Origin of the sequence: Ancylobacter lacus, from assembly GCF_018390635.1 — a bacterium.
Taxonomy (GTDB): domain Bacteria; phylum Pseudomonadota; class Alphaproteobacteria; order Rhizobiales; family Xanthobacteraceae; genus Ancylobacter; species Ancylobacter lacus.
Genome location: NZ_JAHBGE010000072.1, coordinates 56,678 through 165,968 on the forward strand (window position 1 = coordinate 56,678; position 109,291 = coordinate 165,968).

Consider the following 109,291-nt stretch of genomic DNA (forward strand, 5'->3'; position numbering starts at 1 on the left):
GACGATCCGTGGCGAACGGGACATGGTGAACCGGGGTGTGGCTGATGGTGGCGTCGGGCGCCTGATACCACCGATCCGAGCACGGTGATTCGGTTGTGATCAAGCAATCCTGAGTTGATTTTGCGCGCGGAAGTCCGTATCTGCCCGCGGCACGCGCCGGAGATGCAGGCCAGCCGTTCAGAGCGGGTCGGCCGCCAGATGCTCGACCCGGACGCCGACCCGCTCGCAGACGATGTCGGCGATGATCTGGCGGTGGCAGTGCTCGGGGTGGCGCTCGAAGCACAGCAGGCAGGCCCGCCGCCCCGCCCGCACCAGCCCGGTCAGCTCGTCGAGCTGCTGCTGCGCGGTGGGGGTGGCGAGATGCTCGGAAAAGATGCGCCGCATCTCGGCGTGGCGCCCGCTGCGCGCCGCCTGCCGCCCTTCCGCCGGGGTGCCGAGGCCGCGCAGGTGGAGATAGCCGATCTCCCGGCTGGCGACGCCCGCGGCCAGCAATGTCTTGGAGAAGCCGGCGCGCCGGGAGGCGGCCACCGCCCGCACGTCCACCAGCAGGTCCACCCCCGCCCGCGACAGCGCGTCGAGCACCGCCTGCGAGGAGACCTGCTCATAGCCGATGGTGAACAGCGGCGCGGTGGTGGTGTCGGTCATCGCGGGAAGGTCTGGCGGGACATTTGGGATGGGGCGGAGACGCAGCATTGTCAGAGCGCGGCGGCGTTGTCGAGCGTTGCCGCCGCCCGTGGTGTCGGTGGGCTCGGCGGGCGGATGCGCGGAAGACACAGGCCGCGCCGAAGCCGCGGCGGCGCTTGCCCGGCGGCGCCGAATCTGTGGAGAGTGCCGCCCCGTCACCGGCCGCGCGGCGCGCGCCCGTGCTAGAGACGGGGCGCAGGTCGGGCTGCGGCCCGGGTGGCGCGGGCGGGGGCCTTGCCCGGTCGTTCCCGCTCCGGCGATGGCTCATTCAGGCAGACGGAAACGCGAAACGGCATGAAGGTCGGCATCGATCTCGGGAGCAGTTCGGCGGGCCAGCCGGTGCGGCTCGACCTTGAGGAGCTGCTCTCCACCCGCCTGCTGGTGCAGGGCAATTCCGGCTCGGGCAAATCCCACCTGCTGCGCCGCCTGCTGGAACAGAGCGCCGGGCATGTGCAGCAGGCGATCATCGATCCCGAGGGCGACTTCGTCGGGCTCGCCGAGCGCTACGGCCATGTCGTGATCGACGCTGAGCGCACCCAGGGCGAGATCCAGCGGCTGGCGGCGCGGGTTCGTCGCCACCGGGCCTCGGTGGTGTTCAACCTCGAGGGCCTCGACGCCGACGCGCAGATGCGCTCGGCCGCTGCGTTTCTCAACGGGCTGTTCGACGCCGAGCGCGAGTACTGGTTTCCCATGCTGGTCATCGTCGACGAGGCGCAGCTCTTCGCGCCGGCCGGCGGCGGCGAGATTTCCGACGAGGCCCGCCGGGTCTCGCTCGCCGCGATGACAAATCTCATGTGCCGCGGCCGCAAGCGCGGCCTTGCCGGGGTCATCGCCACCCAGCGCCTCGCCAAGCTCGCCAAGAACGTGGCGGCGGAGGCCTCCAACTTCCTGATGGGCCGCACCTTCCTCGACATCGACATGGCCCGCGCCGCCGACTTGCTGGGCATGGAGAAGCGGCAGGCCGAGAGCTTCCGCGACCTCAACACCGGCTCCTTCGTCGCGCTGGGCCCGGCGCTCAGCCGGCGCCCGCTCCCGGTGCGGGTCGGCCCGGTGGAAACCGCCAGCCGCAACGGCCGGCCGGAGCTGATGCCACCGCCGGAGATGGGCGCGGCCGCGCTGCAGGACCTGATCTTCGAGGACGGCGCCGATCCCGAGCCGCCGGCGCGGGTGGTGCCGGCGCCGCGGCCGATCACCGAGATTCTCGAGCGCATCGACGAGGCGCCCGCGCCCGAGGCCGCCCTTGCCGACCCGGAGACGCTGCGCGCCATCGAGGCCGAGCGCGAGGAGCTGATCGCCGATATCGTCCGCCAGTTCGTCACCGAGGGCGACCAGCCGATCCGCTCGGCGGCGAGCCTCTATCAGGACTTTCTCGTGCATTGCCGGGTGCGCCGTGTGGGCTCGCGCGTGCCCGACCTCGCCGATTTTACCCGCCGCCTCGCCATCGCCCGGGCGGGGGTGGACCATGGCCTCGCCTGCGCCGACCGCGAGAGCGGGGACTGGCAGCGGGCGCTGGCGCAGGCCGGCGAACTGCCGGAGGAGATGCAGGGCGTGTTTCTCATGCTGGCGCGGGCCGGCATGGAGGGCGCGCCCTCGCCGACCGACGAGGCTCTGGCGCGGGCCTATGGCAGCCGCTCGCCCTCGCGCGGGCGCTGGCTGCTCACCTACATGGAAGAGCGCGGCTATCTCGCCTGCGAGAGCGACTTCCGCGGCAAGCGGGTGGTGCGCTTCCCCGCCTTCGGCTGGAAGACCGCCGCCGGCGATCCCCGCCCCACCGAGGCGCGCCCGGGCGATTCCCGCGCGGCGGAGCCCGTCCGCGGCTGACGTCCTGCGGGCAGGGCCGGGCGGGGGCACCACGCCTGTTGCCGGCCCCTGCCTCAGTTGTAGAGGAAGCCGGGCAGCCAGAGCGCGATGCCGGGGAAGATGTAGAGCAGCGTCATGGCCAGGATCACGATGTAGATGAACGGCATCACGCCGGAGAAGATCTCGTCGATCGAGACGTACTTGGGGGCCACGCCCTTGAGGTAGAACGGCGCCATCGCCACCGGCGGCGAGAGGAAGGAGGTCTGCAGGTTCAGCGCCACCAGAATGCCGAAGAAGATCGGGTCGATGCCGAAATTGTCGAGCAACGGCAGGAAGATCGGCAGGAAGATGACGATGATCTCGGTCCATTCCAGCGGCCAGCCCAGCACGAAGATGATGATCTGGGTCAGGATCAGGAAGCCGACCGGGCCGAGATTGAGCGAGAGGATGAACTGCTCCACCACGTGCTGGCCGCCGAGCAGGGCGAACACCGCCGAGAAGACGGCGGAGCCGACGAACAGCCAGCACACCATGGCCGAGGCGCGGGCGGTGAGGAAAACCGAATCCTTCAGCTTCTGGAAGCTGAAGGTGCGGTAGGCCAGCGCCAGCAGGATCGCCCCCAGCGCGCCGATCGCCGCGGCCTCCGAGGGGGTGGCGAGGCCGAGGATGATGCAGCCCAGCACCGCGCTGATGAGCAGCACCAGCGGCATGAACGAGGTGAGCAGCGCCCAGATGATGGTGCTGGCCGGGACGTTGCGCTCCGCCGCCGGCAGCTTCGGTGCCAGCGCCGGGTTGAGCATCGCCCGGATGACGACATAGGCCATGTACATGCCCGCCAGCATGATGCCGGGAATGAAGGCGGCGGCGTAGAGCTTCACCACCGAGACGCCGGCGGTGGCGCCGTAGAGGATCAGCATCACGCTGGGCGGAATGAGGATGCCGAGGCAGCCGCCGGCGCACACCACGCCGGAGGCGATCCGGGTGTCGTAGCCGGCCCGCAGCATGGCGGGGAAGGCCAGCAGCCCCATCAGCGTCACCACCGCGCCGACGATGCCGGTGGCGGTGGCGAACAGCGCGCAGGTGAGCAGCGTCGCGACCGCGAGCGAACCCGGCAGCCAGCCGGCGGCGAGCTGGATGGCGCGGAACAGCCGGTCGAGGATATTCGCCCGCTCGACCACATAGCCCATGAACAGGAACAGCGGGATCGAGATCAGCACGTCGTTCGCCATCACCGAATAGGTGCGCTGGACGAACAGGTTGAAGATGCTGTCTCCCTGCGTGAAGTAGCCGAACCCCACCCCGAGGGCCATGAGGGTGAAGGCGATGGGGAAGCCGAGCATCAGGAAGATCAGGAACAGGACGAGCATCAGCACGCCCAGGGCGGGATCCGACAGAAACATCACAGCGCTCCGTGGGTGGTGCCTTCGCGGTCCGCCCGGTTGGCGGCTTCCTCGAGGATGACCTTCTCCATCTCCTCGACGTCGTGCAGGCGCTGCGGCCAGTCGCCGTCGCGCATGCAGATGAGGCACCGCACCACCTCCACCACGCCCTGCAGCAGCATCATCGCGCCGGTGATCGGGATCACCGCCTTGATCGGCCAGATGATCGGCCCGTCGGGGCTGAAGGAGGAATGCTCGTTCAGCATGTAGGCGAGGTGGAAATAGCCCCAGCCGGAATAGATCAGCGCCAGGATGCCGGGGAAGTAGAACAGGAAGTAGAGCACGAGATCGACCCGCGCCTGCGTCGGCGGCGACCATTTGCGGTAGAGGAAATCGCCGCGCACATGGCCGTTGCGCGAGAGGGTGTAGGCGCCCGCCATCATGAACAGCGCGCCATAGAGCATGAGGCTGACGTCATAGGCCCAGGTGGTGGGGTCCTTCAGCACGTAGCGGCGGAACACCTCATAGGTGATCGCCAGCGTGAGGATGACGATGCACCACGCGAAGGCCTTGCCGATGAAGGCATTGAGCCGGTCGACGGCGAGCAGGACGGATTGCATGGGAGGGCCTCGCGGGCGCTGGGCGCGGGACGATGGACCACCGCCGCGGCCGGGCGTCGCCGTCCGCTGCGTGGCCGTTCTGGCGGCGTCGGAACAGGGCGCCGGCCCGTGGCGCGCGCGGCGGGCCGGGGCCGGGCGGTCGGGGCGCCGCGACGGCGGCGCCCGCCGGGGTCAGGCCTTGCCGAAGAAGTGGTCGTAGGCCATGCGGCTGTCGACCTCGTATTGCAGGCGGAAGCCGACCACCCGCTGCGCCCATGCCTTCTGGCTGTCGATCACCTTCTTGAAGAAGGGGTCGGCGGACAGATTGGCGATGACCGTGTCCCAGGCGGCGAGCTGGGCCTCCAGCACCGGCTTCGGCGTCGGCAGCACCTTGACGCCGCGCGCCTTGATCGCCTCCAGGTCCTTGGAATAGCGGTCCTGCGCCTTCCACATCATGTCGGAGGAGGCGGCGTCGCCGGCGGATTTGAGGATGGCCTGAACGTCCGGCGGCAGCCCGTCGAACTTGGTCTTGTTGAACAGGATCTCGAAGCACTCCAGCGCCTGATGGTAGCTCTGGATCATGTAGACCTTCGACACGTCGGGGAAGCCGAGCACGAGGTCGGAGGAGGGGTTGTTGAACTCCGCGCCGTCCAGCAGCCCGCGGTCGATGGCGGGCACGATCTCGCCGGCCGGGACGATGGTCACCGCGGCGCCGAGTTCCTTGCTGAGGTCGGCGCCGAGGCCGACGGTGCGGTATTTCAGACCCTTCAGGTCGGCGGCGGAGGTGATCTCCTTCTTGAACCAGCCGAGCGGCTGGGTCGGCATCGGCCCGTAGAGCATGCCGACCACGTTCAGCTTCAGCACGTTGGTGATCAGCTCGTCATAGAGCGCCTGCCCGCCGCCATAGCGCACCCAGCCCAGCAGCTCATCGGCATCCCAGCCGAAGGCCGGTGCGGTGCCGAACAGCGAGAAGGCCTTGTTCTTGCCGTACCAATAGGCGGCGACGCCGTGGCCGCCGTCGAGAATGCCGGCGGAGACCGCGTCCGCCATCTGGAAGGCCGGCACCACCGAGCCGGCGGCGAGCAGTTCCAGCTCCACCCGGCCGCCGGTCATGGTGTTGACGCGCTTGACATAGTCGCCGGCGAATTCGTGGAAGATGTCCTTGTTCGGCCAGGTCGACTGGAACTTCAGCCGGATGGGCGCCTGGGCGTGGACGGCGGGGGCCGCGAGGGCGGCGCCGGCGGCGCCGGCCGCCACGGTGGCGATGAAGCGGCGGCGGCTGGCGGCACCTTCAGCGCGGACGGGCACTTCGTTCTGCGCGCGCACGGGCGCGTCGTTCCCTGACGTGTCGGTCATGGGGGCGTCTCCTCTGGCGTTTCCTCGTGCGGTGCGTTGCCCGCCTCGATCCGGCGCTTGTGCGCCTGAACCTTGGGGAAAGAGACGATGCCGCTTCGGCAGGTGCAAGCGAAAAGCTTGGTATTCCAGAAAAAGACGACTGAACTAAAGTAGAAATGCTTTTGACTCTACGTCAATATTCATGACCCTTCGCCCGGCTTCCGCAGGTGTCATCCCGTCGTCATCGAACCGCGCTGGAACTGCCCCGACGATTCAGCTCAAGGGATGATCCATGCGCGCTTCTCTCCTCTCCGGCATCTCGCTCGCTGTACTGATGGCCGCCACGGCCCATGCGCAGTCGCCGGCGCCGGTGTTCAACCGGGTGTCCAGCTTCCTCGTGATCGACAACCTGCCGCCCGGCGCCGATGCCTCCAAGCCCACCTCGGCCGAGATCATCAAGGCGACCGCCGACGGCAACACGCTGGTCTACACCGACAGCCCGGGTGAGCGGCTCGGCCTCGTCGACATCACCGATCCCGCGGCGCCCAGGGCCGGCGGCGTGGTGGCGCTGGGCGGCGAGCCGACCTCCACCGTCGTGGTCGGCGGCCGGGCCTTTGTCGGCGTCGTCACCTCGAAGTCGAAGGCGGAGCCCTCCGGCTTCCTCGCCACGGTGGACCTCGCCGGCCGCAAGATCGAGATGAGCTGCGATCTCGGCGGCCAGCCGGATTCGCTGGCGGTGAGCCCGGACGGCAGCTTCCTCGCCATCGCCATCGAGAACGAGCGCGACGAGGAGATCAATGACGGCGCGCTGCCCCAGCTTCCCGGCGGCAATCTCACCGTCTTGCCGCTGAAGGACGGCGTGGCCGACTGCGCGGCGAAGAAGGTCGTCGACCTTACCGGCCTCGCCGCCATCGCCCCGGAGGACCCGGAGCCGGAGTTCGTCGACATCAACGCCCGGAACCAGGCGGTGGTGACGCTGCAGGAGAACAACCACATCGTTCTGGTCGACCTGCCCACCGGCAAGGTCACGGCGCATTTCCCCACCGGCACGGTGACGCTCGAGAATGTCGACACCAAGAAGGATGGGGTGATCGACCTCACCGGCACCCTGAAGGACGTGCCGCGCGAGCCGGACGCGGTGCACTGGATCGACGACAACCGCTTCGTCACCGCCGACGAAGGCGACTGGAAGGGCGGCACCCGAGGCTTCACCGTCTACGACACGACCGGCAAGGTGCTGTTCGAGAGCGGTCCGGCGCCGGAATATCTCGCGGTGCGGGCCGGCCATTATCCCGAGAAGCGCAACAAGAAGGGCATCGAGATGGAGGGCGCCGAGGTCGCGACCTTCGGCGACGAGCGCCTGATCTTCGTCGGGGCCGAACGCGCCTCGCTGGTCTTCGTCTATCGCGACCGCGGCCCGGACGCGGCGCCGGAATTCCTGCAGATGCTGCCCGGCGGCATCGGCCCGGAGGGGCTGCTCGCCATTCCCTCGCGCCAGCTCTTCGTGACCGCGAGCGAGACCGACCGCCGCGAGGATGGCGGCATCGGCTCGGTCGTCACCCTCTTCCAGCGCGCGCCCGGCGTGGCGGCCTATCCCACCATCACCGCGCAGGACGGGCCGGACGGCAAGCCGATCTGGTGGGGCGCGCTCTCCGGCCTCGCGGCCGACGCGTCGAAGCCCGGCACGCTCTACGCCGTGACCGACAGCTTCTACGCGCAGGCCCGCATCCTCACGGTGGACGCCGCGCAGAAGCCGGCCACCATCACCGCGGCGACGCTCGTCACCCGCGGGGGACAGCCGGCGAAGGGGCTGGATCTGGAAGGCATTGCGGTGCGCCCGGCGGGCGGTTTCTGGGTGGTTTCCGAGGGTAACCCGGAGAAGAAGGAGAACCCGACCCAGAACCTGCTGCTCCGCCTCTCCGGGACCGGCGCCATCGAGGAAGAGATCGCCCTGCCGGAAGCGCTCGCCGCGCAGGCGACCCGCTTCGGCTTCGAGGGCGTGACCGTGGTCGGCTCCGGCGCCGGGGAGACGGTGTGGATCGCGGTGCAGCGGCCGTGGAAGGACGATCCGAAGGATCAGGCCCGGCTGCTCGCCTACACCCCGGCGACCAAGAGCTGGGGCTATGTGCGCTACCCCCTCGATCCCGCCGCCAGGGGCTGGGTCGGGCTTTCGGAGGTCTCCGCGGTCAATGGCGGGCTCCTCCTCATCGAGCGCGACAACCAGATCGGCCCGGACGCCAAGGTGAAGAAGCTCACCTATGTCTCGCTCGCCGGTGTCACCCCGGCCCCGCTCGACGCGAAGGACGCCCCGGTGCTGCGCAAGCAGCTCGCGGTCGACCTCATCGAGGCGCTGAAGACGCCGAAGGGCTATGTGCTGGAGAAGGTGGAAGGCTTCACCCTCGATGGCGCCGGCAATGGCTACATCGTCACCGACAATGACGGGGTCGATGGCTCGTCCGGGGAAACCCAGTTCATCGGCATCGGCAAGGTCGACGTGAAGATGTGAGGGCGGACGTCCGCCAAAGGCCGCGGAAGCCGGCGCTTCCGCGCGTCTGATGGGGGCGCCGCGCCGGTTCAGGGCGCGGCGGCCGCCGGCCGCAGCAGGCGGCACAGTTCCGGCCGGCATGAGCCGCAGGCGGTGCCGGCCTTGAGCCTTTCGCCGAGGGTGGCAAGGTCCACTCCCGGCTCCGCCGCCACCAGCCGCTCGAGGGCATGGCGGCCAACCCCGAAACAGGCGCAGACCTGCGGGCCCGGGCTCCCGGCCGCGTCCACGCCCCGCAGAAGCGCGCGCCGCGCTTCGGGCGCCACATTCGCCTGTTCCAGCAGGTGCTTGACCGCATCGAGCCGCGGCGGCGCCACCGCCGGCCCGATGAAGAGCGCCGCCGCGACCCGGCCGTCGGCATCGAAGCGCGCGGCGCGGTAGAGCCCGGCCGGCCCGTCGTCATGCTCCACCGCCGTTCCGGAAGCGCCGGCCTGCCGCCACGCCTCTTCCCGCCAGAGCGCCTGTCGCCATGCGGTGGCGTCGCGGGCATCGGCGAAGAGGCGGGCATGGCCGCCCGCCACCGCGACATCCGCCCACCACGCCGCCGACCATGGCGCCGCGTCCCGTACCGGTGCGGCCCCCCGCACCAGCAGGATGCCGCGTGTGGCGGCATCCACACGCTCCGCCCGCACCGGGGCGCCCTTCGACTCCGGCTGACCGGAGACGGGATCGACCTCCGCGCCGATCAGGGCATTGACCCGGGCGCCCGAGGCGGTGGTGTCGGACCAGTGGATCGGGGCGAACAGGGTGCCGGGCGGCTGGTCCGCCGAGAGCTGCGCCAGCAGCGTCGCCGCCCCATGAGGCGAGGACAGCCGCACCAGATCGCCCGCGCCGATCCCGCGCCGCGCGGCGTCGGCCGGGTTCATCGCGACAAAGGGCGCCGGAGCATGGCCGCCGAGCCGCGGGCTGAGGCCGGTGCGGGTCATGGTGTGCCACTGGTCGCGGGTGCGGCCGGTGAGGAGCACCAGGGGGAAGGCGGGGCTCGCCGGCTGCGCCAGCGCCGGCGCCTCCGGCGCGACGAAGCGGGCGCGGCGGTCCGGCGTGAAGAACCCGCCCTCGGCGAAAAAACGTGTCTCGCCCGTCGTTTCGCCGGCGCGTACCGGCCATTGCACCGGCGCCAGCGCGTCGTAGGCGGCCGTGTCCACCGTTGCCAGCGCGCCGAGGTCGAAATCCCGGGTGCCGTCATTCTCGAAGGCGGAGAGGCCGGCATGCTCGCGGAACACCGCGGCCGGGCCGTCCCAGCCGAAGGCGCCGGCGAAGCCGAGCCGCCGCGCCTCACCCGGCGGCGGCAGGAAGGGCCGCTGGCGGGAGATGCGGCGCTCGGAATTCGTCACCGTGCCGTCCTTTTCGCCCCAGCCCAGCGCCGGCAGCGCGACATGGGGCTGGCAGGCGAGGGTATCGCTGGCGAGCACATTGTCGGAGATGGCGAGAAAATCGAGCTGGGCCAGTGCCTTGCGCTGTCGGTCCGCCTCCGGCAGGCTCACCGCCGGGTTGGTGCCCATCACCCACAGCGCGCGGATGCGGCGCTCCGCGATCGCCTCGAACAGCGCGACCGCCTTCAGCCCCTCCCGCGTCGCCATGCGCGGGGCGCGCCAGTAGCGGCCCACCCGGTCGATCGCCTCGGGCGTGAAAACCATGTGCGCGGCCAACTGGTTGGCGAGGCCGCCGACCTCTCGCCCGCCCATCGCGTTGGGCTGGCCGGTGAGGGAGAACGGGCCCATGCCGGGCCGCCCGATCCGTCCGGTGGCGAGGTGGCAGTTGATGATGGCGTTGACCTTGTCGGTGCCCTGCGCCGACTGGTTCACCCCCTGCGAAAAGGCGGTGACGACCCGCTCCGTTTCGGCGAACAGCCGGTAGAAGGCGGCGAGGTCGGCCGCCGGCACGCCGCTGGCCCGGGCGGCGGCGTCGATATCCGGCGCCAGCGCCCGGGCACGGGCCAGCGCGGCCTCGAAGCCGCTGGTGTGGGCGGCGATATAGGCGGTGTCGAGCCGGCCGGCCTCGGCGAGGAAGGCGAGCAGGCCGGCAAAAATGATCGTGTCTTTTCCGGGGTTTAGGTGGAGGGCGAGGTCGGCCTCCGACGCCGTGGCGGTGTGGCGGGGGTCGATCACCACCAGCCTTGTGCCGCGCGCCGCCCGCGCCGCTTCCAGCCGCCGGAACAGCACCGGGTGGCACCAGGCGGCGTTGGAGCCGACCAGCACGACGAGATCGGCGAGATCGAGATCGGCATACACCCCCGGCACGGTGTCGGAGCCGAAGGCGCGGCGGTGTCCCGATACGGTGGAGGCCATGCACAGCCGCGAATTGGTGTCGACATTGGCGGTGCCGAGGAAGCCCTTGGCGAGCTTGTTGGCGGCGTAATAATCTTCCGTCAGCAACTGGCCCGAGAGATAAAACGAAACGGAATCAGGGCCATGGCGCTCGATGGCGGTGCGGAAGCCCTCCGCCACCCGCCCGAGCGCGTCGTCCCAGGAGACGCGGCGCAGCGGCCCGGCGCCCTGCCGCATCATCGGGTGCAGAAGCCGGGTGCCGAGGCCCAGCGTCTCGCCCAGAGCGGCGCCTTTCGAGCAGAGTTTTCCGTGGTTCGCGGGGTGCGCGGGGTCGCCCGCGATGGTCGCGCCGCCCCGCCCGTCCGGCCGCGCCAGCAGCCCGCAGCCGACCCCGCAATAGGGGCAGGCGGTGTGCACCACGCTGCGTACCGGAGCCCGCCCCGCGCGCGGTGCGGTCGGTGCGGTGGGGTGGACGATGGGACCGATCGGGTCGGCCTCGCCGTCCACGCCGTTCCCGCCCGGCGTTTCGCCCATCACCATCGCTTCGACGTCCGCCCGCCACGCCCGGAATCCGCGCCGGCAGCATAGCCCGACACCACCGCGCCGTCATGCCGGCGGGGCCCGTCGGGGCCGGCGGCGGGGACCTTCAGGGAAGGGGGGCGGCAGCGGATGACGTTGGAGCGGGCGGCCCGGCCATCGCCGGCCGCCGGCCCCGCGCACGGGCGCGCGGGACCTTCTGCGTCAGGCACCGCGGCGGCCCTGTTTCAGCGTGCGCAGGGTGAAGACATAGACCGGCAGCCCCGACACCAGCACCAGCAGCGCGGCATAGGGCGCGGCGGCGGCATAGGAGCCGTCATTGGTGTAGGACCACACCTCGGTGGCCAGCGTCGAGACGCCGGAGGGGGCGAGCAGCAGCGTCGCCGTCAGCTCCCGCATCAGCTCCAGCACGATCAGCGCCATACCGGCGCCGAGCCCCGGCGCCAATGCCGGCAGCGTCACCGCGGCGAAGGCGGCGAGCGGTCCCCGGCCGAGCGTGCGGGCCGCCTGCTCCAGCTCCGCCGGCACCAGCTCGGCGGTGGCGCGCAGGGCGGACTGCGCCAGCGGCAGGAACAGGATGGCGTAGGCGACGAAGACCAGCGCCGTGGTCTGGTAGAGCGCCGGCACCAGCCGGATGGCGCCGAAGATCAGCGCCAGCGCCACCACCAGCCCCGGCAGGCCGTGCACGACATAGGGCAGCCGCTCCAGCAGCGGGGCGAAGCGGGTGCCGAAGCGGGTCGCCAGCAGCACCAGCGGCAGCGCCAGCAGCGTCGTCAGCGCCGCCCCGCCGAGCGAGAGCTGCAGCGAGCCGGCGATCGCCCGCAGCAGCCCGGCCGCGCCGGCGCCGGCCGAGAGCCCCACCGTCAGCCAGTAGCCGAGCATGCCGAGCGGCACCCCCAGCGCGGCGGCGGCCAGCAGCGCGAGGCCGAGCTGGGCGGGAAGCTGGACCCGGCCGAGCGGCAGCAGCGGCGGCTCGCGCCGGCTGCGGCGGTCGGCCCGGGCGAGGCGCTGGTCGCGCCGCACCCACGCCTCGCCGAACGCCACCGGCAGGCACAGCGCCATCAGCACGCCGGAGAGCAGGGCGGCGTTGGCGCTGTTGAACTGAAGCTCGTACTCCTGGAAGATCGCGGTGGTGAAGGTCTGCACCCGCAGCAGCGACAGCGCGCCGAATTCCGCCAGCATGTGCGACATCACCAGCAGCCCGCCGGCGGCGAGCGCGGGGCGGATCTGCGGCAGCACCACCCGGCGCAGGGCGCGCGGCGCGGTCTCGCCCAGCGAGCGGGCGGCGTCCTCCAGCCGGGTGTCCATGCGCCGCAGCGCGGCGGCGGCGGGCAGGTAGATCAGCGGGAAATGCGACAGGGTGAGGATCAGGATCGCCCCGCCGAGGCCCTGGAAGGACGGGCCGAGCGAGGCCCAGGCATAGGAGGAGACGAAGGCCGGCACCGCCAGCGGCAGGCACACCAGCGTGCGCCAGAGGCCGCGCCCCGCCAGCGCGCAGCGCTCGATGAGGAAGGCGCAGGCGGTGCCGATCACGATGGAGAGGCCGGTGACGGCGAGGGCCAGCGCCAGCGTGTTGGCCAGCAGCTCGGCGCTGCGCGGGCGCAGCAGCAGGGCGAGCGCGGCGGCAAGCCCCGCCTCCCAGCCCCGCGCCAGCACGTAGAGAATGGGCAGGGCGACGAGGAACACCGGCACCGCCGCCGCCGCCAGCAGCCAGAACGGCGCCCGCCCGCGCCCGCCCCGCCGCGATCGGCCGGCGGCCGGCAGGGTTTTCGCGTCTCCGGCGGTCACATCCCCGGCCGCCGCGTCGCCGGCCACGGCGAGGCGGAGCGGCAGGTCCGCCATGCCCGGCTCCTCCCGGCCCAGCAGCGCGCCTCGGGCGCGCGGCTCCTCCGGGGGGCGCACGTCGTCTGCGCGAAGCTCGGGCGCGAGGCTCATGGCAACACCGCGCAGGCGGGGCGGGCGGGGCTCACGCGAGGCCCGCCTCGCGCGCCAGCGGGATCGCCTCGGCGGCGTCGCCGAGATCGGCCGGCGTCACCGGCGGCGGGTCCAGCAGGTCGAACGGCTCCAGCGCGTAGGGCGAGGCGATGCCGGGGCGCAGCGGGTATTCCGCCATGGCGTCGGCGATGATCTTCTGTCCCTCGGCGCTGACGAGAAAGGCGAGGAAGCGCTGGGCCGCCTCCGGGTTGCGCCCGCTCTTCAGGATGGCGGCGGCGGAGACGGTGATCAGCGCGCCGGGGTCCTGGTGGCGGATGTAGTGCAGCGCCGAGCGCATCTTCGCCGCGCCCACCTCCTGCGCCACGGTGAACCAGTAGTAGTTGTTGATGAGCGCGCAGGGAATCTCGCCCCGCTCCACCGCCTGCATCGCGCCGATATTGTTGTTGTAGACCCGGCCGACCTTCTTCATGCCGCGCAGCCAGCCGAGCGTCGCGTCCCGCCCCTTCATCTGCAGCAGCGCCACGATCTGTTCCTGGAAGGCGTCGCTGGCCGGGGCATAGCCCACCTTGTCGGCCCAGCGGGCGTCGGCGAAGCCGAGCAGGGAGGCGGGCAGCTCCTCCTCCTTCACGAGGTCGCGGTTGAAGGCGACCACGCGGGCGCGGGCGGTGATGCCGGTCCATTCGCCGGAGGTGGCGACATAGGTGGCGGGAATCTGCGCCAGCGTCTCCGCCGGCAGCTTCGCCAGCATGCCGCGCTTGGCCAGCGCCGCCACCGGCGGGCTGCCTTCGGAATAGAACACGTCGGCCGGGGAGAGGTCGCCTTCCTCGATGAGCTGGTTGGCGATCTGCGGGCTGGAGCCGTTGCGCACCAGCACCTCGATGCCCGTCGCCTTGCTGAAGGCGGCGACCACGGCGTCGGTCACCTGGCGGTGCTGGCCGTTGTAGAGCGTCAGCTCGTCGGCCGAGGCGGCGCGGCCGGCGCGCACGGAGCCACCGGCGAGGGCGGCACCGGCGCCGAGGGCAAGGCCGGTCCGCAGCAGGGAGCGGCGGTCGATCCGGTACATTGGAATTACTCTAACCTATTGGTCCAACGTGACTTTTAGCGTCACGCCCTAGCAACGCCCTCCGTCGCCGCTTGTCAACGCTGCCTTTGCGGAAGCTCGCGCAGCCGTGCGGCCCTGCCGTGCCGCAGCGGGCAGCGCCTCACTGCAGGGGGCATGCCTCCACCCGCGAGAGCTTGGCGGCAAAGCGGGCATTGGGGTAGCCGTCGAAGAAATCCATCACCACGATGGTCGCCGTGCGGCCCGGCGGAATGAGGGTGCGGGTGGTGAAGGCGGCGTCCGAGAGGCTCATGGTCTGGGTGCTGACCTCCACCGAGCGGATCACCTTGTCCGGCAGGGTGTTGGTGAACTCCCACAGCAGCACGTTGGTGTGCACGGTGAAGCCGGCATTGGCGGAGCGGAGCGCGCGGAATTCCGCCGGGCTCACCGGCGTCGCCTTGCAGCCGGCGTAGCGCTCGGGCAGGCCGTCGCGCTCCAGCGCCGCCTTCTCCTCGGCGAGGCAGGTGTCGCGGCAGGCCCGCAGCGTGTTGCGCAGGGCGAGGTCGTCGTCGCCGCTGTTCATCCGGCCGGAGATGCAGGCGCGCATGCAGCTTTGCGCCGCGAGCGCCCGGGCGGGCAGCAACGCCGGCAGCAGCAGGGCGGCCGCGACCAGCGGCGAGGGCCGGCCGAACCGGTGCCGCCGGGCGGCGACGGCGCCGCGCCGGGCGGCGCGCGCGGGTGTCGCGGCCGGAGGCCGGGCGGCGGGGAAGGCGGAGGCGTCGGGCATGGGCAGCATGGCGTTTCTCCGGTGGCGTTGTGCCGGTACGGGTGGAAGGCGGCGCCTTCCGATTCGGCGGCGGAATGTCTGCGCATTCCTGTGTCACGACGGGCCGGGGCGGGCGGCCGGCTCCATCGGGTGGATACGGCGGCGATTCCCGCCTGGACGTGCCCAGGGGCACGAAGAGCTGCGACGGAGTGCGGCGCCGCGCGTTGTGGAACCGGAGGGGTAGCCCTATCCTGCACGCGGAGGATGCAATGTCCTGTCGAACCACCCATCCGCAGCCGCCCGGCTTGCCCGACCCACACGGGCCCGCCCGCCCACGGCACCGGCCGGGGCGGGGGGAACGGCGGGCCGCCCGCGCCGCGGGGCCGCTCCCGGTGTCCCGGCGCGCCCTTGTGGTGCGCCAGCGTCGCCACAGCGTGCGCCTCTTGCGCGGCAAGGGCGAGGGTTTTCCGCCCCGGTCCGGCCCCGGCGACCGCTGGCGGTGCGCCGGTGGCCACGCGGGGTTGCGCGGCATCAATGCGCGGGGGACGGCGTGCGGTGATACCTCCAGCGCTGCCGGGGCGCGCGTCTCCCATCGCCGCCGCGCGCCGGCGGGGGTGGCGGCGACCCGGGCGAGCGGTAGTGAGCGGCGGCCGCGCCGTCCCGGCTGGAGCAGGATATGAACGTGCCGTGCCGTCGCTTGGCATTTCTCAGCGCCCGCGCCTGTCGTGCCTCCGGCCGGCGCCGTGCGTCCGCTCTCGCGGGGTGGCTCGGCGTGCTGGCCTGTGCCGGCCTGCTCGCCGGCTGCGGCGAGGCCGCGCCGCCGCGCTTCCAGGGCTATGCCGAGGGCGACACCGTGTTCGTCGGGCCCGACGAGGCCGGCCGCCTCGTCACGCTCGACGTGGAGGAGGGCGACCGGGTGACGCCGGGCACCCCGCTCTTCGCCGTGGAGGACGCGCTGCAGGCCGCCGAGCTGGCGCAGACACAGGCCAGCCTCGCCCAGGCCCAGTCCGAGCTTGCCAATCTGCGCGAGGCCACCCAGCGGCCGGAGGAGCTGGAGGTGCTGAAGGCGGCGGAGCGCCGCGCCGCCGCCGCGCTCGACCTCTCCCGCCTCGAACTGGAGCGCCAGAAGGAGCTGACCGAGAAGAAGGTCGGCTCGCAGGCCGCGCTCGACACCGCCCAGCACACCTACGACCAGAACGCCGCCGCGCTCGACGAGGCCCGCAACCGCATCGCCGCCGGGGCGCTGGCCGGGCGCACCCACCAGATCGCCGCGGCGGAACAGGCGGTGGCGGTGGCGGAGGCCAACCGCGCCGCCGCGCAGGTGCGGCTCGACCGCCGCCGCCGCGTCGCCCCGGTGGGCGGCAGCGTCGAGACGGTGTATTTCCGGCCGGGCGAGCTGGTGCCGGCGGGGCGGCCGGTGCTCGCCATCCTGCCGCCGGAGCGCATAAGGGTGCGCTTCTTCGTGCCGGAACCGGCGCTGCCGCGCTTCCGCACCGGCACGGTGGTGAACGTGACCTGCGACGGCTGCGCCGCCGCCATCCCGGCGCGGGTGAGCTTCATCGCCGCCAGCGCGGAATACACCCCGCCGGTGATCTACAGCCTCGACGAGCGGGCGAAGCTGGTCTTCATGCTGGAGGCGCGCCCGCAGGACCCCGCCGCGCTGCGGCCCGGCCAGCCGGTGACGGTGACGCTCGCCGCGGAAGGCACGGCGCCGGCGGGTACGGCGCCGGCAGGGAATGCGCCGGCGGGGACCGCACCATGAGCGCGGCTTTGCCCGGCCTGGCGCCCGAGCCCGACGACGTGATCGAGGTGGAGGGGCTGACCAAGGCGTTCGGCGGCCGCGCCGTGGTGCGCGACCTCTCCATGCGGGTGCGGCGCGGCCAGATCTACGGTTTCCTCGGCCCCAACGGCTCGGGCAAGACCACCACCATCCGCATGCTGTGCGGGCTGCTGACGCCGGACAGCGGCCGCGGCACCTGCCTCGGCCTCGACATCCTGACGCAGTCGCGCGAAATCCGCCGCCATGTCGGCTACATGGCGCAGCGCTTCAGCCTCTACGCCGATCTCACCGTCCGCGAGAACCTCGAATTCGTCGCCCGGGTCTATGGCGTGCCGCAGCCGGTGAAGGCGGCGCGGGCGGCGGTGGAGCGGCTCGGCCTCGGCGGGCGCGAGCGCCAGCTCGCCGGCTCGCTCTCCGGCGGCTGGAAGCAGCGCCTCGCGCTCGGCGCCTGCATCCTGCCCTCGCCGCGCCTGCTGCTGCTCGACGAGCCCACCGCCGGGGTCGACCCCAAGGCGCGGCGCGAGTTCTGGGGGCAGATCCACCAGCTCGCCGCCGACGGGCTCACCGTGCTGGTCTCGACCCACTACATGGACGAGGCCGAGCGCTGCCACGCCATCGCCTATATCGCCTATGGCGAGGTGCTGGCGCAGGGCACGGTGGCGGAGGTGGTGGCCGGGGCCGGGCTTTCCACCGTCACCGTCTCCGGCGCCGATCCCGCCGCGCTGATGGCCGAGCTTCAGGGCCGACCGGGCATCGAGCTCATCGCCCCGTTCGGCGCCAGCGTGCATGTCGGCGGGCGCGACCGTGCGGCGCTGGAGGCGGCGGTCGCGCCGCTGCGGGCGCGCGACGGGCTCGCGGTGCGGCCGGACGCGCCGACGCTGGAGGACGTGTTCATCGACCTGATGAACCGCTCGCAGGACAATTTCCGATGACGCCGCCCGGCCCCGAGGGCTTGCCGGGCCTGCCCGCCCCGGCGGGCGGCGGCTTCTTCCGCCGCGTCGGCGCCATGATGCGCAAGGAATTCCTGCAATTGCAGCGGGACCGGGTGTCCTTCGCCACCATGATCCTGATCCCGCTGCTGCAGCTCGTGCTGTTCGGCTACGCCATCAACACCACGCCGCGCCACCTGCCGACCGCGGTGCTGGCGCATGAGAACACCGCGCTGACCCGCGCCATCCTCGCCGCGCTGGAGAACACCGGCTATTTCGCGCTCACCGCCCGCCCCGCGGACGAGGCGGCGGCGGAAGCGCTGGTGCGCGCGGGGCAGGTGCTGTTCGTGGTGGAGATACCCGCCGGCTTCGAGCGCGCGGTGCGCCGCGGCGAGAGCCCGGCGCTGCTGGTGGCGGCCGACGCCACCGACCCCGTCGCCTCGGGCAGCGCGCTTTCCGCGCTGTCCCAGATCGTCGAGCGGGCGGTGGCGCGGGAGCGCTTCGCCGGCGAGGGCGGGCCGCAGGGCAGCGGCACCGAGACGGCGCCACCCGCCTTCGTCATCCGCACCCATCCCCGCTACAACCCGGCGGCGGTGACCCAGCTCAACATCGTGCCCGGCCTGCTCGGCACCATCCTCACCATGACCATGCTGATCTTCACCGCGCTCTCGGTGACGCGCGAGGTGGAGCGCGGCACGATGGAGACGCTGCTCGCCATGCCGATCCGCCCGGTCGAGATCATGCTGGGCAAGATCGCGCCCTATGTCATGGTCGGGGCGGTGCAGGCGGGGATGATCCTGCTGGCGGGCTGGTATGTGTTCGGGGTGCCGATGGTGGGCTCGCTGGCGCTGCTGGTGGCGCTGACCGCGCTGTTCATCGTCGCCAATCTCTCGATCGGCTACACCTTCTCCACCGTGGCGCAGAACCAGCTCCAGGCGGTGCAGATGACCTTCATGTACTTCCTGCCGAACATCCTGCTGTCCGGCTTCATGTTTCCCTTCGCCGGCATGCCGCGCTGGGCACAGTGGCTCTCCGAGACCATGCCGCTGACCCACTATCTGCGCATCGTGCGCGGCATCATGCTGAAGGGCGCGGACGCGGCCGACCTCGCGCGGGACATCGCGATGCTGGCGGCGATCATGCTGGTCGCGATGCTGATCGCGGTGAGCCGGTTCCGGCAGACGCTGGACTGAGGGGGAGGCGGCATCCCGCCTCGGCCGGCCCCGCCTCAGGCGGCGGTCCGGGCCCGGTCCCGCACCGCCTTCATGTCCCGCACCGGCGGCAGGCCGAACATCCGGCCATATTCCCGGGTGAATTGCGGCACGCTCTCATAGCCCACCGCGAAGGCCGCCTGGCTGGCCGTCGCCCCCTGCGCCAGCATCAGCCGCCGCGCCTCGATCAGCCGCAGCTGCTTCTGGAACTGCAGCGGCGACAGCGAGGTCACCGCCCGGAAGTGGTGGTGAAAGGTGGAGGGGCTCATGCCCGCCACGCCGGCGAGGCGCTCCACCGGCAGCGGACGGGCGAAGTCGGCGCGCAGCACCGCCACGGCGCGCGCGATGCGCTGGCCGACGCTGTCGGGCCAGCCGAGGCGGCGGAGCGCCGGGCCGTGCCGCCCGGCCAGCAGCCAATAGTGCATCTCGCGCGTGAGCTGGGCCTGCAGCACCGGAAGGGATTCCGGCCGGTCGAGCAGCCGCATCAGCCGCAGCGCCGCATCCGCAACCTCGCTGTCGGTGGGCTCGACCCGCACGGGGGAGGGGTCGGCGAGGCCGACCGCCTTCATCTCCACCATGAGGTCGGCGATGACGACCGGATCGAGCTCCAGCACGAGGGAAAGATAGGGCGCGGCGACGCTGGCGCGGGTGATCTGGCTGACGATGGGCACGTCGGCGGTGATCAGCAGCGAATCGCCCGCCGCGAAGGCGAAGGTCCGGCTTCCCATGGAGACCTGCTTGCCACCCTGCACCACCAGACAGATCAGCGGCCGGGAAATGGCGTGGACGAGGTCGCTCGCCGCCGTTGCCCGAACGGTGCCGAGGCCGGGTATGGCGGTCGCGGCCACGCCGTCGGTGTCGGCATGGGCCTCGGCATGGCGGCGGACGGCGTCGAACAGCGTGGTCATCGGGCGATCCTACTCCCTTGGCCGCGGGCGCGCACCCATTCCGGAGGATCAGGCAAGGAACGCCGAGCTTCCGGCAACAACGCGCGGCGCGCCTGCAGGATACCGGAATGGTCACGCTAGAGGAGTTGGACCATGACCACGATCAGCCTCATCACCGGCGGCAGCCGCGGGCTCGGCCGCAATACCGCGCTCAGCATCGCCCGGCGCGGCGGCGATGTCGTTTTCACCTATCGCAGCCGACGCGAGGAAGCCGACGCGCTGGTCGCCGAGATCGGCGCCCTGGGCCGCACGGCCGTCGCGCTGGCTCTCGACACGGGGGAAGTTGCCAGCTTCGCGCCGTTCGCGGAGCGGCTGCGGACCGCGCTGCGGGAGAGCTGGGGGCGCGAGACCTTCGATCATCTCGTGAACAATGCCGGGCATGGCGACTACGCCGCGATCGCCGAGACGACGGAGGCGCAGTTCGACGGGCTGTTCGACGTGCACGTCAAGGGTGTGTTCTTCCTCACCCAGGCGCTGCTGCCGCTGCTCGCGGATGGCGGCCGCATCGTGAACCTGTCCTCCGGCCTCACCCGCATGGCCCATCCGGGCTTCGCCGCCTATGCCGCGGCGAAGGGCGCGGTTGAGGTGCTGTCGGTCTACATGGCCAGGGAACTCGGGGCGCGGGGCATCGCGGTGAACACGGTGGCGCCGGGCGCGATCGAGACCGATTTCGGCGGCGGCGCCGTCCGCGACAATGCCGAGCTCAACCGGAGCTTCGCGCAGGCGACCGCGCTCGGCCGCGTGGGGGTGCCGGACGATATCGGCCCGATGATCGCGAGCCTGCTGTCGCCGGACAATCGCTGGGTGAACGCGCAGCGGATCGAGGTGTCGGGCGGGCAGGGCCTCTGAGGCGGCGTCCGATCGCCCAAAGAAAAAGGGCGCGGCTTTCGCCGCGCCCTTCCGTATGCTGAAGCCGATGGACGTCGATCAGACGTCGTGGCGTCCAGATGGACGTCGATCAGAAGTCCATGCCGCCCATGCCGCCGCCGCCGGGCATGGCGGGGGCCGCGCCGGCCTTCTTCGGCAGCTCGGCGATCATCGCCTCGGTGGTGATGAGCAGCGAGGCGACCGAGGCCGCGTTCTGCAGCGAGGAGCGCAGCACCTTGGTCGGGTCGATGACGCCGGCCTTGAACATGTCGACATACTCGCCGGTCTGGGCGTTGAAGCCGTAGGCGTAGCTGTCCTGCTCGAGGATCTTGCCGACGATCAGCGAGCCGTCTTCGCCCGCGTTCGAGGCGATCTGGCGGGCCGGGGACTGGATCGCCTTGCGGACGATCTCGATGCCGGTCTTCTGGTCGCTGTTCTGGGTCGCGATGCCGTCCAGCGCCTTGACCGAACGCAGCAGCGCGACGCCGCCGCCCGGCAGGATGCCTTCCTCGACCGCCGCGCGGGTGGCGTGCAGCGCGTCGTCAACGCGATCCTTCTTCTCCTTCACCTCGACCTCGGTCGCGCCGCCGACGCGGATCACCGCGACGCCGCCGGCGAGCTTGGCCAGACGCTCCTGGAGCTTCTCGCGGTCGTAGTCCGAGGTGGTCTCCTCGATCTGCGCCTTGATCTGGGCGACGCGGCCCTCGATGTCGGCCTTCTGGCCGGCGCCGTCGACGATGGTGGTGTTCTCCTTCTCGATCACCACCTTCTTGGCGCGGCCGAGCATGGCAAGGGTCACGCTGTCGAGCTTGATGCCGAGATCGTCGGAGATCGCCTCGCCGCCGGTCAGGATCGCGATGTCCTGCAGCATGGCCTTGCGACGGTCACCGAAGCCGGGGGCCTTCACCGCCGCGACCTTCAGGCCGCCGCGCAGCTTGTTGACGACGAGCGTGGCCAGGGCCTCGCCCTCGACGTCCTCGGCGATGATCAGCAGGGGCTTGGAGGTCTGCACCACGGCCTCGAGGACCGGCAGCAGCTCCTGAAGGCCGGAGAGCTTCTTCTCGTGGATGAGGATGTAGGGGTCCTCGAACTCCACGCGCATCTTCTCGGCGTTGGTGATGAAGTAGGGCGAGAGATAGCCGCGGTCGAACTGCATGCCCTCGACGACGTCGAGCTCGGTGTCGGCGGTCTTGGCTTCCTCGACGGTGATGACACCCTCGTTGCCGACCTTCTGCATCGCCTCGGCGAGGAACTTGCCGACATCGGCGTCGCCATTGGCGGAGATGGTGCCGACCTGGGCGATCTCCTCATTGGAGGTGACTTCGCGCGAGTTCTTCTTCAGGTCCGCCACGATGGCCTCGACCGCGAGGTCGATGCCGCGCTTCAGGTCCATCGGGTTCATGCCGGCGGCAACCGCCTTGGCGCCTTCCTTCACGATGGCCTGGGCGAGCACGGTGGCGGTGGTGGTGCCGTCACCGGCGAGGTCGTTGGTCTTCGAGGCCACTTCGCGCACCATCTGGGCGCCCATGTTCTCGAACTTGTCCTCGAGCTCGATCTCCTTGGCGACGGAAACGCCGTCCTTGGTGATGCGGGGAGCGCCGAAGCTCTTCTCGATGACGACGTTGCGGCCCTTGGGGCCGAGCGTGACCTTCACCGCGTTGGCGAGGATGTCGACGCCGCGCAGCATCTTCTCGCGCGCATCGCCGGCAAATTTTACTTCCTTGGCAGCCATTTCAGAATTCTCCGGGAGAAGCGTTGGGCTTCGTTTCGGCAAAGGGAATCAGGGGCGGGCGCCCCGCTCACGCGGCCTTCTGGGCCGGCGCGGTGACGTCGAGGACGCCGAGGAGGTCCGACTCCTTCATGATGAGGTAGTCGACCCCGTCGATCTTCACCTCGGTGCCCGACCACTTGCCGAACAGCACGCGGTCGCCCGCCTTCACATCGAGCGGGACCAGCTTGCCGGCCTCGTCGCGGGCCCCGGGGCCGACGGCGACGACTTCGCCCTGCGAAGGCTTTTCCTTGGCGGTATCGGGAATGATGATGCCGCCCGCGGTCTTCTGTTCGGCATCGACGCGCTTCACGACGACGCGGTCATGCAGAGGACGGAATTTCATCGCATCTCTCCAGAAAGCTTTGGAATCCAAATGTTCCGGCCGCGCCCGAACCGAGCCAGCGCGCGACCGGCCGTCATCTAGGACCCCTCCCGTACGGGCGCAAGGGGGCCGGCGCAAAATTTTGGCAGTCGGGGGGCGCGAGTGCCAGAGGTGGCGGGTGGAGGCGCGCGGAACTGTCAGCACTCCTTCACGCATGCTGCCAATGCCTTGATTTTGAACGCGAAATCCAATTTTTCCCCTTGCCGTCCGGGCGGTCTCGCCGCACCCTTGTCCCATCCCGGATCCTGTCGACGCGAAGGAGGGTGAATATGCGGACGGAGCGTGCGGTAAGCGGTGTCGGAACCTCGCGGGTGTCGCGGGACTTCGTGAAGCAGCTCGAAGGCTACGGCCTCACCACGGCCCACATCCTCTACCGCATGCCGGACCATCCCTCGCTGCTGCAGACCTATCTCTGGCAGCATTACGATCTCTGCCCGGCCTTTCCCGAGCTGAACCGCTTCCTCGCCTTCTGGCGCCGCGAGCTGGAAGGACCGCTCCATTCGGTGACGGTCGCCCATTCGCGGCTGGTCAAGCCGGCGGAACTGCGGGCGGTGGACGGGGTTTTCCTGTTGAACTGAGCCGCGCGGGCGGTTCCATGGCACCGTGAGGATGGCCCGCCGGCCGTGGAAAGCACGCCGGCGGCCGCCGGGGCCTCTTCTCGCCGCGATTGCCGTGCTATACGGCCCGGCCCGGACGCCCGCTGGCGGCCGGACAGCCGTACCGCAATGGGCAGTCTCGTGGATCACCGCAGTCCTCGCACCTCCGAACTCCTCTCGGCGATCGTCACCGCCCATTCGGCGGAGCGCATCTCGCTCGGGGAGCTGGTGCGCGCGCTGCGTAACCGAGCCTTCGGCCTCACCGTGCTGCTGTTCGGCATCCCCAACTGCCTGCCGATGCCGCCGGGCATTCCCGTGCTCTGCGGCGTGGTGCTCTGCCTCGTGGGCGTGCAGATGGCGATCGGCCGGGACGAGCTGTGGCTGCCGGGCTGGCTGGCGCGGCGCACCCTCTCGCGCGCGCTGCTGGAGAAGATCATCGGCCGGGCGCTGCCTTGGGTGAAGCGCTTCGAGGTCTATTCGCGGCCGCGGCAGGCCTTCTTCTCCGGCCCCACCGCGCGCAGCGTGGTCGGGCTGATGATCGTCGTGCTCGGCCTGCTGCTGATGCTGCCCATCCCGATCTTTGGCAACCTGCCGCCGGGGATCGCGGTGTGCATCCTCGGCCTCGGGCTGGTGGAGCGCGACGGCGCCTTCATCATCGCCGGCATCGTCGCCACCCTCGTCAGCCTCGGGGTGATGGGGCTGCTGAGCTGGCTGCTGTTCCAGGGCGCGCTGGCGGTGTTCTGACGCCCTCAGCCGCGGCCGACGAAGGGCGCGTTGGTCGCCATCACCGTCATGAACAGCACATTCGCGTCCAGCGGCAGGCTCGCCATATAGGCGACCGCCCGGGCGGCGTGGACGGGGTCGAAGGTCGGCTCCACCATGATCTGGCCGTTGGGCTGCAGGATGCCCGCCTTCATCCCCGCCGCCATGTCGGTGTCGGCATTGCCGATGTCGATCTGGCCGCAGGCGATGGAATGGGCCCGGCCTTCCAGCGCGACCTGCCGGGTCAGCCCGCTCACCGCGTGCTTGGTGGCGGTGTAGGGGGCGGTGTTGGGCCGCGGCGTGTGGGCCGAGATCGAGCCGTTGTTGATGATGCGCCCGCCCCTGGGCTCCTGCGCCTTCATCAGCCGCACCGCGTGCTGGATGCACAGGAACACGCCGGTCAGGTTCACCGCCAGCACCGACTGCCAGTCCGCGAGCGCTACGTCCTCGATCGGGCGGGCGGGCGACCAGCCGCCGGCATTGTTGAACAGCAGGTCGAGCCGGCCATGGCGTTCGCGGATCGCCTCGAACAGCGCCGCCACCGAGTCGGGATCGGCCACATCCGCCGGCACCACCTGGGCCTCGCCGCCGAAGCGGCTGGCGATGTCGCTGGCCAAGGCCTCCAGCGGGCCGGCCCGGCGCCCGGTGAGCACCAAGGTAAAGCCGGCCTCGGCGAGGGCGAGCGCGGCGGCCTTGCCGATGCCGGAGCCGGCGCCGGTGACGAGGGCGATGCGCGGGTGGCCGGCGGGGAGAGCGGCGATTCGGGCCTCGGTCATGGGCGTCCTCCTCTTGCGCGGGCGGCGGCGCCTCCCGTCGCGGAACCACGGCTTTGGTGTCGCGTTATATCAGCAGGATCAAGGTCGAACGACAGGAAAGGACAGGATCATGCCCGCGATTCTGATGTGGCTCATCGGTATTCCGATTCCGATCATCATCATCCTCTACCTGCTCACCTGACCGGCGAGCGGCGAGAACTTTCACGGTACTGGCGCCGGAGCGGAAAATCCCGTCTCCGGCGCCGGTCGTTTTTCACTTCGGCTGGTAGGGCGGGCGCGGGATCGAGGTGTGGGCCTGCCGCAGCGCCGCCGACCAGCGCTCGCGCAGGTCGTGGAAATAGGGCTCGCCCGGCTCGATGCGGTGGTTCAGCTCGGCCTTGCCGGCGTCGCGGCGGGCAATGAGGATGTCGATCGGCATGCCGACCCCGATGTTCGAGCGCATGGTCGAATCCATCGATATCAGGCCGGATTTCAGCGCGTCGTAGAGGTCGGTGTCGTAGGAAATCGAGCGGTCCAGCACCGGCTTGCCGTATTTGTGCTCGCCGATCTGCAGGAACGGGGTGTCGTTGGTGCACTCGATGAAGTTGCCGGCGGCGTAGAGCATGAAGAGCCGCATCCGCCCGCCATTCACCTGCCCGCCGAACAGGAAGGAGACGTCGAAGCGCACGTCCGCTTCCTTGAGCCCCTCGCCATAGAGCGTGTGCACATGGCGGATCGCCCGGCCCACCAGTTCCGCCCCGCGGAACATGCTGGTGACGTCGGCGAGAAGCTGCTTCTTGCCGGTTTCCGGGTCTTCGAGGCCTTCCTGAAGGGTGGAGATCACGGCCTGCGAGATCGAGAGGTTGCCCGCGGTCGATAGCGCCATGATATGGCGGCCGGGTTCCTCGAAAATGTGCAGCTTGCGGAAGGTGGAGACGTTGTCGAGCCCCGCATTGGTGCGGGTGTCCGCGATCATCACCAGCCCGTCGCGAACGAGTATGCCGCAACAATACGTCATGAATGCATGCCCCAGTCACTGTCCGTCCGCTTGCGCGCTCTTATAGCGCGGTTTCGCGTCAGGTAACCCTTTTGATGCAGGTTTCGTGATGCCGCCATGGGTGGGGCGGCGCGACCTGTAGCCGCTGTCCGCTGCGGCGGCGCGTGGTGCGGGCCGGTTGGCTCAGCCCTGGATCTGCCGGCCCGACTGGTCGACAGTGATCGCGACCGAGAGTTTCTCCTCGCCCCCGCCATAGCGATTGCCCCGCACCGGTGCGGCGCCGAGATAGTCGAGCCCCACCGCGACGCGGACATAGGAATCGGTCGGGCACACATCGTTGGTGGCGTCGAAGCCGACCCAGCCCAGCCCCTCGACATAGGCTTCCGCCCAGGCATGGCCGGCCTGGTGCCCGGCGCCGTCGCCGGGGGTGGCCCCGTCGCCGACGAGATAGCCGCTGACATAGCGGGTCGGAATCGACAGGTGCCGCGCGCAGGCGGCGAAGATGTGGGCGTAGTCCTGGCAGACCCCGCGCTTCAGCTCGAACGCCTCCCGCGCCGAGGTGGAGGGCTGGGTCGGGTCGGGATCATAGGTCATGGCGGCATTCAGCGCGCCCATCAGCCCGTGCAGCTTCTCCAGCCGGTCGCTCAGGCCGGTGGTCGCCTGCTCGGCGAAGCCGCGCAGCTCGCCATGCGGCTCGGTCAGCTCGGTCTGGCGCAGGTAGAGCGAGGGGTGGAAGCGCTCCACCGTGCCGCGCACCACGCCGGAGGTGTCCTGCGTCTCGACTTCCCCTTCCACCAGCACCCGCAGCTCGGCGATGGGTCCGTCCAGCGCGAAGGTGTGGGTGAGGTTGCCGAAGGCGTCGTCATGGGCCTGGAGCCGGCAGCTCTCGGACACGTCGATCCGCCACGACACGACATATTGCCCGTCATGGCTGCGCGGCGTGAGGCGCAGGATCTGGATCGCGCCGAGCGCCGGCGGGTCGTAGCGATAGACAGTGGCGTGATTCACGCGGATACGCATAGGCCGGCACCCTAGCCCGAGGACGGGACGACGTTAGACCAGATATTGCTCGGTGATGCTGCCGCCGAGACGGTTGTTCTCGGCGATGAAGCTGTCGATGTATTCGTGCAGCCCGGTCTGGAAAATCTCCTCCATGCGGCTGTTGCCGAGGCGGGTGAGGTTGGAGCGGGCGATACGCTGGGCGGTGCCCTGCCGGCCGTAATAGGCGGCGATGTCGTCGAGATAGCGCGAGATGTTCTGGTAGCAGCTCGTCAGCGAGCGCGGCATCTGGGCGTTGAGGATCAGCAGGTCGGCCACCAGCCACGGTTTCACGCTCTGCCGGTAGACCCAGTGGAACGAGGTCAGCGCCGACACCGAGCGCAGGATGGAAGCCCACTGGAAATAGTCGAGCGGGCCGCCGACATGCTCCGATTCCGGCAGCAGCACGTGATACTTCACGTCAAGGATGCGGGCGGTGTTGTCGGCGCGCTCCACATACATGCCGACCCGCGAGAACCAGAACGCGTCGTTGCGCAGCATGGTGCGGTAGGCGGCGCCGTCGAAGCGCAGCGAGGTCTCCTTCACAAAGGCGAGGAAGCGGGCCAGCTCCTCACGCGTCATGTTCTTGGTGGAATAGCGCTTCAGCTCCAGCCAGGCGGAGTTGATGGTCTCCCACATCTCCATCGTCAGCGCGGTGCGCACCGAGCGCGCATTGGTGCGGGCGATCTCGAAGCAGTTGCGGATGGAGGAGGGATTCTCCGGCGCGAAGGCGAGGAAGGCCACGACATTGGCCTCGTTCACCGCGTCGCCATGCACCTCGCGGAACAGGTCGGCGCAGCCGGCGGTGAGCAGCGCCGAGCTCCATTCATTGGTCGAGCCGCCATAGGCCGCGGGCAGCTGCGCCAGGCGCTGCGACACGTCGAGGATGCGGGCAAGGCACTCCGCGCGCTCCATGTAGCGGGCGAGCCAGTAAAGATTGTCGGCGGTGCGAGAGAGCATGGGATCCCAGTCTATTTGGCGTGACGCCACGCCAGGGTGGCCACCCCGGCGCCGATCAGGAGCGTGCCGCCCGCGCGGTTGACCGCGGCGACGACACGAGCGTTTCCGATGGAGCCCCGCAGCCGTCCGGCGACGAGGGCGTAGGTGAAGGCGTTGAGCGCGGCAAGCACCAGGAAGGTGGTCTCGAAGACCGCCATCTGGGCGAGGAAGCTGCGCGAGGGGTCGAGGAACTGCGGCAGGAAGGCGACGAAGAAGGTGATGCTCTTGGGGTTGAGCGCCGTCACCACCCAGGCGTGCAGCAGCATGCGCCGCGGCGAGCCGCTTGGGCGCGCGTCGGGCAGGGCGCCCGCGCCGGCGGAACGCCACAGCTTGATGCCGAGCCAGATCAGATAGGCCGCGCCGACCCACTTCAGCGCCGTGAACAGCGCCGCCGACGCCGCCAGCAGCGCGCCGAGGCCGAGCATGGAGAGGGTCATCGCGGTGAAGTCGCCGAGCGCGACGCCGGTCGCGACCGGCAGCGCCACCCGGCGGCCCTGGCCGAGCGCATAGGACACCACCAGCAGGATGGTCGGCCCCGGAATGACCAGCAGCACCGCCGAGGCGGCGACGAAGGCCAGCCAGCTTTCCAGCGGCATCAGGTCGATCGGCATCTGCACCCCCTCGCGTCAGTTGCCCGGTCCGTCATCGCCCCGCGGAAGGGGCCGGCGGCGGGCGCTGTGCTGCGCCTCGTGGCTGCCGGTCCGTTCCCGCGCGGCTCGCGCGCGTCACATTCGCGACCCCGCGCTCATTCGTCGAGCACCCAGGTGTCCTTGGTGCCGCCGCCCTGGCTGGAGTTCACCACCAGCGAGCCGGCCTGCAGCGCCACCCGGGTGAGGCCGCCCGGCACGATGCGGGTGCGGTCGGCGCCGGTCAGCACGAAGGGGCGCAGGTCGACATGGCGCGGCGCGATGCCCTCCTCGACGAAGGTGGGGCAGGTGGACAGCGCCAGCGTCGGCTGGCCGATGAAGTTGGTCGGGTCCTGCTTCAGCTTGGCGCGGAACATCTCGATCTGCGCCTTGTCGGCGCGCGGACCGATCAGCATGCCGTAGCCGCCCGAGCCGTGGACTTCCTTCACCACCAGCTCTTCGAGGTGGTCGAGCACGTATTTCAGGTGGTCGGGCTCGCGGCAGCGCCAGGTCGGCACGTTCTTCAGCAGCGGCTCCTCGCCGAGATAGAACCGCACGATCTCCGGCATGTAGCTGTAGACCGCCTTGTCGTCGGCGACGCCGGTGCCCACCGCATTGGTGAGGGTGACGTTGCCGGCGTGGTAGGCGCTCATCAGCCCCGGCACGCCGAGCATGCTGTCCGGCCGGAAGGCGAGGGGGTCGATGAAGTCGTCGTCGAGCCGGCGGTAGATCACGTCGACGCGCTTCGGCCCCTCGGTCGTGCGCATGTAGACGACATCGTTCTTGATGAAGAGGTCGCGCCCCTCCACCAGCTCGACGCCCAGCTTGTCGGCGAGGAAGGAGTGCTCGTAATAGGCGGAATTATAGATGCCCGGCGTCAGCACCACGACGTTGGGGTCGCTGCTCGAGGTGACGGGGGCGAGCGACTTGAGCGTCGCCAGCAGCTCGTCGGTGTAGTTCTCGACCGGGGCGACGCGGTTCTCGGAGAACAGCTCCGGGAACAGCCGCATCATGATCTCGCGGTTCTCCAGCATGTAGGAGACGCCGGAGGGGGTGCGGGCATTGTCCTCGAGGACATAGAAGGTTTCGGCGTCGATGCGCACCACGTCGATGCCGGCGATGTGCACATAGAGGTCGTGCGGCACCTTCTGGCCGTTCATCTCCGGGCGGAACGCCGGGTTCTGGTAGACGAGGTCCTCCGGCACGACGCCGGCCTTGAGGATTTCCCGCCGGGAATAGATGTCCTTGAGGTAGAGGTTGAGCGCCTTGGTGCGCTGCTCCAGCCCGCGCGACAGCCGCTGCCACTCATTGTTGGTGAGGATGCGCGGGATGATGTCGAACGGGATGAGCCGTTCCTGGGCGTCGCTGTCGCCATAGACGGCGAATGTGATGCCGATGCGCCGGAAGATGAACTCGGCTTCCTTGCGACGGTAGTCGAGGACGTCCGGAGGGACCTCTTTGAGCCATCGGGAGAGGGCGGCATAGGCGGTTCGGATCGAACCGTCCACATTGGTCATTTCGTCGAACGCGACGGTCATTGGCGGACTTCTACTCCCCTGCTGACTCACGTTAGCTACAAACCGCGTGCCATAGGAAGAGCCTGAACGGTGGCCGCCGGAGCAAATTCGTCACGGGCGCCGGTCATGCACATTGTTGAGGCGTCCTGCCGAGGCTTGCGGCGCGGCTTGCGTTCATTTGGGGCGGCGCTATCCATCGGGGCCGCATGGGAGGGAATCGAATGGGCACGACGGATACCCCGGTAACGGCGGCGCTGCTGGTGATCGGCGACGAAATCCTCTCCGGCCGCACCAAGGACCGGAACATCGGCTACATCGCGGAATACCTCACCGCCATCGGCATCGACCTGTCGGAGGTGCGGGTGGTGCCGGACATCGAGGCCGAGATCGTCGCCGCGGTGAACGCGCTGAGGGCGCGCTACACCTATGTGTTCACCACCGGCGGCATCGGCCCCACCCATGACGACATCACCGCCGATTCGGTGGCGAAGGCGTTCGGCGTGCCGATCGACGTCGATCCCCGCGCCCGCGCCATGCTGCTGGAGCGCATCCCCGAGGCCGACCTGAACGAGGCCCGGCTGCGGATGGCGCGGATTCCCCAGGGTGCCGAGCTGGTCGCCAACAAGGTGTCGAAGGCGCCGGGCTTCTGGATCGGCAACGTCATCGTCATGGCGGGGGTGCCCACCATCATGCAGGCGATGCTCGACGAGGTGGCGCCGAAGCTCGCCACCGGGCGGCGGATGCTCTCCGAGACGGTGCAGGCCAACGCCAAGGAAGGCGACATCGGCGGCCCGCTCGCCGCCATCGCCGCGGCCCATCCCGAAACCTCGATCGGCAGCTATCCCTTCATCGCCGAGGACGGCCGCCCCAACACCAATCTGGTGGTGCGCGCCCGCGACGCGGAAAAGCTCGCGGCGGCTCTGGCCGATGTCCAGGCGATGGTGACCGCGATCGCGCAGCGGGGTTCGCGCTGAGGGCGGGCGAGCGCATCCCGGGGCGAGCCGGGGCGGCCCGGTGCTCTGGGGTAACCATCGCCGGTAGCGCCGCCGGTCGCCGGGCGATGGCGTGGCCGGCCTCGTTCGGCGCGCCTGTGTTGCAACCGGCTCGGCCCGTGCTCTAAGGATGCGCGGCAGATCGACCTCGCCGGGATACGCGACATGACCGACAGCCGCCAGCAGAAGGCCTTCCCCGTTTCGTGGGACCAGTTCCACCGCGACGCCCGTGCGCTGGCCTGGCGGCTGGCCGGGGCCGGGCCGTTCGAGGGCATCGTCTGCATCACCCGTGGCGGGCTGGTTCCCGCCGCCATCGTGGCGCGCGAGCTCGGCACCCGGCTGATCGAGACGGTGTGCATCGCCAGCTATCACGACTACCAGAACCAGGGCGAGATGCAGGTGCTGAAGCCCATCGCCGAGGCGGTGTTCGCCGCCGGCCGCGAGGGCGGGGAGGGGCTGCTGGTCATCGACGACCTCGTCGATACCGGCAAGACCGCCAGCCTCGTGCGCGCCATGCTGCCCAAGGCGCATTTCGCCACGGTCTACGCCAAGCCGCTGGGGCGGCCGGTGGTCGACACCTTCATCACCGAGGTGAGCCAGGACACCTGGATCTATTTTCCCTGGGACATGGGGCTGAGCTTCCAGCCGCCGATCCGCGACGGCGTGGCCTGAGCGGGCGCACCCGGCCCGCCGGGCCCGCCCGCCGCGCTACGGCTCGGTCGGGCCGGTGCCCTCGCGGTCACGCGGGTAGTGCCGGGCGAGCGGGAAGGGCGGCAGCCACGATTCGCGGCGCACCACCCAGTTCTCATAGGTCGGGATGAACTGGTCCGGCGCGTCGAGCGCGCCAAGATGAAGCTCCACCTCCTCGCCGAAGCGCGCGAAGACGGAGGAGCCGCAGCGCGGGCAGAAGAACCGCCCGGCATAGTCGCGGGCCTCGCCGGTGACGGTCACCGCCTCCTGCGGGAAGATCGCCGCGGCGTAGAACAGCGCGCCATGGTGCTTGCGGCAGTCGAGGCAGTGGCAGAGGCCGACCCGGTGGGGACGGCCCGTCGCCTCGAAGCGAACCGCGCCGCACAGGCAGCCGCCGGTGAACCGATCCATTCCCCGCCTCCTTCGCGCCACGCCGCGCGCCACCGTGGGCAGCGCCATCCTCGGCTCATGAACCCGCCGGGTCCAGCCCGGTTCCGGCCGCCCCGCCCATGGCCTCGCAGCGGCCGCCGCGAGACCGGGGATGTCGTGGCCGCGGGTGCGGGATGTGGTGGCCGCTGTGGGACTCGAACCCACACGGGCGAAGCCCGAGGCATTTTAAGTGCCTTCCGTCTACCGGTTTCGGCAAGCGGCCTGTGGTGCTGGCCGCGCCCGGCGGGCGCGGCGTCCGGGGCGTGTCAGCTCAGCCCGCAGATGGCGCCGGCCTCGTCGACATAGATCTGCTCGGCGGCTGGCCGGCGCGGCAGGCCGGGCATGGTCATGACATCGCCGCACAGCGCCACGACGAAGCCGGCGCCGGCCGACAGCCGCACCTCGCGCACCGGCAGCACGAAGCCTTCCGGGGCGCCGCGCAGGCCGGGATCGGCGGAGAAGCTGTACGGCGTCTTCGCCATGCAGACCGGCAGCCGGCCGAAGCCGCGCGCCTCGTAATCCGCCAGCCGCGCCAGCGCCGCCGGATCGAACGCCACCGAGCCGGCCCGGTAGATGCGCCTGGCGATGGTCTCGATCTTCTCGATCAGTGAGAGGTCATCGCCATAGAGCGGGCGGAAGCGCGAAGGCTGCTCGGCCAGCTGCATCACGGTGGCGGCCAGCTCCATCGTCCCCGCCGAGCCTTCCGCCCAGTGGGTGCACAGGTGCACGCCGGCGCCGACGCCCCGGCACGCCGCCTCGATGGTCGCGATCTCGGCCGGGGTGTCGCTGTTGAAGCGGTTGATGGCGACCACCGTGGGCAGGCCGAAGGCCGCCATGTTCTGGAGGTGCCGCACCAGATTGGCGGTGCCGGCCTCGACCGCCGCGACGTCCTCGCGGCCGAGCCCGTCCTGGGGCACGCCGCCATGCATCTTGAGCGCCCGCACGGTGGCGACCACCACCACCGCCGCCGGCGTCAGCTCCGCCTGCCGGCACTTGATGTCGAGGAACTTCTCCGCGCCGAGATCGGCACCGAAGCCGGCCTCCGTCACCACATAGTCGGCGAGGCCGAGCGCCGAGCGGGTCGCGATCACCGAGTTGCAGCCATGGGCGATGTTGGCGAAGGGCCCGCCATGGATCAGCACCGGCGTGCCTTCCAGCGTCTGCACCAGATTGGGCTGGAAGGCGTCGCGCAGCAGCGCGGCCATGGCGCCGGTGACGCCGATGTCGGCGGCGGTCACCGGGGTGCGGGCATGGGTCTGCGCCACCACCATGCGGCCGAGCCGGGCTTCGAGATCGGTGAGGGAGCGGGCGAGGCAGAAGATCGCCATCACCTCGCTCGCCACGGTGATGTCGAAGCCGTCCTCGCGCGGAAAGCCGTTGGCGACGCCGCCGAGGCCCACCGTGACCCGGCGCAGGGCGCGGTCGTTCAGGTCCATCACCCGGCGCCACGTCACGCGGCGCACGTCGATGTCGAGCGCGTTGCCCCAGAACACGTGGTTGTCGATCGCCGCGGCGAGCAGATTGTGCGCGGCGGTGATGGCGTGGAGGTCGCCGGTGAAGTGCAGGTTGATCTCGTCCATCGGGATCACCTGGGCGCGGCCGCCGCCGGTGGCGCCGCCCTTGGCGCCGAACACCGGGCCGAGGCTCGGCTCGCGCAGGGCGATGGCGGTGCGCTTGCCGCTGCGGGCCAGCGCGTCGCCGAGGCCGATGGTGGTGGTGGTCTTGCCTTCGCCGGCCGGGGTCGGGTTGATGGCCGTCACCAGGATGAGCCGGCCCCGCGGGGTGGCCTCCGCCCGCGCCGCCAGCGGCAGCGCGACCTTGGCCTTGTAGGGGCCGTAGCGGTAGAGGTCCGTGGCGGCGATGCCGAGCGCCTCGCCGATCTGCTCGATCGGCCGTGGCGTGACGGAAGCCGCGATGGCGGCGTCGCTGTTGGGATCGATGGTCCGCGCCGCGCGCTGCATGGGTCTGCGCCCCTTCCTGTCTTTGCCTTCAACTAGCCGGGGAAGGTGGAGGAGTTCAAGAGCGCCTCCCGGGGTGCGACCTCGCCGCCTGCCGCAGGGCAAGACCCTCGCCGCCAAAGGACGGCCGGTCCGGGCCACCGGCGGCCGGGTCCGGTCCAGCCGAATCGGCCCATCCGGCGTCCGCGCCGCGCCGCAAGAAAGGCGGGGAGCCCGGCGGGCGCGCCGGCGGCGTCGAGCGTGCGATCGCGGTGGCGAGACGCCCCGCGATTCGCGCCCGGCGGGCCTGTGCGTGCCAGCGGCCCGGCCGCCACGCCCGGCGCACCGGTCCACGGCCGCCCTCGGTCGAGGACGCGATGATCCGTTCGGGGACGTCAGTGCCGGGAGGAACTGCGCCGCTTGCGCTTGCGCGGGCCGGTGTCGTTCGCCGGCATGATGATGGCCATGATGAGCCGGGCGAGCGGATAGGGCACCCAGGTCGGCAGTTTCGAATAGGGATTTTCCGGCGAAACATACCCTGCGCGGCGCTGGGCGCGCCTGACCTCATCCCGCGCGCGCTGCGCTGGGCTTGGTCCCGGATCCTTGCGTGCTTCCATAGCCCCGGCCGTTTTTATGTAACGTTGGAGGTAACACTGGGGCAAGGCGCGACCTCTGTCCAGCAACAACGTCGCGGCGTTGCGGAAGCTGGGCGAGATGAGGGGAAACCCCTCATCCGCCCAAGCTGAAAGCGTCGAAGCAGACGAGGTATAGTGTTAAATGCCGCTCATTCCGCCTTTTCAGCCGATCGACATCAGGCTGGCATTGCCACCGGCCGCCGCTGTGTTGGTGCTGGTGGAGCGTTCCAGCAGCAGCAGATCGAGCGGGTAGTCCTCGCCCGCCTCGATCTGTCCGGTTCCGAGCCCGGCGACCGGCACGATGGCCCCCGGGCGGGCCGCCACCTCCTCGCCGAGCCGCTTCAGGGCGTCGCCGTCGCCCTCGAACAGCACCGCGTCGAAGGCGGCGGCGGTGCGGTCGAGGACGGTGCCGGCGACGACGCCGAGACCCGCCGGCACCTGTTCGGCATAGGCCGGCGGCAGCCGCACCTCGTTGCCGGTCGCCAGCGCCGTCGTCACCTGCAGGGCGAAGCCGAGCGGGCTGGCCGGCAGGCACAGAACGGTGCCGCGCGGGGTGAGGCGATAGACGTTGCGCTCGCCCACCGGGCCGGGCAGGTCCACCGTGGCGCCGTGCCGGGTCGCCGCCAGCAGCCTCTCGCAGCGGGCGCGGATGCCGGCGTCCGCGAGGCTCGCGACGAACAGCCGGGCCGGCTCCGGCGCACGGGCCGGGGCCTCGAGCGGCAGGTCGACGGGGCGGGTCGCCAGCAGGCGGTAGAGATAGAGCGGGCCGCCGGCCTTGGGGCCGGTGCCGGACAGTCCATGGCCGCCGAAGGGCTGCACGCCCACCACCGCGCCGATGATGTTGCGGTTGACATAGAGATTGCCCGCCTCGATCCGCTCGGTCACATGCGCGATGGTCTCGTCGATCCGGGTGTGAAGCCCGAAGGTGAGGCCGTAGCCGGTGGCGTTGATCTCGCCGATGAGGTCGTCCAGCCGCTCGCGGGCGAACCGCACCACATGCAGCACCGGGCCGAACACCTCGCGCTTCAGCTCTGCGAGGCTTTCGATCTCGATGAGGGTGGGCGGCACGAAGGTGCCGGCGCGGCACTCGGCCGGCACCGCGATCTGATGCACGGCCCGCCCCGCTCCGCGCAGGGCGGCGATATGGGCTTCGATCGTGGCCTGCGCCTCGGCGGAGATGACCGGGCCGACATCGGTGGCGAGGCGGGCGGGATCGCCGAGCGCGATCTCCTCCAGCGCGCCGCGCAGCATGGTGAGCACGCGCTCCGCCACGTCCTCCTGCACGCACAGCACGCGCAGCGCCGAGCAGCGCTGGCCCGCCGAGTCGAAGGCGGAGGCGATGACGTCCCCCACCACCTGTTCCGCCAGCGCCGAGGAATCGACGATCATCGCGTTCTGGCCGCCGGTCTCGGCGATCAGCGGGATGACGCGCCCCTCCGGGCTCAGCCGCCCGGCGAGCTGCCGCTGGATGAGCCGCGCCACCTCGGTCGAGCCGGTGAACATCACGCCCCGGGTGCGGGAATCGCCGACCAGGGCTGCGCCGACATCGCCGGCCCCCGGCACGAACTGCACCACGCCGGGGGGCACGCCCGCCTCGCGCAGCAGCCCAATGGCGAGGCTGGCGATGAGGGGGGTCTCTTCGGCCGGCTTTGCCAGCACCGCATTGCCCGCCGCCAGCGCCGCCGCGACCTGCCCGGTGAAGATGGCCAGCGGGAAGTTCCACGGGCTGATGCAGACCACCGGCCCCAGCGGTCGGTGGGTGTCGTTGGAGAGCCGGGCGGCGGCCTCGGCGCCGTAATAGCGCAGGAAATCGACCGCCTCGCGCACCTCGCCGACCGCGTTGGGGATCGATTTGCCGGCCTCCCGCACGATGACGCCGATCAGCGCGGGCATCCGCGCCTCCATCAGCTCGGCGGCGCGGGCGAGGCAGGCGGCACGCTCGGCCGGCGGCGTCGACTGCCAGATGGGCGCGGCGGCGACCGCCTGTTCCAGCGCGCGCTGCACGGTCTCCGGGGTCGCGTCCTCGACGATGCCGACCTCGTCGCGGTGATCGGCCGGGTTCAGCACCGGGCGGGGCCGGCCGGGCGCCGGCCCGTCGCCCAGCAGCGGCACCGCCCGCAGCGGCGTCGCCGCGCCCGAGAGCAGGGCGCCCGCGAGCGAGCCGAGCCGCTGCTCGTTCGACAGGTCGAGGCCGGCGGAATTGCGCCGGGCGGGGCCGAACAGCGCCGCGGGCAGCGCGATCGCCGGGTGCGGCGCGCCCACGGGCTGGATCGCCCGCGCCGCCTCGACCGGGTCCGCCGCCAGGTCCTCGACCGGGACGGCGAGGTCGGCGATGCGGTTCACGAAGGAGGAATTGGCGCCGTTTTCCAGCAGGCGGCGCACGAGATAGGCCAGCAGCGTCTCGTGGGTGCCGACCGGGGCATAGATGCGGCACGGCCGGCCGAGCTTCTCCCGCCCGACCACCTCCTCGTAGAGCGGTTCGCCCATGCCGTGCAGGCACTGGAATTCATATTGCCCGGCATAGTAGTTCGGCCCCGCCATCTCCATCACGGCGGCCAGTGTCTGGGCGTTGTGGGTGGCGAATTGCGGAAAGACGGCGTCGGGCGCGGCGAGCAGCTTGCGGGCGCAGGCGAGATACGACACGTCGGTGTGGATCTTCCGGGTGTAGACCGGAAAGCCCTCCAGCCCGTCGAGCTGGGCGCGCTTGATCTCGCTGTCCCAATAGGCGCCCTTCACCAGCCGCACCATCAGCCGGCGGCCGCTGCGGCGGGCGAGATCGACAAGGAAATCAACGACGTAGGGGCAGCGCTTCTGATAGGCCTGGATCACGAAGCCGATGCCGTTCCAGCCCGCCAGCGTCTCGTCGAAGCACAGCGCCTCCAGGAGGTCGAGCGAGATTTCCAGCCGGTCGGCCTCCTCGGCGTCGATGTTCAGCCCGATGTCGTAATGGCGGGCGAGACGGGCGAGAGCGGCGACGCGGGGCAGCAACTCATTGATGACGCGCTCATATTTGGCGCGGGCGTAGCGCGGATGGAGCGCCGAGAGCTTGATCGAGATGCCCGGCCCCTCATAGATGCCGCGCCGGCCCGAGGCCTTGCCGATGGCGTGGATCGCCTGCTCGTAATCGGCGAAATAGCGCGCGGCATCGGCCGCCGTCGTGGCGGCTTCGCCAAGCATGTCATAGGAGTAGCGGAAGCCCTTCGCCTCCAGCTTGCGGGAGTTGGCGAGAGCCTCCGAGATGGTCTGGCCGGTGACGAACTGCTCGCCCATCATCCGCATGGCGAGGTCGACGCCCTTGCGGATGAGGGGCTCGCCGCCGCGACCGATGAGTCTGGTGAGGGCGACAGTGAGTCCACTCTCGCTGGTCGTCGCGGTCAGCTTGCCGGTGACCAGCAGGCCCCAGGTCGCCGCGTTGACGAAGAGCGAGGGGCTGTGGCCGAGATGGGACTGCCAGTCGCCCACGCCGATCTTGTCGCGGATCAGCGCGTCGCGGGTGGCGCGGTCGGGAATGCGCAGCAGCGCCTCGGCGAGGCACATCAGCGCGACGCCCTCCTGGCTGGAGAGGGAATATTCGTGGATCAGCCCTTCCACCGCGCCCTTGCGCCCCTTCTCCCGCAGCGCCTGCACCAGTGCGGCGGCGCGCTCGCGCACGCGGGCGGCTTCTTCCGCGCCGAGCGCGGCTTCCGACACCAGCAGCGGCACGCAGTCCGGCTCCGGGGTGCGGTAGGCGGAGGTGATGCGGGCGCGCAGCACGGTCTGCGGCAGCACGCCCTGGGCGAAGGGCAGGAAGCGGTTGTCCGGCCGGGCGGGCTCCGGCAGCGCCGGCGCGTCGGGCTCGGCATCCTCGCCGGGGGCGGCAAGCGCCTCGCCGGCCTCCAGCCGCTCCAGCGCGGTCAGCAGGGCCTGCTTGATGACGGCGTGGGGGGTGCGACCATGGCGGTCGGCGGCGATCTTCAGGCGGTTGCGCAGATCCTCGTCGATCTTCACGCCGATCGTGGTGGTGGCCATGGCTTTGCCCGGGTGTGGTTGCGATAGATGGAGTGCCAAGGTGATACCACAGGCGCAACCCTGTTTCCAGTGGGCGCAACCTCATCGGGAGGGGTGGTGCCACCGGCCGGTTGCCCCTCATCGCCACTCCCGGCGCGCGCGGACCAGCCGCGGAATCAGCCCGATTCTCCCAGTTCTATCGCGCGCGACCCACTTGCGGCGGGCCGGGGCGGCACCACCTAATTCGCATGAACGCTCATCAGCCCCCGTCTTCCCAGCCCATCGGCTCGCCCGGGAACCCGGCCGCGGCCGTGCCGCTGTCGGTTCTCGACCTCTCCTTCGTCACCGCCGGCCATTCCGGGCCTGAGGCGCTGCGCGGCACGATCGACCTCGCCCGCCACGTCGATGCGCTCGGCTTCGCCCGGTTCTGGGTGGCGGAGCACCACAACCTGCCCTCCGTGGCGAGCGGGGCGCCGGACATTATGGCGGGGCAGATCCTCGCCGCGACCCGGCGCATCCGGGTCGGCTCCGGCGGGGTGATGCTGCCCAACCACGCGCCGCTGATGGTGGCGGAGCGGTTCAAGGTGCTGGAGGCGCTCTATCCCGGCCGGGTCGATCTCGGCCTCGGCCGGGCGCCGGGCAGCGACCAGCTCGCCTCCATCGCGCTGCGCCGGCGGCAGAATGTCGAGCCGGAGGACGATTTCCTCGACCGGCTGCGCGAACTCATGGCCTTCGACGATGGCCGCTGGGCGCCGGACCACCCGTTCCGCAAGATCCAGGTCATGCCGGTGGATGTGCGGCTGCCGCCGCTGTTCCTGCTCGGCTCCAGCGGCTACAGCGCCCGGCTCTCCGCGCAGATCGGGGTCGGCTTCGCCTTCGCCCACCATTTCGCCACCCACGACGTTCTCGACGCGATGCTGAGCTACCGCGAGGGCTTCCAGCCCTCCGAGCATCTGGAAAAGCCCCACGCCATCCTCGCTTTGTCGGTGGTGTGCGCGCAGACGGATGCGGAGGCGGAGCGGCTCGCCGCCTCGGTCGACCTGTCGCATCTGCGCCGGCAGCGCGGCTCCTTCGCGCCGATTCCCTCGCCCGAGGAGGCGGCGGCCTATCCCTACACCGAAGCCGACCGCGCCTTCATCCGCCGCAACCGCGAGCGGGTGCTGGTCGGCGGGCCGGAGACGGTGGCGGCCGGGCTAAACCGCTTCCTCGCCACCACGCTGGCCGACGAGCTGATGGTGACCACGCCGATCTACGACCCGGAGGCCAAGAAGCGCTCCTACGAGCTGCTGGCGGAGCTGCGGCCTGCGCTGCGGCCGGCGCAAACCGCCACCGCCTGAGCGCGCCGGCGCCGCCTCATCGCGCGGGCGGCGCCGCCCGCGTCACCAGCCAGATGCCGAGCGCGATCGGCACGATGCCGACGATGTCCATCGCCGGCACCGCCTCGCCCAGCAGCAGCCAGCCGAACAGCAGGCCGAGCGGCGGCATGAGGAAGTGCAGGCTGGAGGCCGCCGTCGCGGTGGAGCGGGTGAGCAGGTAGAACCACAGCCAGTAGCCGCCGATCGACACCGCGAAGACGAGATAGCCCAGCCCCAGCAGGAAGCGCCCGGTGAGGTGGATGTCGGCGAGGCTCTCGGTGGCGAAGGCCAGCGGCATCAGCAGCACCCCGCCGGTGAGGAACTGCACGGCGGTGCCGGTCCAGATGCCGCCCTGCGGCTTCAGCGCCTTGTAGGCAACGGTGCCGGCGGCGAGCGAGGTGACCGCCAGCGCGATCAGCACGGTCGCTTCCACGCTCTCATGCGCCCCGGCCAGCCGGGACCGCAGCACGATGACGACGCCGGCGAGCCCCAGCCCGATGCCCAGCCACTTGCCCGGCGTCAGCCGCTCGCCGAGCACCGGGCCGGCCGCCAGCGCCACGAGCAGCGGCAGGCAGCTCGACAGCACCGCCGAATAGGCCGAGCTGGCGAAGGAGAGGGCGACGAAGCTGAGGCCGAGATAGAGCGCGTTGTTCAGCGTGCCGATCAGCACCAGCGAGCGCAGGTCCCGCCGGGTCAGCGCGATCCGCCCTTCCGTCAGCCGGGCGAGGCCCAGCATCGCGCCGCCCGCGAGCAGGAAGCGCACGGTGAGCAGCAGCAGGGGCGGGCAATCCGCCAGCGCCAGCTTGGCGCCGGCGAAGGCGGAGGACCACAGCACGCAGAAGGTGGCGACCAGCAGCGGGATCGGCAGCCGGGGACGCGACAGAGGCCGGGCGCCGGCATCGGGCTTCCCGCCCGCCGCCCGCCCTGTTTCCGGCGTGGCGGGCGGCGGCGCGGCGGAGGGCGCGGGAGAGGCGCCGTGGGAGGCAGAAGCGGCGGGCGGCGACATGGAAAGCTCCGGCGGGCGACATCGCGCGGCACGCTAGGCGAACCCGCCGGCATCGGGAAACGCGATGTTCTCATGAGGCTGAGAAGGAAAGTTGATGCGGGCGGGCGGCATTCCCGCGTCCGGTCAGCCGCCTCCGGCGGTCGCGGGCTCGGTTGACGTCGGGATGTCCCGGCTGTGAACAGGCCGGCCTAGGTGAGCCGGGCCATTCGCGGCCGCGTCGGGAAACCGGCCGGGCAACTCGGTCAATGCCATCCCGGTCAATGCTCTCGAGCCTCTTGGCGGCCGGTGTGGCGTGGCCCCATCGCGGCACCGCGGCGGGGCGAGGTCGTGCGACCCCGTCGCCGCCTTCATCTGCGTCCGGCGTCGCCTGTCCGCGAGGGTTCGGCTCCCTGCGCCGCCGGCCCGCTCGCGCGGGGTCGCCCTACTGCGCCCGTGGGTCGGCGGCGGGGGCGGCGACCTCGTCCGGGGTGGCGGGCGGGGGCGTTGCCGGCTGCGGCTTGCCGGGCGGCAGGCCCGGAAGACGCGGCTTGTCGAGCGGCGACAGGCCTCGGCCGAACTGGGCAAGCCCGACCACGCGCACGCCATTGACGTCGACCACTTCCGGTCCCTTGCCCTCCCGCGCCGCCAGCACGAGCTTCTGCATCTCCGGCGCCATGGCCACGAGCTGGGCGAACTTGCCGTGGTTGAAGTCGTCGATGCCCTTCACCTTGGTCATGTCGATGACCACAGCGCCGAGTTCGACCAGCTCGGCGTCGTTGGTGTAGGAGCCGAGGCGCCCCTTTCCGCCGGCGATGAACTGGGAGAAGCTCAGGGCCTTGTCGTCGCCCGAGACGATGACGATGAAGGGTTTGGGCAGCTTGCCGAAGCGCTTGAGCTGGGTCTTGAACACGTCGACGTCGATATCCGGCGCGGCGAGGATGACATTGCCCAGCTTCTGCGTCGGGATCAGCTCACCGGAAATGCGGATCTGCCGCAGCGCTTCCACCGTCACCCAGTTGCCCATGGAGTGGGCGAGGATGTTCACCTGCTCCGCGCCGCTGGCGAACACCCGGCGGATGGTCTGTTCGAGGCCGTCGCGGGCCGCGGTGGCGCTGTTGTTGTCGTAGACATAGTCCACCGTCTCGCCGCGCGAGGCCCAGGTGAACAGCACCGGGATGCCCGGCTGGTGGGAATCCTCCGCCACCTGGGTGATGCGGTAGAGCGCCTCGGAGAACAGCGTGTTGTAGCCGTGGATGAAGATGATGACCCGGCGCTGCCCGGGGGGCAGCTTGGCCAGCTCCGCGGCGAGGTCGGCGTCGAACTCCTGCGGGGTCTGGCGGTAGGCGGCCTCGCGCACCACCATGTCGGTCGCGGGGTTGGGCGGCGACTTGCGCGGCCACTCGACCTCGCCCGCCTTGTGGGTGGGCGGCACGCTGATGTCGAAGCGGGCGAAGCTGAGGGCTTCCGACCGGTCGCCATTGTAGAACACGCCGGGCTGGGGGTCGCGGGCGCGGGTCGACGCCACCAGCACCGTGTGGTCATGGGTGCCGGGCGCCGCCGTCTCGCTGATGTCGAGCGCGTCAGGGCCGGGCCGTCCGGCGCAGCCGACGACCAGGGCCGCAACGAAGAGGACCGCGACGAAACGCGGCATCCGCGCCGCCACGGTGGAAACGCAAACTCGAACGCTCGGCACGATGTCCCCCACGTGCCACCCCATGCGTGGCACCTCTTCACGGTAGCATCGAGGTAGGGCGTCTGGATAGGGCCCTGCCGCTGCGCCTCCGGGCCTTCAGGCGATCCGGGCGAGGGTCGCCGCCAGCTCCTCCGGCTGGCTCAGGAACGGCGAATGCCCGCTGTTGAGCTGGTGCACCGTCGCGCCGGGCACCGCCTGCTGCATCTCGCGCTGCACCGCCAGCGGCAGGGCGCGGTCGTGCAGGCATTCGATGTAGTGCCGCGGCAGCCGGCCATAGCGGCCGGGCGTCGCCTGCGAGACCGCGGCGAAGGGCGCGTGCGGCGTCACCCGCACCAGATTGGCCAGCGCCACCTCGATGTCGCGCTCGGCGCAGTCGGAATAGAGCGAGCCGACCACGAGGTCGCGCTTGGCGAGATCGACGCCGAGCCCTTCCTTGCCCATCCGCAGCATGCCCTGGCTGGCGACGATGGCGGGGTCCTTGAGGTAGGTCGGGGTCATGACGAAATCCCGCGCGCTGCGGCCGGCGGGCGCCATGAAGCCGGTGAGATAGACCAGCGCCGCGACCTTCTCCGCCATCAGTTCGCCCAGCCAGGTGCAGGTCGCCCCGCCGACCGAGTGGCCCACCAGGATCGCCTTGCCCGACACCGTCTCCAGCGCCGCCCTGGCCGGCGCGGCATAGACCGCGATGTCGGTGACGGCGGCGGTCGGGGTGGGGTCGAAGCCGTGGCTGGCGAGGTCCGGGGCGATGACGGCGTGGCCCTGCGCCGCCAGCAGGTTCGCCACCTTGCCGAAGCAGCCGCCCCAGTGCCAGGAGCCGTGGAGGAGGATGAAGGTGGCCATGCGCGCTGTCCCCGTGCCGCCCGCCCTTCCGGCGGGCCCTGTCATGTCGGGTTGGTAGCGGGCGGGCCGACCGGCGTAAAGCGTGGCATGTGGTATGCCGACGTTGCGAGGTTGCCTGCTTGATGCCGGCGGGCTTCACGCGGAGGGGATGGCAGGGGCGGGCTTGGCAGGGGCGGGCTTGGCAGGCGCGCGCGGGCGCCGCACAATGCAGCAGGTTCCGCCGTGGCGCCGGTTCGGGCATTCTCGCCCCGGTGCCGCGGCGCAGGAGGTGTCTCATGGCCTATCGTCACATGATCGGCGCGCGAAGCTGGGTCTTCGCCGACCTCCGCGAGCTCATGGCCAAGGCGACCCCGCCGCGTTCGGGCGATATGCTGGCGGGGATCGCCGCCGCCTCGGCCGAGGAGAACGTCGCCGCCCGCATGTGCCTCGCCGAGGTGCCGCTCGCCACCTTCCTCACCGAGGCGCTGGTGCCCTATGAGGCGGACGAGGTGACCCGCCTCGTCATCGACACCCACGACGCCGCGGCCTTCGCCCCGGTGGCGCACCTCACGGTCGGCGATTTCCGCGATTTCCTGCTCTCGGAGCGGGCGACGCCGGCGGTTCTCGCCGCCCTTGCCCCCGGCATCACGCCGGAAATGGCGGCGGCGGTCTCCAAGCTGATGCGCAACCAGGACCTCATCATGGTGGCGAAGAAGTGCCGCGTGGTGACCCGGTTCCGCAACACCATCGGCCTGCCCGGCACCATGGCGGTGCGGCTGCAGCCCAACCACCCCACGGACGATCCCGCCGGCATCACCGCCGCCATCCTCGACGGGCTGCTCTATGGCTGCGGCGACGCGGTGATCGGCATTAACCCGGCCTCGGACAGCGTGCCGGTGCTGAGCGAGCTGCTGAAGCTGGTGGACGGCATCATCCAGCGCTTCGACATCCCGACCCAGGGCTGCCTGCTGACCCACGTCACCACCTCGGTGGAGGTGATCAACCGCGGCGTGCCGGTGGACCTCGTGTTCCAGTCGGTGGCCGGCACGCAGGCCGCCAACGCCTCCTTCGGCATCGATCTCGCCGTGCTGAAGGAGGGCCACGAGGCCGCGCTGTCGCTGAAGCGCGGCACGGTCGGCGACAATGTGATGTATTTCGAGACCGGCCAGGGCTCGGCGCTGTCGGCCAACGCCCATCACGGCGTCGACCAGCAGACGCTGGAGGCCCGGGCCTATGCGGTGTGCCGGCCATTCAGGCCGCTGCTGGTGAACACCGTGGTCGGCTTCATCGGCCCGGAATATCTCTATGACGGCAAGCAGATCATCCGCGCCGGGCTGGAGGACCATTTCTGCGGCAAGCTCATGGGCGTGCCGCTCGGCTGCGACGTCTGCTACACCAACCATGCCGAGGCCGACCAGGACGACATGGACACGCTGATGACGCTGCTCGGCGCGGCGGGCGTGACCTACATCATGGGCATTCCCGGCTCGGACGACGTGATGCTGAACTACCAGTCCACCTCGTTCCACGACCAGCTCTATCTGCGCGAGGTGCTGGGCCTCCGGCGGGCGCCGGAATTCGCCCGCTGGCTCACCGAGATGGGCATCGCCGAGGCCGACGGCCGGCTGCGCCCGCAAGGCGCCAACCACCCCCTGCTTGCCGCCGCGCCGGGGCTGGCGGCATGAGCGGCGCCACCGGGACGAACGGAACCCCTGCCGCCGGCGACGGCACCACGCCCGAGAACGCCGGCGGCCGCGAGCCGCCGGAGCGCCGCGACGACTCCCCCGTTCATCGTGATGATTCCCCCGTTCATCGTGATTCCTGGCGCCGGCTTGCCGGGCTGACCCCGGCGCGGATCGCGCTCGGCCGGGTCGGGGCCGGGCTGCCCACCGCCGAGGTGCTGCGCTTCTCGCTGGCGCATGCGCAGGCGCGCGACGCGGTCCACACCCCGTTCGAGAGCGCCACCGTGGCGGCGGGCATCGCCGGCCTCGGCTTCGAGACGGTGACGGTGTCCTCCGCCGCCACCGGGCGCGACATCTATCTGCGCCGGCCCGATCTCGGCCGGCGGCTCTCGGCGGAAGGCCGCGCCACGCTGGAGGCGCTGCATCAGGGCGACCCCGCGGCGGCGCCCGACATCGCCCTTGTCGTGGCGGACGGGCTCTCCTCCACCGCCATCCATGTTCAGGCGGTGCCGTTCCTCGCCGCCTTCCGCGCCCGCCTCGTCGAGAATGGCTGGCGCACCGGCCCGGTGGTGGTGGCGAGCCAGGCGCGGGTGGCGCTCGGCGACGAGGTGGGCGCGGCGCTCGGCGCGCGCTGCGTGGTGGTGCTGGTGGGCGAGCGGCCCGGCCTTTCCTCGCCGGACAGCCTGGGCCTTTACCTCACCTTCGAACCCAAGGTCGGCCGCACCGACGCGGAGCGCAACTGCATCTCCAACGTGCGCGGGGAGGGGCTTTCCCACGATCTCGCCGCCTTCAAGCTGGCGTGGCTGCTGAAGGAGGCGCTGGCGCGCCGGCTTACCGGCGTCCAGCTGAAGGATGAGAGCGACCTGCTGCTAGTGGCCGGCCGGGCGCCGCCGCTGCGCCTGCCGGAAGCGGCGAGCTGAGATGACGGCGGCCGCGGTGCCGGCGCCCGGCGTGGAGCGCGCAGACGAGCCGGTGCTGCTGCGCCCGGCCCGGCCGGGCGAGGGAGCGGCGCTGTTCGACACCACCGTGCAGTCGGTGCGGGCGCTCGCGGCGGGACGTTATTCCCCTGAGCAGATCGCTGGCTGGATGGGCACCCGCAGTCCCGCCTATTATGAGGACATCATTGCCCGGGGCCGCACGGTGGTGGCGGAAGCGGGCGGCGAGGTGGTCGGCTTTGTCGATGCCGAGCCCGGCGAGGTCACGCGGCTGTTCCTGAAGCCCGGGGCGGCCGGGCAGGGGCTTGGCGCGCGGCTCCTCGCCCAGGGCATCGCCGCGGCGCGGCAGGGCCATGACGGGCCGATCACGGTCGAGGCGACGCTGAACGCGGAAGGCTTCTACGCCCGCCACGGCTTCGTCCGCGTCCGCACCGGCTTCTTCTCCCACGGCCTCGGCGGAGACCCGATCGAGGTGGTGGTGATGGAGCGGCCGGCCGAGGCGGGAGAACAGGGCCAGCGGCCGCGGCCCTGATCATCGACCCGGGTGCGCCGCCGGCGTGTTGGCCGCGCCGGCCCGGCCGCCCTCAGGGCGTCGCCCCGCGTGCCGCCCGCCGGCTCTCCGGGTCCGCCGGGTTGTCGTGGGCGGCGAACTCCTCCGTCACCCATTGCCGCAGCACCTGCGCGGCGGGACGTCCGCCGCCGCCGGGCGCGACGAAGCGATAGGTCAGGCCCTCCAGCGTCGGGCCGAACGGGCACACCAGCGTGCCACGCTCGATCTCGCCCGCCGCGAGCACGAGGCTCACCAGCGCGATACCCTGCCCGGCGATGGCGGCCTGAATGGCGCTGCCCTCGTCGTTGAAGGCTATACCGCCGGCACTGTCGAGCCCCTTCAGCCCGGCGCGGGCGGCGAAGTGCCGCCAGCTCGGCACGCTGGCCCCCGGCGCGAAGGCGAGGGGATCGACATGGATCAGCGTCGCCCGGCCGAGATCCGCCGGGGTGCGGATACCGAGGTGGGGCGCGCAGGCCGGCGCGAAGCGGTCGGCCATCAGGTCGACGGCCTCGAGGCCGGGATAGGGGCCGGCACCGTAGCGAATGGCGGCGTCGGCCTCGCCGGCGAGCAGGTCGACCGGCTCGTCCGTTGCGGTGAGGCGCAGGTCCCAGCCGGGAAACCGCGCCCGGAACCGCGCCACCCGCGGCACCAGCAGCCGCGCGGTGAAGGCGAGCGTGGCCGACAGCGTCGCCACCTGCCGCACCGGCCGCCGGCGCAGCCGCGCCACCGCTTCCGCCATCGCCTCGAAACCCTGCCGCACCGGGCCGTGAAGCGCGCGCCCTTCTTCGGTCAGGGTGACGCGCCGGGTGGCGCGGTGGAACAGCACGACGCCGAGATCGGCCTCCAGCCGGCGGATGTGGTGGCTCACGGCGGTGGGCGTCACCCCCAGCTCGGCGGCGGCGCGCTTGAAGCTCTCCAGCCGCGCCGCCGCCTCGAAGGTGCGCAGCGCGGTGAGCGGCGGCAGCGGGCGCGCGATGGATGCGTTTTTCTCATCCATCCGATGACATCTCCGCGTTTGTCGGGAGGATTGTCGAGCATCTATAAGCGGCTCGGCTGGCGCCGGCCAGCCATGGATGACATCGCTCGCATGGCCTGCGTCATGGGGCGGGCAGGGGGGAGCGCAATGGCCTGGGTCTGTCTCGTCGTCGCGTCGCTGTTCGAGATGCTGTTCGCGGTGACGATGAAATATGCCGAAGGCTTCTCCCGCATCGGCTGGAGCGTCTTCACCGTCGCCGCCGGCATTGCGAGCCTGATGTTCCTCACCGCGGCGATGAAGACGCTGCCGGTGAGCGTCGCCTATCCCGCCTGGACGGCGGTCGGCACCATCGGAACCGTGATCCTGGGCGCGGTGCTGTTCAACGAGCCGCTGACGGTGCTGAAGGTGGTTTCGGTCGGCGCCATCCTCGCCGGCATCATCGGCCTGCGGCTGCAGATGGGCTGAGCGGCTCCGCCCCGGCCGGCGGCAGCACGGGCGGCCGCCAGCCATAGATCCAGCCATAGCGCCGGTAGAGCCCGGCGCCGCCCCGCGCCCGGATGACCATGTCGCGGGCGAGCCGGGCCGGGCCGGCGAGATGGTAGATGCGGTCCATGCCGAGCGCGGCCTTCTGCACCTGCCGGGTCCGGGGCTGGCGGGCGCGCTCATAGGCCCGCAGCGCGGCCGGCACGTCGCGGCCGGCGCGTTCCAGAAAAAGGCCGAGCACGGTGGCGTCCTCGATCGCCTGCGCCGCGCCCTGGGCGAGGAAGGGCAGCATGGCGTGGGCGGCGTCGCCCAGCAGCGTCACCCGGCCGCTGCCCCAGCTCCGCAGCGGCTCGATATCGCACAGCGCCCAGCGCAGCCAGTGCTCCGGCGCGCCGATCAGCGCCCGCGCCTCGGCGCTCCAGCCGCGGAACAGGCTGGTGAGTTCCTCCGGCGAGGCGCCGATGCCCCAGCCATGGCTGGCGCGCGATTCCGGCGTCGCCACCACGAGGTTGAGCGCCTGTCCCGCCTTGACGGGATAGGCGACGACATGGGCGCGCGGGCCGAGGAACAGCCGCACCGCCGGGTCGCGCAGCCGCTCCGGCACGGCGCCGACCGGCAGGGTGGCGCGCCAGGCCGCCCGGTTGCGGAACACCGGGTCGGACTGCGGGAAGAGGCGGGCGCGCAGGGTGGAGCGCAGGCCGTCCGCCCCCACCAGCGCCTCCGCCTCGATCTGCTCGGTGCGGCCGTCATGGCTGGCGAGCACCGTCACGCCGCGGTCGGACTCGGCGAAATCCTCCACCGTGCGGCCGAGCCTCAGCTCGATGCGGCGCTCGGCGTGCACCGCGGCAAGCAGGGCGCTCTGCAGGTCGGCGCGGTGGATGACGAGGAACGGGCCGCCATAATGCGCCTCGGCGTCGCGGTCGGTGCGGGCTTCGGCAAGAAGCCGGCCGCCGAGCCCGTCGAGGATGCGGAAGGCGCGGGGATGCACCGCGCTGTCGCGCAGCAGATCGAGCACCCCGAGCGCGGCGAGGCAGCGCGTGGCGTTGACGGCGAGCTGGACGCCGGCGCCGGCCTCTTCCAGCTTCAGCGCCCGTTCCAGCACGGTGACGTGCCAGCCCGCGCGGGCGGCGCCGAGCGCGGCCGCCAGCCCGCCGATGCCGGCTCCGGCAATGGCGATGCGCCGCGTCTGGGGCATGGTCGCCGCTCAGGCGGCGGCGGGCACGTCGAACAGGCAGCCCGGAGGGTTGGTGTCGGTGCCGTGGAGGTGGTGATCGTAGCGGTACAGCGTCGAGCAGTAGGGGCAGATGATCTCGTCATCCGAGCCCATGTCGAGGAAGACGTGGGGATGGTCGTAGGGCGGCTTGGCCCCGACGCACATGAATTCCTTCGCGCCGACGCGAATGATCGGAACGCCCGCCGAATTGTGGAAATGAGGAACGACGTGGCCCGCCATGGTGCGCTCGACTCTCTGCTCGACTGATCGCAGGGGCGTGCGGCGGCGAGGCCGGCCCCTCGCCGCGAACATAGCGGTTCCGCCGGCCGGGTCAAAGGGAGGCGCGCCCTTTTGCCCGCCACAATGGCGGATCATATGGGCTGAGACGGCGTTTTCCCCGTGTCGGGGCGCCTTTCCCCTCCCCTTGCCGCGATCTGGAGCCCGAACCGCCCATGCGCCGCCTTCTCGCCTCGCTCGGTCTGCTGCTGGCCTGTGCCGGTGCCGCCCACTGGGTGGTGCCGATGGGCCGGTTCGCGCTCGACCGGGTGATGGCGCGCGAGGACGCCGCGCGCATCGCCGACCTCGCGCTCGACCGGGAGCTGACCGCGCCGCGCGTCGCCGCCGAGATCGACGCGGCGCTCGCCGACGGCGATGGCGAGCTGGCGGCGAGCTTCCTCGCCCTTGCCGACGACCGCCATGTCGCGGTCGACCCGGCGCAGCGGGCGCGGGTGGCGGCCGGGTCGGGCGGGGCCGCCGCGGCGCTGCGCGGGGCCGGCAGCTTCGGGCGCGGCCTCGTCACCGGCACGGCGGACGACCTGCCGGGCCTTGCCGGCGCGGTGGCCGGCGATCTCACCGTATGGGGCGACCTGCGCGACGGCGGCCGCCAGGTTCTGAACTGGGCGCGCGGCGAGGAGGTGGACGACCTCATTCTCGGCCTGTCCGCCGCCGGCATCGCCGCCACCGGCGTCACCTACGCGACGCTCGGCGCCTCGCTGCCGATGCGGGCGGGGCTCAGCGTGCTCAAGGGCGCCCGTCGCGCCGGGCTGATGAGCGCGCGTCTCACCGCCGATGTCGTCCGCGGCCTGCGCCCGGCCGCGCCGGCCGCTGCCCGGCTGGGTGGCGCCGCGGCCGACGGCGCCGGCGCCTCCCGGCTGGCGGCACGGGGGACGGCACGCGGCACGGTTTCGCTGGCCGCGCTCGCAGGCGATCTCGGCGCGGCGCAGGGCAAGGCCGGCACCCGCGCCACGCTGCTCGGCCTGCGCCACCTCGACGGCGCCGGCGACGCCGCCCGGCTGCGGCGGCTGGCGGAGGTGAAGGGCGGCCAGACCCTCGCCATCCTCAAGACGCTGGGCCGTGGCGCGCTGGTGGTGACCGAGGCGATGGCGAAGCTTGCGCTCTGGCTGATCGCCGCCGCCTTCAACCTGCTGGGGCTGGTGACGGCGTTCAACGGCTTCGTGGTGGAGATGTTGCGCCCGCTCTGGCGGCGCCGGGGCCGGCGCCACGGCCGCCCGCGCGGCCGCGATGCGGTGCCGGGGCTCGGCCCGGCGGGCGTACCCTACCGCGCCGCCGCCGCCATGTAGCTTTCCGCCTCCCGCGCCGACATGGCGTCGCCGGCATAGCTGAAGGTGCCGTGCTCCTTCACCTCCCGGGCGGCCCGGGCGAGGGCGCCGAGCGCGGCGCGCGCGAAGGAGCCGCCGACGCTGATGCGCTTCACCCCCGCCGCCTCCAGTTCCGCCACGGTGAAGGTCGGCCCCGCCAGCCCCATCACCACATTGACCGGCCGGGAGAGCGCGGCGCAGACGGCGCGGATCATGGCGAGATCGCGCAGGCCCGGCGCATAGAGCACGTCGGCGCCCGCCGCCTCGAAGGCCTGCAGCCGGCGGATGGTGTCGTCGAGGTCGGGCCGGCCCCACAGGAAGTTCTCCGCGCGGGCGGTGAGCAGGAAGGGGTGGCGGCGGGCCTCCTCCGCCGCGGAGGCCACGCGTTCCACCGCCTGGGCGAAGGGATGGATCGGCTGCGCCGGATCGCCGGTGGCGTCCTCGATGGAGCCGCCGACGAGCCCGGCTTCCGCCGCCAGCCGGACGGTGAGGGCGCAATCTTCCGGGGCGGGACCGAAGCCGTCCTCGAGATCGGCCGAGACCGGCAGCTCCGTCGCCTCCACGATGGCGCGGGCATTGGCGAGGATCATTTCGCGCGGCAGCGCCGCCTGCGAATCCCGCCGGCCGATGGAGAAGGCGAAGCCGGCGCTGGTGGTGGCCAGCGCCTCGAAGCCGAGGGCGGTGAGAATGCGGGCGGAGCCGGCGTCCCATGGATTCGGCATGACGAAAGCGCCCGGGCGCTGGTGCAGGGCGCGGAAGGCGGCATGCCGCGCCGCGCGCCGCGCGGCGAAGGCGGCCTCGGGTCGGTCGCCGGCGTCCGTCGGGGACGGCATGGACGGTGCGGGCGGGGGTGTCGGCATGGATTCGCTCCCTGATCGGCGGCAGGTTAGCGACATCCGAACAAAAAGAGAACATTTAACCCCGGCGGCGCATCGGCCGCGCGCCGGCTTGCGCTTCGCCGCCGCATCGGCCTTGCTGCGCCGGACCGCGCGCCGCGCTTTTCCGCGCCGATGAGGAGACGGACCCGCCCATGCCCAGCTTCCAGCACGACGGCCTCGACTTCGCCTTTCTCGACGAGGGAGAGGGCGAACCGATCCTGCTCATCCACGGCTTCGGCTCCACCAAGGAGGTGAACTGGGTGGGGCCGGGCTGGGTGTCGACGCTGGTGCGGGCGGGGCGGCGGGTCATCGCGCTGGACAATCGCGGCCATGGCGCCTCGGCCAAGCTCTACGACAAGGCGCAGTACGACCCCGACATCATGGCGCGCGACGCCCTCGCGCTGCTCGACCATCTCGGCATCGCCCGTGCGGACCTGATGGGCTACTCGATGGGCGGGCGGATCGGCGCCTGCGTGGCGGTGCAGGCGCCGGAGCGGCTGCGCACCCTCGTGCTCGGCGGCATCGGCCTTCACCTTGTCGAAGGCGCCAGCTTGCCCGACAGCATCGCCGACGCCCTGCTGGCCGACAGCCTCGACGCGGTGAGCGACCCGGTCGGCCGCACCTTCCGCCAGTTCGCCGACCAGACCGGCAGCGACCGCCGCGCCCTCGCCGCCTGCATCCTCGGCTCGCGGCGCAAGCTGCCCAAGGAGGATGTCGCCGGCATCCATGTGCCGACGCTGATCGGGGTCGGCACCCGCGACACCGTCGCCGGCTCGGCGCAGGCGCTGGCGGACATCATGCCCGACGCCCGGGTGGTCGATATCCCCGGGCGCGACCATATGGTCGCGGTCGGCGACAAGGTGTTCAAGGCGGCGGTGCTGGAGTTCCTCGACGCCCATGGCTGAGGCGGCAAAAGCCGAGTCTGCGGAATCGGTTGGCCGCAGCGGCTGAAGCGGCGCGGCAAGAGGGTGGTCCGCACGCGGCCTTTGCCGAATATTATCTTAAATCAATGGGTTGTTGACTCTTTCTGGGAAAGTGAATCCGCCGCGCGGCCTCGCGGCGCGCCGCTGTCCTTCCCACGGGTTACGTGGTTAACTCCGGCGCGCAAGGCACATTCTCGGCGGTCGGACCGCCGCGATGCGCCGGCGCCCGGAACGGTGCCGGTGAACGCCTGTGCCCGCGCCTTCCGCTTCCCGCCGCCTCCACTTCAGGTAGTTCCATGAGCACCCTCGCGATCCGCGGCCGCTTCTTCGACTTCATCGACGATCCCTGGAAGCATGTCGGCCGCGAGGCGGAGGCCGCCCGCTTCCTGCCGGACGGGCTGCTGGTGATCGAGGACGGGCTCATCGCCGATTTCGGGCCCTTCGCGGAGGTGGCGCCGCGCCATGCCGGGGTCGCGATCACGGTCATCGAGGACCGCCTCATCCTGCCCGGCTTCATCGACGGCCACATCCATTTCCCGCAGACCCGGGTGCTGGGCGCCTATGGCGAGCAGCTGCTGCCGTGGCTGCAGAAATGGGTGTTTCCCGAGGAGCTGAAGTACCGCGACCGCGACTATGCCCGTGAGGGCGCCGGGCGCTTCTTCGACGACCTTCTCGCCGCCGGCACCACCACCTGCCAGGCCTTCACCAGTTCCTCGCCGGTGAGCACCGAGGAGCTGTTCGAGGAGGCCGGCCGCCGCAACATGCGCGTCATCGCCGGGCTGACCGGCATCGACCGCAACGCGCCGGCCGAGTTCCTCGACACGCCGGAGAACTTTTACCGCGACAGCAAGGCGCTGATCGCGCGCTACCACCGGCAGGGGCGCAACCTCTACGCCATCACCCCGCGCTTCGCCTTCGGCGCCTCGCACGAACTGCTGGCGGCGTGCCAGCGGCTGAAGCAGGAGCACCCGGACTGCTGGGTGAACACCCATATCTCGGAAAATCCCACGGAATGCCGCGGCGTGCTGGAGCAGCACGCCGACTGCGACGATTATCTCGGCGTCTATGAGAAATACGGCCTTGTCGGCCCCAAATTCTCCGGCGGCCACGGGGTGTGGCTGTCGGACGGCGAGTTCCGCCGGATGTCGGCGAGCGGGGCGGCGGTGGTGTTCTGCCCGTGCTCGAACCTGTTCCTCGGCAGCGGGCTGTTCCGCATCGGCCGCGCCACCGACCCCGCGCACCGGGTGAAGATGTCCTTCGGCACGGACATGGGCGGCGGCAACCGCTTCTCCATGCTCAACGTGCTCGACGATGCCTACAAGGTCGGCATGTGCAACAACACCTTGCTGGACGGCAGCGTCGACCCCGCGCGCAAGGACCTCGCCGAGGCCGAGCGCAACAAGATGTCGCCCTGGCGCAGTTTCTGGTCGATCACGCTCGGCGGCGCCGAGGGGCTCTGCATCGACGAGATGGTCGGCAATTTCCAGCCGGGCAAGGAGGCGGATTTCGTCGCGCTGGACTGGAACGGCGGCCCTCTGGCGCAGCGCTGGCACCAGTCGCTGCTGGCACCGGAATCGGGTCCCGAAACCATGGAGCAGGCGGCCGACGTGCTCTTCGCCATCATGATGGTGGGCGACGACCGGGCGGTGGCGCAAACCTGGGTGATGGGCGAGCGCCTCTACAGCCGGGATTGAGCGCGCGATGGCGGGCGCCGACCGGGCATCGAAGGGCGGGGGCGTGGCGCTGGTGAGCCAGCGCCGCATCGCCGATGGCGGCTATGCCGACTATGCCCGATGGCTCGGCCGGCTTGCCGAGCATCTGCGGGACTGGCCGGGCTTCCACGGGCAGGAGGTGGTGCCGCCGACGCCGCCGGCGCAGCCGGACTGGGTGCTGATCCAGCATTTCGCGCGGGCCGAGGCGGCGCGGGACTGGCTCCGGCACGCCGATTACGGCGCGCTGCTGCGGGAGGTGGAGGGCCATTTCGTCGGCCCGGAGGAGGTGCACCTGCTGAGCGACGGCGGCCCGCGGCCGGCGGCCGCCGCCTCCGCCGTCATTTCCTACCGGGTCGAGCCGGGGCAGGAGGCGGCCTTCCTGGCGTGGCAGCGCGAGATCCAGCGCGCGGAGGCGGATTTTCCCGGCTTTCTCCGCCACAAGATCGAGCGCCCCGTGCCGGGGCTGCACGAGGAATGGATCATCGTTCTCAGCTTCGACAGCGACGAGGCGCTGACGAACTGGCTTCAGTCGGACCAGCGGCGGCGGCATCTGGAGGGCGGGCGTCCCTTCGAGCCCGGTTTCAGCCTGCGGCGCGCCGGGCGCGGCTTCGACTTCTGGTTCCGGGGTCCCGCTGCCGGCGAGCGTTCCGGTCCGCTCGGCATCCTGAAGTCGAATCTGCTCGTGCTGCTGGTGCTCTATCCCGTGGTCTTCCTCTGGAGCGTCTTCATCGGCGGGCCGGTGCTGGGCGGGCTCGGCGTGCCGTTCTGGCTGGCGCTGTTCATCGGCAATCTGGTGAGCACGCAACTGCTCGGCTGGTGGGCGGTGCCGAAGGCGTTCGGCTGGTTCGGCTGGTGGCTGGTGCCGGAGCCGGGCCTTTGGCGGGAGATCGCCGGCTTCGCGCTGCTCGCCGCGCTCTATGCCGCCTCCATGGCGGTCTATGCCGCGATTCTCGGCTGGAACGCCGGGTAGGGCAGGCCCGCGCGGCCTGCACGGACCGGGGGCTGGACGGCGTAGGCTCGCCACCCCAATTGTGCTAGGACGGTTGCCAACGCCCGGGCCACTGGCCCGCCGCATGTTCAGGTGATCCCATGGCGCAGACATCGCTGCACGTCGTCGAACCGCCCCCGCGCACCCTCGACAAGGTCGACCCGGTGTGGGCGCGCATCCGTCGCGAAGCCGAGGAGATGGCGGCGCGCGAGCCGGCGCTGGTCAGCTTCATCTTCTCCACCGTGCTCTACCACCAGTCGCTGGAGCGCGCGGTCGCGCACCGAATTTCCCAGCGGCTGCACCATGTCGACGTGCCGGGCGAGCTGATCCGGCAGGCCTTCGACGAAGCCTTCGCCGCCGAGCCGGACATCGGCATCGCCATACGCGCCGACATCATGGCGGTGTGCGACCGCGACCCCGCCACCACCCGGGCGCTGGAGCCGCTGCTCTATTACAAGGGCTTCCACGCCATCCAGACCCACCGGCTCGCGCACTGGCTGTGGACGCAGGGACGTCGCGACTTCGCGCTCTACCTGCAGAGCCGCTCCTCCAGCGTGCACCAGGTCGACATCAACCCGGCGGCGCGGATCGGCCGTGGCCTGTTCTTCGACCACGCCACCGGCATCGTCGTGGGCGAGACCGCGGTGATCGAGGACGACGTCTCCATTCTTCAGGGCGTCACGCTGGGCGGCACCGGCAAGGAGCATGGCGACCGCCACCCGAAGATCCGCCGCGGCGTGCTGATCGGCGCCGGCGCCAAGGTGCTCGGCAATATCGAGGTGGGTCACTGCGCCCGCGTCGCCGCCGGCTCGGTGGTGCTGAAGCCGGTGCCGGCGAAATCCACCGTGGCCGGCATTCCGGCGAAGGTGGTGGGGGAAGCGGGCTGTTCCGAACCCTCGCGGCAGATGAACCAGATGTTCGACGTGTTCGACATGCCTTTCCTCGGCGAGGCGATCTGAACGGCGTCCCCGCTTTTCTCCGGCCGCGGCCCTTGCGCCGCGCCGGGGCCGCCCGCGGGTTGCGCCGGGCGCCTCGGCGTGGCAAGCCTGCGCCCGGTTCAACGGTTCACGGGAGCACGGACTTTGGAGAAGAAGGATCTCGAGCGCGTCCAGACCTATATGCGCCGCCTGTTCGGCAATGCGCAGATCCGGGTCGTCGCGCGCCCGAAGAAGAAGGATTCGGCCGAGGTCTATATCGGCGACGAGTTTATCGGCGTGATGTTCGAGGACAAGGAAGACGGCGACCTCTCCTATAACTTCCAGATGGCCATCCTCGATACCGATCTGGAAGACTGAGGCGTTTCGTGACGATCTATGCGCTCGACGGCGTCGAACCCGAACTTCCGGCCGCCGGGCGCTACTGGGTGGCCCCGGATGCCGCCGTCATCGGCAATGTCCGCCTCGGCGACGAGGCGAGCGTGTGGTTCGGCGCGGTGATCCGTGGCGATAACGAGCTGATCGACCTCGGGGCGCGGGTGAATGTGCAGGAGCTGTGCATGCTCCACACCGACCCCGGCTTCCCCATGACCCTCGGCGCGGACTGCACCATCGGCCACCGCGCGATGCTGCATGGCTGCACCGTGGGGGAGGGGAGCCTGATCGGCATGGGCGCCACCCTGCTCAACGGCGCCCGTATCGGCGCGAACTGCCTGGTGGGCGCCAACACCCTCATCACCGAGGGCAAGGAATTTCCCGACAATGTGCTGATCGTCGGCTCGCCCGGCCGGGTGGTGCGCGAGCTGGACGCCGCGACGGTGGAGCGGCTGCGCCGCACCGCCGGCCACTATGTCCGCAACTGGCGCCGCTTCGCCGGCGGCCTGGTCCGCCTCGGCTGACCAATCCCGCTGCCGCTTTCCGCCGGGCGGCAGGAAGCGGCGATAGGGTTCAGTTGCGCCCGACCGTCGCCGGTGCCCGGGCATCGCCCAGCGAGACCCAGCGATCCGGCTGGCCCTGCATCTGCCGCTTCACATAGCGATAGGGCGTGTCGAGCCAGGAGCGGACCTTGTCGTTCTGGTTGTCCAGCACGAGGTCGCCGCGGTCGGTGACCACCGTCAGCACCGAGTGCCCCTCGCCGTTGACGTCGCGCACCACGGTGATCAGCAAGGTTTCGGCGGGCCAGCCAAGCCCGATCAGGGTGCGGCGTTTCAGCAGCACGTAGTCTTCGCAGTCGCCATAGCCGTCATCAGGGTAAGCCCAGTATTCGACCACGCCATAGTGATCGAGATCGGTCATCGGCTTGATCCGGGCGTTGATGTCGGCGTTCACCGCGACGAGCTGGCTGAAGCCGGCCTGGTCGAGCACCACCTGCCCGCCGCGGTCATTGGCATGGCCGCATTCGGCCGGCTGCGCCTGGCAGAACTGCACATAGCCGAGCGGCGGGCTGGTCTCGCGCCCGGTGCTCATGCTGCTCACGCCATACGACGCCGAGGGCGGCAGCATGGCGAAGTGAAGCCTCTCGCCCTGCTGCTGCGCCTGCGCCGGAGTCGCGCCGGCAATCCCCGCGCCGCCCAGAAGGGCCGCACCGGCAATTGCCGCGATCAGGGCCCGTTCGAGCCTCTTCTTCATCGCGCACCTCATTTCCTGTCCATGAGGCGATATTCGCACAGCCGATTTTATCTTGGTCTAAGCTGATAGAGCGATTCAGACATACCGGGGACAGACATTGTTAATGCCTGTTTTGCTTGTCGTTAACCAGTAATGGCTCGTTAATATTGCGAGATTCTTGACGGCCTGCGGGCCGCCGGGACGGGCGGGCGGCGGCGCGAGGCGGTGCTTTCGCTTGCGGAGGGGCGGACTGGCGCCTATGTCAGCGCCGTGCTTGACCCAACCTCGATGCCCCGGCCGCGGCGCCAGCCTGTCTTCAATGTGCCCGCGGTGATCACCGCGCTCGGCGTCGTCATGCTCGTGGTCCACGGGGTGCGCAGCCTGCTCGGCCCCGAGGCGGACACCTGGGTGCTGCTGCAGTTTGCCTTCATCCCCGCGCGCTACGAGCCGGCCTATATCGGCGAAGCGCTCGGCCCGGATGTCTGGACCTTCGTCTCCTACGCCTTCCTGCATGGCAGCCTCGCCCATATCGGCATCAACCTGCTGTGGATGGTGGCGTTCGGCAGCCCGGTCGCCCGCCGCTTCGGCGTCGGCCGGTTCCTCGCCTTCTTCGCGGTGACGGCCGCGGCCGGGGCGGTGGCGCACCTGCTGACCCACCAGGGCGAGATCGTGCCGCTGGTGGGCGCGTCGGGTGCGATCGCCGGCTTCATGGCGGGGGCGGTGCGCTTCATCTTCGCGGCGCCGGGATTCGCGGGCATGGGCCCGCAGGGTTTCGAGCACACGATGCGGCAGCCGGCGGCCCCGCTCGGCGTGGTGTTGCGCGACCGCCGCGTCATCGGCTTCGTCGCGGTGTGGTTCCTCATCAATATCGGGATCGGCGTGGGCTTGCCGGTCGGGACCGAGGCGGGCGGCACCATCGCGTGGCAGGCCCATATCGGCGGCTTTCTCGCCGGGCTGCTGCTGTTCCCGCTGTTCGACCCGCTGCCGCGGCTGAGGAGCGATGCCGACGTCGACCGCTTCTTCGACGGCGACCGCGCCTGATCGCCGCGGCGGCGTCAACGCCCGATTGAAACTCCCTATTGCCCGGGAAACCGGATGGACGGATCATCTTCGCCCGGGGAGCCGCTTCGGCGGCCCTCAAGGAGCGCGCGACGGTTGAATGATCGCGCGCCTTTCAAGGAGGAAGACCATGACCGTTCGATCGATCATCAATGCCAAGGGGCAGGATGTCCTGACCATCATGCCCGACGCCCCGCTGCGCGAGGCCGCCCGCCTGCTCGCCGAGAACCGCATCGGCGCTATCGTGGTGGTGGACGGCAGCCGCCGCGTCGTCGGCATCCTTTCCGAGCGTGACGTGGTGCGCGTGGTCGGGCTCGACGGGCCGGAACGGCTGGAGGACACCGTCGACACCGTCATGACCCACAAGGTGGTCACCTGTGACGGCAGCGAGACCGTCCATCAGGTGATGGAGAAGATGACGGCGGGCCGCTTCCGCCATATCCCCGTCGTCACCGCGGGCCGGCTGGTCGGCATCATCTCGATCGGCGACGTGGTGAAGCACCGCGTGGCGGAGATGGAGCGCGAGAGCCACGCCATGCGCGAATACATCATGTCGACCTGAGCGGCGCGTGCCTCAGAAGCGCGGCGTGTCGGTTTTGCCCGGCACGCCGTAGACCGCCTCGGGATCGAACAGCTTGCCGCCGTCGTTCACCGCCAGCGTCAGCTCGGGGGTGGGGCGCGCGCCCAGCGGCACGGAACGGAAGAAGCAGGAGCGATGCCCGGTGTGGCAGGCCGCCCCGGGCCCGGCCATGCGCACGCGCATCACCACGGCGTCCTGGTCGCAGTCGACCCGCAGCTCGACCACGCTCTGCACGTGGCCGCTGCTCTCGCCCTTCTTCCAGAGGCGGCGGCGGGAGCGGCTGAAGTAATGCGCTTCGCCGGTCTCGATCGTCAGCGCCAGCGCCTCGGCGTTCATGTGCGCGACCATCAGCACCTCGCCGTTTCCGGCATCGACGGCGACGGCGGTGATGAGGCCGTCGCGGTCGAATTTCGGACGCAGGCGATCGCCTTCCTCCGTCGCCGCCTTGTCGGCGGCCGGAGCGAACAGGGCCTCGCTCATGACGGCCTCAGACGCGCACCCCGCGCACGAGGCTGAGGAAGCGGATCTGCTCCTGAGGATCGTCGCGGAAAATGCCGGTGAACTGGGTGGTGATGGTGGAGGCGCCCTGCTTCTGGATGCCGCGCATCGCCATGCACATGTGCTCCGCCTCGATCAGCACGGCGACGCCGCGCGGCTTTAGCGCCTCGTCGATCGCGGTGATGATCTGCGAGGTCATGTGCTCCTGGGTCTGCAGGCGGCGGGCGTAGAGATCCACCACCCGGGCGATCTTCGACAGGCCGACCACACGCTCCACCGGGAAATAGGCGACATGCGCCTTGCCGACGAACGGCACCATGTGGTGTTCGCAGTGCGAGTGGAAGGTGATGTCCTTCACCAGCACCATGTCGTCGAAGTTCCCGATCTCGCCGAAGGTGCGGTCGAGCACGCTCTCGTCGGGTATGCGGTAGCCGCTGAAGAGCTCCTCATAGGCCTTCACCACCCGCTTGGGCGTGTCGAGCAGCCCTTCGCGGCTGGGGTCGTCGCCGGCCCACGCGATCAGGGTGCGCACCGCGGCCTCCGCCTCCTCGCGGCTCGGCCGGGGCAGCTCCTGGGCTGAGGCCGCGCGGGCCTCCTCTTCACGCTTTGCTCGCTGCATCAGAGATTTAAGCACGGCATCCATGACGAACTCCGTTCGACGGCGCTTTGACTACCGGAGCGCCGGGGTGTCACCGGTTGCGATCGCCATGTGGGTGCGGCATGGCCGGTCTTCACCGAGCCCACCGCCGAACAGGGCACATGCCAGATGGCGCCGGGGCAGCGCCCGCCGTGGGAGCGAGCCGCTTCCGTCACCAACTCTGCACTCCTATATAGGGGAGCAACAAAGGGCCGCAACAGCAGCTTATACGCTGCCCCTACTCGGCGGATGACCGGACTCATGATCAACGACGTTTATAATCGCAGGATTCTGGAACTGGCGGCAGACATACCACGGCTGGGCCGTCTTCCGCATCCCGATGCCACAGCAACCGCGCATTCAAAGCTTTGCGGTTCCACCGTCACGATCGACCTTGCGGTGCGCGACGGCGTGGTCACCGATTTCGCCCATGAGGTGCGGGCCTGCGCGCTCGGTCAGGCATCGTCCTCCATCATGGCGGGCCTCGTGGTCGGCTCCACGGCGGAGGAACTGCGGACGGTGCGCCAGAGCATGCGCCGGATGCTGAAGGAAAACGCCGCGCCTCCCGACGGGCGATGGGCGGAACTCGCGGTGCTGGAGCCGGTGCGCGACTATAAGGCGCGCCACGCCTCCACCCTTCTGACCTTCGACGCGGTGGTCGACGCGCTCGACCAGATCGACGCCAGGGCCGCCGCGAAGGCCGCCGCCCCGAGCCCTGCGACCGCGGGCTGAGTACCGGCGCAGCCTCGCCACCCCTGCGGCCCCGCCTGCCATGTCAGCGTTCGGTGAAGAAGGTGAACAGCACCTTGCCGTCGGCGCCGGTGAGGCAGAGGAAACGGTTGGCGCGGTCGGAGCGGTCGCGCTGGATATAGGCTTCCCCCATCATGACCCCCTTGACCTCGGTGTCGCCGAGCTTCGAGTTCGCCTCGGCGATGGTGAGGCCGTCGACATCGATGAAGATGTCGTCGATGGAGGGTGAGGCCTGCTTCAGCCGGGCCAGCGCCTGCACCTTGCAGTCGGCAACCTTCTGCATGTCGGGGTCGGGCTCAGTGGCCGCCGGTTCGGTGCCCGCCGCGGTGGGCGGCACGGGTGCCTCGGCGGCGGCGGGCTTCTCCGGTGGCGCCGGCGCCGGGGTGGAGGTGGCGGCATCAGCCGGCCGCGCCGTCGGGACGGGCCCTTCGACGGCGGGCTTCTGCGGCGGCGCCGGTGTGATGGCCGGAGCGGGACCGACCTGGGGCGGCGCCGCGCTTTGCGCCAGCGTGGTCGCGTGGACCGGCCCGGCATGCCCGCCCAGCGCCGCGACCAGGATCGCGGCAAGGGTGATGGCACTCGGGAAGCGGTGGATCGGCATGGGCAGGCTCCTCGCTCGTGGCGTCGTGCCTGCTTAAATGCGCCGGTCGGTAAGCGGTTCCCGAAGACGCGGCTCAGTCGGCATAGCCGAGCGCGTGGCGCAGCTCGGTCTTCGCCGCGGCGAAGTCCTTCTGGAACTGCGGGTCGCGCATTTCCTGGGCGGCGATCAGCGATCCGGCGATCCGGCCGGCCTGGATGTCGCTGGCGTAGTGGATGCCCCCGACGATGCGGTTGTTGGCGTAGTCGGCGGCGCGGGCGAAGATGGCGGCGCTCTTCTCCGGCACCATATTGGCGAGCACGATGGCGGTGAGATAGGCGAAGCTGGCATGGCCGCTGGGATAGGCGCCGCTGGTCGACAGCTTCACCGCCGGCTTGATGCGGCTGTCGGCGAGGTGCGGACGCGGGCGCTTCCACATGTCCTTGGCGGGATCGACGATGAAGCCTTCATCGGCATCGACACGCGCAAAGAAGGCCGTGACGACGGGCAGCTTTTCCGCGGTGAAGTTCGGCCCCATCACCTCGGCGAAGCGGAACACGTTCTCGACGACGTCGGCCTGCGCGGCGGCGACCTGCTCGGGGGTGCGGCTTTGCTGGATGGCGAGCAACTGCTCGATTTCCGCCTGCGTGGTCGCGGAATCGGTCGCGGGCGGCGGCGCGAGGATTTTGGTGAGGTCGAGCTGCTCGCGGGTGATGTAGTTTCCGCCATCCGCCAGGCAGGGCGTGATGAGCAGGACGAGAAGGGTGGACAAAACGGCGATGCGGCGCATGAGGGCCTCCGGGCCATGAATCGAAGTGGCGAACCTAGCCGGGCGGACGTGACGCGCGCATGTCATGGAGCTGTCGTCAGCACCGTTTCCGGCGCGGGAACAAGATGCTGGAACGTTTACCCATGGTCATGGTGAAACACGTTGCCCGCATTCCCGAATATGTTCTGCGCGGGCTCGTGTTGACCTACCGTTATACATTGTCGTCCTTCATGGGCCGGCAGTGCCGCTATTTGCCGACCTGCTCGGAATTCGCCGAAGAGGCGCTGTCGCGTCACGGCGCCTGGGCCGGCGGCTGGATGGCGGCGGGCCGGGTCTGCCGATGCCACCCCTGGGGCGGCTCGGGCTTCGAGGCGGTGCCGGTGGAATTGCCGCGCCATGCCCGCTGGTATATGCCGTGGCGTTACGCGCGAAGGCCGCGGCCGAGCCCGCAGGGCCGGTGATCCCGGGCCGGATCCGCGCCCGCGCGACGACACCAACATGCCTACCTGCGCGGTTCGCAGGAGTGGGCCGGAGAGACGCTGATGATCCACCTGACATTCCCCGATGGCGCTGTGCGCGACTTCGCCCCCGGCACCACCGGCGCCGAGGTTGCCGCCTCGATCGCCAAGTCGCTGGCCAAGAAGTCGTTGGCGGTGAAGCTTGACGGCACGCTGGCCGACCTGTCCGATCCCATCACCGCGGATGCGCGGTTCGAGCTGGTGACCCGCGAGAGCCCCGAGGCGCTGGAGCTGATCCGCCACGACGCCGCCCATGTGCTGGCGGAGGCGGTGCAGGCGCTGTGGCCGGGTACCCAGGTGACCATCGGCCCCGTCATCGAGAACGGCTTCTATTACGACTTCTTCCGCAACGAGCCCTTCACGCCCGAGGATTTCGCCGCGATCGAGAAGAAGATGCGCGAGATCATCGCCCGCGACGCCCCCTTCACCAAGGAGGTGTGGAGCCGGGACGAGGCCAGGCGCGTCTTCGCCGAGAAGGGCGAGGCGTTCAAGGTCGAGCTGGTGGACGCCATCCCGGCGGACCAGTCGATCCGCATCTACCGGCAGGGCGCGTGGTTCGACCTCTGCCGCGGCCCGCACATGCCGAGCGTCGGCAAGGTCGGCACCGCCTTCAAGCTGATGAAGGTGGCGGGCGCCTATTGGCGCGGCGATGCCCGCAACCCGATGCTCACCCGCATCTACGGCACCGCCTGGCGCACCCAGGAGGAACTCGACGCCTATCTCCACCAGCTGGAGGAGGCCGAGAAGCGCGATCACCGCCGGCTCGGCCGCGAGATGGACCTGTTCCACTTCCAGGAGGAGGGGCCGGGCGTCGTGTTCTGGCACCCGAAGGGCTGGAGCCTGTTCCAGAACCTCGTCGCCTATATGCGCCGGCGCCTGCGCGCCGACTATGACGAGGTCAACGCCCCGCAGGTGCTCGACAAGTCGCTGTGGGGGACCTCCGGCCACTGGGGCTGGTACAAGGAGAACATGTTCAAGGTGCAGTCCGCCGGCACCAACGAGGACAATGAACGGGTCTTCGCCCTCAAGCCGATGAACTGCCCCGGCCATGTGCAGATTTTCAAGCACGGGCTGAAGAGCTACCGCGACCTGCCGATGCGCCTCGCCGAATTCGGCGCGGTGCACCGCTACGAGCCCTCCGGCGCGCTGCACGGGCTGATGCGGGTGCGCGGCTTCACCCAGGACGACGCCCACATCTTCTGCACCGAGGAGCAGATGGCGGCGGAGTGCCTGAAGATCAACGATCTCATCCTCTCCACCTACGCCGATTTCGGCTTCGAGGAGATCGTGGTGAAGCTGTCCACCCGCCCGGAGAAGCGGGTCGGTTCCGACGCGGTGTGGGACCACGCCGAAGAGGTGATGACGCAGGTGCTGAAGACCATCGAGGCGCAGTCCGGCGGCCGCATCAAGACCGGCATCCTGCCGGGCGAGGGCGCCTTCTACGGCCCGAAATTCGAATACACCCTGCGCGACGCCATCGGCCGCGAATGGCAGTGCGGCACCACGCAGGTCGATTTCAACCTGCCGGAGCGGTTCGGCGCCTTCTATGTCGATGCCGACGGCCAGAAGAAGACGCCGGTGATGATCCACCGCGCCATCTGCGGCTCGATGGAGCGGTTCACCGGCATCCTCATCGAGCATTTCGCCGGGCATTTCCCGCTCTGGCTGGCGCCGGTGCAGGCGGTGGTGACGACCATCACCTCGGAGGGCGACGACTACGCCCGCGAGATCGCGGCGCTGGCGAAGAAGGCGGGGCTGCGGGTCGAGCTCGACGTGCGCAACGAAAAGATCAACTACAAGGTGCGCGAGCATTCGCTGGCCAAGGTGCCGGCGCTGATCGTGGTGGGCCGCAAGGAGGCGGCGGAGCGGACGGTGTCCATTCGCCGCCTCGGCTCTCCCAACCAGACCACGCTGACGCTGGACGAGGCGCTCGCCGCCCTCTTGGCCGAGGCGCAGTCGCCGGACGTGGTGCGCGCCGCCGACTGAGCGGCGCGAGAGGTCCATGTTAAGGCGCGGGCACCGTCCGCGCCTTTTTCATTGATGTACCGGGGTTCTTTACCGCGCCAGTCGCCACGGCGGGCGGCGCGAACTTCCAGCCGTCTCGCCCGTTGACCCCGGTGAAAAACCGGGAGGAACGCATGGAAGTCGTCTATCCCATCGGGATTCTGCTGCGGCTGGTGGCGCTGGTCTACGCGACGATGCAGTCGCGCAAACGCCGGCAGGCCAAGGACCGTGTCCTGCCGGAGGGGCGCGTCGACGAGGTGGCGCGCGAACGCAGCGACGTGCTGTAGCCGCGCCGACCCCCAGTCGCCGCGGCGCGCGGTTCAGCCGCCGAGCGCCTGACGGATTTCGGCGGCGAGGGCGGCGATCTCCAGCGCGCCCTTGGAGCCGGGGTCGGTTTCCTGGATCGTCCGTCCCGCCCCCATGCTCGCGGCAAAACCGACGCGGCTGCCGAGCCGGGTCTGGGCGGCGGGGTGGCCAAGGGCGCGGATGGCGGCGCTCATTTCTTCCGTCAGCCCCACCCGCGATACCGCTCGGTTGATGACGATCAGCGAAGCGGTGCCTTCCTTCGCGATCATCTCCAGCGTCGGCGCGGTGGCCCACAGGTCGATCGGCGTCGGCTGCACCGGCACCGCGACCAGACTGGCTGCTTCGATGGCGGGGCGGGATTCGATGTCGGATTTGGGCGGGGTGTCGATGACCACGAGGTCATAGTCGCGGGCCAGACTGCGGGCCTCGCGGCGGGCGCCCCAGCCGCTGGCGGTGCGGAAGTCCAGCCCGGTGGCGTCCTCGCCCAGCGACGTTTCCCGGGCTTCGAACCACTCGCCGAGGCTGCCCTGCGGATCGCAATCCAGCAGCGCGACCCGCCCGCCGCCGGCCAGCACGAAAGCGACCGCGAGATGGGCGGCGAGGGTTGTCTTGCCCGAGCCGCCCTTCTGCTGCGCGATGGTGATGATCCTGCCGGCCATGGCGCCCCAATCCCCTGCCGCAGCGTCGCACCCTTCCGGCCCGTTCCGCAAGCGGCGGACCGTCGCGGGACAGGTGTTCAGCCCGCTTTCGGCGGGGTGGTCTGGTTCGGCTGCGGCTTCTGCTGCTTCACGATGTCCGACACCTTGGTGCCGTTGCCGAGCACCACGACCCGCGCGCCGACCTGAACCCGGTTGTAGAGGTCGATGGCGTCCTGGTTGATCATGCGGATGCAGCCGGACGACACGTTGGAGCCGATCGAATAGGGCTCCACGGTGCCGTGGATGCGGAACAGCGTGTCCTTGCCGCCCTGCCACAGATACATGGCGCGCGCTCCGAGCGGATTGCCCGGCCCGCCATGCATGCCGATGCCGCTCTGGAGCTGGGTGAGCTGCGGCTTGATGTCGGGGCGCCGGTCGATCATCTCCTTGGGCGGATACCAGTCCGGCCATTCCTGCTTGGAGTTGATCGTCGCCTCGCCCGACCACGCAAAGCCCGCCTTGCCGACACCCACACCGTAGCGAATGGCGCGTCCGCCCGGCTGCACGAAGTAGAGGAACTTGTTCTGCGGGTCGACGACGACGGTTCCCGGCGGCTCGGTGGTGACGAAGTCCACCTCCTGACGGAGATATTTGCGGTCGAGCTTCTTGGTGTCGATGCCGGCGACGGGGAACTTGTCCTGCATCGGGCCATAGTCCGGCGCGATGAAGCCCAGCGACGACATGGTGATCGGCGTGGCCGGCAGCACCGACGTCGTCGGCAGGTAGGCCGAGGGGGCCGGCGTCGAGGTGGACTGGCATCCCGCCAGGCCGATGGCGACGCTGGCCACGCAGAGGCCGGCAAGGAGGCGGCGGCGAGAATGGCGCATGGGAAGGTGAGGCTCCGGAATCAGGTCTGCGCCAATGTTAGCCGCTGGGCCTCTCCCCGGGTATTGCAGCGGCGCCACGGCGCAGAATTCTCTGCGTAGATTCAAGAATATGCCGGTGCCGCCCCGCCTCCCGCCAGGCCTCATGGCCGCGGCACGGACTTCACCCTGTCCACCCACGAATAGTCGAAATAGCCGCCACGGGCGACGGGTTGCAGCCGCTCCGCCTGAAGCAGGCCTTCTTCGATGAAGCGGTCGTCGATGTGGACGCCGACGATCTCGCCGAGAACGAGGAAGCTTTTCGAGTCGACTCCGTTGGAATCCTTGAGCCGGATGGTTTCGATGTAGCGGCATTCCAGCGCGCAGGGCGAGGCCGCGACGCGGGGAGGGGCGACGAGGCGGGAGGGCGCCTTCTCCAGCCCGGCAAGATCAAACTCGCTCTCGCTCGCGGGGATGGCCTTGGCGGTGAGGTTCACCTGCTCCAGAAGCGGCAGGGTCGCGAGGTTGCAGACGAATTCGCCGCTGGTCTCGGCATTTCGCATCGAATGCTTCGCGCCCGAGGAGGAGAAGCCGACGATGTCGGGCGATTCGCTCAGCAGGTTGAAGAAGGAATAGGGCGCCAGATTCGCGGTGCCGTCCGGCGCGAGGGTCGAGATCCAGCCGATCGGCCGGGGGGTGACGATCGCCTTGAGCGGCCCGAACGGCAGGCCATGATTGGCGAGACGAGGCTCGTAGAACATGCGGCGGCTCCCAGCGGTCAGAAGCGGGTGACGATGTCGGCGAGAGCCGGGCGGGGGCGGTCCTCCTGCGCGCGGGCCAGCGTGCCGATATGCACGAAGCCGACGAAGCGTTCCGCCTCGGCGAGCCCGAAGGCGCTGCGCACCCGCGCATCATAGGCGTACCATTCGGTCAGCCAGGTGCCGGCGTAGCCCATGGCGTGCGCCGCCAGCAGCAGCAGGGTGCAGGCGGCGGCGCCGGACATGAGCTGCTCCCATTCCGGTATTTTGACATGGGCACCTGCCCGCGACACCACGGCGATCACCAGCGGCGCGCGGGAGAGGCGGGTGCGTTCGATGGCGAGCCGGTCGGCGTCGGCCCCGGGATTGTCGCGCGCGAACACGGAGGCGATGGCTTCGCCGGCGCGCGCCTGCGCCTCGCCCTCAATGACGATGAAGCGCCACGGCGCCAGCTTGCCATGGTCGGGCACGCGCGAGGCGATGGCGAGCATGCGGTCGATCTCCGCCGGGGAGGGGCCGGGGGCGACGAGATCGAAGATCTTCGGGCTCTTGCGGGTTTCGAGCAGGGTCAGAGCGTCGGTCATGGTGGGATCGTTCCTCGTTCTCTCCCGCGGTAGCACGCCCCCAGCGCCCCTCCAAGGCGGCAGCCCGCTTCGCCGTTCCAGCGGAAAGCGACGACTTGAATTCGCCCCGGTTTGCGGGCACGAGTTCGCATCATGCAGTCGCCTCGTCTTCCCCTCCCGATGCTGCGCCGCTACGGCATTCCGGCACGTTGCGCCGCGTCAGGCGGCGCACGGCGCGCCGCCGTGCGTGGGCTGATCGTGCTGCTGGCGCTCGCGCCTGCTGCCGCCTCGGCGCAGAACGCCACGGTGAAATCCGGCACGCTGTCCGGCGGGATGTCTCAGGTCATGCCGTTCAGCGGCGTTCCCGGCTCGGCGAGCCGGGTGCCGCCGATGAGCGGATTCGCCCCGGCGCCGATCCTCTCCCCCGGCACCGCCCCGCCGGTGGGGGCGGGCACGGCGCGCGATCCCCACACCGTCCTGCCGCAGCCGCCGGCCGGCAAGGCGGCGATCGGGGTGAGTGCCCGCTTCGGCGCCAACGAGCCGCTGATTCCGCGCGGGCTGGTGTGGCGGGTCTTCGCCGACAAGCCGGAAGCCTCCGGCGCCTATCCGCTGGTGGCCGAGGCGGTCGATCCCTCGCCGGTGTTCTTTCTCTCGCCCGGCGGCTATGTGGTTCACGTCTCCTATGGCCTTGCCAGCGCGGTGCGCCGCCTCGTCGTCGGCTCCAGCTCGCGGCGCGAGCAGTTCGACCTCGAAGCCGGCGCCATGAAGCTGCAGGGCGACGTGAACGACGTGCTCATTCCCGCGCAGAAGGTGACGTTCGATATTTTCGAGGGCAGCTTCCTGCAGGGCAAGACCTCGACCCGGCCCTACTTCCGCGACGCCGAATCCGGCTCCGTGGTCGTGCTGCCCGCCGGCAGCTACCATGTCGTCTCGACCTATGGCGAAGGCAACGCGGTGATTCAGGCCGACCTCACCGTGCAGCCGGGAAAGCTCACCGACGCCACCATCCATCACCGCGCCGCCGAGATCACCCTGAAGCTGGCGGCCAAGGCCGGTGGCGAGGCGTTGAGCGACACCCAGTGGTCGGTGCTGACGCCGGGCGGCGACACCATCAAGGAATCCATCGGCGCCACGCCCACCTTCGTGCTGGCCGAAGGCGGCTACACCGCCATCGCCCGCAACGACGGCAAGACCTACAGCAAGGAGTTCGAGGTCCAGGCCGGCAACAACACAGCGATCGAGCTCTCCGTGGAAGCCAATGCCGGGTTGCCGCAGCAGCCGACGGGCGACATTCAGGAATAAGCCGGCACGGCCCGGCGTTCCGGCGCCGTGCCACCGGCCTCGCCGGGCGCCGGCCGACCTCAGCAGTCGAACTGTTCGCGCAGGATGCGCTCGTCGATGGAGTGGTCGGGGTCGAATAGCATGGTCATGGACGAGGCGGCATCGAGCCGGGCGCGAACCTTCACGACGCTCAGAACCTGGAAATGATCGGCGGTGGCGTTCACCGGGCGCTTTTCCGCCTCCAGCACCTCGATTTCCACCACCGCCCTGTCCGGCACCAGCGCCCCGCGCCAGCGCCGCGGGCGAAAGGCGGAGATCGGCGTCACCGCCAGCAGCGGCGTGCCGATGGGCAGGATCGGGCCCTGCGCCGAGAGATTGTAGGCGGTGGACCCCGCCGGCGTTGCGACCAGCACGCCGTCGCAGATCAGCTCCTCCATCCGCACCTTGCCGTCGATGGCGATGCGCAGCTTCGAGGCCTGATAGGACTGGCGGATGAGCGACACCTCATTGATGGCCGGGGCGCGGTGGACCGCGCCCTTCGAATCCGTCGCCTCCATCATCAGCGGATGGATGTCGACCCGCTGCGCCTCGGCGATGCGATCCGGCAGGTGGTCGAGACGGTAGGCGTTCATGAGGAACCCGACCGAGCCGCGGTTCATGCCGTAGATCGGGATGCCGGTATCGCGGAAGCGATGCAGGGTCTGGAGCATGAAGCCGTCGCCGCCCAGCGCGACGACGACGTCGGCATCTTCCGGCGCGACGCCGCCATAGCGGGCGGCGAGATGGGCACGGGCTTCCCCGGCATCGCGCGCCTCGCTCGCGACGAAGGCGATTCGGCCATATGCTGGCCGGGCGGAGCCGGATGGCGCGGCCGACTCACCGGGTTCGAGCCCGTCGAGGCGGGGGCGGGCGGCATGGTTCATCTGGCAGGCCCGATGCACGAGGATGGATGGCGGTGCCGGATAACGCATATAGCACAATCGTCGTCTACACGACGTGGCCATCTGCCCTCGATGCCGAAGCGGCAGGCCGCGCTATTGTCGCCGATGGTCTGGCCGCCTGCGCCAACATACTTCCCGGCCTGATCGCGCTGTCGCGCGTTCAGGGCGAGGTCGAGCGCGCCGAAGAGGTGCTGATGCTGCTCAAGACGACGGCGGCGCTCGCCGGCCCGGTGGCGCAGGCGGTGCGGGCCCGCCATCCCTATGAGACGCCCGCCATCCTTATTCTGCCGGTCGCGGGCGGAGATGCCGCCTATCTCGGCTGGATCGGCGAGGCGACGCAGCTGTGAGGCGTCCCGCAGCGGCGGTCACGGCTCTTCGGGCGCCCGCAGATAGGCCTCGACCGGGCCGCGGAGCTTCACCGTCATCGGGTTGCCGGCGCGGTCGCGGGCCTTGCCGACCGACACACGGATCCAGCCCTCGCTGATGCAGTATTCCTCGACGTTCGTCTTCTCCACGCCCTTGAAGCGGATGCCGACGCCTTTCTCGAGCAGGTCGGCATCGTAGAACGGGCTGGTGGGGTCGCTCGAAAGGCGGTCGGGCAGGGTGTCGGCCATGGATGGCTCCTCAGGTCAGGCACGCGCGGCTGCGGGGTGGCGGGAGACATAGCCGCCCCCGCCTCCGAAGCCAACCGGTCGCGCCGCCCTCAGAGCACGGGGCTCCAGTCCGCCGGCACGAAGCGGTAGCCCTCGCCGTCCTTGGCGGCATGGCCGAGGGCGGGGAAGGGGAAGTGATAACCCGTCACCAGCAGGCGCTCGGCGGCGAGCATGTCGTAGACGCGGCGGCGGGTCTCGATCGCCTTGGCCGGGTCCATGTCGTACTGCACTTCCCATTCGGGATGGGTGACGAACAGCGCCGGCAGGTTGGTGACGTCGGCCTGGACGAAGACCTTGTCGTTACCCGAGGCCAGCACGAAGGAAGTGTGGCCGGGCGTATGGCCATAGGTCGCCACCGAGGTGATGCCCGGCGCGATCTCCTTGTCGGCGTCGAACCGCTGCACCCGGGTCTCGATATCCTTGAACACCCGGCGCACATTCTTGAAGGCTGCCTGACGGGCCTCCGGGGCGCGGCTCATCTCGCCCTCGTCCATCCAGTAGGCCCACTCCGCCGCCGGCACCAGCACTTCGGCATTGGGGAACGCCAGCGCACCCTCGTCGTCACGCAGGCCGTTGATGTGATCGGGATGGAAGTGGGAGATGATGACGGTGTCGACGTCGATCGGCTTCACCCCGGCCCAGGCGAGGTTGGCCATGAGCTGGCCGACGGTCGCCCCGCCGCTCTGCGGGCCGTTGCCGGTGTCGATCAGCACCAGTTTCCCGCCGGTGTTGATCAGCAACGGGTTGAACTGGGCGGTGATCTGTCCCTCCGGGAGGAAGGCTGCCTTCAACGCCGCATTCACCTCCGCCAGCGAAGCGTTCTTCACGAAGCCGTCTGCCAGCGGGGAGGTGCGGGCGCCATCGCTCACCGCCGTGACCTCCATCGTGCCGACCTTATAGCGGTAGAGGCCCGGCACCTGCTGGCCGATCGGCGAGAGGCCGGCGCTCGCGGCCCCCGGCAGCACGGTGGACAGGGCGCCATAGGCCGGGAGGGCGGCGGCGGCGCCGAAGAGGAAACGGCGGGAGATGCTGGTCATGGGGTATCCCTGTTGCGCGCCGGGCAAGCTAGAGGCCCACCCCGCCGCGGTCACGGCGCCTGCCTTCACGATCGGGTGAAACGGTCCCGGTCAGAAGCTGTGCTTGTAGCCGAGTTCGATGCCATTGTAGTTCGGTTCGCCATCCGACCAGTCCCGCGTGACGAACAGCGTCACCGTGCCGTGGGCGTCGAGGCGGTAATTGATGCCGGTTGCGATCTCGGGCGTGTTGTAGTCGTCGCGGGTGTCGAAGGCATTGCGGTAGCGCAACCGCGCCGCGGTCCAGACCAGCTTGTCCGTCACCGGGATATTCGCCGCGAGCGTCGCGACGTAGTAGGGAAAGCTGCTGTCGGTGTCGGCGGAGATGAAGTGCTGGCCCGCCCCGATCATGCCGGTGAGGGCGAACCCGCCGAAGTCATGGGTGTAGCCGACCAGCGCCTGGACGTTGGTCTTGGAATCGGTGGTGTTGGCGGTGTCGTAATATTTCACGCCGGCCGCGATGATCAGGTTGCTGTCGAAGGTGTGGGCGAGGGTGACTTCCCAGTCGGTCGACTTGGTGGCGGTGAAATCGCCGGGAACCCGCTCGCTCGTGACACTGGCGCCGATCGTGGTGCTGTCGGCCCGCGCCGCCACCGATGGAAGGGCGAGCAGCGAGGCGACGAACAGTATGCGGCGCATGTTCCACCCTCCACAATCCGCCGCCGGGAGGCGCACCGCACGACACGCGGCGCGGCGGCCTCGCCGTCCGCTCAGCGGGCCGGCTTCCCCTTCAGCACGACATAGGCGGTGGCGGCGAGCAGGGTCAACGCCACGAAGATGACGCCCACCACATTGATGACCGGCGACAGGCCGAAGCGCAGGCGGGAGGCGATCTCCGTCACCAGCGTCCAGTCGCCGCCGACCGCGAACACCGTGGTGTTGTAGTTCTCGAAGGACTGCAGGAACGCCACCACCGCGGCGGTGAAGGCGGTGGGGGCGAGGAAGGGCAGGGTGATGCGGCGGAAGACGAGGAAATGCCCGGCGCCGAGATCGAGCGCGGCTTCCTCCAGCGTGCGGTCCTGCCGCTGCAGACGGGCGAGGAACAGCAGCATGGCGTAGGAGGCGATGAAGCTCGACTGCGCCATCACCGCCACGAACAGCCCGCCCGGCACCCCGAATTCGCGCCAGAAGATGAGGCTCGATATGCCGAGGATGATGCCGGGCGTCAGCACCGGGGACACCAGCACGGAATAGAGCAGGGTGCCGGAACGCTCCCCCAGCCGGGTGAGGATGAGCGCGCCGGCCAGCCCCGTGGGGATGGACACCGCGATGACCCCGAGCGCGACCATCACCGAGTTGTAGAGCCCCTGCAGCAGGCGCTGGTCATGGGCCAGCGCCACGAACCATTTCAGCGTGAAGCCGTGCCACTGGGTGACGGAGGGGTAGTCGAAGGCGTTGAACGCCGCCGCCGACATCACCGCCAGCGGCAGGAACAGATACAGGCAGAACAGCCCGACATAGATGTTGAGCACGAGCTGTGCGCCACGGCTCTCGGTGGAAGCGCTCATTTTGCGATGTCCCTCAGCCCGACGCCGAACAGGCGCATCATGATGAGGATGAAGGCCGTGCAGACCACCAGCAGCGACACCGCATAGGCCGAGCCCATGTTCCAGTTGTTGCTCTCGTAGAACTGGCGGTACACGAGCTGGCTGAACCAGTCTCCGCCCTGGCCCCGCGTCATGATCTGCGGCACCGAATAGGAGCCGGCCGAGAGCATGAAGGTCATGATGCAGCCGACCGCAATGCCCGGCTTGGCGTGGGGGATGATGACCCGCCGGTGGATGCGGAAGGAGGACGCGCCGAGGTCGCGCGCCGCCTCGATCTGGTTGCGGTCGAGCGTCTCCAGCGTGTTCACCATCGGGAACACCATGAACAGGACGTAGGTGTAGATCATCGCGACGAAGACGGCGGAGGGGTTCTCCAGGAAGGGAATCCAGCCGCGATTGTCGAGATCGACCAGACCGAACCAGCCGAGCACGCCGTTGATGACGCCGCGATAGTCGAGGATCATCAGCCAGGCATAGACCCGCAGAAGCTCGTTGATGGCGTAGGGCACGATGAGCGCCACGGTGAGGATCACCGCCTTGCGCGGCCCGCTCGCCAGCGCCACGGAATAGGCGACGGGGTAGCACACCACCAGCGCCAGCAGCGTCACCATCAGCGCGTAGAGGATGGTGCGGGCGAAGATGTAGAGGTGCAGTTCGCTGATCCGGGTGAAATTGTCGAAGCCATAGACCTTGGGCGGGTTCTTCTCCTGGGCCTCCAGCGCCGTCGCCTGCGCCTGCTTCTCCGCGATCTGGGCATCGAGCGCGGCCTGCCGCGCCGGGTCGGTCGCGCTGCTGCGGTCGAGCTGCAGGGTGGACATGTCGTTGTAGAGCCGGTCGATGGCGAGCGAGGTGTCGCCCTTCGATTCCCGCCACCACAGCGACTGCTCGATCATGGCGCCGAGCGGCACCAGAACGAGGACAAGAACCCAGACCACCGTGATGGCGGCGATCAGCGCCGCCAGCGGGCGGCCATAGGCGCGCGCGAGGCTACCCATTGGCCAGCGGTCCTTCGGCATAGACGAGCGCGTCGGTGCGGCCGAAGCTCAGCGTCACCTCGTCGGGAATGTCGCGGGCGGCCGGACCGTTCGGCATCACCACCAGAAACCGGCGGCCCTTGGCCTCGAAATCGAGATTGACGCTGGCGCCCTCGAGGTGGCGCGCGGTCAGCCGGGCGGTGAGGCTGTTCTCGCGTCGCCCGTCGAGTGCCATGCGCTCGGGGCGGACCATGACCAGCACCGCGGCGCCGGGGGCAAGGTCGCCCTTGGCGCGGCCCGTCACCCGGCCGACCGGCGTGTCTACCGTCGCCTCGTCCTTGGCGAGCGAGACCAGCGTGCCGGGCAGCACGTTCTGTTCCCCGACGAAGGTGGAGACGAAGGGGGTCGCGGGATCGGCATAAATGGTGTCGGCGGCCGCCACCTGTTCGATGCGTCCCCGGCTCATCACCGCGACCCGGTCGGACATGGCCAGCGCCTCGCCCTGGTCGTGGGTGATGTAGATGAAGGTGATGCCGACCCGCTTCTGGATCGCGCGCAGCTCGGTGCGCATGTGCTGGCGCAGCTTCAGGTCGAGCGCGGAGAGCGGTTCGTCGAGCAGCAGGACAGACGGCTCCACCGCCAGCGCCCGGGCGATGGCCACGCGCTGGCGCTGGCCGCCGGAGAGGTCTGCCGGCTTCTTGCCGCCAAAGCCGCCGAGCGCGACGAGGTCGAGCAGTTCCTCGGCCCGGGCGAGGCGCTCGCGCCGGCCGACGCCGCGCGCCTCCAGCCCGAAGGCCACATTCTCGGCGACGCTCATCAGCGGGAAAAGCGCGAGGTTCTGGAAGATCAGCGCGGTCGGCCGTTCATTCGGTCCCTTGCCCGCCATGTCCTCGCCGCCCAGCAGCACGCGGCCTTCGGACGGCTCGATGAAGCCGGAGATGGCGCGCAGGATGGTGGTCTTGCCGCAGCCGGATGGGCCGAGAATGGAGAAGAACTCCCCCGCCTCGATGGCGAGGCTGGTGGGGTGGACGGCGGTGGAGCCACCGAAGCGGATCGCGACCTGATCGAGGCGGACGTCCTTGCCGCGCATGAGAGAGGGTCCTGACGGGGCCGCGCGAGCCGGAATGGCCGGCAGGGCCGGGACCGTCCCGACCGTGCCCATCTGCGCAGGAAAGGCTGTGGGGAGGGCGCCCGGGGCGGTCGACCCCGGGCGGAAGGTGCGGCGTGGGCGGCGGCAGGGCGCCGCCGGCCCGGCCTCAGGCGTTGGTCAGCTTCTCGACGTATTCGGCGCGCAGCTTGGCGTAGAAGTCGGTCTGCATCGGCCACCAGAACAGGTTGTCGATGGTCCCGGCGGGATAGGCAGCCTTGAAGGCGTCGGCGGCTTCGTCGGAGAGGTACTGGTCGGCGCCGGCGGCGCAGGTGTTGTAGCCGGTGGTGTTGGCGAACTTGGCGCCGTTCACCGGGTCATAGAGGAAGTTCACGAAGGCGTAGGCCTGCTCGACGCTGGCGGCGCCGGCGGGGATGCCGAAGGTGTCGGTCCAGGCGAGACCGCCTTCCTTGGGCATGCCGTAGGCCCACTTCTTGTCGGTCTTGCGGTGCAGCAGGATGCCGGTGGTGTCCCAGGTCTGGCCGATGGTGCAGCCGGCATCGGTGAAGGCGGCGGTCGCCTCGGTGGCGTTGTTCCAGTAGGCGCCGATGTTGCCCTTGTGGGCGACGATGAACTTGAGGCAGCCCTCGAACACGCGGCGGGATTCCGCCTCGGACTTGTAGAGGTCGAGGCCGCGGTCGGACTTCAGCTCGCCGGTGGCGTCGAGATAGAGCGCAACGCCGTTGAACACCGACTTCTGCCGGATGGCGGTCTGCTTGGGGTTGCCGGCCAGCCACAGGTCGGCATAGGAAATCTCGCCGGACTTCTTGTTGAACTTGCTGGAATCCCAGGTGATGCCCTCGGTGCCCCAGTCGAACGGCACGAGGTAGCGCTTGCCGCGATAGGACGCGCCGAGGCTGATCGAGTTGCGGTAGATCGAGGGAACGACCTGCGCGACCTTGAACCTGGCTTCGTCGATCGGCTGCAGCAGGCTGTCCTTGTAGTAGTTCGGGCCGGTGTCGACCGACGGGAAGATCACGTCGAAGCCCTTGCCGCCGGCGGCGCGCAGCTTGTTCTCGCACTCTTCGTTGGAGCCGTAGGTCGACAGGTTCACCTTGACGCCGGTGGCGTTGGTGAAATCGGCGACCAGGGTATTCTTGTCGAAATAGTCGCCCCAGGCATAGACGTTGATGGAGCCGGACGAGGCGAGGGCGTCATGCGCGCGGAGCACCGCCGGAGCGGCCAGGGCGAACGCGCCCGCCTTCATGAGATCGCGGCGGGTAAAGCGGGTCATCTGAGCCTCCCAGAACATTATTCCACCCCAAAGCAGGCGGAGCGACCCCGCATCTAGTCGGGGCCAATGAATGAACGATGACACGGCTTTCGTCGCGGCGACAGGCGGTGTCGCGACCAGACAGGACAACCGTCGGTTATATTCAACATCATGACGGGCGCTTGTGAATCGCTGCAGTGCACGCGCGGTCAGCTCGGCAGCACGATGCACGCCCCGCCCGCCCGGCGGAGGCTCTGGCACAGCCGTTCGGCGGCCTCGCGGGTGGGCTGGCCGACCCGGACCCGGTAGAACACCCGCGAGCCGCGGAAACGCAGCCGCTGGCCGATGATCATCGGCTCGGTGCCTTCGAGGACGGCGGCATAGCGACGCTGGGCCCGCTGATAGGAGGCGAGGGCCCGTGCTTTTGAGAAATTACCGGAGAGCTGTACGCCCCACGGCGCGCTGACGCTGGCGATCTCCTCGGCGATCTCGCCGCCGCCGGTGCGCAGCGCCGCGGTCACGGTGAGGCAGTCGCCCGGGCCGGCGGGCGGTGCCGCCGTGACGGTTTCCGCCAGCGCTTTTTCGTTGGACTCATCGACGCCCGCCCGCTCCTGCCGGCGCTGGTCGGCCCATGCCTCGGCCTCGCGCCCGGTGATGAACAGGACATAGGCCTGCGTCTCCAGCGGCAGCGCGCCTTGCCCCGCCAGCCAGCGCTCCACCCGCGCCGCGCCCGCATTGTAGGCCGCGGCGGCGAGGCCGAGATTGCCGAAACGCGCGCGCAGCTCCGCCAGCAGCCGCGCGGAGGCGGGCAGCGCGCTTTCCGGGTCGAACGGGTCCGCGAGCCCGCGCTCGCTGGCGGTGCCCGGCATGAACTGGGCGATTCCCTGTGCGCCCTTGGGGCTGACGGCGTCGGTGCGGAAGGTGCTCTCCCGCCAGATCAGCCGGGTGAAGAAGTCGCCGGGCAGGCCACGGGCCGCCGCCGAGGTGTCGACGATGCGGCACAGCGCCTCGATCACGGTCTCGGCGCGCGCGGGAATCCGGCTCGGCTCCCCGGCGGCCGGCCCCGCCGCCAGCGCCGCGCACAGGACGGAGGCAAGAGCGGCGCGCCGTGGACGACGACGGTGCCCCCGCGAGATCGGCGGGGCCTCGGGAACGCTGGAGGGGAGCGGAACCTGGCAGGGCATGCGGCGTTTGTGGCTGTCGGAGCCGGAAGGGTGGGCGCGCGGCGTCGGGCCGGACGAGAGCCGACATCCTAGCCGAGCCGGGCGCCACATGCAGCCGCGCGCTCGACGGCGACAGGATGCCCGCTCCGGCCGTGCCGGGCGACGTCTTGTCCGATCAAAGGCGCCCCGCCGTGAGCGCCGACGTTATCATCGTGCCTCTTGCCGTTCTGCGCGGTCGAATCTAAATAGAGACACCCGATCCGGGCCCCTCTGACGCGAGCCAAGCCGGCGTTTGCGTGATGTCGGATCTCTTCCCGACGTTGCCCGCCGGCTGAGAGAGAATGGCCTCGTGTCCCTGCTTTGCTTGCCACATTTCCGCGTGATCCCCGCGCGGGCGATGTTCACGCGCCCCGGCGGGAGCGCGCCCTGCGCACGCCTTTCCGCACCGCTTCGTCAGACGTCTTCCGCGGAGTGATCGATGGACTACCTGCTTCAGCTCGCCGCGGACCCCGCTGCCTGGGCCGCGCTCGTCACGCTCATCGCCATGGAAGTGGTGCTGGGCATCGACAACCTGCTCTTCATCTCCATCCTGACCAACAAGCTGCCCGAGCACATGCGCCGCCGGGCCCGCCGGATCGGCATCGGCCTCGCCCTCATCATGCGGCTCGGCCTGCTGAGCACGGTGGCCTTCATCGTCCAGCTCACCGAGCCGGTCATCGAGCTGTTCGGCCGCGGCTTTTCGTGGCGTGACTTCATCCTGATCGCGGGCGGCCTGTTCCTGGTGTGGAAGGCGACGAAGGAAATCCACCACAGCATGGAGCCGCACGAGGCCGATACCGGCGTCGGGCAGGTGGTGCAGATGACGTTCGGCGCGGCGATCTTCCAGATCCTGGTGCTGGATCTGGTGTTCTCGGTCGACAGCATCATCACCGCGGTCGGCATGACCGATCACATCCCGATCATGGTGATTGCGGTCGTGGTCGCGGTGCTGTGCATGCTGCTGGCGGCCAATCCGCTGGCCGAGTTCATCAACCGCAACCCGACCATCGTCATGCTGGCGCTGGGCTTCCTGCTGCTCATCGGCACCACGCTGATCGCCGAGGGTTTCGGCGCGCATGTCTCCAAGGGCTACATCTACACCGCCATGGCCTTCTCGGCTGGCGTCGAGGCCCTGAACATGATCCAGCGCCGCCGCCGCGGCCACTGACCGCGACCGTCGCCGCCCGCTCCCCGGCGGGCGGCGCCGTGCGTTCGCGCAACACGACGTGCCACCCGGTCCCAGGGATTGCGTGCATGCCGGCCGCGGGATGCTAAGCTTCGGGGCCGCCGCCCTTCACGGAGCCCTCCATGGCCGATGACGAGACCGCCCCCACCGCGCCCGGACTGCCGGAAGACAGCAAGCTGACCACCACCAAGCAGCGCTGGGCCCGCGAGGGCCGCTTCCTCACCGGCCGCGTGACCCGCCCGGACTCCGATCGCCTGCCGCCCGGCCAGCATCTGGTGCGCGACTGGCCGGTGCTGGACCTCGGCCTGCAGCCGGCGATCTCGCGGGTGCAGTGGCGGCTCGACGTCACCGGCCTCGTCGAGCATCCGGTGTCGTGGAGCTGGCAGGAATTTCTCGACCAGAAGCAGACGAAGCTCGTTACCGACATGCACTGCGTCACCACCTGGTCGCGCTACGACAATGGCTGGGAGGGCATGCTGGTGCGCGACCTCCTCGACATCGTCATGCCGAAGCCGGAGGCGAGCCATGTGATGATGCACTCCTACGACGGCTACACCACCAATGTCGCGCTGGAGGACTTCGGCGCCGAGGACGCGCTGCTGGTGCACAGCTGGGAGGGGGCGCCGCTGGCCCGCGAGCATGGTGGCCCGGTGCGCGTGCTGATTCCGCACCTTTATCTCTGGAAGAGCGCCAAGTGGGTGCGGCAGATCGAGTTCATGGCGGCGGACAAGCGCGGGTTCTGGGAAGAACGCGGCTACCACAACCACGCCGACCCCTGGACGGAGGAGCGCTATTCCGACGACGAATGAGGCGCCTCGGGCTGTTGCCTCGGAGCCTCCGACCATGTCGGCCTGAGTTCCCGCCATCGCCTCCAGCGCCGTCGCCTCTTGCACCGCGGCAACGCTTCGACCATCATCCCCTCGATAGCCGCCGCACAGTGTCGTGGGCGGCGCTGGCATCGCAGCCTCGCATCGGGCCTCACCGCCCGAGCGGGGTTTTTTTGTGCCTTCCGTCCACCTCGCGCCGGACATCCGGCACACGGAGCCGAGCATGAGCCTTGATCATTTCAGGATGGCGGAAGAACCTTTCTACACGCCGGTCGCGGGTGAGATCGCGCTGTTCGAGGCGGCGTTCCACGAGCATGTCCCGCTGATGCTCAAGGGCCCGACCGGCTGCGGCAAGACCCGTTTTGTCGAGCACATGGCCTGGCGGCTGCGCCGGCCGCTTGTCACCATCGCCTGTCATGAGGACATGACCGCGGCGGATCTCGTCGGGCGCTACCTGCTGGAGGCGGAGGGTACGGTGTGGCGCGACGGGCCGCTGACCGAGGCGGTGCGGCACGGCGCCATCTGCTATCTCGACGAGATCGTGGAGGCGCGTCAGGACACCACCGTGGTCATCCACCCGCTCACCGACGAGAGGCGCGTCCTGCCGCTGGACAAGCGCAACGAGCTGGTCGCCGCCCATCCCGACTTCTTCCTCGTGATCTCCTACAACCCCGGCTACCAGAGCGCGGTGAAGGACCTGAAGGAATCGACCAAGCAGCGCTTCGCCGCGATCGATTTCGGCTATGCCGAGCCGGCCCGCGAAGCCGCCATCGTCGCGCAGGAGGCCGGCATCGCCGTGGAGGTGGCGGAGAAGCTGGTCCGCATCGCCATAGCGTCGCGCAATCTCGGCGGCCATGGGCTGGAGGAGGGTGCCTCCACCCGCACCCTGATCCGCACCGGCAAGCTGGTTGCGCGCGGCATCGCCCTCGCCGATGCCTGCGACATGGCCATCGTGGCGCCGCTGACCGACGACCGCGACACGCGCGGGGCGCTGCGCTCCGTCGTCTCCGCCTGCCTGTGAGGGCGGCGATGGCAGCGGCCATGCCCGAGGCGGCAGCCGACACCGCCGCCGCGATGCGGCTTGAACGGCAGCTAGGCGGCCGGCCGGAGCTGGCGGCGCGCTTTGCAACGGCGCGCGGGCGGGTTCGCCGTGCGCTCGGCGCCACCGTGGAAGACGTGTGGGCGCTGCGGGTGCGGGCGCTTTATGAGGTCAATGCCGGCCCCGCCGTGCTCGCGGCGCTGTACGAGCTGGAGGCGCGCCTCCTGCCCGGCGCCGAGGCGGAAACCGTGTTCGCGCTGTGGGACAACGCCCGGGTGCTCTGTCGTCATGCCGGCGCCCGCGCGGCGTTGGCGGCGCTGGCGGCGGTCGGCAGCGGGCTTCCTCATGGCGGTACGGGAACCGGGGAGGCGGCGCGGCTGGCCGCGCTGGCGGGCCTTGCCGCGCGGGCGCCCGACGCGGTGATGCCGCTGCTGGAGGTGTTCGACGAGCTGGCGCGGACGCTGGACCCCGCCGGCCTCGCCGGCTGGATCGGCGACGGCCTCGCGCTTCATCCCACCGACCGCCGCCGGCGCGCCGCCTATTTCCGTCTGATCGATCCGCTTGCCCGTCTGCGCCTCGCCGAACGCGCCGGCGCGGTGCGCTACGCCCCGCATGAGGAGCGGCTGCGCCGCCTCACCCGGGCGTTGTTCGGTTTCGAACCGCAGGTCCACCTCGTCGCGGAGCCCGCGTTAAGCCGCACCCGTCTGGCGGGCGGGCTGCTGCTGATGCCCGCACGTTTCGACGGGCTGGGTGGAGCGGACGCGGCGCGCTTCTTCGAGGCCGCCATGCTGCACGCGGCGGCCCACCGCGCTTTCACGCCGGCCCTGTTCGCGCCGGCCGGGATGAAGCCGGTGCAGCGCGCGCTCGTTGCCCTGCTGGAGGACGCCCGGGTGGAGCGGCTGGCGGTGGCCCGGTTTCCCGGGCTGGGCCGGTTGTGGCGGGGCTTCCACACCGTGCCGGCCTCGCCAGCGCAGACGATCCCCTCGCTGTTCGCCCGGCTCGCGCGCGGCCTTGCCGACCCGGCCTATGAGGACGGCGACGGCTGGATCGTCAAGGCGCGCGACCTGTTCGAGCGCGCATTCGCGCGGGAGCCGCAGCGGCAGGGTTTCGTTACTGAGATCGCCCGGATCCTCGGCCATGATCTCGGCCAGCTCCGCATCCCCTTCGATGGCCGCAGCTACCGGGTGGAGCCGGCCTATCGCGACGATGGGCTCGGGCTGTTCGACCAGGATGAGGCCGACCCGTCCGCCACCGAGCGGCTGGAGCTGACGGTGGAGGCGGCCCGGCTGCGGCAGGAGGAGAGGGAGACGGCATTCCCCGACCCGCCGCCCGAGCCGCCGGAGACGACATCGGCCCGGCCCCGGCCCGCTCCTCCCGCGGACGAGCCGGGGGAGATTCTGGCGCTCTACCCCGAATGGCACCCCGCCCTGCGCGCCGACCAGCCCGACCATGTCACCGTGCGGCTCTACCCCGCCGTCACCGTCACCGCGGCGGCGCTGGAGGATCGGCTGCAGGCCTCCCGCAGTGTCGGCGCGCGGATCGGCGCGCTGGTCCGCCGTGCCCGTCTCGGCCGGCCGGACCGCCTGCGCCGACGGCTGGACGGCGAGGAGATCGACCTCGAGGCCGCGCAGGATGCGCTTCAGGCGCTGCGGGCGGGCGTCATGCCGGACCCCCGCATCCATGCGTTGAAGCGCCGGCAGGGGCGCGACGTGGCTCTGTTGCTGCTGCTGGATGTGTCCCAGTCCACGGCGGACCCGGTGCCGGGCGAGGGCGAGACGGTGCTCTCCACCGCGGCCCTGTCGGTCGCGCTGCTGGGGCAGGCGCTGGATGGGCTCGGCGATCCCTTCGCCGCCCTGGCTTTCGCCTCCAATGGGCGCAGCGATGTGCGCATCACGCCGGTCAAGAGATTCGCCGAGCGCTGGACCGAGGCGCTGCCGCGGCTGGCGGCGCTGCGGCCGGCCTATTCGACCCGGCTTGGCGCCGCCATCCGCCACGGCGCCGCCGTGCTGGCACCGCAGGCCAGTCACCGCCGGGTGCTGGTGGTGGTGACCGATGGCGAGCCGTCGGACATCGATGTCGAGGAGGAGGGCTACCTCGCCGCCGACGCGCGGCGGGCGGTGGTGCAGGCGCGGGGAGAGGGGCTCGATGTGTTCTGCGTCGCCCTGGGGCCGGCGGCGGACCGCGCCGGGGCGGCGGTGTTCGGACGGCGCAACACCTTCGGCGTCTCCCGCGTCGCCGAATTGCCCCAGCGGCTCGCCGGTCTTTATTTCCAGCTCACGGTGCGGTGAATCCGGCCGGCGCGGCTCATTTGCGCCGTCGCGTCGGCGCGATGCCGAAGCGCTCGGTGAAGACGTGGGCGAAAACCGCCTCCTGCGCGCGCTGATGCATCGCCCCATCGGTTGCCAGCAGCCGGAGCCCGGCCCCGCATCCACCCGGCAGCAGGCTGGCCCCGGCAAGGCTGCCGGTTGCAGTCGCGGCATCTTCCCAGCTTTGCAGGGTGGCGGAGGACACTTGTCCAAGCCAGAGCGCGCTGGCCGCCACGCGGTGGCCGTGGAGCGGCCCGTCGGCCCGCGCGAGGTCTGGCCCGGCGATGCGCTGGCGGTCGCTGAAGACCAGACATCCGTCGCGATGGATATCGGTGCGGGCGCTGTAGGCCATGGGAGCGCCGCTCGCGCGCGCCTCCTCCTGTCCGCCCGTGCGTCGCGCAGGGTCGTGGAGCAGCAGGCCCTCCGTCAGCAGCGCCTCGGCGTCGCCTTGCAGCCGGATTTCCAGACGGGTCTCGCAGGCCGCGCCGGGAAACAGGATCTGCGGGTCCGGGGTATAGGCGAGGAAGCCGCCCGGCTCGACCTCCAGCAGCAGCCGCATCCGTGCCGGCTGGCCGCGGTCGCCATGAACGATGGTCGAGGCCTGCGTCGTCAGGTGGAGGGCGGCGCCGCGCCCGACCCGCACCCGCAGCGTCAGGTCCTCGCCGGCATAGAAGCCGCCGGAAGAGGACTGGATGTAGAGCGTCGCCACCTCCGGCCGTGCGGGGTCCAGCGCGAAGGGGCGGGTGAGGTGGAAGGGATAGGCGACATAGCGCGCCACCAGCCGGCTGGCGGCGTCGCGCCGCTCCACCGCGATGTCGAGTTCCGGGCGGCGCGGCGGCGGCAGGTGCGCGTTCATCGGCGCAGCAGCACCGCATCGGCGATCGCATCGGCGACCTGATCGATGTTGAGGCCGGCACGGCAGGCGGTGGCGACCAGCGGCCGGCCGCCGCGCACGTGGCGCGCCTCCTCCAGCATGACGTCGAGATCGACGCCGACATGGGGGGCGAGGTCGACCTTGTTCACCACCAGCAGGTCGCATTGCAGCACGCCGGGCCCGCGCTTGCGGGGAATGTCACCGCCGCCGGCAACGTCGATGACGAAGATCCACCAATCCACCAGGTCGAGCGAAAAGGTGGAGGCGAGATTGTCGCCGCCGGATTCGATGATGACGAGGTCGAGCTCGGGAAAGCGGGCGTCGAGTTCGTCCGCGGCGAGCATGTTCAGCGTGGGATCCTCGCGGATGACGGTGTGCGGGCAGGCGCCCGCCTCGACCGCCAGCACGCGCGCGGGATCGATGATGCCGCTGCGGCGAAGGCGCTCGGCGTCCTCCGCGGTGACGAGGTCGTTGGTGACCACGGCGACCGAGACGCCGCGCGCCTGCAGCACCGGCAGCAGCGCCTCGATGAGCGCGGTCTTGCCCGAGCCGACCGGCCCGCCGATGCCGATGCGGGCGGCATTGGGAGGGGACATCGCAGGCGCTGGGGAAAGGCGGGGGGACAGGGCGTTCATCGGGCTCACCTCAGCATGTAGCGCTGCGTCAGCGGCAGCCGGGTGGCGGGCTCGCAGGTGGCGAGCACGCCGTCGACGAAGACGTCGAAGGTGGAGGGGTTCACCTCGATCGTCGGCAGCGCGTCGTTGCGCAGCATGTCCGCCTTGGTGAGCGTGCGGGTTCCCCGCGCCGGCAGCAGCCGCTTGGTGAGGCTGAGCTGGCCGGCGAGCCCGTCCTCGATCGCGAAAGGATGCACGAAGCAGGCGGAGAGCGCGCGGGCGGCGCCGGCGAAGGCGCCCCATTGCGGGCGCAGCGCCAGAGGCTCGCAGGTCATCAGCGAGGCTGCGCTGTCGCCCATCGCGCCCCAGGCGATGAAGCCGCCCTTGATGACCAGCTCCGGCTTGACCCCGAAATAGGCCGGCCGCCAGACGACGATGTCGGCCATCTTGCCGTCCTCCAGCGAGCCGACATGGGCGTCGATGCCGAAGGTCCGCGCGGCGTTGATGGTGTATTTGGCGATGTAGCGGCGTATGCGCTCATTGTCGCCGAAGGTGGCTTCTTCGGGCAGGCGGCCGCGCTGGTCCTTCATCTTCGAGGCGAGCTGCCAGGTGCGGGTGATCACTTCATGGATGCGGCCCATGCCCTGGCTGTCCGAGCCGAGCATGGAGATGGCGCCGAGGTCGTGCAGGATATCCTCCGCCGCGATGGTCTGCGGGCGGATCCGGCTCTCGGCGAAGGCCACGTCCTCCGGTATGGCCGGGTTGAGGTGGTGGCACACCATCGTCATGTCGAGGTGCTCGTCGAAGGTGTTCACCGTGTAGGGGTTGGTGGGGTTGGTCGAGGAGGGCAGGCAGTGCCCGAAGCCGGCGACCCGGATGATGTCCGGCGCATGGCCGCCACCGGCGCCCTCGGTGTGGTACATGTGGATGGTGCGGCCGGCGATGGCGGCCATGGTGTCTTCGAGAAAGCCGCTCTCGTTCAGCGTGTCGGTGTGGATCTGCACCTGGAAATCGAGGTCGTCCGCCACCTTCAAGCAGGTGTCGATCGCCGCCGGCATGGAGCCCCAGTCCTCGTGCAGCTTCAGCCCGAGGCAGCCGGTGCGCATCTGCTCCACCAGCGAGGCCGGGCGGTGTGAGTTGCCGCGGCCGAGGAAGCCGAAATTGATCGGCCACGCCTCGCTGGCCTGTAGCATCTTGCCGACATTGAACGGGCCGCCGCAGTCGATGCCCACCGTGATCGGGCCGAGCGAGCCGCCGATCATGGTGGTGATGCCCGCGGCGATGGCGTGCTCGCAGAGCTGGGCGCTGTCGAAATGGACGTGCACGTCGATCGCGCCGGCGGTGGCGATCATGCCTTCGCAGTCCCGCACCGTGGTGGCGGCGGAGACCTGCAGGCGCGGGTCCACGCCGTCCATGATGGCGGGATTGCCGGCCTTGCCGAGCCCGACGATGCGGCCGTCGCGGATGCCGAGGTCGCCCTTGACGATGCCCAGCACCGCGTCGATGACGAGGACGTTGCACAGGAGCATGTCGAGCGCGCCCTCGGCGCTGGTCAGCCCCGCGACTGTGCCCATGCCGTCGCGCAGGGTTTTGCCGCCGCCGTGCAGGCATTCCTCGCCATAGACGGCGTAGTCCTTCTCCACCACCGCGACCAGCGAGGTGTCGCCGAGGCGGATGCCGTCCCCGGTGGTGGGGCCGTACATGGCGGCGTAGTCGGCGCGGCTGATGCGGGCCATGGCGGGTTTCCTCGTCTGGTTCAGGCGCCGCGGAAGCCGGCGCGCCGCGCCCGCTCGAGCGCAGCGGGAGCGGCGGCGGGGTCGGTCGGGCCTTCGGTCAGGGCATTGAGACCCGTGACCTCGCCGCGTCCCCCGAAGGCCACCAGCGACACCTCGCGCGACTGGCCGGGCTCGAACCGCACCGCGGTGCCGGCGGGAATGTCGAGCCGCAGGCCGAAGGCGACGGCGCGGTCGAAATCGAGCGCTCGGTTGGCCTCGAAGAAATGGAAATGGCTGCCGACCTGCACCGGACGGTCGCCGGTGTTGACGACATGGAGCCGGGCAGTACGGCGGCCGGCATTCAGCTCGATCTCGCCGGGCGCGGCGATGATCTCTCCCGGCACCCGGTCGGCGACGGCGTGGCCGGCGGCGGGGCGGATCGGTTCGTGCACCGTCACCAGCTTGGTGCCGTCCGGAAAGGTCGCCTCGACCTGGAGGATGGGGAGCAGCGCGTCCACTCCCTCCATCACATCGGCGGTGGTCAGCAGGCTGGCGCCGAGCTCCATCATCTCGGCGACGCTGCGCCCGTCCCGCGCGCCCTCCAGTATCTCGTCGGCGATGAGGGCGGTGGCCTCCGGCGCGTTCAGCCGACAGCCGCGGGCGCGTCGCCGCCGGGCAAGTTCCGCCGCGGAGAAGATGGTGAGACGTTCATACTCGGTCGGGGTCAGCAGCATCAGCGGGTCTTCTCAGTTGGAGAACAGCCGCAGCGGCAGGCGGGCCTGTCGCGCGGCGGCAATCTCGGCATAGGGGGAGAAGCCGGAGGGCTCCTCGTCGGCGGCGACGGGCCGGCTTACGACGTCCGCCACCCGCCCCAGCAGCACCGGCATCAGCGCCTGGGCGCCGAGCGCGCCGACGAGGCCGAGCCGGGTCGCGGCCGTCAGCCCGCCGGCGACGAGCTGGTAGCCCGCCAGTGCCGCCGCTTCGGTTTCGTCGAGCCCGGCGCGGCGCCACAGCAGGCCCTGAATGGCCGCGAGGGTTCCCGGCGCGGCGCCGGAAGCGATGCGGCCCCGGTAGGCGCCGGCACCGGGCGTGCCAAGGCGCAAATGGGCCGCGAGAAAGGCGGCACCGTTGCGCCGCGCGCCCCGCCGCAGCGTCTGGCTGAAGGTCGAGAGATCGAGGTCGCGGTCCAGCGCGGCGACGGCGTCGAGCGCACCCTCGTCCATTGCCGTGTCGGCGCCGTCATCGTCTGCCGCCGCGCCGCCGGTGCCTGCCGCGCGGTGGCAGCGCACCAGCGTCACCCGCTCCGCCGGTCCCCAGCGGTGGCTGATCTGCTCGTCGAGAAAGGCGGCGACCGCGTCAGCGTCCGGCGTCGCGCCGCGAAGGGGGGCGAGGCCCTCCAGACCCTGCGAAAAGGCGAAGCCGCCGCCCGGAAAAGCGGAATCGCCGAAGCGCAGCGCGGTGAGCAGGCCGGCCGTCTTCATGGCCTACGCCTCGTCCGCCGCGTCGACCGGCGTCACCCGGCCTTCGGCGATCAGCTCGCGCACGCGGTCGAGATAGGCGGCGGGGGGGCCTTCGAGCGCGATCTCGATATCACCTCCGGCGAAGCGCACCTTCCAGTGCAGGTTGCCCGCGGCATAGCCGAGGGCGAGGGCATCCGGCAGCGAGGCCGGGCGCAGCCGCAGCCAGGCCTGCTCCAGCGCCCGCACCACGATGGCCCGCCCCGGCTCCAGCAGCAGCACGGCGCCGTCGAAGAGCTGTTCGCTGCGCGGCAGGGCGACGAGGCAGGCGGTGCCGCGGTCGGTGACGACGCGCAGCCGGCGCCGCGCCATGTCGCGGGTCTCGATCCGCACGGTCTCGACCATGCCGTCATGCTCCATGTGGTGCAGGCGGTGGCCGAGATCGTGGTCGAGCCGGGAGCCGACGATGGAGGAGACCAGCACGGCGTGTTCAAGGGGCGGGTTCGGCTGCAGCGTCATGGCGCCGGGACTCCTTTGCTGGGTTCAGGCCCGTGCGCCGGCCCGGGTGCTGGGCGGGCGCGGTCCTGCGGCGGCGGGTGGCGGCCCGCCGCCACCTCAGGACGTTCGCGGCGTCAGCGATGGCCGGCGGCGACCTTGGTCGGAATGCCCTCGATCGGGCAGTCCTCGACGCCCGGCGCGCTGCGGGTCAGCGCCTCGACCATGTCGCGCGTGCCTTCCGGGTCGTCGGCCCACTGCTTGTAGAACTGGAAGGGCAGGGCGCAGGTGCCACGGACATCCTCGCCGGAATTGATCATGCCGGTGTAGCCGCGGTGCAGCAGCTTGTAGAGGTGGTTCTGCGCCTGACCCTTGGTGCGCGCCTCGCGGATGAGCGGGAGGGAGAGCTGGGCGTACTGGATGCCGTACTCCTCCTCGCCGCATTCGCCGAGGGTGCGGCCGTCGAAGCCGACGATCGCGGAACGGCCGAAATAGGTATAAACGCCATCGAAGCCGGCGGCGTTCGCCACCGCCACATAGACGTTGTTGGCCCAGGCCATCGCCTTGGCCATCGTCACCTGCTGTTCCTTGGCCGGGTACATGTAGCCCTGGCAGCGCACGATGAGCTCCGCCCCCTTCATCGCGCAGTCGCGCCAGATCTCGGGGTAATTGCCGTCGTCGCAGATGATGAGGCTGACCTTCATCCCCTTCGGGCCTTCGGAGACATAGGTGCAGTCGCCGGGATACCAGCCCTCGATCGGCACCCAGGGCATGATCTTGCGGTATTTCTGGACGATCTCACCCTTGTCGTTCATCAGGATGAGGGTGTTGTAGGGCGCCTTGTCGGGGTGCTGCTCGTGGCGCTCGCCGGTGAGCGAGAACACGCCCCAGACGCCGGCGGCGCGGCAGGCCTCGGCGAAGATCTCGGTTTCCTCGCCGGGAATCTGCGAGGCGGTCTCATACATTTCGGCGGCGTCGTACATGATGCCGTGGGTCGAATATTCCGGGAAGATCACGAGGTCCATGCCGGGCAGGCCCCGCTTCATGCCCACCAGCATGTCGGCGATCTTCCGGGCATTGGCGAGAACCTCGGCCCGGGTGTGCAGACGCGGCATCTTGTAGTTGACCACCGCGACGCCGACCGAGTCCGCGCTCGACGTGATGTCTCCGTGATGCATGGGGGTTCCTCCTGCAGGGCGCTGCTGCGCGCGTTGGATAAGGTTCAGACGGCGATGTGCCGGTGGATGAGGTCGTCGGTGAGCTGGTCGATCGGGCCGCTGGCAACGGCGCGGCCCTTCTCCAGCATGGCGAAATGGTGGCCGGCGGACCGGGCGAAGGCGACGTTCTGCTCGACGAGGACGATGGTCAGGCCCTCCTCGGCGTTCAGCCGGACCACGATGTTCTGGATGTCCTCGACGATGTTGGGCTGGATGCCCTCCGTCGGCTCGTCGAGCAGCAGCACGCTGGGCTCGGCGGCGAGCGCCCGGGCGATGGCGAGCTGCTGCTGCTGGCCGCCGGAGAGAACCCCGCCCGGCCGGTCGAGGTTCTCCATCAGATAGGGGAACAGGCGCGGCACCAGCGGCGGGATGCGACCGCTTCGGCCGCTCGTCGCGAAGCCCCCCATCAGGATGTTCTCGCGGATGGTGAAGTCCGGGATGATCTGGCGTCCCTGCGGGACATAGGCGATGCCGGCGCGGGCACGGCGGAAGGTCGGCTCGGCGGTGAGATCGCGCCCGCGCAGGGCCACCCGGCCGGCGATGCGGTCGGTCAGCCCCATGATGGTCTTCAGCAGCGTGGTCTTGCCGGTGCCGTTGCGGCCGACGATGGCGGTGATGGCCCGCTCCGGCACGACGAGGCTGAGCCCGTGCAGGATGTGGCTGCGGCCGTAGAAGCTGTCGACCCTGTCCAGCGTCAGCATCAGCGGATTCCCTTGGCGCCGAGATAGGCGGCGCGCACCTCGGCATTGGCCTCGATGTCCGCCACGCTGCCCTCGGCCAGCACGCGGCCGAGATGCATGACCGTGATGCGGTTCGCGATTTCCTTGACGAAGGCCATGTCGTGCTCGACGACCACCAGCGTGTGCCGGCCCCGCATCGCCTTGATGATGGCGGCGGTCTTCATGGTTTCGGCCTCGGTCATGCCGGCCGTGGGTTCGTCGAGCAGGATGACCTTGGGGTCCTGCGCCATGAGCATGCCCAGTTCGAGCCACTGGGTTTCGCCATGGCTGAGGCTGCCGGCGTCGTCCTCCTGGCGCGTCACGAGGCCGACCTGATCGAGGATATCCTCCACCCGCCGGGTCTGCGCCGGGGAGAAGCCGAGCCGCAGATTGGCGAAGACGCCCGGGTTACGGCAGGCCGCCACCTCGAGGTTGCGGCGCACGGTGAGGTCGCGGAACACGCTGGGGATCTGGAACTTGCGGCCCAGCCCGGCCTGGGAGATGCGGTGCTCCTCCAGTCCGGTGATCTCGCGCTCGCCGAGGAACACCCGGCCCGCGGTGGGCAGGGTCTTGCCGGAGATGAGGTCCATCAGCGTTGTCTTGCCCGCGCCGTTGGCGCCCAGCAGCACCCGCAATTCGCCCGCCTCGACGACGGTCGACACCGTGTCGACCGCGCGGAAGCCGGCAAAGTCGACCGTCAGTCCGTCTATGGTCAGGGCGGCGCCGGAGGCGGGGGCGCCGATCGGGTTCTGGATCATGCCCGGCCCCTTTCCTCGGCGGCGGGGATCGGGGCGGCGTGCGGGCGCGCGCCCTCGCTGCGTGCCACGAGCCAGTCGCGCAGACCCGCGGCGAGGCCGGCGAGGCCGCGCGGGAGAAACAGCACCGCGAAGACGAAGGCGAGGCCGATGACGACGCGCCAGGCTTCCATCAGCGCCGGGGTCTCGGAAACCGTGGCCTCGATCATGTTGATGAGGATCGCGCCGATGCAGGCACCGAGGATGGAGTTGCGCCCCCCGACCGCCGCCCACACCACCATGGTGATGGAGAAGGACAGGTCCATGAAGGTCGGAGACGCGAACTCCGAGGCCATCACGTAGAGCATGCCGGCATAGCCGGAGATCGCCGCGGAGGCACAGAAGAAGAAGGTCTGGTAGCGCGGCACGTCGAAGCCGAGGAACCGGGCGCGGCGGTCGTCGTCGCGGATCGCCTGGAGGATCAGGCCGGAGCGGGTCTCCACCAGCAGCCGGGCGCCCACCAGCACCAGCGCGAGGCTGATGGCGACGAGGTAATAGGTCTGCGGCATGTAGGGATCGAATTCGAGCCCGAGGACGGTGAGATAGCCGAGATCGGTCAGCCCGTTGAAGCCGTTGGTGAGCGGCTGGGCCTGCACCAGCAGCAGGCGCATCAGCAGCACGACGGACAGGGTGATGATCGACACGAACACCCCGGAGATACGCTTGCGGAATACCACCATGCCAAGCCCGAAGGCGATCGCCACCGGCGCCACGATCCCCATGGCGATGCCGAACCATGGGCTCTGGAACGGAATCCAGAGGAACGAGCCCTTGGTGATGCAGCAGAGCTCGGTGGGTGCCCCCGGCTCCGCGTTCCACAGCATGAAGTCCGGGATCGGGGTGTCCGATCCCTGGGCGAGGCTGGTGGCGCTCGCCAGCTTCAACGACATCGCGATGGCGTAGGCGCCGAGGCCGAAGAACAGGCCCTGGCCGAGATTGAGGATGCCGGCATAGCCCCACGACACCGCGATGGCGGCGCCGAGCATGCCGAAGACGAGGTATTTCGACAGCCGGTTGAGCCAGAACGGATCGAACACCAGCGGCGCGGCGAGGATGAGGGCGATGAAGGCGACATAGGTCGCGGTGTTCAGCCCGGATTTGGTGAGCCGCATCTCAGCGTCCCTTGTAGGAGAACAGCCCCTTGGGCTTCCAGACGATGACCGCGATGACCACCGCGAAGACCACGGCGCGGGCGATGATGTCGTTGCTCACCGCGGCGGTCAGGCCGTTGATCTGGCCGAGAATGCCCGCCGACAGGATCGACCCGACCAGGCTGCCGACGCCGCCCATCACCACGACGAGGAAGCCGTCCACCACCATCGGTGTGCCCATGTCGGGGAACACCGTCTTGAACCCGGCCATCAGCACGCCGGCGACACCGGCGAGGCCGGAGCCATAGGCGAAGGCGAGGGCGTTGATGCGGTTGGTGTCGATGCCGCAGGCGGCGGCCATCTGCGGGTTGCGCATGATGGCCCGCAGCTGCATGCCGATGGAGGTGCGGTACATCAGGAACCAGGTGAGAGCTGCCAGCAGCAGCGACACCAGGATGATGAAGGAGCGGTAGACGCTGATCTCCGAGCCGGCGACCGAAAACACCCCGCCGAGCCATTCCGGCAGGCTGACATTCTGCAGCCCCGGCCCGAGCCCGGCTATGGTGATGCCGGCGAAGGCGAGGCCGAAGGACAGCCGGACCGCCTGCTGGATGAGGATGGCCACGCCCCAGGTCGCCAGCAGCGTGTCGAGCAGCCGTCCGTAGAGCCGCCGGACCACCAGCCGTTCGATCGCAAGGCCCATGAGCGCGGTGACGAGGAAGGCGACCGGCATGGCGGCGATGAGGCCGAGCCCGAGATACAGGCTCGTCATCACCGCCGTATAGGCGCCGAGCATCACCATCTCGCCATGGGCCATGTTGATGACCCCCATGGCGCCATAGGTGATGGCGAGGCCGAGCGCGACGAGCAGCAGCACGGAGCCGAGGCTGAGGCCGATGAAAATGGTGTCGAGCATGCGAGCGGAACTCCGCGGCGGCGACAGGGGAGAGGGCGGCCGGCGCGTCGGGCCGGCCGCCATGGCGGCTCAGCCCTTGAGCTTGGCGGCGTCGAGACCGGCGGGGGTGCAGAACAGGTTCTGCTGGGTCTCGCCATAGGCCACATAAGGCAGCGGGAAGACCGGCTCGGGATAGGCGTCGACGATCTTGCCCTGGCCGTCGGCCTGCCACTGGGCGATGCGCGGGGTGAGCGCGGTGTGCAGGTTTTCCTTCTCCACCGTCACCTTGCCGCCGGGCGCGGCATAGCTCTGCCCGCCGATGGCGCCGAGCACGGCCGCCGCCGAGGTGTCCTTGGCGGCCTCGACCGCCTGCTTCCACAGGTAGACCTGGAAGTAGGAGGATTCGAGCGCGTGATGGGTCACGGCCTTGGGATCGTTGACGAACTTGCGGTAGCGCTCGACGAAGGCAAGGTTCGCCGGGGTGTCGATCGCCTGGAAATAGGGGAAGGAGGTGTAGCTCCCGACGGCATATTCCGGCCCCATCGCCGCGATCTCGATTTCCGAGGTCACGGTGGCGCAGATCGGCAGCTTGTCGTGGCTGAGGCCCTGGTTCTTGAACTCGCGGTAGAAGGCGATGACGCTGTCACCGACGACATTGGACAGCACGACATCGCAGCCCGAGCTCTTGATCTTGTTGACCATCGAGCCCCATTCCGAATGGCCGAGCTCCAGATATTCGTCAGCGACCCATTCCCCGCCGTTCTTCTCGATGAGGATCTTGGAGACCTTGGCCATCTCGCGGGGATAGATGTAGTTCGAGCCGACGATGAAGAATTTCTTCTTGCCGAGCGTCTTGATGATCCAGGGAATGAAGTTGGAAAGCTGCTGGTTCGGCACCGCCCCGGTGTAGACCACGTTCTTCGAGCACTCGAAGCCTTCGTAATAGGTGGGGTAGAACAGCGCGGCCTTGCGCTTCTCGAACACCGGCAGCACCGCCTTGCGGCTCGCCGAGGTGTAGCAGGCGAAGACGGTGGGGAGGCGGTCCTGGATGACCAGCTTCGAGGCCTTCTCGTTGAAGGTCTTGGGGTCGGACGCGCCGTCCTCGATCACCGCTTCGACCTGCTTGCCGAGCACGCCGCCCGAGGCGTTGATCTCGGCGATGGCCATGCGGGTGGCGTCGGTCAGGGAGCGCTCGACGATCGAGAGCCCGCCGGTCTGCGAGAACAGCACGCCGACCTTGATGCTGTCGGCGGCGGCGGCGGCGCGGCTGAAGACGGTGGGAGCGGCGATGGCTCCCGTCGCGATGGCCGCGGAGGCCGTGAGAAAATGACGACGGTTGATCGACATGGGTTTCCTCGGGGGACCGGAAGGGAGACGGCGGGACGCGCAGCCGGAACCGCGCGCCGGGGAGGGCGCGTCGGGAAATCGCGGCGCGGCGACCGCGCTGGTTGTGGCGTGTCGGGTCGACCACCCTGTCGAGCCCGGAAAAACAAAAAGCCCGGGACGCCCCCTCGGAGGGGCGGCTCGGGCTACCTAGCCAATGCGGTATGACAGCACTGTCAAAACCGCGGTGCCGAATGTTTCGGCAGGTTCAAAACTGAACGCGATTTGAGCTAACCACCGATTTTTGGCGAATGCAAGAGCTCGTTTGCGTTGATGATCGAGGTGGCGATCTCGTCCATCGAGACCCGCTTCGACATGGCCTGCTGGCGGATCGTCTCATAGGCGGCCTCCTCGCCGATGCCGTGGATCGCCATCAGGATCGCCTTGGCCTTCTGGATGCGCTGGAGGCTGGAAACCCGGCGTTCCAGCTTGTTCAGCCGCTTCTGCTGCTCCTGCTTTTCCTGCCACAGGCCGCGCGCCAGCAGCAGGTTGGTCAGGACGCCGAAGGGTCGGATGGGGCGATCCATCGCGGCAAGCACGCCGATGTCGAACAGCACTTCCAGGGTGCGCGGGTTCTCGTAGTCGACAATGGCGATGATGGCCGGCGGAATGCCCTCGACGCCGCGGGCGAGGCGGATGATGTCGGTGCGGTATTCGTGGTCGATCGACAGGAACATGACCGCCACCTTGGCGGGCACCTCGCGTGGAATCGGCCAGGCCGCCTCGGCGTGGCAACCGATACGGCGCAGGTGCTCGATCAAGGTGCGGCCGTCGGCGTCGGGCGGGTGGACGACGAGAACCGGCAAGCCCTTGAGGCTTTTCAGCGGTGGCATCGCCATGGCGTCAATCGATCTTCGCGGCTTGGGGGGCGAGGGACCAGTCGTCCAGCGCCGACGACACGAAATAGGGGTCCGGCTTCATCCGCCGGTGCGGGTCCCACACGATCTCGAAGCGCTTGGCGGCGTCGAGCCGTGCGACCCGTGGCCACAGGAAGGTGTGGTTGTTGGTCGGATCGATGGCGACCATGCCCTGCGGGGCGTCGAACTCCACCCGGGCCAATGCCTCCACGATGCGGGCGCGGTCGAGGCTGCGGGCCTGGGCGACGGCGGCGGCCACCAGATGAACCTGGAAATACGCGGCCTCGGCTGCGGCCGTCACGGGAATGTCCGGGCCGAAAAGCCGGCGATAGGCGGCGAGGAAGGCCCGGTTGCGCGCCGTCGCCAGCGTCTCGAAATAGGGCGCGGCGGTGAAGTGGCCTTCGGCCGCCGCGGCCGACATCTCCGCCACCTCCGCCTCATTGGTGGTGAGGCTGGCGATGGGGGTGCGGGCGGGATCGAAGCCGGCCCGCCGATAGGCCTCGTAGAACATGGCCGTGCCGGAGCCGACCACCGTGGAGAACACAGCGTCCGGTGCGAGCCGGCGGATCTGGTTCAGGGCCCGGTCGAAATCGGCGGGCGAGGGATCGAGCGGAACATAGATCTCGTCGAGGATCTTGCCGCGCGCCTCGATCACGAGGTCAGAAAATATGCGGTTGGATTCATAGGGGAAGATGTAGTTCGATCCGATCAGCAGGATGCGCGGGCCGTGATTTTCCAGAATATAGCGTGCGAGTGGCTGCGAGTTCTGATTCGGCGTGGCACCGGTATAGATGCAGTTCGGTGAATATTCGAAGCCTTCGTAGAGCGTGGGATAGACCAGCAGAGCGTTGCGGGATTCGATCACCGGCAGCACCGCCTTGCGGGTGCTCGACATGTAGCAGCCGAAGATGAGGCGCACGCCCTGCTCGTCGAGCAGGCGGATCGACTCGGCGCGGAACAGCTTGGGATTGGCCTGGCAATCCTCGCCGACCTCCACCAGCTCGCGCCCGGCGACGCCGCCGGCGGCGTTGATCTCGCGGATCGCGAGGCGTGTCGCCAGCAGTTGCGTGCGCTCCACGGAGGCGGTGACGCCGGTCTGCGAGAACAGGACGCCGATCGGCAGGGGGCTATCGCTCCAGACGGAGCCTTCGTCGGACATGGCAGACGCATCCATGCAAAAAAGCTCCCGCTGCGTTCCCGCAGGCGAGAGCTTCCACGCTCGTGATCGCCGCCATCGACACTGACGCCGGCACCTTCGAATAAGGCTAACCTGTGGCCAACACCATATCAAGCCGGTGCCAGGCGTGGTTGCGACGGCAGATGGTTGCCGCCCCGCTCAGGCGCGGTTGGGGCCGGATGTGCCGCTGCGATCTGCGACGCGCCGCATCGGCATCGGCGAGGCCGGGCGGGCCTGAGGCGCATGCCCCGCGCCGTCATGGTCCCGATCGTAGGCGGACTGTTCCGCCTCCATCCGCTCGCGCTTCAGGCGCCTCTCGGCCTGCTGGCGCTCCAGCTCCTGGCGGATGCGCTCGCGGCGTCCCAGCTCGAGCGGCATGGGAGCAAGATTGCGCTGGGCGGCGAGCGCGGAGTGACGCTCCGGCGCGGCCTCGGTGTGGCGGGCCAGCGCCTGCCGCACAATATCGGGAATCTCCAGCTTGAAGGGCAGGTCTTCCAGCGACACCGGCGGCTCGTGCGCCGCGCCGCCGTCTCCCTCCGCCGCCGCACCGAAGCGGGCGTCCTCGTCGCGGGCGCGTTCGCGTTCCGCCAGAGCAATGATCAGATCTTCGGCGATCTTCTGCACCAGCTGTTCGTTCTGCACCGCGACCGGCCCGGCATCGTTCGCGGGAGCCACCGTCCACGCGGTCTCCTCCAGCAGCCGGACGGAACGGCGCGTGGCCGCCATGGGCTGGCGCGGCACCGGCGCGGCCTCGGGGAGGGGCGGCTCCGGCGACCGGCTGGCCGCGGCGGGCTGGCTGTGGCGGCCGGCTTGTGCGTGCGGCGCCGGCACCTCCCGGCGAACGGCTTCGGCCGGCCGGATGTCCGCCGCCGCCGCCGGGGTGTCCCCGGAAATGTCTATGGCGAGGATGGGCGCCGTGGCGGTCAGCTCCGCCTTTCGCTCCTCACGGGCCGCGGGCGTGGATTGACGCTCCAGCTCGCGGAGGGCCGCCTCAAAGGCCATGTCGTCCTCAGCCGCCACATCATCCGCCGAAGCGCCGGGCGCCTCGAACGCAGGTATCTGCGCCAAGGCCTCCGGCGCGGGCCGAACAGGAGCGAAGGAAAACGCTTCGTCCGGCACCTCCGCCATGCGGGGAGGGCGGGTGCTCTGGGGTGGGGTGGCAGTCGCCCCGGTCATGTCCAGCTCGAGCCGGGGCAACACATCCGCCGCGGGACGGTAAGCCCGCTCGGCCGGCGCCGGCGAGGCCGGGGTCTCGGCGGGCGGGGCGCTCACCACGTTCGGCTCGCCCGCATTCGCGGCGACCTGGGCGGCAATGAGAGGGCGCCGACGGGGCGCCTGCCGTGTGGCCGCGCCCGCTGCCGGGGTGCCCGCCGGCCGTGCGCGCCGAATCCCGCCCTTTTCGGCGGCCGGGAGCGGCTTCGCCTGCGGACGTATCCGCGCGACGCGAACGGCGCCGGCCTGGACCAGCGTGCCGACCAGGGAGGAGGCATGGCCGCGAAGCGCCGCGAGGCGGGAAGACATGGACAGCGCGCCCTCCCCCGACCCGGTGGCGGCACCCTTGTCGGTGGTGCGGCGCTGCTGGCGCGCCTCCCATTCGGTCAGGGCCCACATCGCGGACGCGCCGAGGCCGGCGCCGGTGCACAGGTCGAGGGCGCTCACACCGGGAACCACGAACACATAGGTCAGGCAGATGCTGGTCACGCCCACGACGCTGATCGGCGCCTGCCATTCCGGTTTCATCTCGCCCTCCGCATTACGGGCAAGAGTTTAGGGTGATTCGCAGCGGCGCCACCCCGCCGCAGACGGTCGGTCCCCAAGTTTAAATGCCCCCATCCGCTCCCGGATCGGAGAATGCCAGATCAGGAAAAGACGAGAAACCGGAACAAGATACCGGAAAGAAGTCGAGATTTCGGCTTCCGCGCTCTTTACCGGGGGAAGAGAGGGCCGCGTTGGGTGCTCGGCGCGGTTGCCGTCGGCCGGGTGTAACAGGCGGGCGACAGGAAATAGATCAATTCGTGACATTTTGTCGCGCCAGCCTTTTCCTGCGGGAAAGGCCGCGACGCCATGGGGCCTCAGGCGGTGGCTGGCGTGGGAGCGACATGCGAGCGCTTTCTGGTGGGCGCGAGCGGGTAACCGAACGGGGATCCCGCGCATCGGCGGTGCCAATATCGAATTACCGCCCGGGCTTCGGCTTTGCAGGGCCGGACGCGCGGGGCTGCCCGGCCGGTAGTGTCCCCATCCACCTGTCTCGGCGGGGGTTGGCCGATCGTCTTTACCCTGACAATTCTAGACGTTACTGATCGTCAGCCGCGCGAGGCTCCAACGCTTCCATCGAATTGTTGGGTGTCCGGCTTGTCGGTGGTCGTCATCTTCATAAAGATTATTGCATTAATCTGCGATTTAGTAAATCAGCGAATGTCTTAATTCGTCGTTGGCGCGTTCGGCGATCTTTACTCTATCAATTATGCTGTTGTTTCGGTTCTAGGTGTGATTGTCATTTCAGAGGGTTTCGGTTTCATTTAAATGATATGAAAATCAATCCGATACGGATGTATATTCAATAGCGATTGCCTTCAAGCCAACGACGAATTTGGGTGATGGCTGCTATTCTTTCTCGTTCAGGTGCAAGTTGAGCATCGAGAACGGTTATGATCTGCTCGGCGTTCACCCGGACAGCACGTCGTTTCGGGCGCCCTATTGGGGCTATGAAATTACGAGCCTCCAGTCGCAGACCAATTGTGTCGGGCGGGTCTTCAATCTCAATTCCGGCGTGGCCGCGGGAGCGCCGGCGGGCGTGATCGACAAGGTCTATATCAAGGCTCCCCACCGCGCGGCTTCGGCGGGGTGCGCGTTCCGCGTCGGTGCCCAGACCGGCCTGAGGATCAATTCGATCGAAGTCAATGATGCGATCAATCGCGTGCTGCTGCTGGAAAGCTGTCCGAATTTGTCGATCGGCATGCTCCGCTTTGAGAAGGCATCGGTTGCCCCATCCTCCGACCTCATCGCGGTGGCGGGGGAGAGCGCTACGGTCGTCATCGACACGCTTGAATTCCAGACCGTCGATTTCGCCGGCGCCGGCGTCGCCTATGGTCTGCTGGCCAATGTCTCGGCGCGCGTGTCCATAACGGGCGCCCTGCGGGTGAGCAATTCGACCGGCAACGCCTCGGGCCAGTTCCGCGCGGTCCAGACCGCCAATGAGGGGCGGATCCTCCTGCCGCCGGTCATCGCGATGCAGTCGACCGACGCCTATGTGCGGCTTTATGCGGCGAGCGCGGGTGACCGGATCGAGTTCAACAGCGCCGAAACGGCGGGGCCCTGGTTCCTGTCGAACGTGGCGTCGGCAAGCAGCAGCCCGGCCTGGCTGGTCTACGACCCCACCACCGCCTATACCGCGCTGCCCTCGCCGACGGATGGCTATCTCGTGGGCTTGTTCGTCTATCTCACCGCTCCGGTCAGCTCCGGCACCTTGTCGGTGTATCCGTCGATCAATGGGGCCACGATCGGTTCGCCGGCCTTCAACGTGCAGATCACGACGGGCTCGTCGGGTGTCAATTATCTGACGCCGGGCTGGGATCCCTCGGTTTCCAGCGCGCACAGGATTGCCAAGGGCGATCGTCTCGCGGTCACGCTCAATGCGGCGGCCCTCACCGGCGGCGGCGGGGCGACGGTGATGATGCTGATCGCGACCCGGTAAGTCCCCGCGCGATGTCCTCCGCGGCATCGTGGCCTCTGCCCGCCGCATCGCGGCACGGCATCTGTAGCAAACCTCTCCGCGGCACCCCCCGGGCGCCGCGATGACGATGAGGCCGGCTGCGTTCGTGACGGGGAATTGGTGCCGGCTGAGGGGATCGAACCCCCGACCTTCGGTTTACAAAACCGCTGCACTACCGCTGTGCTAAGCCGGCTCCTGCGGCACCGGACATCGGGTGCCTTTCCTTGATGTGCCGAACCGCGCCCGGCCCGGGCGCCTGATCGGCATGTCTTATGCCGCGCTTGTCCTCTATTCGCAAATCGCGGCCCCGCAGCCGTGATAGACCCATGCGCCACCCCGACCTAGCAAGACCTGCGGCGGCAGGCAACCGGTTGTCGAGTATGACTGATTTGCTTCAAAATCCCGTGTTGCGTCGGGAGGTATGATCTGCAACAGGAAGGCATCCCGGCGTAAGCCGGAGCGGGTTCCGCCAGGCTTACGGCGGTGGGGCCCGGACATCGTCTCGCGCATGGAGGGCGGACAATCATGACACGACTGATGCTGCTGGCAGGAATGATCCTGGCCGGCCTGACCATGGGCGCCAGCGCCCAGACCCTGAGCTACGCCGAAGCCGGCGCGCTGATCGCCAAGAGCTGCGGGCCCTCGATCGAGAAGTACTGCTCGAAGGAAAACATCGGCACCGGCAAGATCATGGACTGTCTCAAGTCCCATCAGGCCGATGTGCCCCCGCAGTGCTTCGCGGATTTCTCGGCCGTCTTCGCCTCGATCAACAAGCGGGTGGCCGCGCAGGGTGATGCCTACAAGGCCTGCAATGCCGACATTCGCGCCTATTGCTCCGGCGTGGCTCCCGGCGACGGCAACATCCTCAGCTGCCTGGTCGATTCCAAGGCTGTCGTGAAGGGTACCTGCAAGCAGGTGCTGCTCGATGCCGGCTGGTACTGACGGTCTGGCTGCTCACGCTCACGGAAAGATCACAACCATGTCGAGCCTCATCCGCCTCGCCAGTGCCGCGGCCCTTGCCGCCGCCCTTTGCGCCCCGCTGTCGCTGCCGGCCTCCGCGCAGACGGCCACCTCCTATGGCCAGATCATCCAGGGTCTGACCGCGGTGACCACCGATTCTCCGGTCATCGATGCCCAGGCCCTGCGCAACTGGGCCCAGAACAGCGTTGCCCAGAACGCCGCGATCCCGCCGACCCAGCCGGAGATCGTCAAGAAGCTGTTCTCGCTGGCGCAGATCACCGTGCAGATCCAGTTCGCGCTCAACTCCGCGATCATCCGCCCGGAATCCTATGAGGCGATCGGCTCCATCGCCGACGCCATGCACCACCCGATCCTGTGGAACTATCGCTTTGCCGTCGTCGGCAATACCGATGCCACCGGCACCCGTGCGTATAACCTGAAGCTCAGCCAGGAGCGCGCGCAGGCCATTGTCGATGCGCTCGTCACCCTGTACCGGGTGGACCCGGCGCGTCTCGAGGCCGTCGGCCTCGGCCAGGAAGCGCTGCAGAACGCGAAGAATCCGGACGACCCGATCAATCGCCGCGTCCAGATCTTCAACATCGGAACGCTGAAGCCGATGCCGTCGGCGCAGTGACGTCTGCGACCGTGGTGTGGCGCCGGCGGAGACCTCTCCGCCGGCATTTTGTTTGGAGATGAGAGATGAGCATTACCCGGATTGAGACCGGCCCGCGCATGAGCCAGGCCGTGATTCACGGCTCGACCGTCTATCTCGCCGGCCAGGTCGCGAAGGGCGACGGCGTTGCCGCCCAGACGGCGGCTATCCTCGCCGAGATCGATCGCCTGCTGGCCGCGGCGGGATCGGACAAGACCAAGATCCTCGCCGCCACCATCTATCTCACCGACATGGCCACCTTTGGCGAGCTGAATGCGGTTTGGGAAGGCTGGGTCGCCCCGGGCCACCCCCCGGCCCGCGCGACTGTCGAGGCTGCGCTGGCGACGCCGGAATACAAGGTCGAGATCGTCGTCGTCGCGGCGATCTGAGCGCCGGCCGCTGCGGCGGTTCGCTCTCAATGAAGCATGACGGCCCCGCTCGCGCGGGGCCGTTTTCATTTGACGGAGGCGGTTGGCGTCAGTGCCAGTCTTCGATGTTCCGGTCCTTGGTCTCGGGCAGGAAGATGAGCCCGATCACCACGGTCATCAGCGCGATGATGATGGGGTACCACAGGCCGGAGAAGATGTTGCCCGAGGCGGCCACGATGGCGAAGGCTGTGGGCGGCAGGAAGCCGCCGAACCAGCCATTGCCGATGTGGTAGGGCAGCGACATGCCGGTGTAGCGGATGCGGGTCGGGAACAGCTCGACCAGCAGCGCCGCGATCGGGCCGTAGACCATGGTGACATAGAGCACGAGAACGAAGAGCAGGCCGATCAGGGTCAGCGACCGGCTGTCGCTCAGCACGCCGCCAATGCTCGGCTGCTTGATGATCGAGGGGTCTCCGGCCTTCGGATAGCCCGCCGCCTGCGCCGCCGCCACCAGTGCCGCGCCGGTGTTGTCCGCGGTGGGAACGTCGGTGCCGTTGACGGTTGCCACAACGGGGCTGCCCGCGGCGCCCGGCAGCAGCGTGTAGTGCATCGAGTTGGTTGCCAGCGTGCGCCGGATCACGTCGCAGGGCCGGGTGAAGACGCGCACGCCGACCGGATCGAACAGCGTGCCGCAGCTCGCGGGATCGGCGGTGAGTTCGATCTTCACCTCGCTGGTCGCCGCGATAAGCTTCGGATTGGCGGTGCGGGCGATCAGTTCGAACAGCGGGAAATAGGTCGCCGCGGCGATGAGGCAGCCGGCGATGAGGATGGGCTTGCGCCCGATCTTGTCCGACAGCCAGCCGAAGAACACGAAGAAGGGCGTGCCGAGCAGGAGGCCGAAGGCGATCAGCAGGTTCGCCGTGGTGCCGTCGACCTTGAGGGTCTGCGTCAGGAAGAACAGCGCGTAGAACTGGCCGCAGTACCACACCACGGCCTGGCCGGCGGTGGCGCCGAACAGGGCGATCAGCGCGATCTTGGCGTTCGACCACTTGCCGAACGCTTCGGTAAGCGGCGCCTTGGAGCGGGTTCCTTCGTCCTTCATCTTCTGGAAGGCGGGGGATTCCGCAAGCTGCAGGCGAATCCAGAGCGAGAAGCCGAGCAGGATGATCGACAGCAGGAACGGCACACGCCAGCCCCAGGCCGCGAAGGTCTCCGGCGTCATGGACAGGCGCAGCGTGAGGATGACCAGCAGGGACAGGAACAGACCCACCGTCGCGGTGGTCTGGATCCACGAGGTGTAGAAGCCGCGCCGTCCATGCGGGGCATGCTCGGCCACGTAGGTCGCGGCGCCGCCATATTCGCCGCCGAGCGCAAGGCCCTGGGCGAGCCGGCAGAGGATGAAGATCACCGGCGCGGCATAGCCGATGGTGTCGTAACCGGGCAGCAGACCGACGACGAAGGTGGCGATGCCCATCAGCGTCATGGTGACGAGGAAGGTGTATTTGCGACCGATCAGGTCGCCCAGCCGGCCGAACACCAGCGCGCCGAACGGGCGCACCGCGAATCCCGCCGCGAAGCCGAACAGCACGAAGATGAACTTTGCGGTGTCGTTGCTGCCGGGCACGAAGGTCGCGGCGATGTTTGCCGCGAGCGAGCCGGCGAGATAGAAATCATACCACTCGAAGACCGTGCCGGCGGAGGAGGCGATGATCACCTTCCTCTCTTCCCGCGTCATGGGTGGCGGCGCCGCGGTGCCGCTGGCTGATACGCTCATGTGCTGCTTCCCTTCCCCTCGTTTATCCTCGCGGGCGTGCGCCCGGTGCGAGACCGCGGCGATGCGCATGGAAAAGCGCACGCGGACCCTCACATCGACGCAGAGCCGGCCGAATCCATTCAGCGAGTCGGGGAAGCCTTTCGGGCTGCCCTCCACCCGGTTCGTTCCTCCCGGAACCGCGCACTACAGGCGGCAAGGTTCCGGCTTTTGCGCGGAATTACTCAGACTCCATGCGCTTATGTTCGGAAGCTTGGCGAAAAGCTGCCGTTCTGACGATTGGTAATTGGTCGTAAAACCTTCAGCCTCAACCGGCCGTAGTGCGGATGGCGCGGCGGGCGATGTGCAGGGCGAGCACCGCGGCGTTCGAAACATTGAGGCTGACGATCGCGCCCGGCAGGTCGATCCGCGCGAGGGTGTCGCAGGTCTGCCGGGTCAGCTGGCGCAGGCCCTTGCCTTCGGCCCCGAGCACCAGCGCCAGCGGCGCCCGCAGGGCGGTGTCCAGGAGGTCGGCGGGGCCTTCGCTGTCGAGGCCGACCACCTGCACCCCGCGCTTCTTCAGCTCATCGAGAGCACGGGCGAGGTTGGGCACGAAACAGAACGGCACGTGTTCCAGGCCGCCGCTGGCGCTCTTGGCCAGCACACCGGTGGCGGCGGGGCTGTGGCGGGCGGTGGTGACGATGGCGCCGACCCGCAGTGCCGCCGCGGAGCGGACGATGGCGCCGACATTGTGGGGGTCGGTGATCTGGTCGAGCACCAGCAGCAGGTCGCAGCGCGCCGCTTCCTCCAGACTGGGCGAGGGCAGGGGGTCGGCTTCGGCGAAGATGCCCTGATGGACCGCATCCGGCTCCAGCAGACGGTCGATCTCGCCGGGGCGGACGATCTCGGCGGCCGGGTGCGGTGCGATGCCTTCCTCCGCGAGGCGCTTGGCCGCGTTCTCCGTGACCAGCAGCCGGCGGATTCGCCGGCGCGGGTTGCGCAACGCCTCGGCGACGCTGTGCCAGCCGTAGAGAATCGCGACGTCGCCGGGCCATTCGCCAAAGGGGCGGGCCGCCGGCCGATCGCGGCCGCCGCCGGCCGCTCGACGCTGGAAGCCGCCGGAACCCTTGCGGTCGGCAGAACGGGTGGGACGTGGCGGGCGCTCGCTCATGCGCGGTTCTTGTCACGCCGGGAGGCGATTGGCAATTTCGACGGTAACACGGCGGACGGATCCGGCTGGGGACAGAGCCGTGCCGGGGTTGACAGGGCAGGGGCACCTCACCATAAACCCGCCCTCACGGTTCACCTGCCTCGGCGACCATTGCCGGGCCGGGTCTCCGGGCAGTCGACAGGCGCCGTCGCGTGAATGCGGCGGGCAGGTCGACCGAGACGTCGAGAAGTGAAGTCGTCACGTACGACTTGGGGGAGTGTCCCGAGCGGCAAAGGGGGCGGACTGTAAATCCGCTGGCTATGCCTTCGTAGGTTCGAGTCCTACCTCCCCCACCACGTCCTCTGCCGCAGAATGTCCGGTCATGGCGACTGCGGGTGTAGCTCAATGGTAGAGCAACAGCCTTCCAAGCTGATGACGAGGGTTCGATTCCCTTCACCCGCTCCAGCCTCGCCCATGCCATCCCGAGACATGATTCACCGCTCTCCGCGTGAGCGGGCAGCCGCGGCGCGCGGCGCATCATCTTCAGCGAGCTGGTCGCCACGGGCGATACGCCCTTCGGCACGCTGCCCGACTTCGCTTCGGCCGGGAAGATTCGGGATGCCCTGAACGGTGAGCCGACATGTCCCGCTTGCGCGGCTTTTGGCCGCTCGCGGGGGTTGATCGATCTGGCCGGCGACGGAATTGGGCTTCCACCGGACCGGACCGGCAGGGGCGCCGCGCCGGCACCGTGATTCGCCCGGTCGGCGCCCCCGGCGCGCGACGGCCTCGACAAGGGCGCGGCCATTGCCGCGGGGCACTTGCGAAAGCGCCGGAAACCGCCTATCCCACGCCCCGATTTTGCGGCTCGATGTGTCGCCTGAAGGAAACGAGCTATGGCCAAAGAGAAATTCAACCGTTCGAAGCCGCACTGCAACATTGGCACGATTGGCCATGTTGACCATGGCAAGACGTCGCTGACGGCAGCGATCACGAAGGTTTTGGCCGAGGCGGGCGGCGCGACGTTCACCGCTTACGACCAGATTGACAAGGCGCCGGAAGAGAAGGCGCGCGGCATCACGATCTCGACGGCGCATGTCGAGTACGAGACGCCGAACCGTCACTACGCGCATGTGGACTGCCCCGGCCACGCCGACTACGTGAAGAACATGATCACGGGCGCGGCGCAGATGGACGGTGCGATCCTTGTGGTTTCGGCGGCGGACGGCCCGATGCCGCAGACCCGCGAGCACATCCTTCTGGCCCGCCAGGTCGGCGTTCCCGCGCTGGTGGTGTTCCTGAACAAGTGCGACATGGTCGACGACGAGGAGCTTCTCGAGCTGGTCGAGCTCGAGGTTCGCGAGCTGCTGTCGAAGTACGACTTCCCGGGCGACGACATCCCGATCATCCGCGGTTCGGCGCTGGTGGCGCTTGAGAATGGCGATGCCAAGCTCGGCCATGACGCGATCCTCGAGCTGATGAAGGCGGTCGACGCCTACATCCCGCAGCCGGAGCGCCCGATCGACCTGCCGTTCCTGATGCCGATCGAGGACGTGTTCTCGATCTCGGGCCGCGGCACGGTGGTGACGGGCCGCGTCGAGCGCGGGATCATCAAGGTTGGCGAGGAAGTCGAGATCGTCGGCATCCGTCCGACGGTGAAGACGACGGTGACCGGCGTCGAGATGTTCCGCAAGCTGCTGGACCAGGGCCAGGCGGGCGACAATGTCGGCGTGCTGCTGCGCGGCACCAAGCGCGAGGACGTTGAGCGCGGCCAGGTCGTGTGCAAGCCGGGTTCGGTGAAGCCGCACACCAAGTTCAAGGCCGAGGCGTACATCCTGACGAAGGAAGAGGGCGGGCGTCACACCCCGTTCTTCACGAACTACCGCCCGCAGTTCTACTTCCGGACGACGGACGTGACCGGCATCGTGACGCTGCCGGAAGGCACGGAAATGGTGATGCCGGGCGACAACATCACGGTGGACGTGGCGCTGATCGTGCCGATCGCGATGGAAGAGAAGCTGCGCTTCGCCATCCGTGAAGGCGGCCGCACCGTCGGCGCCGGCGTCGTCGCCTCGATCATCGAGTGATCCGGCGGCTACGGCCGCTTCCGTCACCGTTTCATGAAGGAGCGCCCCATCCGGGCGCTCCTTTTCTTTTGCGCGGCGTGCCCTGAGGGGCGGGTGTCGCGGCAGGATGCGAGCGCGTGCCGGCGGCAGCGGATGGCCCGCCGGCGAATCGCGTCAATTGGGGGGCGCCATGCCCGGAGCCAGCCGGTGCCGCCGCCGCGCCCTCGGTTTCGCCCTGCTGCTGTTGGCGGCTGGCATCGTGCCGCTCCATGCGGAATGCCCGGACCACCCGCCGTGCCGGGGCTGCGGCTGCAAGGGCGGGCCGGGCTATCGCGGCCCCGATGGCCAGTGCGTCGGCTTTCGGCACCTTTATCGGGTCTGTGGCAACCCGCCGGACAGTCGTTGCACCTTCGAGAACGCGCCCGGCACCGGCGCGAATCGGGAGTGCGTCCTGTCGCCCCGGCCCAAGCGCCGCGAAGTGCCGGCCGTGGAGATGCCGCCGGCATCCGGGCCTGTGGAGTGAGCCGTCTCCCGCGCCGCATCCCCTTTACATCGGTGCGGCGGAACTCTAGGAAGAGCGCCGCCTGCTTCGCGGGCTGTAGGAGTGTAGCTCAACTGGTTAGAGCACCGGTCTCCAAAACCGGGGGTTGGGGGTTCGAGTCCCTCCACTCCTGCCACTCACGCCGCCAGCCGGCGCGGGAGGCGGACGGCCACAGTCACGCGACCCTTTACGCGACGGGTTTAGCAGGCTATAGGCCCGCCCTGCCTCATTGACTGACAGGAAAGCGCGGGGGCGTGTTCCCGCGCTATGGGCGTTTCGAGACGAGCATGGCGAAGACGAATCCGGTCGAGTTCTTCCAGCAGGTCCGCGCCGAAGCGCGAAAGGTGACCTGGCCGACCCGTCGCGAGACCCTGATCACGACGGCGATGGTGTTCGTCATGGTGGTTGTCGCCTCGCTCTTCTTTCTGGTCGCGGACCAGATTCTGAGCTTCGCGGTGGCGCAGCTCCTGCAGATCGGGCGGTGAGAGCCATGGCGAAGCGCTGGTACATCGTCCACGCCTATTCGAACTTCGAGAAGAAGGTCGCGGATTCGATCAAGGAACAGGCCGCCCAGCGTGGCCTTACCGATCTGTTCGACCAGGTGCTGGTGCCGACCGAGAAGGTCGTCGAGGTGCGGCGCGGCCGCAAGGTGGACGCCGAGCGCAAGTTTTTTCCCGGCTATGTGCTGGTGAAGATGGACCTGACCGACGAGGCGTTTCATCTCATCAAGAACACGCCGAAGGTCACCGGCTTCCTCGGCGCCGACAACAAGCCGATGCCGATCGCCGAGGGCGAGGCGATGCGCATCCTCCAGCAGGTGCAGGAGGGCATCGAG

Annotated in this window: 106 protein-coding genes and 5 tRNA genes (2 of these 111 cut by a window edge); 45 read left to right on the forward strand and 66 right to left on the reverse strand. The window is 69.8% G+C overall.

Translation table 11 applies throughout. The features are described 5' to 3' along the window. Nucleotides 1-24 carry the 5' end (the start) of a cellulose biosynthesis protein BcsS gene (gene bcsS, locus KHC27_RS17380; protein WP_246520038.1) on the reverse strand. The gene continues 729 nt to the left of window position 1, outside the view, so the window shows 24 of its 753 coding nt (coding positions 1-24); it begins with the start codon at nucleotides 22-24; its stop codon lies beyond the left edge, outside the window. A 153-nt stretch (nucleotides 25-177) separates the two neighbouring features. Next, complete coding sequence (locus KHC27_RS17385; protein ID WP_213340660.1) at nucleotides 178-645, reverse strand: DUF488 domain-containing protein; 468 nt, start codon at nucleotides 643-645, stop codon at nucleotides 178-180. 333 nt (nucleotides 646-978) lie between these two features. Between KHC27_RS17385 and KHC27_RS17390 the strand changes: the two genes are divergently transcribed. Next, on the forward strand, nucleotides 979-2,505 hold the full coding sequence (locus KHC27_RS17390) for an ATP-binding protein (protein WP_213340661.1): 1,527 nt from the start codon (nucleotides 979-981) through the stop codon (nucleotides 2,503-2,505). Between the two features lie 53 nt (nucleotides 2,506-2,558). On the opposite strand, the gene KHC27_RS17395 is transcribed toward KHC27_RS17390, so the two are convergent. The 3 genes from KHC27_RS17395 to KHC27_RS17405 form a co-directional block, all read right to left on the reverse strand. After that, nucleotides 2,559-3,884 carry a TRAP transporter large permease gene (locus KHC27_RS17395; protein WP_213340662.1) on the reverse strand — a complete coding sequence of 442 codons (1,326 nt, stop codon included), beginning with the start codon at nucleotides 3,882-3,884 and terminating at the stop codon, nucleotides 2,559-2,561. Next, complete coding sequence (locus tag KHC27_RS17400; RefSeq protein ID WP_213340663.1) at nucleotides 3,884-4,483, reverse strand: TRAP transporter small permease subunit; 600 nt, start codon at nucleotides 4,481-4,483, stop codon at nucleotides 3,884-3,886. Before KHC27_RS17400 ends, KHC27_RS17395 begins: the two co-directional genes overlap by 1 nt. Nucleotides 4,484-4,654: 171 nt before the next feature. After that, nucleotides 4,655-5,818 (reverse strand): TRAP transporter substrate-binding protein, encoded by a 1,164-nt coding sequence (locus tag KHC27_RS17405; RefSeq protein ID WP_246520039.1) that lies wholly within the window; start codon nucleotides 5,816-5,818, stop codon nucleotides 4,655-4,657. 271 nt (nucleotides 5,819-6,089) lie between these two features. Here KHC27_RS17405 and KHC27_RS17410 point away from each other — a divergent pair, with 271 nt between their 5' ends. After that, nucleotides 6,090-8,303: an esterase-like activity of phytase family protein gene (locus tag KHC27_RS17410; RefSeq protein WP_213340664.1), complete on the forward strand. Its 2,214-nt coding sequence runs from the start codon at nucleotides 6,090-6,092 to the stop codon at nucleotides 8,301-8,303. A 68-nt stretch (nucleotides 8,304-8,371) separates the two neighbouring features. Here KHC27_RS17410 and KHC27_RS17415 read toward each other — a convergent pair whose 3' ends face one another. From KHC27_RS17415 to KHC27_RS17430, 4 genes are all read right to left on the reverse strand, one after another. Beyond that, complete coding sequence (locus tag KHC27_RS17415) at nucleotides 8,372-11,140, reverse strand: molybdopterin-dependent oxidoreductase (protein WP_213340665.1); 2,769 nt, start codon at nucleotides 11,138-11,140, stop codon at nucleotides 8,372-8,374. A 207-nt stretch (nucleotides 11,141-11,347) separates the two neighbouring features. After that, nucleotides 11,348-13,078 (reverse strand): ABC transporter permease, encoded by a 1,731-nt coding sequence (locus tag KHC27_RS17420; protein WP_246520040.1) that lies wholly within the window; start codon nucleotides 13,076-13,078, stop codon nucleotides 11,348-11,350. Between the two features lie 31 nt (nucleotides 13,079-13,109). Then, entirely contained in the window at nucleotides 13,110-14,141 is a 1,032-nt protein-coding gene (locus tag KHC27_RS17425) for an iron ABC transporter substrate-binding protein (protein WP_213340666.1), read from the reverse strand. A gap of 139 nt (nucleotides 14,142-14,280) precedes the next feature. Then, nucleotides 14,281-14,913, reverse strand: a complete 633-nt coding sequence (locus KHC27_RS17430; protein WP_213340667.1) for a hypothetical protein — start codon at nucleotides 14,911-14,913, stop codon at nucleotides 14,281-14,283. A gap of 742 nt (nucleotides 14,914-15,655) precedes the next feature. Here KHC27_RS17430 and KHC27_RS17435 point away from each other — a divergent pair. The 3 genes from KHC27_RS17435 to KHC27_RS17445 are packed head-to-tail and all read left to right on the forward strand — an operon-like array spanning nucleotide 15,656 to nucleotide 18,785. Further along, nucleotides 15,656-16,645 carry an HlyD family secretion protein gene (locus KHC27_RS17435; protein WP_343210935.1) on the forward strand — a complete coding sequence of 330 codons (990 nt, stop codon included), beginning with the start codon at nucleotides 15,656-15,658 and terminating at the stop codon, nucleotides 16,643-16,645. Next, a complete protein-coding gene (locus tag KHC27_RS17440) occupies nucleotides 16,642-17,595 on the forward strand; it encodes an ABC transporter ATP-binding protein (RefSeq protein WP_213340669.1) in 954 nt (317 codons plus the stop codon). Before KHC27_RS17435 ends, KHC27_RS17440 begins: the two co-directional genes overlap by 4 nt. Further along, nucleotides 17,592-18,785 (forward strand): ABC transporter permease, encoded by a 1,194-nt coding sequence (locus KHC27_RS17445; RefSeq protein ID WP_213340670.1) that lies wholly within the window; start codon nucleotides 17,592-17,594, stop codon nucleotides 18,783-18,785. The genes KHC27_RS17440 and KHC27_RS17445 overlap by 4 nt, the downstream gene beginning before the upstream one ends. Before the next feature lie 35 nt (nucleotides 18,786-18,820). Here the strand turns inward: KHC27_RS17445 and KHC27_RS17450 are convergent, their stop codons facing one another. Further along, complete coding sequence (locus KHC27_RS17450) at nucleotides 18,821-19,711, reverse strand: AraC family transcriptional regulator (RefSeq protein ID WP_213340671.1); 891 nt, start codon at nucleotides 19,709-19,711, stop codon at nucleotides 18,821-18,823. Nucleotides 19,712-19,843: 132 nt separating this feature from the next. On the opposite strand from KHC27_RS17450, the gene KHC27_RS17455 reads away from it, so the two are divergent. Beyond that, nucleotides 19,844-20,599, forward strand: a complete 756-nt coding sequence (locus KHC27_RS17455; protein WP_213340672.1) for an SDR family oxidoreductase — start codon at nucleotides 19,844-19,846, stop codon at nucleotides 20,597-20,599. 109 nt (nucleotides 20,600-20,708) lie between these two features. On the opposite strand, the gene groL is transcribed toward KHC27_RS17455, so the two are convergent. Both groL and groES read right to left on the reverse strand, forming a co-directional pair. Beyond that, nucleotides 20,709-22,349, reverse strand: a complete 1,641-nt coding sequence (gene groL, locus KHC27_RS17460) for a chaperonin GroEL (RefSeq protein WP_213340673.1) — start codon at nucleotides 22,347-22,349, stop codon at nucleotides 20,709-20,711. A gap of 67 nt (nucleotides 22,350-22,416) precedes the next feature. Then, the gene (groES, locus tag KHC27_RS17465; RefSeq protein WP_213340674.1) at nucleotides 22,417-22,731 is read right to left on the reverse strand and encodes a co-chaperone GroES; all 315 of its coding nucleotides are present in this window, start codon (nucleotides 22,729-22,731) and stop codon (nucleotides 22,417-22,419) included. Nucleotides 22,732-23,039: 308 nt separating this feature from the next. Between groES and KHC27_RS17470 the strand changes: the two genes are divergently transcribed. Beyond that, a complete protein-coding gene (locus tag KHC27_RS17470; protein WP_213340675.1) occupies nucleotides 23,040-23,348 on the forward strand; it encodes an usg protein in 309 nt (102 codons plus the stop codon). A 147-nt stretch (nucleotides 23,349-23,495) separates the two neighbouring features. After that, the gene (locus KHC27_RS17475; RefSeq protein WP_213340676.1) at nucleotides 23,496-24,110 is read left to right on the forward strand and encodes an exopolysaccharide biosynthesis protein; all 615 of its coding nucleotides are present in this window, start codon (nucleotides 23,496-23,498) and stop codon (nucleotides 24,108-24,110) included. Nucleotides 24,111-24,115: 5 nt separating this feature from the next. On the opposite strand, the gene KHC27_RS17480 is transcribed toward KHC27_RS17475, so the two are convergent. Then, nucleotides 24,116-24,904: an SDR family oxidoreductase gene (locus KHC27_RS17480; protein WP_213340677.1), complete on the reverse strand. Its 789-nt coding sequence runs from the start codon at nucleotides 24,902-24,904 to the stop codon at nucleotides 24,116-24,118. On the opposite strand from KHC27_RS17480, the gene KHC27_RS17485 reads away from it, so the two are divergent. Then, on the forward strand, nucleotides 24,903-25,085 hold the full coding sequence (locus tag KHC27_RS17485) for a hypothetical protein (protein WP_213340678.1): 183 nt from the start codon (nucleotides 24,903-24,905) through the stop codon (nucleotides 25,083-25,085). The two genes, KHC27_RS17480 and KHC27_RS17485, sit on opposite strands and share 2 nt — an antisense overlap. 72 nt (nucleotides 25,086-25,157) lie before the next feature. Here the strand turns inward: KHC27_RS17485 and KHC27_RS17490 are convergent, their stop codons facing one another. The 5 genes from KHC27_RS17490 to KHC27_RS17510 all read right to left on the reverse strand — a co-directional run bounded on the left by KHC27_RS17490 (nucleotide 25,158) and on the right by KHC27_RS17510 (nucleotide 30,081). Then, nucleotides 25,158-25,901 carry a peptidase gene (locus KHC27_RS17490; RefSeq protein ID WP_213340679.1) on the reverse strand — a complete coding sequence of 248 codons (744 nt, stop codon included), beginning with the start codon at nucleotides 25,899-25,901 and terminating at the stop codon, nucleotides 25,158-25,160. Nucleotides 25,902-26,063: 162 nt separating this feature from the next. Then, entirely contained in the window at nucleotides 26,064-26,900 is an 837-nt protein-coding gene (locus tag KHC27_RS17495) for a transglutaminase family protein (protein WP_213340680.1), read from the reverse strand. A 33-nt stretch (nucleotides 26,901-26,933) separates the two neighbouring features. Continuing rightward, nucleotides 26,934-27,878, reverse strand: coding sequence for an alpha-E domain-containing protein (locus KHC27_RS17500; protein WP_213340681.1), 945 nt, complete (start codon nucleotides 27,876-27,878; stop codon nucleotides 26,934-26,936). An 11-nt stretch (nucleotides 27,879-27,889) separates the two neighbouring features. Then, nucleotides 27,890-28,513 carry a LysE family translocator gene (locus KHC27_RS17505; protein ID WP_213340845.1) on the reverse strand — a complete coding sequence of 208 codons (624 nt, stop codon included), beginning with the start codon at nucleotides 28,511-28,513 and terminating at the stop codon, nucleotides 27,890-27,892. A 149-nt stretch (nucleotides 28,514-28,662) separates the two neighbouring features. Continuing rightward, a complete protein-coding gene (locus tag KHC27_RS17510) occupies nucleotides 28,663-30,081 on the reverse strand; it encodes a circularly permuted type 2 ATP-grasp protein (RefSeq protein ID WP_213340682.1) in 1,419 nt (472 codons plus the stop codon). Between the two features lie 200 nt (nucleotides 30,082-30,281). Between KHC27_RS17510 and KHC27_RS17515 the strand changes: the two genes are divergently transcribed. Beyond that, entirely contained in the window at nucleotides 30,282-31,034 is a 753-nt protein-coding gene (locus tag KHC27_RS17515; RefSeq protein ID WP_213340683.1) for a competence/damage-inducible protein A, read from the forward strand. Between the two features lie 183 nt (nucleotides 31,035-31,217). Continuing rightward, nucleotides 31,218-31,724, forward strand: a complete 507-nt coding sequence (gene gpt, locus KHC27_RS17520; protein WP_213340684.1) for a xanthine phosphoribosyltransferase — start codon at nucleotides 31,218-31,220, stop codon at nucleotides 31,722-31,724. Between the two features lie 36 nt (nucleotides 31,725-31,760). On the opposite strand, the gene KHC27_RS17525 is transcribed toward gpt, so the two are convergent. The 5 genes from KHC27_RS17525 to putA all read right to left on the reverse strand — a co-directional run bounded on the left by KHC27_RS17525 (nucleotide 31,761) and on the right by putA (nucleotide 38,751). Continuing rightward, nucleotides 31,761-32,153: a GFA family protein gene (locus KHC27_RS17525; RefSeq protein ID WP_213340685.1), complete on the reverse strand. Its 393-nt coding sequence runs from the start codon at nucleotides 32,151-32,153 to the stop codon at nucleotides 31,761-31,763. Nucleotides 32,154-32,308: 155 nt separating this feature from the next. Beyond that, a tRNA-Leu gene (locus KHC27_RS17530) sits at nucleotides 32,309-32,394 on the reverse strand. Nucleotides 32,395-32,437: 43 nt separating this feature from the next. Continuing rightward, entirely contained in the window at nucleotides 32,438-34,132 is a 1,695-nt protein-coding gene (locus KHC27_RS17535; RefSeq protein ID WP_213340686.1) for a formate--tetrahydrofolate ligase, read from the reverse strand. A gap of 371 nt (nucleotides 34,133-34,503) precedes the next feature. Then, complete coding sequence (locus tag KHC27_RS17540; protein ID WP_213340687.1) at nucleotides 34,504-34,725, reverse strand: hypothetical protein; 222 nt, start codon at nucleotides 34,723-34,725, stop codon at nucleotides 34,504-34,506. Nucleotides 34,726-34,905: 180 nt separating this feature from the next. Beyond that, complete coding sequence (gene putA, locus KHC27_RS17545) at nucleotides 34,906-38,751, reverse strand: trifunctional transcriptional regulator/proline dehydrogenase/L-glutamate gamma-semialdehyde dehydrogenase (RefSeq protein WP_213340688.1); 3,846 nt, start codon at nucleotides 38,749-38,751, stop codon at nucleotides 34,906-34,908. 227 nt (nucleotides 38,752-38,978) lie between these two features. Here putA and KHC27_RS17550 point away from each other — a divergent pair, with 227 nt between their 5' ends. Next, a complete protein-coding gene (locus KHC27_RS17550) occupies nucleotides 38,979-40,067 on the forward strand; it encodes an LLM class flavin-dependent oxidoreductase (protein ID WP_213340689.1) in 1,089 nt (362 codons plus the stop codon). Nucleotides 40,068-40,083: 16 nt separating this feature from the next. Here the strand turns inward: KHC27_RS17550 and KHC27_RS17555 are convergent, their stop codons facing one another. The 3 genes from KHC27_RS17555 to KHC27_RS17565 form a co-directional block, all read right to left on the reverse strand. Next, a complete protein-coding gene (locus KHC27_RS17555) occupies nucleotides 40,084-41,091 on the reverse strand; it encodes a DMT family transporter (RefSeq protein ID WP_246520041.1) in 1,008 nt (335 codons plus the stop codon). Between the two features lie 421 nt (nucleotides 41,092-41,512). Continuing rightward, nucleotides 41,513-42,721 carry an alpha/beta hydrolase gene (locus KHC27_RS17560; protein ID WP_213340690.1) on the reverse strand — a complete coding sequence of 403 codons (1,209 nt, stop codon included), beginning with the start codon at nucleotides 42,719-42,721 and terminating at the stop codon, nucleotides 41,513-41,515. 138 nt (nucleotides 42,722-42,859) lie between these two features. Continuing rightward, nucleotides 42,860-43,603, reverse strand: a complete 744-nt coding sequence (locus tag KHC27_RS17565; RefSeq protein ID WP_213340691.1) for an alpha/beta fold hydrolase — start codon at nucleotides 43,601-43,603, stop codon at nucleotides 42,860-42,862. A gap of 275 nt (nucleotides 43,604-43,878) precedes the next feature. Between KHC27_RS17565 and KHC27_RS17570 the strand changes: the two genes are divergently transcribed. The 3 genes from KHC27_RS17570 to KHC27_RS17580 are packed head-to-tail and all read left to right on the forward strand — an operon-like array spanning nucleotide 43,879 to nucleotide 46,731. Further along, on the forward strand, nucleotides 43,879-45,267 hold the full coding sequence (locus KHC27_RS17570; RefSeq protein ID WP_213340692.1) for an ethanolamine ammonia-lyase subunit EutB: 1,389 nt from the start codon (nucleotides 43,879-43,881) through the stop codon (nucleotides 45,265-45,267). Continuing rightward, nucleotides 45,264-46,184 (forward strand): ethanolamine ammonia-lyase subunit EutC, encoded by a 921-nt coding sequence (eutC, locus tag KHC27_RS17575; RefSeq protein ID WP_213340693.1) that lies wholly within the window; start codon nucleotides 45,264-45,266, stop codon nucleotides 46,182-46,184. The genes KHC27_RS17570 and eutC overlap by 4 nt, the downstream gene beginning before the upstream one ends. Nucleotide 46,185: 1 nt before the next feature. Beyond that, on the forward strand, nucleotides 46,186-46,731 hold the full coding sequence (locus KHC27_RS17580) for a GNAT family N-acetyltransferase (protein WP_213340694.1): 546 nt from the start codon (nucleotides 46,186-46,188) through the stop codon (nucleotides 46,729-46,731). A gap of 52 nt (nucleotides 46,732-46,783) precedes the next feature. Here the strand turns inward: KHC27_RS17580 and KHC27_RS17585 are convergent, their stop codons facing one another. Continuing rightward, nucleotides 46,784-47,746: a LysR substrate-binding domain-containing protein gene (locus KHC27_RS17585; protein ID WP_213340695.1), complete on the reverse strand. Its 963-nt coding sequence runs from the start codon at nucleotides 47,744-47,746 to the stop codon at nucleotides 46,784-46,786. A 126-nt stretch (nucleotides 47,747-47,872) separates the two neighbouring features. Here KHC27_RS17585 and KHC27_RS17590 point away from each other — a divergent pair, with 126 nt between their 5' ends. Next, nucleotides 47,873-48,190 (forward strand): DMT family transporter, encoded by a 318-nt coding sequence (locus tag KHC27_RS17590; protein WP_213340696.1) that lies wholly within the window; start codon nucleotides 47,873-47,875, stop codon nucleotides 48,188-48,190. Here the strand turns inward: KHC27_RS17590 and KHC27_RS17595 are convergent. Beyond that, complete coding sequence (locus KHC27_RS17595) at nucleotides 48,162-49,403, reverse strand: FAD-dependent monooxygenase (protein ID WP_213340697.1); 1,242 nt, start codon at nucleotides 49,401-49,403, stop codon at nucleotides 48,162-48,164. The two genes, KHC27_RS17590 and KHC27_RS17595, sit on opposite strands and share 29 nt — an antisense overlap. A gap of 9 nt (nucleotides 49,404-49,412) precedes the next feature. Continuing rightward, the gene (locus KHC27_RS17600; RefSeq protein ID WP_213340698.1) at nucleotides 49,413-49,661 is read right to left on the reverse strand and encodes a zinc-finger domain-containing protein; all 249 of its coding nucleotides are present in this window, start codon (nucleotides 49,659-49,661) and stop codon (nucleotides 49,413-49,415) included. A gap of 212 nt (nucleotides 49,662-49,873) precedes the next feature. Here KHC27_RS17600 and KHC27_RS17605 point away from each other — a divergent pair, with 212 nt between their 5' ends. Continuing rightward, nucleotides 49,874-51,001 carry a hypothetical protein gene (locus KHC27_RS17605; RefSeq protein WP_213340699.1) on the forward strand — a complete coding sequence of 376 codons (1,128 nt, stop codon included), beginning with the start codon at nucleotides 49,874-49,876 and terminating at the stop codon, nucleotides 50,999-51,001. Here KHC27_RS17605 and KHC27_RS17610 read toward each other — a convergent pair. Continuing rightward, entirely contained in the window at nucleotides 50,977-51,852 is an 876-nt protein-coding gene (locus tag KHC27_RS17610; protein WP_213340849.1) for an isocitrate lyase/PEP mutase family protein, read from the reverse strand. The genes KHC27_RS17605 and KHC27_RS17610 overlap by 25 nt on opposite strands. A 197-nt stretch (nucleotides 51,853-52,049) precedes the next feature. On the opposite strand from KHC27_RS17610, the gene KHC27_RS17615 reads away from it, so the two are divergent. The 6 genes from KHC27_RS17615 (at nucleotide 52,050) to KHC27_RS17640 (ending at nucleotide 57,354) form a co-directional block, all read left to right on the forward strand. After that, entirely contained in the window at nucleotides 52,050-52,802 is a 753-nt protein-coding gene (locus KHC27_RS17615) for an alpha/beta fold hydrolase (RefSeq protein ID WP_213340700.1), read from the forward strand. A 314-nt stretch (nucleotides 52,803-53,116) separates the two neighbouring features. Then, nucleotides 53,117-54,514 carry a guanine deaminase gene (gene guaD / locus KHC27_RS17620; protein WP_213340701.1) on the forward strand — a complete coding sequence of 466 codons (1,398 nt, stop codon included), beginning with the start codon at nucleotides 53,117-53,119 and terminating at the stop codon, nucleotides 54,512-54,514. A 7-nt stretch (nucleotides 54,515-54,521) separates the two neighbouring features. Next, nucleotides 54,522-55,502, forward strand: a complete 981-nt coding sequence (locus tag KHC27_RS17625; RefSeq protein ID WP_213340702.1) for an antibiotic biosynthesis monooxygenase — start codon at nucleotides 54,522-54,524, stop codon at nucleotides 55,500-55,502. Between the two features lie 119 nt (nucleotides 55,503-55,621). Then, on the forward strand, nucleotides 55,622-56,479 hold the full coding sequence (gene cysE / locus KHC27_RS17630; RefSeq protein WP_213340703.1) for a serine O-acetyltransferase: 858 nt from the start codon (nucleotides 55,622-55,624) through the stop codon (nucleotides 56,477-56,479). Nucleotides 56,480-56,602: 123 nt separating this feature from the next. Next, complete coding sequence (locus tag KHC27_RS17635) at nucleotides 56,603-56,815, forward strand: DUF3126 family protein (RefSeq protein WP_213340704.1); 213 nt, start codon at nucleotides 56,603-56,605, stop codon at nucleotides 56,813-56,815. 8 nt (nucleotides 56,816-56,823) lie between these two features. Further along, nucleotides 56,824-57,354: a gamma carbonic anhydrase family protein gene (locus KHC27_RS17640; RefSeq protein ID WP_213340705.1), complete on the forward strand. Its 531-nt coding sequence runs from the start codon at nucleotides 56,824-56,826 to the stop codon at nucleotides 57,352-57,354. A 49-nt stretch (nucleotides 57,355-57,403) separates the two neighbouring features. Here KHC27_RS17640 and KHC27_RS17645 read toward each other — a convergent pair whose 3' ends face one another. Beyond that, on the reverse strand, nucleotides 57,404-58,084 hold the full coding sequence (locus tag KHC27_RS17645; RefSeq protein WP_213340706.1) for a transglutaminase-like cysteine peptidase: 681 nt from the start codon (nucleotides 58,082-58,084) through the stop codon (nucleotides 57,404-57,406). Nucleotides 58,085-58,393: 309 nt separating this feature from the next. Here KHC27_RS17645 and KHC27_RS17650 point away from each other — a divergent pair, with 309 nt between their 5' ends. Next, nucleotides 58,394-59,104: a rhomboid family intramembrane serine protease gene (locus tag KHC27_RS17650; protein WP_343210937.1), complete on the forward strand. Its 711-nt coding sequence runs from the start codon at nucleotides 58,394-58,396 to the stop codon at nucleotides 59,102-59,104. A gap of 148 nt (nucleotides 59,105-59,252) precedes the next feature. Then, the gene (locus KHC27_RS17655; RefSeq protein ID WP_213340708.1) at nucleotides 59,253-59,684 is read left to right on the forward strand and encodes a CBS domain-containing protein; all 432 of its coding nucleotides are present in this window, start codon (nucleotides 59,253-59,255) and stop codon (nucleotides 59,682-59,684) included. A 12-nt stretch (nucleotides 59,685-59,696) separates the two neighbouring features. Here KHC27_RS17655 and hisI read toward each other — a convergent pair whose 3' ends face one another. Together hisI and folE are read right to left on the reverse strand one after the other, a co-directional pair. Beyond that, nucleotides 59,697-60,182 (reverse strand): phosphoribosyl-AMP cyclohydrolase, encoded by a 486-nt coding sequence (gene hisI / locus KHC27_RS17660; protein ID WP_213340709.1) that lies wholly within the window; start codon nucleotides 60,180-60,182, stop codon nucleotides 59,697-59,699. A gap of 7 nt (nucleotides 60,183-60,189) precedes the next feature. Beyond that, nucleotides 60,190-60,843 carry a GTP cyclohydrolase I FolE gene (gene folE / locus KHC27_RS17665; protein ID WP_213340710.1) on the reverse strand — a complete coding sequence of 218 codons (654 nt, stop codon included), beginning with the start codon at nucleotides 60,841-60,843 and terminating at the stop codon, nucleotides 60,190-60,192. A gap of 255 nt (nucleotides 60,844-61,098) precedes the next feature. On the opposite strand from folE, the gene KHC27_RS17670 reads away from it, so the two are divergent. Further along, on the forward strand, nucleotides 61,099-61,569 hold the full coding sequence (locus KHC27_RS17670; RefSeq protein WP_213340711.1) for an iron-sulfur cluster assembly scaffold protein: 471 nt from the start codon (nucleotides 61,099-61,101) through the stop codon (nucleotides 61,567-61,569). 43 nt (nucleotides 61,570-61,612) lie between these two features. Here KHC27_RS17670 and KHC27_RS21765 read toward each other — a convergent pair whose 3' ends face one another. Together KHC27_RS21765 and KHC27_RS17680 are read right to left on the reverse strand one after the other, a co-directional pair. Next, on the reverse strand, nucleotides 61,613-62,188 hold the full coding sequence (locus KHC27_RS21765; RefSeq protein WP_246520042.1) for a hypothetical protein: 576 nt from the start codon (nucleotides 62,186-62,188) through the stop codon (nucleotides 61,613-61,615). A gap of 73 nt (nucleotides 62,189-62,261) precedes the next feature. After that, nucleotides 62,262-62,954, reverse strand: a complete 693-nt coding sequence (locus KHC27_RS17680) for an acid phosphatase (protein WP_213340712.1) — start codon at nucleotides 62,952-62,954, stop codon at nucleotides 62,262-62,264. 122 nt (nucleotides 62,955-63,076) lie between these two features. On the opposite strand from KHC27_RS17680, the gene yidD reads away from it, so the two are divergent. The 3 genes from yidD to KHC27_RS17695 all read left to right on the forward strand — a co-directional run bounded on the left by yidD (nucleotide 63,077) and on the right by KHC27_RS17695 (nucleotide 65,742). Continuing rightward, nucleotides 63,077-63,394 carry a membrane protein insertion efficiency factor YidD gene (yidD, locus tag KHC27_RS17685; RefSeq protein WP_425514891.1) on the forward strand — a complete coding sequence of 106 codons (318 nt, stop codon included), beginning with the start codon at nucleotides 63,077-63,079 and terminating at the stop codon, nucleotides 63,392-63,394. Nucleotides 63,395-63,475: 81 nt separating this feature from the next. After that, nucleotides 63,476-65,437: a threonine--tRNA ligase gene (gene thrS / locus KHC27_RS17690; RefSeq protein ID WP_213340713.1), complete on the forward strand. Its 1,962-nt coding sequence runs from the start codon at nucleotides 63,476-63,478 to the stop codon at nucleotides 65,435-65,437. 152 nt (nucleotides 65,438-65,589) lie between these two features. Further along, entirely contained in the window at nucleotides 65,590-65,742 is a 153-nt protein-coding gene (locus KHC27_RS17695) for a hypothetical protein (protein WP_213340714.1), read from the forward strand. A gap of 33 nt (nucleotides 65,743-65,775) precedes the next feature. Here KHC27_RS17695 and parA read toward each other — a convergent pair whose 3' ends face one another. The 4 genes from parA to KHC27_RS17715 all read right to left on the reverse strand — a co-directional run bounded on the left by parA (nucleotide 65,776) and on the right by KHC27_RS17715 (nucleotide 68,604). Next, nucleotides 65,776-66,420 carry a ParA family partition ATPase gene (gene parA / locus KHC27_RS17700; RefSeq protein ID WP_213340715.1) on the reverse strand — a complete coding sequence of 215 codons (645 nt, stop codon included), beginning with the start codon at nucleotides 66,418-66,420 and terminating at the stop codon, nucleotides 65,776-65,778. Between the two features lie 77 nt (nucleotides 66,421-66,497). Further along, nucleotides 66,498-67,286 (reverse strand): L,D-transpeptidase, encoded by a 789-nt coding sequence (locus KHC27_RS17705; RefSeq protein WP_213340716.1) that lies wholly within the window; start codon nucleotides 67,284-67,286, stop codon nucleotides 66,498-66,500. A 140-nt stretch (nucleotides 67,287-67,426) separates the two neighbouring features. Then, complete coding sequence (locus tag KHC27_RS17710; RefSeq protein WP_213340717.1) at nucleotides 67,427-68,023, reverse strand: flavin reductase family protein; 597 nt, start codon at nucleotides 68,021-68,023, stop codon at nucleotides 67,427-67,429. A gap of 17 nt (nucleotides 68,024-68,040) precedes the next feature. After that, nucleotides 68,041-68,604 (reverse strand): nitroreductase family protein, encoded by a 564-nt coding sequence (locus tag KHC27_RS17715; RefSeq protein WP_213340718.1) that lies wholly within the window; start codon nucleotides 68,602-68,604, stop codon nucleotides 68,041-68,043. A gap of 132 nt (nucleotides 68,605-68,736) precedes the next feature. On the opposite strand from KHC27_RS17715, the gene KHC27_RS17720 reads away from it, so the two are divergent. Next, on the forward strand, nucleotides 68,737-69,885 hold the full coding sequence (locus tag KHC27_RS17720; RefSeq protein ID WP_213340719.1) for a hypothetical protein: 1,149 nt from the start codon (nucleotides 68,737-68,739) through the stop codon (nucleotides 69,883-69,885). A gap of 59 nt (nucleotides 69,886-69,944) precedes the next feature. On the opposite strand, the gene KHC27_RS17725 is transcribed toward KHC27_RS17720, so the two are convergent. After that, nucleotides 69,945-70,787, reverse strand: a complete 843-nt coding sequence (locus KHC27_RS17725) for an NAD kinase (RefSeq protein ID WP_213340720.1) — start codon at nucleotides 70,785-70,787, stop codon at nucleotides 69,945-69,947. A gap of 26 nt (nucleotides 70,788-70,813) precedes the next feature. On the opposite strand from KHC27_RS17725, the gene cutA reads away from it, so the two are divergent. After that, nucleotides 70,814-71,152 (forward strand): divalent-cation tolerance protein CutA, encoded by a 339-nt coding sequence (gene cutA / locus KHC27_RS17730; RefSeq protein WP_246520043.1) that lies wholly within the window; start codon nucleotides 70,814-70,816, stop codon nucleotides 71,150-71,152. An 18-nt stretch (nucleotides 71,153-71,170) separates the two neighbouring features. On the opposite strand, the gene KHC27_RS17735 is transcribed toward cutA, so the two are convergent. The 8 genes from KHC27_RS17735 to KHC27_RS17770 all read right to left on the reverse strand — a co-directional run bounded on the left by KHC27_RS17735 (nucleotide 71,171) and on the right by KHC27_RS17770 (nucleotide 78,596). After that, nucleotides 71,171-71,419 carry a DUF3297 family protein gene (locus tag KHC27_RS17735; protein ID WP_213340721.1) on the reverse strand — a complete coding sequence of 83 codons (249 nt, stop codon included), beginning with the start codon at nucleotides 71,417-71,419 and terminating at the stop codon, nucleotides 71,171-71,173. 89 nt (nucleotides 71,420-71,508) lie between these two features. Then, a complete protein-coding gene (locus KHC27_RS17740) occupies nucleotides 71,509-72,495 on the reverse strand; it encodes an MBL fold metallo-hydrolase (protein WP_213340722.1) in 987 nt (328 codons plus the stop codon). Between the two features lie 90 nt (nucleotides 72,496-72,585). Next, nucleotides 72,586-73,170 carry a hypothetical protein gene (locus KHC27_RS17745; RefSeq protein WP_213340723.1) on the reverse strand — a complete coding sequence of 195 codons (585 nt, stop codon included), beginning with the start codon at nucleotides 73,168-73,170 and terminating at the stop codon, nucleotides 72,586-72,588. Between the two features lie 71 nt (nucleotides 73,171-73,241). Further along, nucleotides 73,242-74,039 carry an ABC transporter permease gene (locus KHC27_RS17750; RefSeq protein ID WP_213340724.1) on the reverse strand — a complete coding sequence of 266 codons (798 nt, stop codon included), beginning with the start codon at nucleotides 74,037-74,039 and terminating at the stop codon, nucleotides 73,242-73,244. Further along, a complete protein-coding gene (locus KHC27_RS17755; protein WP_213340725.1) occupies nucleotides 74,036-75,073 on the reverse strand; it encodes an ABC transporter permease in 1,038 nt (345 codons plus the stop codon). Before KHC27_RS17755 ends, KHC27_RS17750 begins: the two co-directional genes overlap by 4 nt. After that, the gene (locus KHC27_RS17760) at nucleotides 75,066-76,142 is read right to left on the reverse strand and encodes an ABC transporter ATP-binding protein (RefSeq protein ID WP_213340726.1); all 1,077 of its coding nucleotides are present in this window, start codon (nucleotides 76,140-76,142) and stop codon (nucleotides 75,066-75,068) included. Before KHC27_RS17760 ends, KHC27_RS17755 begins: the two co-directional genes overlap by 8 nt. 166 nt (nucleotides 76,143-76,308) lie before the next feature. Continuing rightward, complete coding sequence (locus KHC27_RS17765) at nucleotides 76,309-77,433, reverse strand: extracellular solute-binding protein (protein ID WP_246520044.1); 1,125 nt, start codon at nucleotides 77,431-77,433, stop codon at nucleotides 76,309-76,311. Between the two features lie 188 nt (nucleotides 77,434-77,621). Then, a complete protein-coding gene (locus KHC27_RS17770; protein WP_213340727.1) occupies nucleotides 77,622-78,596 on the reverse strand; it encodes a lytic transglycosylase domain-containing protein in 975 nt (324 codons plus the stop codon). Nucleotides 78,597-79,053: 457 nt separating this feature from the next. Between KHC27_RS17770 and KHC27_RS17775 the strand changes: the two genes are divergently transcribed. The 4 genes from KHC27_RS17775 (at nucleotide 79,054) to KHC27_RS17790 (ending at nucleotide 83,954) form a co-directional block, all read left to right on the forward strand. Next, nucleotides 79,054-79,782 carry a TerC family protein gene (locus KHC27_RS17775; RefSeq protein WP_213340728.1) on the forward strand — a complete coding sequence of 243 codons (729 nt, stop codon included), beginning with the start codon at nucleotides 79,054-79,056 and terminating at the stop codon, nucleotides 79,780-79,782. A gap of 140 nt (nucleotides 79,783-79,922) precedes the next feature. Continuing rightward, complete coding sequence (locus KHC27_RS17780) at nucleotides 79,923-80,609, forward strand: sulfite oxidase-like oxidoreductase (RefSeq protein WP_213340729.1); 687 nt, start codon at nucleotides 79,923-79,925, stop codon at nucleotides 80,607-80,609. 241 nt (nucleotides 80,610-80,850) lie between these two features. After that, nucleotides 80,851-81,648: a CbbQ/NirQ/NorQ/GpvN family protein gene (locus KHC27_RS17785; protein ID WP_213340730.1), complete on the forward strand. Its 798-nt coding sequence runs from the start codon at nucleotides 80,851-80,853 to the stop codon at nucleotides 81,646-81,648. Between the two features lie 8 nt (nucleotides 81,649-81,656). Then, nucleotides 81,657-83,954, forward strand: coding sequence for a nitric oxide reductase activation protein NorD (locus KHC27_RS17790; protein WP_213340731.1), 2,298 nt, complete (start codon nucleotides 81,657-81,659; stop codon nucleotides 83,952-83,954). A gap of 16 nt (nucleotides 83,955-83,970) precedes the next feature. Here the strand turns inward: KHC27_RS17790 and KHC27_RS17795 are convergent, their stop codons facing one another. The 15 genes from KHC27_RS17795 to KHC27_RS17865 all read right to left on the reverse strand — a co-directional run bounded on the left by KHC27_RS17795 (nucleotide 83,971) and on the right by KHC27_RS17865 (nucleotide 98,388). Further along, complete coding sequence (locus tag KHC27_RS17795; RefSeq protein ID WP_213340732.1) at nucleotides 83,971-84,828, reverse strand: urease accessory protein UreD; 858 nt, start codon at nucleotides 84,826-84,828, stop codon at nucleotides 83,971-83,973. Then, on the reverse strand, nucleotides 84,825-85,481 hold the full coding sequence (gene ureG, locus KHC27_RS17800) for an urease accessory protein UreG (RefSeq protein WP_213340733.1): 657 nt from the start codon (nucleotides 85,479-85,481) through the stop codon (nucleotides 84,825-84,827). The genes KHC27_RS17795 and ureG overlap by 4 nt, the downstream gene beginning before the upstream one ends. 5 nt (nucleotides 85,482-85,486) lie before the next feature. Further along, a complete protein-coding gene (gene ureC / locus KHC27_RS17805; RefSeq protein ID WP_213340734.1) occupies nucleotides 85,487-87,196 on the reverse strand; it encodes an urease subunit alpha in 1,710 nt (569 codons plus the stop codon). Between the two features lie 20 nt (nucleotides 87,197-87,216). Further along, nucleotides 87,217-87,909, reverse strand: coding sequence for an urease subunit beta (locus KHC27_RS17810; RefSeq protein ID WP_213340735.1), 693 nt, complete (start codon nucleotides 87,907-87,909; stop codon nucleotides 87,217-87,219). Nucleotides 87,910-87,921: 12 nt separating this feature from the next. Continuing rightward, nucleotides 87,922-88,656 carry an urease accessory protein UreF gene (locus KHC27_RS17815; RefSeq protein ID WP_213340736.1) on the reverse strand — a complete coding sequence of 245 codons (735 nt, stop codon included), beginning with the start codon at nucleotides 88,654-88,656 and terminating at the stop codon, nucleotides 87,922-87,924. Between the two features lie 3 nt (nucleotides 88,657-88,659). Further along, entirely contained in the window at nucleotides 88,660-89,151 is a 492-nt protein-coding gene (ureE, locus tag KHC27_RS17820) for an urease accessory protein UreE (RefSeq protein ID WP_213340737.1), read from the reverse strand. A gap of 113 nt (nucleotides 89,152-89,264) precedes the next feature. After that, nucleotides 89,265-90,305: an aliphatic amidase gene (locus KHC27_RS17825; RefSeq protein WP_213340738.1), complete on the reverse strand. Its 1,041-nt coding sequence runs from the start codon at nucleotides 90,303-90,305 to the stop codon at nucleotides 89,265-89,267. A gap of 44 nt (nucleotides 90,306-90,349) precedes the next feature. Beyond that, nucleotides 90,350-91,045 (reverse strand): urea ABC transporter ATP-binding subunit UrtE, encoded by a 696-nt coding sequence (gene urtE / locus KHC27_RS17830; RefSeq protein WP_213340739.1) that lies wholly within the window; start codon nucleotides 91,043-91,045, stop codon nucleotides 90,350-90,352. Further along, nucleotides 91,045-91,821, reverse strand: a complete 777-nt coding sequence (gene urtD, locus KHC27_RS17835) for an urea ABC transporter ATP-binding protein UrtD (RefSeq protein ID WP_213340740.1) — start codon at nucleotides 91,819-91,821, stop codon at nucleotides 91,045-91,047. The genes urtE and urtD overlap by 1 nt, the downstream gene beginning before the upstream one ends. Continuing rightward, on the reverse strand, nucleotides 91,818-92,969 hold the full coding sequence (gene urtC, locus KHC27_RS17840) for an urea ABC transporter permease subunit UrtC (RefSeq protein ID WP_213340741.1): 1,152 nt from the start codon (nucleotides 92,967-92,969) through the stop codon (nucleotides 91,818-91,820). The genes urtD and urtC overlap by 4 nt, the downstream gene beginning before the upstream one ends. A gap of 1 nt (nucleotide 92,970) precedes the next feature. Next, complete coding sequence (gene urtB / locus KHC27_RS17845; RefSeq protein WP_213340742.1) at nucleotides 92,971-93,864, reverse strand: urea ABC transporter permease subunit UrtB; 894 nt, start codon at nucleotides 93,862-93,864, stop codon at nucleotides 92,971-92,973. Nucleotides 93,865-93,933: 69 nt separating this feature from the next. After that, on the reverse strand, nucleotides 93,934-95,190 hold the full coding sequence (locus KHC27_RS17850) for an ABC transporter substrate-binding protein (protein ID WP_213340743.1): 1,257 nt from the start codon (nucleotides 95,188-95,190) through the stop codon (nucleotides 93,934-93,936). A gap of 266 nt (nucleotides 95,191-95,456) precedes the next feature. Then, nucleotides 95,457-96,065 (reverse strand): ANTAR domain-containing response regulator, encoded by a 609-nt coding sequence (locus tag KHC27_RS17855; RefSeq protein ID WP_213340744.1) that lies wholly within the window; start codon nucleotides 96,063-96,065, stop codon nucleotides 95,457-95,459. Nucleotides 96,066-96,069: 4 nt separating this feature from the next. Then, nucleotides 96,070-97,242, reverse strand: coding sequence for a transporter substrate-binding domain-containing protein (locus KHC27_RS17860; protein WP_246520045.1), 1,173 nt, complete (start codon nucleotides 97,240-97,242; stop codon nucleotides 96,070-96,072). 177 nt (nucleotides 97,243-97,419) lie between these two features. Then, nucleotides 97,420-98,388, reverse strand: a complete 969-nt coding sequence (locus KHC27_RS17865; protein WP_213340746.1) for a hypothetical protein — start codon at nucleotides 98,386-98,388, stop codon at nucleotides 97,420-97,422. Between the two features lie 1,501 nt (nucleotides 98,389-99,889). Here KHC27_RS17865 and KHC27_RS17870 point away from each other — a divergent pair. Further along, nucleotides 99,890-100,954 (forward strand): hypothetical protein, encoded by a 1,065-nt coding sequence (locus tag KHC27_RS17870; protein ID WP_213340747.1) that lies wholly within the window; start codon nucleotides 99,890-99,892, stop codon nucleotides 100,952-100,954. Between the two features lie 136 nt (nucleotides 100,955-101,090). Here KHC27_RS17870 and KHC27_RS17875 read toward each other — a convergent pair. Beyond that, nucleotides 101,091-101,165, reverse strand: a tRNA-Thr gene (locus tag KHC27_RS17875). Nucleotides 101,166-101,497: 332 nt separating this feature from the next. Between KHC27_RS17875 and KHC27_RS17880 the strand changes: the two genes are divergently transcribed. The 3 genes from KHC27_RS17880 (at nucleotide 101,498) to KHC27_RS17890 (ending at nucleotide 102,973) form a co-directional block, all read left to right on the forward strand. Beyond that, nucleotides 101,498-101,914 carry a cysteine rich repeat-containing protein gene (locus KHC27_RS17880; RefSeq protein ID WP_213340748.1) on the forward strand — a complete coding sequence of 139 codons (417 nt, stop codon included), beginning with the start codon at nucleotides 101,498-101,500 and terminating at the stop codon, nucleotides 101,912-101,914. A gap of 37 nt (nucleotides 101,915-101,951) precedes the next feature. Next, nucleotides 101,952-102,566 carry an OmpA family protein gene (locus KHC27_RS17885; RefSeq protein ID WP_213340749.1) on the forward strand — a complete coding sequence of 205 codons (615 nt, stop codon included), beginning with the start codon at nucleotides 101,952-101,954 and terminating at the stop codon, nucleotides 102,564-102,566. Nucleotides 102,567-102,631: 65 nt separating this feature from the next. After that, the gene (locus KHC27_RS17890) at nucleotides 102,632-102,973 is read left to right on the forward strand and encodes a RidA family protein (protein WP_213340750.1); all 342 of its coding nucleotides are present in this window, start codon (nucleotides 102,632-102,634) and stop codon (nucleotides 102,971-102,973) included. 88 nt (nucleotides 102,974-103,061) lie between these two features. On the opposite strand, the gene KHC27_RS17895 is transcribed toward KHC27_RS17890, so the two are convergent. Continuing rightward, a complete protein-coding gene (locus KHC27_RS17895; protein WP_213340751.1) occupies nucleotides 103,062-104,726 on the reverse strand; it encodes an MFS transporter in 1,665 nt (554 codons plus the stop codon). A gap of 304 nt (nucleotides 104,727-105,030) precedes the next feature. Further along, nucleotides 105,031-105,873, reverse strand: coding sequence for a TrmH family RNA methyltransferase (locus KHC27_RS17900; RefSeq protein ID WP_213340752.1), 843 nt, complete (start codon nucleotides 105,871-105,873; stop codon nucleotides 105,031-105,033). Between the two features lie 250 nt (nucleotides 105,874-106,123). On the opposite strand from KHC27_RS17900, the gene KHC27_RS17905 reads away from it, so the two are divergent. From KHC27_RS17905 to nusG, 6 genes are all read left to right on the forward strand, one after another. Beyond that, nucleotides 106,124-106,208, forward strand: a tRNA-Tyr gene (locus KHC27_RS17905). A 35-nt stretch (nucleotides 106,209-106,243) separates the two neighbouring features. Continuing rightward, nucleotides 106,244-106,317, forward strand: a tRNA-Gly gene (locus KHC27_RS17910). Nucleotides 106,318-106,745: 428 nt separating this feature from the next. Beyond that, nucleotides 106,746-107,936 carry an elongation factor Tu gene (gene tuf, locus KHC27_RS17915; protein WP_213340753.1) on the forward strand — a complete coding sequence of 397 codons (1,191 nt, stop codon included), beginning with the start codon at nucleotides 106,746-106,748 and terminating at the stop codon, nucleotides 107,934-107,936. Between the two features lie 579 nt (nucleotides 107,937-108,515). Next, nucleotides 108,516-108,592 (forward strand) — tRNA-Trp (locus KHC27_RS17920). Nucleotides 108,593-108,743: 151 nt separating this feature from the next. Then, nucleotides 108,744-108,941 (forward strand): preprotein translocase subunit SecE, encoded by a 198-nt coding sequence (gene secE, locus KHC27_RS17925; RefSeq protein ID WP_213340754.1) that lies wholly within the window; start codon nucleotides 108,744-108,746, stop codon nucleotides 108,939-108,941. A gap of 5 nt (nucleotides 108,942-108,946) precedes the next feature. After that, nucleotides 108,947-109,291, forward strand: the 5' portion of a protein-coding gene (gene nusG, locus KHC27_RS17930; RefSeq protein WP_213340755.1) for a transcription termination/antitermination protein NusG. Its footprint extends 186 nt past the window's final position; only the first 345 of its 531 coding nucleotides appear in the window; the start codon lies at nucleotides 108,947-108,949; the stop codon falls past the right edge of the window.

Bases quoted from the DNA above. Each gene is read 5' to 3' on its own strand.
- KHC27_RS17385 (WP_213340660.1), bottom strand. From the start codon at position 645: ATGACCGACACCACCACCGCGCCGCTGTTCACCATCGGCTATGAGCAG.
- KHC27_RS17390 (WP_213340661.1), top strand. From the start codon at position 979: ATGAAGGTCGGCATCGATCTCGGGAGCAGTTCGGCGGGCCAGCCGGTG.
- KHC27_RS17395 (WP_213340662.1), bottom strand. From the start codon at position 3,884: ATGTTTCTGTCGGATCCCGCCCTGGGCGTGCTGATGCTCGTCCTGTTC.
- KHC27_RS17400 (WP_213340663.1), bottom strand. From the start codon at position 4,483: ATGCAATCCGTCCTGCTCGCCGTCGACCGGCTCAATGCCTTCATCGGC.
- KHC27_RS17405 (WP_246520039.1), bottom strand. From the start codon at position 5,818: ATGACCGACACGTCAGGGAACGACGCGCCCGTGCGCGCGCAGAACGAA.
- KHC27_RS17410 (WP_213340664.1), top strand. From the start codon at position 6,090: ATGCGCGCTTCTCTCCTCTCCGGCATCTCGCTCGCTGTACTGATGGCC.
- KHC27_RS17415 (WP_213340665.1), bottom strand. From the start codon at position 11,140: ATGGGCGAAACGCCGGGCGGGAACGGCGTGGACGGCGAGGCCGACCCG.
- KHC27_RS17420 (WP_246520040.1), bottom strand. From the start codon at position 13,078: ATGAGCCTCGCGCCCGAGCTTCGCGCAGACGACGTGCGCCCCCCGGAG.
- KHC27_RS17425 (WP_213340666.1), bottom strand. From the start codon at position 14,141: ATGTACCGGATCGACCGCCGCTCCCTGCTGCGGACCGGCCTTGCCCTC.
- KHC27_RS17430 (WP_213340667.1), bottom strand. From the start codon at position 14,913: ATGCTGCCCATGCCCGACGCCTCCGCCTTCCCCGCCGCCCGGCCTCCG.
- KHC27_RS17440 (WP_213340669.1), top strand. From the start codon at position 16,642: ATGAGCGCGGCTTTGCCCGGCCTGGCGCCCGAGCCCGACGACGTGATC.
- KHC27_RS17445 (WP_213340670.1), top strand. From the start codon at position 17,592: ATGACGCCGCCCGGCCCCGAGGGCTTGCCGGGCCTGCCCGCCCCGGCG.
- KHC27_RS17450 (WP_213340671.1), bottom strand. From the start codon at position 19,711: ATGACCACGCTGTTCGACGCCGTCCGCCGCCATGCCGAGGCCCATGCC.
- KHC27_RS17455 (WP_213340672.1), top strand. From the start codon at position 19,844: ATGACCACGATCAGCCTCATCACCGGCGGCAGCCGCGGGCTCGGCCGC.
- groL (WP_213340673.1), bottom strand. From the start codon at position 22,349: ATGGCTGCCAAGGAAGTAAAATTTGCCGGCGATGCGCGCGAGAAGATG.
- groES (WP_213340674.1), bottom strand. From the start codon at position 22,731: ATGAAATTCCGTCCTCTGCATGACCGCGTCGTCGTGAAGCGCGTCGAT.
- KHC27_RS17470 (WP_213340675.1), top strand. From the start codon at position 23,040: ATGCGGACGGAGCGTGCGGTAAGCGGTGTCGGAACCTCGCGGGTGTCG.
- KHC27_RS17475 (WP_213340676.1), top strand. From the start codon at position 23,496: ATGGGCAGTCTCGTGGATCACCGCAGTCCTCGCACCTCCGAACTCCTC.
- KHC27_RS17485 (WP_213340678.1), top strand. From the start codon at position 24,903: ATGGGCGTCCTCCTCTTGCGCGGGCGGCGGCGCCTCCCGTCGCGGAAC.
- KHC27_RS17480 (WP_213340677.1), bottom strand. From the start codon at position 24,904: ATGACCGAGGCCCGAATCGCCGCTCTCCCCGCCGGCCACCCGCGCATC.
- KHC27_RS17490 (WP_213340679.1), bottom strand. From the start codon at position 25,901: ATGACGTATTGTTGCGGCATACTCGTTCGCGACGGGCTGGTGATGATC.
- KHC27_RS17495 (WP_213340680.1), bottom strand. From the start codon at position 26,900: ATGCGTATCCGCGTGAATCACGCCACTGTCTATCGCTACGACCCGCCG.
- KHC27_RS17500 (WP_213340681.1), bottom strand. From the start codon at position 27,878: ATGCTCTCTCGCACCGCCGACAATCTTTACTGGCTCGCCCGCTACATG.
- KHC27_RS17505 (WP_213340845.1), bottom strand. From the start codon at position 28,513: ATGCCGCTGGAAAGCTGGCTGGCCTTCGTCGCCGCCTCGGCGGTGCTG.
- KHC27_RS17510 (WP_213340682.1), bottom strand. From the start codon at position 30,081: ATGACCGTCGCGTTCGACGAAATGACCAATGTGGACGGTTCGATCCGA.
- KHC27_RS17515 (WP_213340683.1), top strand. From the start codon at position 30,282: ATGGGCACGACGGATACCCCGGTAACGGCGGCGCTGCTGGTGATCGGC.
- gpt (WP_213340684.1), top strand. From the start codon at position 31,218: ATGACCGACAGCCGCCAGCAGAAGGCCTTCCCCGTTTCGTGGGACCAG.
- KHC27_RS17525 (WP_213340685.1), bottom strand. From the start codon at position 32,153: ATGGATCGGTTCACCGGCGGCTGCCTGTGCGGCGCGGTTCGCTTCGAG.
- KHC27_RS17535 (WP_213340686.1), bottom strand. From the start codon at position 34,132: ATGCAGCGCGCGGCGCGGACCATCGATCCCAACAGCGACGCCGCCATC.
- KHC27_RS17540 (WP_213340687.1), bottom strand. From the start codon at position 34,725: ATGGAAGCACGCAAGGATCCGGGACCAAGCCCAGCGCAGCGCGCGCGG.
- putA (WP_213340688.1), bottom strand. From the start codon at position 38,751: ATGGCCACCACCACGATCGGCGTGAAGATCGACGAGGATCTGCGCAAC.
- KHC27_RS17550 (WP_213340689.1), top strand. From the start codon at position 38,979: ATGAACGCTCATCAGCCCCCGTCTTCCCAGCCCATCGGCTCGCCCGGG.
- KHC27_RS17555 (WP_246520041.1), bottom strand. From the start codon at position 41,091: ATGTCGCCGCCCGCCGCTTCTGCCTCCCACGGCGCCTCTCCCGCGCCC.
- KHC27_RS17560 (WP_213340690.1), bottom strand. From the start codon at position 42,721: ATGCCGCGTTTCGTCGCGGTCCTCTTCGTTGCGGCCCTGGTCGTCGGC.
- KHC27_RS17565 (WP_213340691.1), bottom strand. From the start codon at position 43,603: ATGGCCACCTTCATCCTCCTCCACGGCTCCTGGCACTGGGGCGGCTGC.
- KHC27_RS17570 (WP_213340692.1), top strand. From the start codon at position 43,879: ATGGCCTATCGTCACATGATCGGCGCGCGAAGCTGGGTCTTCGCCGAC.
- eutC (WP_213340693.1), top strand. From the start codon at position 45,264: ATGAGCGGCGCCACCGGGACGAACGGAACCCCTGCCGCCGGCGACGGC.
- KHC27_RS17580 (WP_213340694.1), top strand. From the start codon at position 46,186: ATGACGGCGGCCGCGGTGCCGGCGCCCGGCGTGGAGCGCGCAGACGAG.
- KHC27_RS17585 (WP_213340695.1), bottom strand. From the start codon at position 47,746: ATGGATGAGAAAAACGCATCCATCGCGCGCCCGCTGCCGCCGCTCACC.
- KHC27_RS17590 (WP_213340696.1), top strand. From the start codon at position 47,873: ATGGCCTGGGTCTGTCTCGTCGTCGCGTCGCTGTTCGAGATGCTGTTC.
- KHC27_RS17595 (WP_213340697.1), bottom strand. From the start codon at position 49,403: ATGCCCCAGACGCGGCGCATCGCCATTGCCGGAGCCGGCATCGGCGGG.
- KHC27_RS17600 (WP_213340698.1), bottom strand. From the start codon at position 49,661: ATGGCGGGCCACGTCGTTCCTCATTTCCACAATTCGGCGGGCGTTCCG.
- KHC27_RS17605 (WP_213340699.1), top strand. From the start codon at position 49,874: ATGCGCCGCCTTCTCGCCTCGCTCGGTCTGCTGCTGGCCTGTGCCGGT.
- KHC27_RS17610 (WP_213340849.1), bottom strand. From the start codon at position 51,852: ATGCCGTCCCCGACGGACGCCGGCGACCGACCCGAGGCCGCCTTCGCC.
- KHC27_RS17615 (WP_213340700.1), top strand. From the start codon at position 52,050: ATGCCCAGCTTCCAGCACGACGGCCTCGACTTCGCCTTTCTCGACGAG.
- guaD (WP_213340701.1), top strand. From the start codon at position 53,117: ATGAGCACCCTCGCGATCCGCGGCCGCTTCTTCGACTTCATCGACGAT.
- KHC27_RS17625 (WP_213340702.1), top strand. From the start codon at position 54,522: ATGGCGGGCGCCGACCGGGCATCGAAGGGCGGGGGCGTGGCGCTGGTG.
- cysE (WP_213340703.1), top strand. From the start codon at position 55,622: ATGGCGCAGACATCGCTGCACGTCGTCGAACCGCCCCCGCGCACCCTC.
- KHC27_RS17645 (WP_213340706.1), bottom strand. From the start codon at position 58,084: ATGAAGAAGAGGCTCGAACGGGCCCTGATCGCGGCAATTGCCGGTGCG.
- KHC27_RS17655 (WP_213340708.1), top strand. From the start codon at position 59,253: ATGACCGTTCGATCGATCATCAATGCCAAGGGGCAGGATGTCCTGACC.
- hisI (WP_213340709.1), bottom strand. From the start codon at position 60,182: ATGAGCGAGGCCCTGTTCGCTCCGGCCGCCGACAAGGCGGCGACGGAG.
- folE (WP_213340710.1), bottom strand. From the start codon at position 60,843: ATGGATGCCGTGCTTAAATCTCTGATGCAGCGAGCAAAGCGTGAAGAG.
- KHC27_RS17670 (WP_213340711.1), top strand. From the start codon at position 61,099: ATGATCAACGACGTTTATAATCGCAGGATTCTGGAACTGGCGGCAGAC.
- KHC27_RS21765 (WP_246520042.1), bottom strand. From the start codon at position 62,188: ATGCCGATCCACCGCTTCCCGAGTGCCATCACCCTTGCCGCGATCCTG.
- KHC27_RS17680 (WP_213340712.1), bottom strand. From the start codon at position 62,954: ATGCGCCGCATCGCCGTTTTGTCCACCCTTCTCGTCCTGCTCATCACG.
- yidD (WP_425514891.1), top strand. From the start codon at position 63,077: ATGGTCATGGTGAAACACGTTGCCCGCATTCCCGAATATGTTCTGCGC.
- thrS (WP_213340713.1), top strand. From the start codon at position 63,476: ATGATCCACCTGACATTCCCCGATGGCGCTGTGCGCGACTTCGCCCCC.
- KHC27_RS17695 (WP_213340714.1), top strand. From the start codon at position 65,590: ATGGAAGTCGTCTATCCCATCGGGATTCTGCTGCGGCTGGTGGCGCTG.
- parA (WP_213340715.1), bottom strand. From the start codon at position 66,420: ATGGCCGGCAGGATCATCACCATCGCGCAGCAGAAGGGCGGCTCGGGC.
- KHC27_RS17705 (WP_213340716.1), bottom strand. From the start codon at position 67,286: ATGCGCCATTCTCGCCGCCGCCTCCTTGCCGGCCTCTGCGTGGCCAGC.
- KHC27_RS17710 (WP_213340717.1), bottom strand. From the start codon at position 68,023: ATGTTCTACGAGCCTCGTCTCGCCAATCATGGCCTGCCGTTCGGGCCG.
- KHC27_RS17715 (WP_213340718.1), bottom strand. From the start codon at position 68,604: ATGACCGACGCTCTGACCCTGCTCGAAACCCGCAAGAGCCCGAAGATC.
- KHC27_RS17720 (WP_213340719.1), top strand. From the start codon at position 68,737: ATGCAGTCGCCTCGTCTTCCCCTCCCGATGCTGCGCCGCTACGGCATT.
- KHC27_RS17725 (WP_213340720.1), bottom strand. From the start codon at position 70,787: ATGAACCATGCCGCCCGCCCCCGCCTCGACGGGCTCGAACCCGGTGAG.
- cutA (WP_246520043.1), top strand. From the start codon at position 70,814: ATGGCGGTGCCGGATAACGCATATAGCACAATCGTCGTCTACACGACG.
- KHC27_RS17735 (WP_213340721.1), bottom strand. From the start codon at position 71,419: ATGGCCGACACCCTGCCCGACCGCCTTTCGAGCGACCCCACCAGCCCG.
- KHC27_RS17740 (WP_213340722.1), bottom strand. From the start codon at position 72,495: ATGACCAGCATCTCCCGCCGTTTCCTCTTCGGCGCCGCCGCCGCCCTC.
- KHC27_RS17745 (WP_213340723.1), bottom strand. From the start codon at position 73,170: ATGCGCCGCATACTGTTCGTCGCCTCGCTGCTCGCCCTTCCATCGGTG.
- KHC27_RS17750 (WP_213340724.1), bottom strand. From the start codon at position 74,039: ATGAGCGCTTCCACCGAGAGCCGTGGCGCACAGCTCGTGCTCAACATC.
- KHC27_RS17755 (WP_213340725.1), bottom strand. From the start codon at position 75,073: ATGGGTAGCCTCGCGCGCGCCTATGGCCGCCCGCTGGCGGCGCTGATC.
- KHC27_RS17760 (WP_213340726.1), bottom strand. From the start codon at position 76,142: ATGCGCGGCAAGGACGTCCGCCTCGATCAGGTCGCGATCCGCTTCGGT.
- KHC27_RS17765 (WP_246520044.1), bottom strand. From the start codon at position 77,433: ATGACCCGCTTTACCCGCCGCGATCTCATGAAGGCGGGCGCGTTCGCC.
- KHC27_RS17770 (WP_213340727.1), bottom strand. From the start codon at position 78,596: ATGCCCTGCCAGGTTCCGCTCCCCTCCAGCGTTCCCGAGGCCCCGCCG.
- KHC27_RS17775 (WP_213340728.1), top strand. From the start codon at position 79,054: ATGGACTACCTGCTTCAGCTCGCCGCGGACCCCGCTGCCTGGGCCGCG.
- KHC27_RS17780 (WP_213340729.1), top strand. From the start codon at position 79,923: ATGGCCGATGACGAGACCGCCCCCACCGCGCCCGGACTGCCGGAAGAC.
- KHC27_RS17785 (WP_213340730.1), top strand. From the start codon at position 80,851: ATGAGCCTTGATCATTTCAGGATGGCGGAAGAACCTTTCTACACGCCG.
- KHC27_RS17790 (WP_213340731.1), top strand. From the start codon at position 81,657: ATGGCAGCGGCCATGCCCGAGGCGGCAGCCGACACCGCCGCCGCGATG.
- KHC27_RS17795 (WP_213340732.1), bottom strand. From the start codon at position 84,828: ATGAACGCGCACCTGCCGCCGCCGCGCCGCCCGGAACTCGACATCGCG.
- ureG (WP_213340733.1), bottom strand. From the start codon at position 85,481: ATGAACGCCCTGTCCCCCCGCCTTTCCCCAGCGCCTGCGATGTCCCCT.
- ureC (WP_213340734.1), bottom strand. From the start codon at position 87,196: ATGGCCCGCATCAGCCGCGCCGACTACGCCGCCATGTACGGCCCCACC.
- KHC27_RS17810 (WP_213340735.1), bottom strand. From the start codon at position 87,909: ATGCTGCTGACCCCGACCGAGTATGAACGTCTCACCATCTTCTCCGCG.
- KHC27_RS17815 (WP_213340736.1), bottom strand. From the start codon at position 88,656: ATGAAGACGGCCGGCCTGCTCACCGCGCTGCGCTTCGGCGATTCCGCT.
- ureE (WP_213340737.1), bottom strand. From the start codon at position 89,151: ATGACGCTGCAGCCGAACCCGCCCCTTGAACACGCCGTGCTGGTCTCC.
- KHC27_RS17825 (WP_213340738.1), bottom strand. From the start codon at position 90,305: ATGCATCACGGAGACATCACGTCGAGCGCGGACTCGGTCGGCGTCGCG.
- urtE (WP_213340739.1), bottom strand. From the start codon at position 91,045: ATGCTGACGCTGGACAGGGTCGACAGCTTCTACGGCCGCAGCCACATC.
- urtD (WP_213340740.1), bottom strand. From the start codon at position 91,821: ATGATCCAGAACCCGATCGGCGCCCCCGCCTCCGGCGCCGCCCTGACC.
- urtC (WP_213340741.1), bottom strand. From the start codon at position 92,969: ATGCGGCTCACCAAATCCGGGCTGAACACCGCGACCTATGTCGCCTTC.
- urtB (WP_213340742.1), bottom strand. From the start codon at position 93,864: ATGCTCGACACCATTTTCATCGGCCTCAGCCTCGGCTCCGTGCTGCTG.
- KHC27_RS17850 (WP_213340743.1), bottom strand. From the start codon at position 95,190: ATGTCGATCAACCGTCGTCATTTTCTCACGGCCTCCGCGGCCATCGCG.
- KHC27_RS17855 (WP_213340744.1), bottom strand. From the start codon at position 96,065: ATGGCGATGCCACCGCTGAAAAGCCTCAAGGGCTTGCCGGTTCTCGTC.
- KHC27_RS17860 (WP_246520045.1), bottom strand. From the start codon at position 97,242: ATGTCCGACGAAGGCTCCGTCTGGAGCGATAGCCCCCTGCCGATCGGC.
- KHC27_RS17865 (WP_213340746.1), bottom strand. From the start codon at position 98,388: ATGGCGGAGGTGCCGGACGAAGCGTTTTCCTTCGCTCCTGTTCGGCCC.
- KHC27_RS17880 (WP_213340748.1), top strand. From the start codon at position 101,498: ATGACACGACTGATGCTGCTGGCAGGAATGATCCTGGCCGGCCTGACC.
- KHC27_RS17885 (WP_213340749.1), top strand. From the start codon at position 101,952: ATGTCGAGCCTCATCCGCCTCGCCAGTGCCGCGGCCCTTGCCGCCGCC.
- KHC27_RS17890 (WP_213340750.1), top strand. From the start codon at position 102,632: ATGAGCATTACCCGGATTGAGACCGGCCCGCGCATGAGCCAGGCCGTG.
- KHC27_RS17895 (WP_213340751.1), bottom strand. From the start codon at position 104,726: ATGAGCGTATCAGCCAGCGGCACCGCGGCGCCGCCACCCATGACGCGG.
- KHC27_RS17900 (WP_213340752.1), bottom strand. From the start codon at position 105,873: ATGAGCGAGCGCCCGCCACGTCCCACCCGTTCTGCCGACCGCAAGGGT.
- tuf (WP_213340753.1), top strand. From the start codon at position 106,746: ATGGCCAAAGAGAAATTCAACCGTTCGAAGCCGCACTGCAACATTGGC.
- secE (WP_213340754.1), top strand. From the start codon at position 108,744: ATGGCGAAGACGAATCCGGTCGAGTTCTTCCAGCAGGTCCGCGCCGAA.